This is a genomic window from Pseudomonas sp. 203-8, assembly GCF_020708595.1.
GTDB classification, from domain to species: domain Bacteria; phylum Pseudomonadota; class Gammaproteobacteria; order Pseudomonadales; family Pseudomonadaceae; genus Pseudomonas; species Pseudomonas aeruginosa.
The window spans coordinates 167,875-279,160 of sequence record NZ_JAJFDF010000009.1 but is presented as its reverse complement, the minus strand read 5'-3'; the positions used below and the strand labels follow the sequence as shown (position 1 = coordinate 279,160).

Here is a 111,286-nt window from a genome sequence, read left to right as displayed (position 1 = left end):
CTTGCGCTCCAGGGCGCTGGCCAGGGCCTTGAAGCCGTCGCGCAGGTTGAGGCTGTCGCCACCGTAGACGTCCAGGGTGCTGGCCGGGTTGCGCGCCAGCAGGCTGCCGAGCATGCAGCCCAGCGGGGCTTCGCTGATCTGTCCGGTGCGTGCCAGCTTGTCGACCAGGGCTGCGGATTCGAAGACGGCGCCGAGGGCAATCAGTTGCTGTCGCGGATCGCTCACGGGCGTCCTCCGAAATCCCAGGCTTCCGCCGTTTCGATCACGCCGCCGCCGAGGCAGACGTCGCCGTCGTAGAACACCACCGATTGCCCCGGGGTCACTGCGCGCTGCGGTTCGTCGAACACCGCGCGGTAGCCTTCGGCGGTTTTCTCCAGGATGCAGTCCTGGTCGCTCTGCCGGTAGCGCACCTTGGCCCGCAGGCGGCGCGGCCGCTCCAGTTCGACCGGGTTGACCCAGTAGATTCGCGAGGCCAGCAGGGCGCGGGAGAACAGCAGCGGGTGGTCGTTGCCCTGGCCGACCAGCAGCACGTTGCGTTGCAGGTCCTTGCCGAGCACGTACCAGGGATCGTCGCCGGCTTCCTTGAGACCGCCGATGCCGAGGCCCTGGCGCTGGCCGATGGTGTGGTACATCAGGCCGCTGTGGCGACCGATGACCTTGCCTTCGGTGGTCTCGATGTCGCCCGGCTGGGCCGGCAGGTACTGCTTGAGGAAATCGGTGAAGCGTCGCTCGCCAATGAAGCAGATGCCCGTGGAGTCCTTCTTCTTCGCCGTGGCGAGGCCATGCTTCTCGGCGATGGCGCGGACTTCCGGCTTCTCCAGTTCGCCGACGGGGAACAGGCTGCGGGCGATCTGCTCGCCGCCCACCGCGTGCAGGAAGTAGCTCTGGTCCTTGTTCGGGTCCAGGCCCTTGAGCAGCTCGGTGCGCCCGTCGCGGTCGCGGCGCCGCACATAGTGGCCGGTGGCGATCAGGTCCGCGCCGAGCATCAGCGCGTAGTCGAGGAACGCCTTGAACTTGATTTCGCGGTTGCAGAGGATGTCCGGGTTCGGCGTACGGCCGGCCTTGTACTCGGCAAGGAAGTGCTCGAACACGTTATCCCAGTATTCCGCGGCGAAGTTCGCCGTGTGCAGCTTGATGCCGATCCGGTCGCAGACGGCCTGGGCGTCGGCCAGGTCCTCGCGGGCGGTACAGTATTCGGTGCCGTCGTCCTCGTCCCAGTTCTTCATGAACAGGCCTTCGACCTGATAGCCCTGCTGCAACAGGAGCAGGGCGGAGACGGACGAGTCGACGCCGCCGGACATGCCGACGATCACGCGCTCGCGGCGTGGGGTGGGGGCGGATTCAGACATAGCGATCAGGCGTCACGGGCGAATTCGTAAAACGCGGATTCTATCAGGCCTGGGGTAGGGAGGGCGACACGTGGGTGTCGCGGATCAGCGCCAGGGGATAGCGGCCGCCGGCCAGGTAGTCGTCGATGCAGCGCAGCACCAGGTGGCTGCGCCAGCGCTGCGGCTGGGCGGCCAGTTCGTCGCGGGTCAGCCAGCGCGGGCCGATGATGCCGTCGTCGAGGGCGCGCTCGGGGTGGTGGCGCACGGGGCGGGCGGCGAAGCATACGCGCTGATAGGTGACACCGTTGGACGGCGCGGTGTACAGGTAGATGCCGGTGACGGCGCTCAGCTCGACCTCCCAGCCGGTTTCCTCGAGGGTTTCGCGCAGGGCGGCCTCGAGCAGGCTTTCGGCGGGCTCCAGGTGCCCGGCGGGCTGGTTCAGCACCTCGCGGCCGTCGGCCTGTTCCTCGACCAGCAGGAAGCGGCCCTGGTCCTCGACGATGGTCGCTACGGTGACATGGGGATGCCAGCTCATGGATGTCTCCTCGGTACGGAAAAGGCCTCGATAAAAAGAAACCCCGAGCGTAGGCCCGGGGTTTCTGCTTCGTCAGCGTGACGCCATCAGGCCAGGCTGTCGATCGCCGCGTTGAAGGTGGCGCTGGGGCGCATCACCTTGCTGGTCAGCTCCGGGTTGGAGCGATAGTAGCCGCCGATCTCGGCCGGCTTGCCCTGGACCGCATTGAGTTCGGCGACGATGGTCGCTTCCTGCTCGGTCAGGGCCTTGGCCAGCGGTGCGAAGTGCGCTTTCAGCTCAGCGTCTTCGTCCTGGGCGGCCAGGGCCTGGGCCCAGTACATCGCCAGGTAGAAGTGGCTGCCGCGGTTGTCGATGTCTCCGACCTTGCGCGACGGCGACTTGTTGTTGTCCAGCAGCTTGCCGGTGGCTTCGTCCAGCGCCTTGCCGAGCAGCTTGGCCTTGGCGTTGCCGGTCTTGATCCCGGTTTCCTCCAGGGACACGGCCAGGGCCAGGAACTCGCCCAGGGAGTCCCAGCGCAGGTAGTTCTCTTCCACCAGTTGCTGGACGTGCTTGGGTGCCGAGCCGCCGGCGCCGGTTTCGTACATGCCGCCGCCCGCCATCAGCGGAACGATGGAGAGCATCTTGGCCGAGGTGCCCAGTTCCATGATCGGGAACAGGTCGGTCAGGTAGTCGCGCAGGACGTTGCCGGTCACCGAGATGGTGTCCTTGCCGCGGATCAGGCGTTCCATGCTGACGCGAATGGCCTCGTTGTAGCCCATGATGCTGATGTCGAGACCGGTCAGGTCGTGGTCCTTGAGGTACAGTTCGACCTTCTTGCGCAGTTCGCGGTCGTGGGCGCGCTCCGGGTCCAGCCAGAAGATCGCCGGGGTATCGGACTGGCGTGCGCGGGTGACGGCCAGCTTGACCCAGTCGCGGATCGGTGCGTCCTTGGTCTGGCAGGCGCGCCAGATGTCGCCGGTCTCCACCTCGTGCTGCATCAGCACGCTGCCGTCGGCCAGGACCACGCGCATGGTGCCGTCGGCGGTCATTTCGAAGGTCTTGTCGTGGGAGCCGTATTCCTCGGCCTTCTGCGCCATCAGGCCGACGTTCGGCACGCTGCCCATGGTGGTCGGGTCGAAGGCGCCGTTGGTCTTGCAGAAGTTGATCATCTCCTGGTAGATGCGGGCGTAGGTGCTTTCCGGCATTACCGCCTTGGTGTCTTTCTGCTTGCCGTCCTTGCCCCACATCTGGCCGGAGTTGCGGATCATCGCCGGCATCGAGGCGTCGACGATGACGTCGCTCGGAATGTGCAGGTTGGTGATGCCTTTCACGGAGTCGACCATCGCCATTTCCGGGCGGTGGCTGTACACCTCGTGGATGTCGTGGAGGATCTCTTCCTGCTGGGAGGCGGGCAGCGACTTGATCTTGTCGTAGACGCTGGAGATACCGTTGTTCGGGTTCACGCCGAGCTCTTCGAAGAGTTGGCCCCACTTGTCGAAGACGTCCTTGTAGTAGACGCTCACCGCATGTCCGAAGACGATCGGGTGGGAAATCTTCATCATGGTCGCCTTGACGTGCAGGGACCACATGACGCCGGTTTCCTTGCAGTCCTGCAGGGTCTTCTCGAAGAAGTCGCGCAGCTTGCCGCAGCTCATGAACATGCTGTCGAGCACTTCGCCTTCCTGCAGGCTCAGTTGCTTCTTGACCTCGACCTTGCCGTCCTTGCCGACGAATTCGATGCGCACGTCACCGGCCTTGGCCATGGTGATGGACTGTTCGCTGGAGAAGAAGTCGCCGCCGCGCATGTAGTCGGCGTGGGAGCGCGAGGCCATGCTCCACTTGCCCATGGAGTGCGGGTGCTTGCGGGCGTAGGCCTTCACTGCGGCAGGCGCGCGACGGTCGGAATTGCCTTCGCGCAGGACCGGGTTCACGGCGCTGCCGAGGATCTTCGCGTAGCGTGCGCGAACCTCTTTCTCTTCGTCGGTCTGCGGGTCTTCCGGGAAGTCGGGAAGCTTGTAGCCCAGGCCCTGCAGCTCGGCGATCGCGCCTTTCAGCTGGGGCACCGAGGCGCTGATGTTGGGCAGCTTGATGATATTGGCGTCGGGCGAGGTGGCCAGGACCGCCAGGCGGGCGAGGTCGTCTTCGATACGCTGGTCGGCTTCGAGGCGGTCGGCGAAGTTGGCCAGGATGCGTCCTGCAAGAGAGATGTCGCTGGTCTCGACGTCGATGCCGGCGGAAGCGGCAAAGGCCTTGACGATGGGGAGGAGCGAGTAGGTGGCGAGCGCGGGTGCTTCGTCGGTGAAGGTGTAGGTGATCTTCGAGCGGATGGACATCTACGGTAACTCTCTTTTTTGCTGGGCGCGCACAGAGTCTCGATACGCGTTGGTGGACGCGATGCCTTCGCTCAACATCGGGTTGAATCGAAATCGAGATATGCCGCGGGATATAGGGGCGCCAGTAGAGCGTTGTACGGCGGGTTCATGGTGGCGAACCCGACGCTGCGAGGGGAGAGGGTCTGGTCCCAGACTGCTCGGACCTCGATGACTGCGAAGTCATGGCGCGCAGTATACCACCCTCTCGCCGGGCTGATGCGCTCGCCTGTTTAGACTAAGGAAGATGTGGTTTCCGGGCGGACAACTGGGCTACCCTAGAAGGCTGCAACAGGGTTTTAACCACAACACGGAGTTCAGCATGGGATACCAAAAGATCCAGGTGCCGGCGACCGGTGACAAAATCACTGTGAATGCCGACATGTCCTTGAGCGTACCGAAGAACCCGATCATCCCGTTCATCGAGGGTGATGGCATCGGCGTCGATATCAGCCCGGTCATGATCAAGGTTGTCGACGCTGCAGTGGAAAAAGCATACAAGGGCGAGCGCAAGATCGCCTGGATGGAAGTCTACGCCGGCGAGAAGGCCACCCAGGTCTATGACCAGGACACCTGGCTGCCCCAGGAAACCCTGGACGCCGTACGCGACTACGTGGTTTCCATCAAGGGCCCGCTGACCACCCCGGTCGGTGGCGGCATCCGCTCCCTGAACGTGGCCCTGCGCCAGCAACTCGATCTCTACGTCTGCCAGCGCCCGGTACGCTGGTTCGAAGGCGTGCCCAGCCCGGTGAAGAAGCCCGGCGACGTGGACATGGTGATCTTCCGCGAGAACTCCGAGGACATCTATGCCGGCGTCGAGTGGAAGGCCGGTTCGCCGGAAGCGGAGAAGGTCATCAAGTTCCTCACCGAGGAAATGGGCGTCAAGAAGATCCGCTTCACCGAGAACTGCGGCATCGGCATCAAGCCGGTTTCCCAGGAAGGCACCAAGCGCCTGGTGCGCAAGGCCCTGCAATACGCCGTCGACAACGACCGCAGTTCGGTGACCCTGGTGCACAAGGGCAACATCATGAAGTTCACCGAGGGTGCCTTCAAGGATTGGGGCTACGAAGTCGCGCGCGATGAATTCGGCGCCGAGCTGCTGGACGGCGGTCCGTGGATGCAGTTCAAGAATCCGAAGACCGGCAAGAACGTCGTGGTCAAGGACGTGATCGCCGACGCCATGTTGCAGCAGATCCTGCTGCGCCCCGCCGAGTACGACGTGATCGCCACCCTGAACCTGAACGGCGACTATCTCTCCGACGCCCTGGCGGCCGAGGTCGGCGGCATCGGCATCGCGCCCGGCGCCAACCTGTCCGATTCGGTGGCCATGTTCGAGGCGACCCACGGCACCGCGCCGAAGTACGCCGGCCAGGACAAGGTCAACCCGGGTTCGCTGATCCTCTCCGCGGAGATGATGCTGCGCCACATGGGTTGGACCGAGGCGGCCGACCTGATCATCAAGGGCACCAACGGGGCGATCGCCGCCAAGACCGTGACCTATGACTTCGAACGCCTGATGGACGGCGCGACCCTGCTGTCCTGCTCGGAGTTCGGCGACGCGATGATTGCCAAGATGTAGGAAGGGCTAGCGCCCGAACGAGAAAAAGGCCGGTTCGCACCGGCCTTTTTCATTTCCGCATCCGCGCTGGGGTCAGGCTTCGATGGGCGTCGCCTGCGGCTCTTCCTGCGGGGCGGGGGCGGAGGGTGCGGCGGTTGTCGCGGTGGCGGGGCTGATGTTGATGGCATGCAGTCCCTTCGGTCCCTGGATGATCTCGAAATTGACCGGCTGGCCCGCCTTGAGTGTCTTGTAACCGTCCATCTGAATGGCCGAGTAATGGGCGAACAGGTCCTCATCTCGGCCCTCGGCCAGGATGAACCCGTAGCCCTTGGCGTTGTTGAACCACTTGACCTTACCGCTGAGCATGCTCATATCCCTCTGCAAAGGACTCCAACGCTGGAGTATCATCCACTACGATCCCGCGTCCGACCTGGGTCGAGACGGGTGCGGAACCCCTGATACCCTGTAGGGGTATTCCATTGTTTGTAACACCCTTTTGCAGTTAGTCAAGGCGCTGAACCATACGCCTGAGAAACGGATCAACATCATGTCGGTCCATAACTTTCCAGAAAGGCAAAGCTTTTTTTCCTCATGCATGCACCTAGCCAGATTCGACTAACATTCAATCAGGACCATCCCGAGCCTCATGAGCACGAGGACGAAGGGGCGGGGCTCGCGGTACAGGAGTCGAAGCCTGTATTACAGCCGCCACCGTTGTATAAGGTGGTACTGTTCAACGACGATTACACGCCGATGGACTTTGTTGTTGAAGTGCTGGAAGTGTTCTTCAACATGGACCGGGAAAAAGCCACCAAGATCATGTTGACGGTACATACTCAGGGTAAGGCGGTCTGCGGCTTGTTTACCCGGGACGTGGCCGAAACCAAGGCGATGCAGGTCAATCAGTATGCACGGGAGAGCCAGCATCCATTGCTCTGCGAGATAGAGAAAGACAGTTGATCGGATGTTTGGGAGCGAGGTGAAGCCATGTTGAATCGAGAGCTCGAAGTCACCCTCAATCTCGCCTTCAAGGAGGCGAGGGCCAAACGCCATGAATTCATGACGGTTGAGCACCTGCTGCTGGCCTTGCTGGACAATGAGGCGGCGGCAACGGTATTGCGTGCGTGCGGTGCCAACCTGGACAAGCTGCGGCGCGACCTGCAGGAATTCATCGATTCCACCACGCCGCTGATCCCGCAGCACGACGACGAGCGCGAAACCCAGCCGACGCTGGGCTTCCAGCGCGTCCTGCAGCGTGCGGTGTTCCACGTGCAGAGTTCCGGCAAGCGCGAAGTGACCGGGGCCAATGTCCTGGTGGCGATCTTCAGCGAACAGGAAAGCCAGGCGGTGTTCCTGCTCAAGCAGCAGAGCATCGCGCGTATCGATGTGGTGAACTACATCGCCCATGGTATCTCCAAGGTGCCCGGGCATGCCGAACATCCGCAGGATGGGGAGCAGGATATGCAGGATGAGGAAGGTGGCGAGTCGGCCACGTCCAACCATCCGCTGGACGCCTATGCCAGCAACCTCAACGAACTGGCTCGCCAGGGGCGGATCGACCCGCTGGTGGGGCGTGAGCATGAAGTCGAGCGGGTGGCGCAGATCCTTGCCCGCCGGCGCAAGAACAACCCGCTGCTGGTAGGCGAGGCGGGGGTCGGCAAGACGGCCATCGCCGAGGGCCTGGCCAAACGCATCGTCGATGGCCAGGTGCCGGACCTGCTGGCCGACAGCGTGGTCTACTCCCTCGACCTGGGTGCCTTGCTCGCGGGTACAAAGTACCGCGGCGACTTCGAGAAGCGCTTCAAGGCCTTGCTCAACGAGTTGCGCAAGCGCCCGCACGCGGTGCTGTTCATCGACGAGATCCATACCATCATCGGCGCCGGTGCGGCATCCGGCGGGGTAATGGACGCCTCCAACCTGCTCAAGCCGGTTCTGTCCTCGGGCGAGATCCGCTGCATCGGCTCGACCACCTTCCAGGAGTTCCGCGGCATCTTCGAGAAGGACCGGGCCTTGGCGCGGCGCTTCCAGAAGGTCGACGTGACCGAGCCGTCGGTGGAAGACACCTATGGCATCCTCAAGGGCCTCAAGGGGCGCTTCGAGCAGCATCACCACATCGAGTACAGCGACGAGGCGCTGCGCGCCGCGGCCGAGCTGGCGGCGCGCTACATCAACGACCGGCACATGCCGGACAAGGCCATCGACGTCATCGACGAGGCGGGCGCCTACCAGCGCCTGCAGCCGGAAGAGAAGCGCGTGAAGCGCATCGAGGTGGCGCAGGTCGAGGATATCGTGGCGAAGATTGCGCGGATCCCGCCGAAACACGTCACCACCTCCGACAAGGAGTTGCTGCGCAACCTCGAACGCGACCTCAAGCTGACCGTGTTCGGCCAGGACGACGCCATCGAGTCGCTGTCCACGGCGATCAAGCTGTCCCGGGCCGGGCTCAAGGCGCCGGACAAGCCGGTCGGCTCGTTCCTCTTCGCCGGTCCCACCGGCGTGGGCAAGACCGAGGTGGCGCGGCAGTTGGCGAAGGCCTTGGGTGTGGAGCTGGTGCGCTTCGACATGTCCGAGTACATGGAGCGGCATACCGTGTCGCGGCTGATCGGTGCGCCTCCGGGCTACGTCGGCTTCGACCAGGGCGGCCTGCTCACCGAGGCAATCACCAAGACCCCGCACTGCGTGTTGCTGCTCGACGAGATCGAGAAGGCTCACCCGGAGGTCTTCAACCTGCTGCTGCAGGTGATGGACCACGGCACCCTGACCGACAACAACGGGCGCAAGGCGGACTTCCGCAACATCATCCTGATCATGACCACCAACGCCGGCGCGGAAGTGGCGGCGCGCGCGTCGATCGGCTTCAACCAGCAGGATCACACCACCGATGCGATGGAAGTGATCAAGAAGAGCTTCACCCCGGAGTTCCGCAACCGCCTGGATACCATCATCCAGTTCGGCCGCCTGAGCACCGAGACGATCAAGAGCGTGGTCGACAAGTTCCTCACCGAGCTGCAGGCGCAGCTGGAGGACAAGCGCGTCCAGCTCGAGGTCAGCGATGCGGCGCGCGGCTGGCTGGCGGAGAAGGGCTACGACGTGCAGATGGGTGCGCGACCGATGGCGCGGCTTATCCAGGACAAGATCAAGCGGCCGTTGGCCGAGGAGATCCTGTTCGGCGAGCTGGCCGAGCATGGCGGCCTGGTGCATGTCGACCTGAAGGGCGACGAGCTGGCCTTCGAGTTCGAGATCACGGCGGCGGAGCCCGCCTGATCCGAGCGCGGCAACGAAAACGCCCGGCAGATGCCGGGCGTTTTCTTTTGCAATCGGCGAGCCGCAGCGGCTCGTGTCGACTCAGCGGGCGCGGTAGGTGATGCGGCCCTTGCTCAGGTCGTAGGGCGTCAGTTCCACGCGGACCTTGTCGCCGGTGAGGATGCGGATGTAGTTCTTGCGCATTTTGCCGGAGATGTGCGCGGTGACGACGTGCCCATTTTCCAACTCCACACGGAACATGGTGTTGGGCAGGGTGTCGACGACAGTACCTTCCATTTCGAAGCTGTCTTCTTTCGACATGCAGTAGAGCCCTCGGTATCTATGGGTGGCCCTTTCAATGAGAGGTGGGCCGTGAAAAGCGGCGTGCATTGTGCCAGAAAATCGACAATAGCGCCACACGGCTATCAGGTGAGGGCGACCCAGCGCTGGTTGACGAACAGTTCGATGGGCCGGTACTGGGTCTTGTAGTTCATCTTGCGGCAATTCTTGATCCAGTAGCCCAGGTAGACGGCCTGCAGGCCCAGGCGTTCGGTCTCGGCGATCTGCCAGAGGATCGCGTAGCGTCCCAGGCTGCGCTGCTCTTCGTCGGGATCGTAGAAGGTATAGACGGCCGAGAGTCCGTTCGGCAGCACGTCCGTCACGGCTATGGCCAGCAGGCGGCCATGCAGGCGGAACTCGAAGAAGCAGCAGAAGGGCAGGTCGCGGACCAGGAAGGTGGCGAACTGGTCGCGGCTGGGCGGATACATGTCGCCGTCGGCGTGGCGTTGCTCGATGTAGCGCCGATAGAGGTCGTAGTACTCCTCGTTGAAGCTCGGTCGCTTGCGGATCACCTGCAGTTCCGCATTGCGCTTGAGGATGCGCCGCTGCTGGCGGTTCGGGCTGAAGTCGGCGACCGGTATGCGCGCGGCGATGCAGGCGGTGCAATGCTGGCAGTGCGGACGATAGAGATGGTCGCCGCTGCGGCGGAAGCCGACCTCCGACAGCGAGGCGTACAGCTGCGTGTCCATGGGCTGGCTGGGATCGAGGAACAGGGTGGTTGCCTGCTCCTCGGGCAGGTAGCTGCACGGGTGCGGTTGCGTCGCGTAGAACTTCAGTCGGGCGAGTTCGGTCATGGTGAACTCCAGCAGGGACCCATAAGCAAGTTTATGCCAGGCACGGAAACTCGCCTAAAAATCCAGGTCGCCGGTAGGAGGCTGGTCGCGATAGCGTTGCAGGTAGTCGGCGAATTCCCCCCGGCTGATGGCGCGGGCGCCCAGGCTGTGCAGGTGGCGGGTCGGCATCTGGCAGTCGATGAGGACGAAGCCGGCGTCGCGCAGATGGCGGACCAGCGTGACGAAGCCGACCTTGGAAGCGTTGTCGGCGCGGCTGAACATCGATTCGCCGAAGAACAGCCTGCCCATGGCCAGGCCGTAGAGGCCGCCGACCAGTTGTCGCTCCTGCCAGACTTCCACGGAGTGGGCGATGCCGCGCAGGTGCAGCTCCTGGTAGGCCAGTTGCATCGGCGTGGTGATCCAGGTGCCGTCGGCGTAGTTACGCGGCGCGGCACAAGCCTGGATCACCGCCCGGAAGTCACGGTTGAAAGTGACTTCGAAGCGTTGCTGGCGCAGGCACTTGGCCAGGCTGCGGGAAACGTGCAGTTCGTCGGGGAACAGGACGGTGCGCGGGTCGGGCGACCACCAGAGGATCGGCTGGCCATCCTGGTACCAGGGGAAGCAGCCGTGGCGATAGGCTGCGACCAGGCGTTGCGGATTGAGGTCGCCGCCGGCCGCGAGCAGCCCGTTGGGCTCCTGCAGGGCCTTGTCGAGGGGTGGAAAGTCGAAGTCGGTGCGGGAAAGCCAGGTCAGCATGGCGGGGTAGGGGAGGGCGGGCCTCCCCCGGGTCCGATCAATGGTCGTCGAGGTATTTTTCGGCATCCAGCGCGGCCATGCAGCCGGCGCCGGCGGAAGTGATGGCCTGGCGGTAGACGTGGTCGGCCACGTCGCCGGCGGCGAACACGCCTTCGATGCTGGTCTGGGTGGCATTGCCTTCGCTGCCGCCGTGGATCCGCAGGTAGCCGTCGCGCATTTCCAGTTGGCCCTGGAACAGGTCGGTGTTCGGCTTGTGGCCGATGGCGATGAACACGCCGGCCAGCGATAGCTCGCTGGTGCTGCCGTCGATGGTGCTCTTCAGGCGTACGCCGGTGACGCCGCTGGCGTCGCCCAGCACCTCGTCCAGGGTGGTGTTCCAGTGCAGGTGCACGTTGCCGTTCTCGGCCTTGTCGAACAGCTTGTCCTGGAGGATCTTCTCCGAGCGCAGCTTGTCGCGACGGTGGATCAGGTGGACTTCCTTGGCGATGTTGGCCAGATACAGCGCTTCCTCGACGGCGGTATTGCCGCCGCCGACCACGCAGACCACCTGGTTGCGGTAGAAGAAGCCGTCGCAGGTGGCGCAGGCGGAAACGCCCTTGCCCATGAAGGCTTCTTCCGACGACATGCCCAGGTATTGCGCGGAGGCACCGGTGGCAATGATCAATGCATCGCAGGTATAAGTGCCACTATCGCCCTTCAGTGTGAAGGGGCGCTGTTGCAACTCGGCGGTGTGGATGTGGTCGTAGACGATCTCGGTGTCGAAACGCTCGGCGTGCTGCTGCATGCGGGTCATCAGCGCCGGGCCGGTAAGGCCTTCGACGTCGCCCGGCCAGTTGTCGACTTCGGTGGTGGTGGTCAGCTGGCCGCCTGGCTGGATGCCGGTGATCACCACTGGCTTGAGATTGGCGCGTGCGGCGTACACGGCGGCGGTATAGCCGGCCGGACCGGAGCCCAGGATGATGAGGCGCGAATGCTTGACTTCACTCATAAAAAGACTCCATAAGCCTTTGTCACATAAGAAAATGCGTGCTCCAATGGAGCCGCCTGAAGAGTTCTGCCGGCTATGCTACACCTATCCGCAAAAGGCCGGCAAAACCCCGGGGCCGGGATCAGCCACGCACGGATTGCCGCTGATTTCGGGTGTGATTTTTCAGAGTTTCCCTAAAGCCGTACAATAGGCGCGTTTTGACCAAGACAGCTTCTAAAGCACCAGCCGTGCGCAGGAAAAATAGCGATTTGAAGGATTCGACCACCGCGAGCCATGCCGCCGCATGGCGTCAGCAACTGCATTCCCGCCTGAAGGAAGGGGTCCTGATCGCGCTGGGCGCGCTCTGCCTCTACTTGTGGATGGCTCTGCTCACCTATGACCCGGCCGATCCGAGCTGGAGTCACTCGAGCCAGGTTGACCAGGTGCAGAATGCCGCCGGTCGGCTCGGTGCGGTATCCGCCGATATCCTGTTCATGACGCTCGGCTACTTCGCCTACCTCTTTCCGCTGTTGCTGGGCATCAAGACCTGGCAGGTATTCCGCCGCCGCAACCTGCCGTGGGAATGGAACACCTGGCTGTTTTCCTGGCGCCTGGTCGGGCTGATCTTCCTGATCCTGGCCGGCTCGGCACTGGCCTACATCCATTTCCACGCCAGCGGCCACATGCCGGCCAGCGCCTCGGCCGGCGGCGCCATCGGCCAGAGCCTGGGCCGCGTCGCGGTGGATGCGCTGAACGTGCAGGGCAGCACGCTGGTGTTCTTCGCCCTGTTCCTCTTCGGCCTGACGGTGTTCGCCGACCTCTCCTGGTTCAAGGTGATGGATGTCACCGGCAAGATCACCCTGGACTTCTTCGAACTGATCCAGAACGCCTTCAATCGCTGGATGGGCGCGCGCGCCGAGCGCAAGCAACTGGTCGCGCAACTGCGCGAGGTCGACGAGCGCGTCGCCGAGGTGGTGGCGCCGAGCGTGCCGGACCGCCGCGAACAGTCCAAGGCCAAGGAGCGCCTGCTGGAACGCGAAGAGGCCCTGGCCAAGCACATGAGCGAGCGGGAGAAGCGCCCGCCGCCGAAGATCGATCCGCCACCGCCGCCGAAGGCCCCGGAGCCGAGCAAGCGCGTGCTGAAAGAGAAGCAGGCGCCGCTGTTCGTCGATACGGCGGTGGAGGGCACCCTGCCGCCGCTGTCGCTGCTCGATCCGGCGGAAGTGAAGCAGAAGAGCTACTCGCCCGAGTCGCTGGAGGCGATGTCGCGCCTGCTGGAGATCAAGCTGAAGGAGTTCGGCGTCGAGGTCAGCGTGGATTCGGTGCATCCGGGCCCCGTGATCACCCGTTTCGAGATCCAGCCCGCGGCGGGGGTCAAGGTCAGCCGCATTTCCAACCTGGCCAAGGACCTGGCGCGCTCGCTGGCGGTGATCAGCGTGCGGGTGGTGGAAGTGATTCCCGGCAAGACCACCGTCGGCATCGAGATTCCCAACGAAGACCGGCAGATGGTGCGCTTCTCCGAAGTGCTGTCGTCGCCGGAGTACGACGAGCACAAGTCCACCGTGCCGCTGGCCCTGGGCCACGACATCGGCGGTCGGCCGATCATCACCGACCTGGCGAAGATGCCGCACCTGCTGGTGGCCGGTACCACCGGCTCCGGTAAGTCGGTGGGGGTCAACGCCATGCTCCTGTCGATCCTGTTCAAGTCCACGCCGAGCGAGGCGCGACTGATCATGATCGACCCGAAGATGCTCGAACTGTCGATCTACGAAGGGATCCCGCACCTGCTCTGCCCGGTGGTCACCGACATGAAGGAAGCCGCCAACGCCCTGCGCTGGAGCGTGGCGGAGATGGAGCGGCGCTACCGCCTGATGGCGGCCATGGGTGTGCGCAACCTGGCTGGCTTCAACCGCAAGGTGAAGGACGCCGAGGAGGCTGGCACGCCGCTGACCGACCCGCTGTTCCGTCGCGAAAGCCCGGACGACGAGCCGCCGCAGCTGAGCACCCTGCCGACCATCGTGGTGGTGGTCGACGAATTCGCCGACATGATGATGATCGTCGGCAAGAAGGTCGAGGAGCTTATCGCCCGTATCGCGCAGAAGGCGCGGGCGGCCGGTATCCACCTGATCCTGGCGACCCAGCGGCCGTCGGTGGACGTGATCACCGGCCTGATCAAGGCCAACATCCCGACCCGGATCGCCTTCCAGGTCTCCAGCAAGATCGACTCGCGCACCATCCTCGACCAGGGTGGCGCCGAACAACTTCTCGGCCACGGCGACATGCTCTACCTGCCGCCGGGCACAGGCCTGCCGATTCGCGTGCACGGCGCCTTCGTTTCCGACGACGAGGTGCACCGGGTGGTCGAGGCCTGGAAGCTGCGCGGCGCGCCCGACTACATCGAGGACATCCTCGCTGGCGTCGACGAAGGCGGCAGCGGTGGCGGTTCCTTCGATGGCGGCGACGGCTCCGGCGAAGGCAGCGAGGACGACCCGCTCTACGACGAGGCGGTACGTTTCGTCACCGAGAGTCGCCGGGCATCGATCTCCGCCGTGCAACGCAAGCTGAAGATCGGCTACAACCGCGCCGCGCGGATGATCGAGGCGATGGAGATGGCCGGCGTGGTCACCCCGATGAATACCAACGGCTCCCGCGAAGTCATCGCGCCGGCGCCGGTTCGTGATTGAACCCGACAGGTTTTAGAGGATTCCGATGCGACTGATCCGCACGTTGTTCGTTGCCGCCCTGGCCATGGGCGCTTCGCTGGCCCATGCCGACGACAGCGCCGCTGTCCAGCGCCTGACCGGCCTGCTGAACAAGGCCCAGACCCTGACCGCGCGTTTTTCCCAACTGACCCTGGACGGTAGCGGCACGCGCCTGCAGGAAACCGCCGGCCAACTGAGCCTGAAGCGGCCGGGACTGTTCCGCTGGCATACCGATGCGCCGAACGAGCAATTGCTCATTTCCAACGGCGAGAAGGTCTGGCTGTACGACCCGGACCTGGAGCAGGTGACCATCCAGAAGCTCGATCAGCGCCTGACCCAGACGCCGGCGCTGCTGCTCTCCGGCGACATCTCGAAGATCAGCGAAAGCTTCGCCATCACCTACAAGGAAGGCGGCAACGTAGTCGATTTCGTGCTCAAGCCGAAGACCAAGGACACCCTCTTCGACACCTTGCGTCTGTCGTTCCGCAGCGGCAAGGTGAACGACATGCAGATGATCGATGGCGTCGGCCAGCGCACCAACATCCTGTTCTTCGACGTGAAGATGAACGAGGCGCTGGATGCCAAGCAATTCACCTTCGACGTTCCGCCGGGCGTCGACGTGATCCAGGAGTAAGCGCAAGCCGTGGATCTGTTCCGCAGCGAGCCCGTCGCGCAGCCCCTGGCGGCACGGCTGAGGCCCGCAAACCTGGACGAGTACGTGGGGCAGGAACACCTGCTGGCCCGCGGCAAGCCCTTGCGCGAGGCGCTGGAGCAGGGCGCGCTGCACTCGATGATCTTCTGGGGCCCGCCGGGAGTCGGCAAGACTACCCTGGCGCGGCTGCTGGCGCAGGTGTCGGACGCCCATTTCGAGACCATTTCCGCGGTGCTGTCCGGGGTCAAGGAGATCCGCCAGGCGGTCGAGGTGGCCAAGCAGCACGCGGCGCAATACGGGCGCCGGACCATCCTGTTCGTCGATGAGGTGCACCGCTTCAACAAGAGCCAGCAGGATGCCTTCCTGCCCTATGTGGAAGACGGCACGCTGATCTTCATTGGCGCGACCACCGAGAACCCGTCCTTCGAGTTGAACAATGCGCTGCTCTCGCGGGCTCGCGTGTATGTCCTCAAGAGCCTCGACGAAGCCGCCCTGCGCAAGCTGGTGGGCCGCGCGCTGAACGAGGACAAGGGCCTCGGCAAGCGCAAGCTGAGGCTGCCGGAGGAGAGCTTCCAGGTTCTCCTGGCCGCCGCCGACGGCGATGGGCGGCGCCTGCTGAACCTGCTGGAGAACGCTGCCGACCTCGCCGAGGACGGCAGCGAGATCAGCCCCGAGCTGCTGCAGAATCTGCTCGGCGATACCCGCCGACGTTTCGACAAGGGCGGCGAGGCGTTCTACGACCAGATCAGCGCGCTGCACAAGTCGGTGCGCGGCTCCAATCCCGACGCGGCACTTTATTGGTTCGCGCGTATGCTCGACGGCGGCTGCGATCCCCTGTACATCGCCCGGCGGGTGGTGCGCATGGCCAGCGAGGAGGTTGGCAACGCCGATCCTCGCGCCCTCGGCCTATGCCTGTCGGCCTGGGACGTGCAGGAGCGCCTGGGCAGCCCCGAAGGCGAGCTGGCGGTGGCCCAGGCCATCGTCTACCTGGCCTGTGCGCCGAAGAGCAATGCGGTGTACAGCGCGTTCAACGCGGCGATGCGCGACGTCGCCGAAAGCGGCTCGCGGGAAGTGCCATTGCACTTGCGCAACGCGCCGACCAAATTGATGAAGAGCCTCGGCTATGGCGAGGAATACCGCTACGCCCACGACGAGCCGGATGCCTATGCCGCCGGAGAGGATTATTTCCCCGAGGATCTGGAGCCGCGGCGTTACTATCAACCGGTGCCGAGGGGCCTGGAACTGAAGATCCGCGACAAGCTGGAACACCTGGCCGAGCTGGATCGCACCAGTCCCCGCCAACGCAGAAAATCCTGAGCGGTATGGGCTCGGCGGAGCTAGCCAGGCTTCCGCGACGGCGTCGATGACGTCGCCGGGGCCGGCGAAGCGCCAACCGGGCCACGAACCGCCGATAACCGACACGAGACGAGAAAAGAGCATGCTCGATCCCAAACTGGTACGCACCCAGCCGCAAGAAGTGGCTGCCCGCCTGGCCACCCGTGGCTTCCAACTGGATGTCGCACGCATCGAAGCGCTGGAAGAGCAGCGCAAGTCGGTACAGACCCGTACCGAGCAGCTGCAAGCCGAGCGCAACGCGCGTTCCAAGGCGATCGGCCAGGCCAAGCAGCGTGGCGAGGACATCGCGCCGCTGCTGGCCGATGTCGACCGCATGGGCTCCGAGCTGGAGGAAGGCAAGCGACAGCTGGACGCCATCCAGGGCGAACTGGATGCCATGCTGCTGGGCATTCCCAACCTGCCACACGAGTCGGTGCCGGTCGGTGCCGACGAGGACGCCAACGTCGAAGTGCGTCGCTGGGGCACGCCGAAGACCTTCGATTTCGAGGTCAAGGACCATGTCGCCCTCGGTGAACGGCACGGCTGGCTGGATTTCGAGACCGCTGCCAAGCTTTCCGGCGCGCGCTTCGCCCTCATGCGCGGCCCGATCGCCCGCCTGCATCGCGCCCTGGCGCAGTTCATGATCAACCTGCATACCGCCGAGCATGGCTACGAGGAGGCCTACACCCCTTATCTCGTCCAGGCTCCGGCGCTGCAAGGCACCGGCCAGTTGCCGAAGTTCGAGGAGGACCTGTTCAAGATCGGCCGCGACGGCGAAGCTGACCTCTACCTGATCCCGACCGCCGAGGTTTCGCTGACCAACATCGTCTCCGGGCAGATCCTCGACGCCAAGCAATTGCCGCTGAAGTTCGTCGCCCATACCCCGTGCTTCCGCAGCGAGGCCGGTGCCTCCGGGCGCGATACCCGCGGCATGATCCGTCAGCATCAGTTCGACAAGGTGGAGATGGTGCAGATCGTCGATCCGGCCACTTCCTACGAGGCGCTGGAAGGCCTGACCGCCAACGCCGAGCGCGTCCTGCAACTGCTCGAGTTGCCGTATCGGGTGCTGGCGCTGTGCACCGGCGACATGGGCTTCGGTGCGACCAAGACCTACGACCTGGAAGTCTGGGTTCCCAGCCAGGACAAGTACCGCGAGATTTCCTCCTGCTCCAACTGCGGCGACTTCCAGGCCCGGCGCATGCAGGCCCGCTACCGCAATCCGGAAACCGGCAAGCCCGAGCTGGTGCACACCCTCAACGGCTCCGGCCTGGCCGTCGGCCGCACCTTGGTGGCGGTACTGGAGAACTACCAGCAGGCGGACGGCTCGATCCGTGTGCCGGAAGTCCTCAAGCCCTACATGGCTGGCATCGAGGTGATCGGCTGACATGGATTTCCTGCCGCTGTTCCACTCCTTGCAAGGGCGCCTCGCGCTGGTGGTCGGTGGCGGCGAAGTCGCCCTGCGCAAGGCGCGCCTGCTGGCCGACGCCGGCGCGCGCCTGCGCGTGGTCGCGCCGCAGATCCACATCGAACTGCGGCATCTGGTGGAGCAGGGCGGCGGCGAGCTGCTCGAACGCGACTACCAGGACGGCGACCAGCCCGGCTGCGCCCTGATCATCGCCGCCACCGACGACGAACCGCTGAACGCCGAGGTGTCGCGAGCGGCCAATGCGCGCGGGATACCGGTCAACGTGGTGGACGCGCCGGCCCTGTGCAGCGTGATCTTCCCGGCCATCGTCGACCGTTCGCCGCTGGTGGTGGCGGTCTCCAGCGGCGGCGATGCGCCCGTGCTGGCGCGGCTGATCCGGGCCAAGCTGGAAACCTGGATTCCCTCGACCTACGGGCAACTGGCCGGACTCGCCAGCCGCTTCCGCCACCGGGTCAAGGAATTGCTACCCGACCTGCAGCAGCGCCGGGTGTTCTGGGAAAACCTGTTCCAGGGCGAGATCGCCGAGCGTGTCCTGGCCGGCCGTCCGGCGGAAGCCGAGCGTCTCCTGGAGGAGCACCTGGCCGGCGGCCTCGCGCACATAGCCACGGGCGAGGTATATCTGGTCGGGGCCGGGCCGGGGGATCCGGACCTGCTGACGTTCCGTGCCCTGCGCCTGATGCAGCAGGCCGACGTGGTGCTCTACGATCGCCTGGTGGCGCCGTCGATCCTCGAATTATGCCGCCGCGATGCCGAACGCCTGTACGTCGGCAAGCGCCGCGCCGAACATGCGGTGCCGCAGGATCGGATCAACCGCCTGCTGGTGGAGCTGGCCAGCCAGGGCAAGCGCGTGCTGCGCCTGAAGGGTGGCGACCCGTTCATCTTCGGCCGCGGCGGTGAGGAAATCGACGAACTGGCTGCCCACGGCATACCTTTCCAGGTCGTGCCGGGAATCACCGCGGCCAGCGGCTGCGCGGCCTACGCCGGGATTCCACTGACTCATCGCGATCATGCGCAATCGGTTCGTTTCGTCACCGGTCATCTGAAGGACGGCACCACCGACCTGCCGTGGCAGGACCTGGTAGCGCCTGGCCAGACCCTGGTGTTCTACATGGGCCTGGTGGGATTGCCGGTGATCTGCGAGCAACTGGTCGCCCACGGTCGCTCCGCACAGACCCCGGCGGCGCTGATCCAGCAGGGGACCACCGCCCAGCAGCGGGTATTCACCGGAACCCTGGAAAACCTGCCGCAACTGGTGGCTGAGCACGAAGTGCATGCGCCGACCCTGGTGATCGTCGGCGAAGTCGTGCAACTGCGCGACAAGCTGGCCTGGTTCGAAGGCGCCCGCGAGGACGCCTGAGCCTTCAGCCTTCTCCCCAGATGCCCTTGCCGGGAAGTCGTTCCCGGCCTGGCGCGCGCGCCAGGTCGAGACGCGGGCCCAGCGGTACTATCCCGGTCGGGTTGATGGTGCGGTGGCTGGCGTAGTAGTGCCCCTTGATATGTTCGAAGTCCACTGTCTCGCCGATGCCCGGGCGTTGGTACAGCTCGCGCAACCAGCCGGAGAGATTCGGGTAGTCTTCGATGCGCCGCAGGTTGCACTTGAAGTGTCCGTGGTACACCGCATCGAAGCGCACCAGGGTGGTGAACAGGCGGATATCGGCCTCGGTCAGGTATTCGCCGGCCAGGTAGCGGCGTTCGCCGAGCAAGCCTTCCAGGTAGTCCAGCTCCTCGAACAACTGGACGAAGGCCTCCTCGTAGGCGTCCTGGCGAGTGGCGAAGCCAGCACGGTACACGCCGTTGTTGACCGCAGGATAGATGCGTCCGTTGAGGCGTTCGATCTCCTCGCGCAGCGGCTCCGGGTAGAAGTCCAGCGCGTTGGCGCCGATGGCGTCGAAGGCGCTGTTGAAGATGCGGACGATATCGGCTGATTCGTTGTTGACGATCTTCTGCGCCTGCTTGTCCCACAGCAGCGGCACCGTGACCCGGCCGCTGTAGTGCGGGTCGTCGCGGGTGTAGCGCTGGTGCAGAAAGGCCAGGCCGTCGAGGCGATCGCCGGTGGAGCCGTGGGCGGGGTCGAAGGTCCAGCCGTTCTCGCGCATCAGCCAACTGACCACCGAAACATCGACCAGCGACTCCAGCCCCTTCAGCTTGCGCACGATCAGGGTCCGATGGGCCCAGGGGCAGGCCAGCGAGACATAGAGATGGTAGCGCCCGCCCTCGGCGGGGAACGCCGGCTCGCCCAGCCAATGGCGGCGCTGGGCGTTTTCGCGCTGGAAGCGGCCGTCTTTCTGTGTGTCATACCACTGGTCGTGCCAGCGGCCATCGATCAACTGTCCCATGAGCGGGTTCCTCCATACGTCGTTGGAGGAACAGTCTAGTGTCGGGTGATCGATAAATTTATATAAATAAAGGGCTATTCGTATCGATCAGATCGATTCGTTTCGGGTCGCCCAGTAGTGTGCGGCTTCCTTGAAGGCTTCTTCGCGATTCTTGCCAAGGGCCCGTAGCGCCAGGGCCATGCTGGAGAGCACCGCCAGGTGGCCATAGGCGTCGCCTTCGCGGCCGTCCCAGACGGCCCGAAGGAAACCCGGGTCGAGCTGTTCCGGCTTCATGTGCCGGTGCGTCGACAATGCTGGCCATTCCTCGTCCCAGGCTTCGCCCTGGTCGCAACCATACAGGTGGGCGACGACGTCCGGGTTGACTTCGATCTCGCCGCCTTCGCCCTTGATGACGATGGCCCGGTCGCCGAGCAGGCGGCTGGCCTCGCGGTGGGTTTCCTGGTAACCGGGGTGGAAGATGCTCTGCAGGATGCAATCCGCATTCAGGGGGTTGAGCAGGCGAACCAGCGAATGGATCGGCGAGCGCAGGCCGAGGGTATTGCGCAGATCGATCATGCGTTGCAGCACCGGCATCCAGGCGCCGAGCGGAATGAACGCCAGGTGGCCGCGCTCCAGGGCCTGTTCTACCTGCAGCCAGTCGTGGCAGAGCGGGATCTCCAGCGCCGCCAGCAACTGTTCGCTGTACAGGCGTCCGGCGGTATGCGCGCCGCCGCCGTGCATGAGGATGCGCACGCCATGGCCGGCCAGGCACTTGGCGGCTAGCAGGTACCAGGGCAGGTGGCGCTTCTTGCCGGCGTAACTGGGCCAGTCGAGGTCGACGCGCAAGGACGGGACTTGCAGGCGCTCGCGCACCGCCTCGGTGAAACCGGCCAGTTCCTCGCTGCTTTCCTCCTTGTGCCGCAGGAGCATGAGGAAGGCGCCCAGCTGGGTGTCCTCGACCCTGCCGTCGAGGATCATGCCGAGGGCCTCGCGGGCTTCCTCCCGGGTCAGGCTGCGCGCTCCGCGCTTGCCTTTGCCGAGGATGCGGACGAACTGGGCGAACGGATGTTCGGCGGGAGTCGAGAGAGTCATAGACAGTTGCTCGGTTTCGGCAGGCCGGCCAGCTTCGCGCCAAGCTTGGCCGGGGCGCCCTTGAACAGGTGGTTGAGGTGCAGGCTGTTGCCCTTGTCCGGACCCAGTCGCTGGGCGACGTACTTGATCAGCGGGCGGTTGGCCGGAGACAGCTGGAACTCCGCATAGAACTCGCGGAGCAGTTGGAGAATCTCCCAGTGCTCGGCGGTCAGGGCCAGCTCCTCGCGGGCGGCCAGGGCTTCCGCCACCGGCTCCGACCAATCGTCGAGGGCGGCGAGGTAGCCGTCCTTGTCCAGCCGGATTTCCCGGCCTTCCAGCGTAAGGAGCGTCATAGCCAACTGTTGACCTTGTCGAAGCGGGTGGCGAGTTCGACGAAGCCGGGGTAGTCCACCGCCACCAGGCGAGCGGGGACGTCCTCGATACCGCGCGCCTGGAGGTCTTCCAGCAGGGCGAACAGTTCGATTTCCGCCGGCATCAGTTCCAGGGCCTGGCAGGCGTGGCTGCCGGCCAGCAGGGCGTGCACGGCGTCGCCGCAGAGCAGCAGGCCGTCGCCGGGGTTGAGCAGGTACAGGCAACTGCCCAGGCGGCCGTCATTGAACGGCGAGCGGGACAGTACGTGGAGGGTCGTGGCCATCAGAGGGTAATCACCTGGTCGTAGCGTTGCAGCAGGTCGCGCAGGGCCTGGTCGTCGAGCACCTCGACCGCGAGGGCCAGGCGCTCTTCAGCCAGGCCACGCTCGCGCAGGCTACGGGCCGAGACGTAGAGGTCGTCCACGCCGAACATCGGCAGGGCCTGCAGGTTGGCCTGCAGGTCCTTCTGCTGCAGGTGCGCAGGATGCTGGCCGGGAGCCAGCTGGAACGCGCCGTCGTCGAGGAACAGCATGCCGACCGGTAGATCGAAGGCGCCGCCGGCCAGGGCTATGTCCAGCGCCTCGCGGGCGCTCGGGCCGGACCAGGGCGACTGGCGGCTGATGATCAGCAGCGACTGGCTCATCGGTCGCCTCCGAAGCAGACCAGGCGGTCCGCGCTTTGCGCCGCCTCGTGCAACTGGCCGAGTCCGGACAGTTCCCATGGTGCGCCAAGGTTGGCGCCGGGACGGCCGTAGCGTTCGGCTTCCTCGGCGTTCAGCACGCCGCGGCGCAGGGCGGCGGCGATGCAGACCACGGCGTCCAGGCCGTTGCGCTCGACCAACTCGCGCCAGGCGGCGGGCAGGTCGAACTCGTCCTGGCCGCTCACGACGTTGGCCGAGGCGCTGTGCACGCCGTCCTGGTAGAAGAACAGGCGGACGATTTCGTGCCCGCCGGCCAGCGCGGCTTCGCTGAAGCGCAGCGCGCGGCGGGCGGCGGGGGAGTGGGGAGGGTCGAATAGGGCGATGGCGAATTTCATGCTGCGATACGCGAAGGATTTCTTCGAATGATAAACCAATGCCTGTGTTTTGCCGGTCCGCAAATGAAAAAGCCCGTCGCGGGGACGGGCTTTTCCGGAGGCGTTTTCTATCAGTCGTCGCCGCCGGCGATGCCGAAGATCTGCAACAGGCTGATGAACAGGTTGTAGATCGACACGTACAGGCTGATGGTGGCCATGATGTAGTTGCGTTCGCCGCCGTGGATGATCGCGCTGGTCTGGTAGAGGATCATCGCCGAGGAGAACAGGACGAAGCCGGCGCTGATCGCCAGTTGCAGGCCACTGATCTGGAAGAACAGCGATACCAGCACGGCGCCCAGCAGGACGAAGAAGCCGGCGGTGATGAAGCCGGACAGGAAGCTCATGTCCTTGCGGGTGGTCAGCACATAGGCGGACAGGCCGAAGAACACCAGGGCGGTCATGGCGAACGCCGAAGTGATGACGCTGCCGCCGTTGGGCAGGCCGAGGTACATGTTGAGGATCGGGCCGAGCGTGTAGCCCATGAAGCCGGTCAGGGCGAAAGTGCTGACCAGACCCCAGGCGCTGTTGCGCAGCTTCACGGTGAGGAAGAACAGGCCGTAGAAGCCGATCAGCACCACGAACACGTTCGGATAGGGCAGGCGCATCTGCTGCGAAACGTAGGCCACCAGGCCGCTGAAGGCCAGGGTGAGTGCCAGCAGGCCGTAGGTATTGCGCAGAACGCCGCTGACTTCACGCTGTTCCGCGACGGCGGAGTTCAGCTGATATTGCTGTTCTTGCATGGTGTGGGTACTCCTTAACGGGAACGGGTCCATGACGTACTGATGGGCATGATAGCAAAGCCTCTGCCAGGGCCAATCGATAGAGTTTGACAGTGTGTTGCTATCCGGTACTATGGCGCCCCGCGATGCGGAGGTGTGGCCGAGTGGTTTAAGGCAACGGTCTTGAAAACCGTCGATGGGGAGACCTATCCTAGAGTTCGAATCTCTACACCTCCGCCATTTCATCGCTGAAAGCCCCGTTAGCCGGGGCTTTTGCATTTCTGGATCGTCTCCCCACCGTTGCGCGGCGACCCTGACCATTTCCGCAACATCCCTGTCATTTCCGCAACTCTTCCTTACTTCGTTGGTTCCACGATCTCGCCGACACGACGATAGACGGTCTCAGTGATGCGCTTGTCGGTGTGTCCAAGCAGCCTGGATGCCCGGCCGAGGTCAGCAATTTCAGAGGCTGCCTTCGGGCGGATGTCTCGGAACTGAAACTGGCGAATCGCGGTGGCCAGGGTCTCGTCGAGTTCCTCAAGCGCCGCGCCGGCGGCGGCTGACCGTGCTTCGTCAAAGCGAATGCGCAGCATGGAGGATGTCATCCGGCGGCCATCTGGCGTTGTGATCAGATACGGGCCGGCTACGCCGCGCTGGCGCCGCTGCTCGCACAGCCGCGCAACGAGCTCTCCAAGCGCTGTCGGGCTGCCGTCGACATCGAGCATGATGCGCAACTTCTTCGACGTCTTGCCCTGGGCGATCTGCAAGTGCCCATCCTGAATGTCCGCCTCCCGAATGATCAGCACGTCGCTCGGCCGCTGAGCAGTGAGATAGGCAAGGTCCATGGCGTCGCGGAGTTCCGGTGGCGCCGCGCCGTATACCGCGTTCCAGACCTCGGCCCTGGCGTAGAAGTCGCGCGGCGTCTCGCGGTTCTTGCGAACCCCCTTCACCGGGTTTTCAGCCGTGACGATCCCCCACTCCCTGGCGATGTTGAAGATGTGGGAGAAGAGGGATAGCTCCCTGTTCGCCCGAACCTTCGCGGACCGCTTGTCCCGGTACTGTGCCAGCACTTGGGGGGTGAGCGCCTCGACCGGCGCTTCTGAAAATGCCTTTCTCAGTTGCGTCAGCGAGAGGAGGTTGTCCTTTTGGGTGCGTGGCGCTTTCCCGGGGATGATCTCTTTTTCGTACCGGTCGAACACGTCACCCCATTTGCGCAGGGTCTTCGGAGCCGGACTGGCATCCAACCGCGCCCACTCGAGCTTTGCCAGGTCCAGGTCGGTGCCGAGCGGGATTTCCTTCCTCTTTCCGTCCTCGCCGCGGCCGTCGTAGTAGTAGCCAACCCACAACCTACCTCCTTTCAGCTTCCTGGTCCGGCGAATCATCCGGGGCGGGAGGTCCCTGTTCTTCGGCTGCTTCGGCCGCATTTCAACTCACCTTCGACAGATCCAGCGTCCACGGTTCCTGTACAGCGACCGTTCCGTTCGGTTTCACTCCGGCCAGCCGCAGGCGGGCATAGATCCGCCCGACGACAGGTCGCTGCGCAGCATTCAATTCGTACTTCCAGCCATGAGATGCCAGCCACTCGACCTGTTTTTTCGATGACTTGGCGCCGATCATGGCCTCCAACTCCTCCTTCGAGAGGAACTCAGATGGGGTTTCCATGGGCAATGCCTCTCCGCCCAGGCGGATCGCCCGGGACCGAAATTGAGTGTTAGGATTCTCGCCCCAGCCGGGGCTGGCCTCAGGAAGAGGCCGTGGTGGCTCCCGGCTGGGGATTTTGCGATATGCCTGCCCGGTCGAGACGTTCGATCTCGGCCAGCGCCAGGGCGCAGGCCTTGACTAGATCACGGCGCGCACTGGTCGGCTTCCACCACTGTTCATCCCAGGGCCGCGCCAGCGACACCAGCAGGGCGGCGGTTCCATCGTTCGGAGCGCTGGAGCCGGCCAGGGCGTAGCAGGCGGCGGTGCGGGCCATCTCCCCGTTGTCGTGCTCGTCGTCGTGCTCCGGCGTCCTGCCTTCGTTCTCGACCAGCCGGCGCCGCCGTACGTCCAGAAATGGCCGTCGAGCACTGGTTGCGGCTTCATGGCACGGCGGGTGACCGTCTTCCGCCCCTCCAGGATGACGCGGACCATCGGCCCGCTGAACAAGATGGGGCGTTCCTTGTGAGCGCAGCAATTTGCCGGCATAGGGTCTCCTATACTCCAGGCTTTCGGCTGGAGCGATGAACATGGATGAGGAATGGTTTGTTGCGCGGGTGTTTGAGTTGGCTGGCGAGCAAGGCCTGCTCATTCAGGAGCGAAGACCTGGGCGGAGCATTTGCTTCAATGAGACCAGCAAGAAGTGGCTTCACGAAGGGCACATTCGGCAGCTCTACCGCGAGGGGGCTCTAGCTGACGGGCTCGAACGAGCCGACCTCAACCGAATGATCGAGGGGGTGGCGCCCGGAAGACCTTGCACCCACGTCAGAATGCGAAAGCTCGTTTGCTTGGTTAAGTCCGGAGTTAGCGGTGGAAGCACAGGCGAGGGTGGCGGCTGACTCCCGCCCTATAGGTGCGGCGATGTCCGCGGCCATGAAGACCTTCATCCCCATCTCAAAGGCCAGGCTGCGCTCGATATTGGCGCCGCGTGAACTTGGCCAGCCCGGCAACAGCGCGATGGCGTCGCAGGTAACCAGCTGCGCCAGGGCCTTGCGCATGTAGCCGGCCCGGGTGCCGTAGGCTGGCGCGCGGCTTCGGCGTGGAAGGCCGGGTAGTTGAACTCCGGCAGGCCGGTCATGGGGCCGGCGAGGTAGATGATGGGGGCATGGAGAGCCTCGCGGAATGAGGGCGAGCGATGCATAATCGCCCGAGCATCAAAGAGGGAGATTGAATGTTCAGGGATAAAGTCAGTTGGGTTGTCGCAGGACTCCTATTTCTAACTGGAGGCCTGTTTTTCAGGATCATTCCTGCGAGTAACTTCTGGAAAGCTGATATGGCGGCGTTGCTTGGTATGATCTCTTCAGTCGCAACCGCTATTGGCGTTTTTGTGGCCGTTTACTTCGGAAAGAAGGGGTTGGATACCTGGCGACATCAAAATGATGCCTCGATCAATAATGATTTAGTTCGACGAATTTCAATTGCTCTTCTGAAGTACGAGGAAGCTATTGCGCAGATGAGAAACCCCGCTATGTTTCTGCACGAGATGGCGCCGAAGGATGGTGAGCAGGATAGCGGGACTTCCGAGGAACGAAGCCATCGTGAGCGTCAGCGCGGCTATGCGAGGCGAATGGAGAAGGCTTCGCTGGCGAGACTGGAGGTCTACGCAGTGCTGCTTGAATCCCAGATATTTTGGGGCGATACACCGCTAGATATGTTCAAGAAGGTGTTCGAGTTCGAAAAGGAACTCATCAACTATATCAGAATCTATTTTGAATGGATAAAGCCAGGCCGCGTTGATGATGAGAGAAAACCATACAAGGATATGCTCGATAAGAGACGAGACATAATGTATGGCGATCTTTCAGATGATGGTGATGAATTCCAGAAAGAACTCAAAGCGAGTGTCGAGTCGATGAAGTCATACCTAAAGGGTAAACTTGTTTATGCCGATCACCAGTTAGATGGGCAGTAGTCGAGGTGAATGGTGATTTCGAGCAGCTGGTGCTGCACCTAGTCAAGGAGCGATCGATGAGTATTCCCGCCATATTGAACGTGCTATCGCTGGTGGCTGGTGCACTCTCGGCAGTGTTTTGGGTGAAGGCCGCTATGGCGAAGGCTGCACCACCACCCGGTTTTGAAGACGTTAAAAATACAGATTCATGGAAGGCGATAATCGTCGACGGCGGTGAATTGTATGGCACCCTGCGGTTGCAGGCGAGATGGAACAGCAGGGCGGCTTGGGTGGCCGCCGCCGCTGTTGCTCTCCAGATCGCCTACAACATTTCGACGCAGGTTTAGGCTGCCACCTGCTGGCGCCGGCGCAACTTCCACGGATCGTTCGCCCGGGCGTATGCGGCCATCGTGTTCGGGCTCACGCTGTTGCCGCACATGTGGACCTGCTGGGACAGAGTGAACCGCTGCCCGTTGTGGCCCCGCTCGATGATGTAGCTGTCGGGGAAGCCCTGGGCGCGATACAACTCACGCGGTTTCAGCATTCGCAGGCGGATGTCGACGATCACGTAGGGGCTACCGCTGATCCAGACCGTGACCAGCGCCAAGCGGTCCTTGGTGGTGATCGTGGTCAGCGGATCGTCCAGCTTCGCCCACTGCCCGCCGGTCGAGTGGTAGCGCACCAGGAACGCCGACACCCACAGCGCGCCGTCCAATTGCTCCGGAGTCAGGCTGCTGGCGACCATTTCCGCGGTGACCAGACCGTGGTGCGTGCCGCCGGCGCTGACCGTGTGCAGCGGCTCGTCGGCGGCGCGTGCGTCGCAGTTGCCGCGCAGATGCAACTGGTGGGCGGCGACCAGACCGTGGTGGTCCGTGCCGGTTTGCGTGCCCAGCGGTCCGTCCACCGGGGCGCCATGCGATCCCTTCCGCAGCGTTACCAGGTGTGCCGTGGCGAGCTGCTGCTGACTGCCCTTGTTCGTGATAGTGCTGATCGGGGCGTCGGCCGGGCGGCTGTGGGTGGTGTTGTAGCCCCCGTTGGCCTGGACCATGAACGCGGTGGCCACTCCGCAGTCAGCTTTCGCTGTGATGGTGTACATCGGCTCGGCGACCGAGCGCGGCTCGGTTTGGCCGGCGCGGCCGCCGACACCGACCAAGACCACGCTGGCCAAGCCCAGGGCGTGCGCCGCGCCGGCCGGGCGCTTGCACTCGCCGCCGCTGGTGATCGTTGGCATCGGCTGGTCGACCGGCGCGCCGGTAGCGTCGAAGCGGAACTTCACCAGATGCGCCGCAGCGACAGCGTGCTTGATGCCGCCGGCGACCACGGTGCCGCGCGGTTCATCCAGTTCAAGGACGCGCGGTGCCTGTCCGTCGCGCTCGCCGTAGCCGACTTGGATCAGCGTCGGGGTGGCAACGGAGAAAGCGCCACCCTTCGGCCAGGCAGTGATGGTGTTCAGCGGCTGGTCAACCGGATGCACGGCTTCGCGCGACCAGTTCGCGATCGGCACGATGAAGGGCTTGGCGCGCTGGAGCACTTCTTTCTCGATACCCTTCGCGATGCGGCGCATGGTGGCATCCGCCAGCGGCTTCTTCCGGTTGCGGATCGACTGGCCGAGGTCGCTCCAATCGATGCACTCTGCGGCCGTGCGGTGCGGCTTCAGCCCCTTGCCGGGCCTCGCGGCATGGGTCTTCTCCGCCGCCACAGGCTCGAAACCGCCGTCGGTGGCCACCAGGTACAGGCGCTGGCGAGTGGTCGGGTCTCCGTAGTCGCAGTTGCGCTCGACCCAATAGTCGATGTGGTAGCCGAAGCCTTCCAGGGCGCGCAGGAACTGACGCCAGGTGCGGCCCTTGCGCTTCGGATCGGGCACCAGGAACTGCTCGTGCCGCGGCACTCGCTCGCCGGGACCGGCTACAGTGCCGTCGAGGCGCACGACGCGGCCGGTCGACTTGTCGCGTTTGGCGATCAGCGGGCCCCATTGAAGGATCTGCTTCACGTTCTCCAGGCTGATGACCCAGGGGCCGCGGCCGAGCTTCTGGAGCTTGCCGGCCCACTTCACAACAACCCAGGACAGGTCGCGGATCTCTTTCTTGCGCGGCTGGCCGCCGGCGGCCTGGCTGTGGTGCCGGCAGTCCGGCGATGCATGCAGCCAGCCCACGGTGGCGCCCTTGGTGGCCTCTATGGGGTCGATGCCCCAGACATCGGTCGGCAGATGCTCCGCGTGCGGGTGGTTGGCCTCGTGCATGCTGATTGCGGCCGGGTTGTGGTTGATGGCTAGGTCGACCTTGCGGCCCAGGCCCATTTCCAGACCGGTGCTGGCACCGCCGCCGCCGGCGAACAGGTCGACGATGATCGCGTCGTCGGCGTCGTCCAGGGCCAGGCCGTACTGGGTTTTGAAGTCGAGCGGGGAGGGCTTCTTGAGGGAAGTCATGCGGCGGGTTCCTTTTCGCGAACGTGACGATGCACTGCGCTATGCGTGATGGCGCAGTGATGTCGTTGGGGCTAGAGTTGGATGGCCCGGCATGGGGCCGGATCAAGGAGGAGTCGGTGAAGTTAATGCGAGTGTGGTGTGCCAGTTTGTTGGCTTTGGTTAGCTCAGGCGTGTGGGCTTATGGGGAAATTAACTCATTGCCCGGATCGCAAATCGTTGCAGCAGGCGATATCTCGCAAGTGATGTGCCCAATCGGCGGAAACTACGACTGCCTGACATGGCCAAGTAACCTGTACGAGCTTTCTAGGGAGAATCTGTGTTTCACCGCAGATGTTATGTGCGGTGTCTCATGCGAAGGATTTATTGCCCAGAAGAATGGAGTAAATACCCTTTACATTCTGAGTGGATTCTCGAAGTTAGATAGCTCGGACATCAAGCTTTACAAATGCCCTAGCAGTTTTTGACCGGCTCCTTAGTGTCGTGGAAGATGTCCATCTGCGCAGCACCCTCCAGCCAGGCAGCGGCCAGGCGGTGGCGGGCGATGGACGCGTATTCAGGGTTGAGTTCGAGGAGTACCGACCGGCGGCCTTCCTGCATGGCGACGAGGGCGGTGGTGCCGGCGCCGCCGAAGGGATCAAGGACCAGGCCTCCCCGCGGCGCGCCGGCGAGAACGCATGGCCGGATCAGGTCGGGCGGGAAAGTTGCGAAGTGCGCGCCCTTGAAACCGGCGGTGGGCACGGTCCAGACGCTGCGCTTGTTCCGCGTGGCGCTGTAGTCGATGTCGGGGCGGTCCGGCCGGTGCTGTGCCTTCTGTCCGTGGGTGCCGGCGCTGCTCTTGGTTTCGCGGGCGAAGCTGTTGCGTTTGCTCCGTCGGCCGCCGACGGCCTTCATCGCACCGTTGGTCTTCCCTGGCACCCTGTCCGAACCGTGCTGGGCATCCCAGCCGTCCTGAGCCAGTCTGGCAACCGATGCCGGCGCCAGGGGTTCGGCGATAGCATCTTGGTCGAAGTGATACCGAGGCGACTTGCTGAGCAGGAACAGGTACTCGTGCGCCTTTGTGCAGCGGTCGCGCACGCTCTCCGGCATCGGGTTCGGCTTGTGCCAGATGATGTCCTGGCGCAGATACCAACCGTCGTCCTGTAGGGCGAAGGCGAGGCGCCAGGGGATGCCCATCAAGTCTTTCTGCTTCAGTCCTTCCGCCGGATTGCGACGGTGACCGCGCCGCACTGCGCCGCGCGTGTTTCGCGAAACAATGTCGTGCTTACCTGCCGACCCTTCCGGTGCATAGCCGCCGGCGATGGAGGCGTAGCTGTCGCCCATGTTGACCCAGAGGGTGCCGTCATCGCGCAGCACGCGGCGGACTTCGCGGAAGACGTCGACGAGGCGTGCCACGAACTCGGTAGGCGTCTGCTCCAGGCCGATCTGCCCGTCGACGCCGTAGTCGCGCAGGCCGAAGTAGGGCGGGCTGGTGATGCAGCAGTGGGCTGACTCGTCAGGAAGGGTGCGCAGAACCTGCAGGCAATCGCCCACATGGAGGGTGTAGGGGAGGTGATCAGGCATCGTCAGTACTCGGTGAACAGGCACTGGACGCCGCCCTGCCTGACAGGGCGGCCCACGAGGCATGGTTGAATCGCCCACAGGGCGGCGTCCGGTGCGTGCTTGGAGAGAAAGCGCCCCGGGTGGGGCGCTCGGCGGGTGGCTATCGCTGGCGCAGGGCCTGGACCAGGTACGGATCGACGTCTGGTTGACGCAGCAGCCAGGCCTTGTAGTCGTTCGGGACTTGATTGATCGGCGTGCCTTTGTGCTTGCCGTAGGGTATGACGGTCGGGATGCGCGCCTTCTCGCTCAGCGCATGGACCTCTTCCCAGGTGTCAGCCGCGTGTCCGGCGTCCATGGCCACCTCCAGCAGGAAGCGGAGGACGATGGCGCAGTTGCGGACGTCATCGAGCGCGGCGTGGGCGTTGCGCAGTAGTTCGCGGGCCTGAGCTTCCCGGCCGTTGCGCCGCGCGATCAGGTACATCATGGCGGACTGGGTGTGGCTGTCCTTGTCCGGGAACAGGAAGCGGCTCAGCGCGAGGGTGCAGATTCGCTTGATGTCGGGGTTCTCGCCGGCCATGCGCCAGTCGAAGTCGACGTTGTGGCCGATCATCAGGAGCGGGCCGGCGGGCAGGGCGAACTCCTTCGACTCCCGGCAACCGACCAGGTCCTGGCAGATGATGTGGTGGACGGCCTGGGCGCCGAGGCTGATCGGCACGCTCGGCTTGAAGCGCTCCTGGTAGTACGGGAGATCCTCCGGCGTGACCGCCGCGAATTGGTAAGGCCGCTCGGGAAGTTCCAGCCAGGCCGCCTCGATGATCTGGTCGGTCTGGTGGTCGGTGCCGGTGGTCTCGGTGTCGAAGATGATGGGCTTCATGAGCCCTCCTTGAGTAGAGGCGGCCAGCGCGGCCGCCTGCGTTGAAGGTCAGGCTGCGGCCTGATGCTCGTGGCCCGCGATGTGCCCGCCGTCGATCCATACCGCCTGCAACCATTCCGGCGTCTTCGCCATCGGCTCCTTCAGCGTGCCGGCGACGATTACCGAGTCGACCTCGCGGTCGGAGGTCATAGCGCGCATCAGTGCGATGGCCTGGTTGCGGCTCGGCAGGTCCAGCACGTCGAGACGGTCCAGCAGCGCCAGGCGCAGGCCGGAGATCGTCGCGATGGTCAGGGCGATGGTCGTATCGCACCGCCAGCGCTCCGACTCGGACAGCAGGCCGTAGAGCCGGCCGCCGAAGGTCACGTCGATTTCGGTGCTGATCTCCACCGGCGACCAGCCGGCAATGCCGGACAGGCGCTTCAGGGTGTCGTTTACCGGGCCGATGGCGTCGGCCAGGATCTCCGCCGGGATGCCGGTCGGCGACAGCGCGTCGGCCATGCCGGTCCACGCCACCACGTCCTGGTGCGCGGCCCGCGCTTTCGCGATCGAGGCCTCGCGCTGGGTAGCGGCTTCCAGGGCTTCCTGCAGGGCGACCAGCTTCGCGCGGCTCGCGTCGCGGGCCTGTCGCAGTTCGTTGATGGCCTGCTCGCCGTTGGCGATCGCCTCGGCGCTGGGCGCTTCGACGGACTCTGCTTCCAGGGCCTTGATCTGCTCGGCGGCGGCCAGGCACTCGTCCAGGTCACGCTGGCTGTTCGCGACGGCGCGCTGGGCGCTGGCCAGATACTCGCGGTACTCGGGCAACCGGCGGGCGGCTTCGGCATCGGCGATCTGCTCCGGCGGCTGGTGCACCACCAGGGTCCCGGCCTGCAGGTCGACCGCGCCCTGGCAGTGGGGGCAGGTCAGCGGCTGGTGCGGCACGCTGCCCGAGGAGGCCAGCTCGGCAGCCATGACCTTCTCGGACCACTCGTCCTGGTTCTGCTCGTCGGTGGTCAGCTTGTTCCGGCGGCGCGGCTCCAGGTCGACCAGCTCGCGCAGCTTGGCGATGCGCTGGGCGCGGCCGTCGGCAGCCTGGCGGGCCTGCTTGCTGGCGCCCAGGGCCTGCTGGGCCTCGGCCAGATCGTCCTCGAGCAGCTGCAGGTTCTTACCGGCCTCGGCGACCTGGTCTTCGGTGACCACGGTGGCCAGTAACGCCGGCGTCCAGTCGACGGCCTTCTCGCTGCCGTAGTTCTCGCCGGTGATCGCCTTCCAGGCGCCTCGCGATTCGCTGGCGTAAGCCTTGGCTTGCTCAACCGCGGCCGGGAAGCCGGAGCGGAGCAGGGGCTTCACCTTCTCCACCAGGGCCGCGGCGTGGCCCTTGGCGACCAAGCGTTCCGCGATCTGGTTCGGGCTGGTGCTGGCACCGCTCAGGTCGAACAGCACCCGGCGGCGTTCCTTGGCATCCAGGCTGGCAAACAGGCTGGCGTCGAGCACGTAGGGCAGGAAGGGCGAGTCGGTGAGGGCAGAGCCCTTGCCGGTGGGGAGCGCCACGCCGCAGACCTGCACCTCGTAGGCCGCGTCCAGCCACTCGACGCGGGCCTCGCCCTTCTTGGCACCCTCGGTGACCAGCTGCGCCATGTCCTTCTTCAGCGAGACGCGGCGCGGCTGGCCGTTGAAGGCCATGGCAATGGCGTCCAGCAGCGAACTCTTGCCGGCGCCGTTGTGGCCGGCCACCAGGAGCACCGGCGCAGAAACATCAAGGGCCGCATGACGCAGCCCTTGGAAGTTGGTGATTTCGAGTTTCGTGATGCGCATGGCTCACTCCAGGGTGATGGGCTCTTCGACCGGGGCCTTGGTGGCAACGGCGACGCGGTAGGTGTGTGCGCCGTAGCGCTGGAAGTTGCTGCAGAGGTCGGCCAGGAACTGCTCGTCCCAGTCCGTAGCGGCGTTGAGCTCGGCCGCGCCGAGTAGCGCGGCGAACTCCCCGACCTGGCCGTACCGTTCAAGGACAGTGAGGCTGGGCATGGCCGGTTACTCGAGGTTGAGCTCGTCGGTGCCGGTGTCGCCGGTGTCCGACTGCTGGCCCGGGGCGGGGTCGGTGATTTCGCCCGTCTCGGTGTTCACTCCGTCCGGGACCTGGTCCTGAGACTGGTCGTCAACAACGCTGTATTCGCCGGTGAGGATGGACGCGTTGTCCTGGTCCAATCCGGCGTCGGCGCGTTCGTCCAGGGTGACTGCGGTCTGCAACTCGATGCTGACCGGCAGGTACTTGAACAGCCGGCGGATGACGGTCTTCTTGGCCATCTCTTCGTAGTGGGTGACCCAAGGTCCGTTTCCGGATGCCTTGCTGGTGGCGCGTACTTTGTCGACGTCGGCCTTGCTCATGACCTCGAATTGCACGCCGCCGTCCTTCAGCTTGGCGACCGCGTAGACGTGGGTCATGACGCCGCGTTCACCTTCTCCCGGAACGTGCTGGACGTCCTCGTCGAGGCCGTAGCGATAGCTAAACTGGTCGTTCTGGTGCACGGTGCGCGCGATGAGCGAAACGATCTGGCCGGAGCGCCGGGCAAGGTCAATCATCCCGCGGTAGCCGATGATCAACTGGACGTTCGACAGGCCATCTTTCGCCTTGCCGTTGCCGAACGGCAGCAGGTAGGCATGGCCGAGAGCGTTACCCGGTTCCAGGCCGAGCTGCGCGCATTGCATCACGGCGCCTAGGAAGCTCTCCTGATTGCACTTCGCCAGGGCCGGTACTTTGCGGATCTCTGTCAGCGCGATGCGCGCGAGTCGGTCGGCGGTCATGTGCTTCGGAAGCGCCAGGGCCATCTGGGCTTTGATCTTCGGATCAGTCATCAGGTGGGCCAGCGTTTTCGGCTGACCGTTGTTGGCGACATTGCCGGTCGCGGCGGCTTTCAGGGCGGTTGCGGACATGCTGGGCTCCGGTTACTTGAGGCGGAAAACGCGGGATTCGCTGGTCTTCTTGAACTGCTCGAACAGTGCGGGGTGGGCTTCCTTGAAGGCGGATTGGTCGAAGCGGTTGGTGGTCTGGGACTTCCACGTCAGTACCGACTTGCCGTTGACCGTGAGTTGGGCGTGGTCCTGCATGAAGAGCTTGATGCGCTCCTCTGCGGACTCGATCTCGTACTCCAGGCCCTTGGCCTTGGCTTTCAGTTCGCGCAGGTGGTTGAACACCTCCACGACCTTGCCATCGGCCTCGATGCTGGTTCCGGCGTCACGCTCGAACAGCCGTAGGATGTCGCTGACAGCGGTTGCTTCGGGCGGATCCAGGCGCTGGATGCGTCCCCAGAACTCGACCTCCTTCTCGCGAATCGCCGCGATGGTTTCGTCGTCCCGCTCGACGCGGTACACGCGGAAGTCGTCGCCGCCGATCAGCACGCCGAAGATGCAGACCTGGCGGCCGGTGACCATCAGGCCGTGCATGGCCTGGGCGGTGTAGTGGACTGGAATGGCATCGGTCTGAACCTCACCCCAGTCCTTTGCCTTGAACGGGCTGACCGTCTTGATCTCGATGTTTTCGCCGCTGGCGGCCTCGGCGTCGATCTCGGCGGCCATGAAGTCGTGCTGCTGGTCGCGGTAGCGGTTACCGCGGCCGACGATCTTCAGGCCGGTCTCTTCGGCCAGCAGGTCGATGACGTAGGGCTCCATCCGCTGGCCACGGGTGAAAATCTTCTGCTTCGCCGGATCGACCGGGCCGGTGCGCGGCTGGACCTTATCCAGGTACACGTCCAACGGAGTGCGCCAGGGGCTGATGCCGAGAATGCCGGCGACATCGCTGCCGCCGAGGTACTTGGTACGGTCGAGCGCGCCGACCGATGCGAGAACTGCAGTCATGGGCTGGCCTCATTTCAGGGAGAGGGTGGTTGTCGCGTGAAGGCGGGGGTTGCGCCGGAAGCGCAGAACGCAGAGGTCGCCGCAGATGTTGGCGAAGAGCGGGTTGTGGTAGCCGTGGCGGTTGGCCAACTCGACGGCCTGGCGGATGTTCTTTCCGGCAAACTCTTCGATATCGTCGAGCTGGTCGTCGATGATCGAGCGAACGGGGCGGGTAGTCATAGGTCGATGCTCCTCAGTTCTTGCTGTCTCGCATCCGCTGCGGCGTCGAGCCGGCGGCGCATGTCGTCGTATTGCCGGGTGCCGATGGCGTCCAGCGTGTAGGCCATCTCGATCTGGCCGCGCCATACCAACTGGTCGTGGCGCGGGATCACCGACCGACGCATTGCGACGATCGCTTCCTCGATCACGCCCTCGGCGCGCTCATTCGCCCAGGCCATCGTCGGCCTCCTGCTCTTCGTCCTCGGGCTCTGGATCTGGCTCCGGCTGGTCCCAGAGCGGGTCTCTGGCGAAGTCCCAGGCGTGCTGGGCGTTGCTGAAAGCCGCGCGGTTGCGGCGCTCGCGGTATGTCCACATCGGGATGCTCTCCGTGGTTCACCTGCATTCGGCTGAATGCTCACGCCGCCGGGCTTGCCCGATGGGGAAGGCGGGGAGCGTTCATGCGAATGCGGGCGGTGAAAAAAGCCCGGCCGGAGCCGGGCGAAGAGGGGGAACGCTGCTTGCGCAGCGGGGAGTGATCTGGCCGGGATTCGAACCCGAAAGACTTACGCCAGCTTCGGCAGCGCTACCTAACTGGCCGCACCTCCTTCTGAGGGCACCCTGGTCCGCCGAGTGCAACCACAGACCACTCTCCGCTGCGCCCTGGCCGAGCCAGGAGCAGGAAAGAGAAGGGCGCCGCCAAGCGCCCTGTCTCCACTTACATGCACCGCCCTATGTGAAAGCGGTTGGGTACAGGCTCGACCGCATGTTGGCGATCTGCCGTTGGGGCTGGGCTACATGTCGAGATCCTCCGTTGTGCGCGCCGTTGGACCGGCGGGCGCTCGCCGTGGGTTAAACGCCCTGCAATGGGCCAGGCGCCGAAGTCACGAGATCGCGGCGCAGGCCCGCAACGCGACCGGCGCCGACTGGCCTTCGATCCAGATAACCGCCGCCCCGCCAAGCGAAATGCTGGCCCGGCCGACGGTGCGGGTGCGCTTCGGTTCGGCTCCGCGGTACGGGCGGTACTCGATCAGCGCGGGCGCCGGGTGCTCGCGGTTCCAGGCCTCGACCAGCTCCGCCGGCGGCACCGGACGGACGTTGCCGATCTGCTGGTAGATTTCGGAGCGGTGAATGGCGACGTCGTCCGGGGCGGTGATGCCGAGGCGCACCTGGTCGCCCTGGCTGCCGAGGACCGTGACGGTGATGTTGTCGCCGATATGCAGGGTTTGGCCGGGGCGGCGGGTCAAGATCAACATGGCGTAACTCCGTTCGGGGGATTTCGAGAGCAACCGATCTATCTCGGTTCGCAGTGGTAGAGGTCGGTCGCCCGCATTGGAAACTGCAAGCGGGAGGGGGAAAGGGATTTATTTCAAATGAGAATTATGCTGCTGGTTTTTTGTTCTATGGGTGGTCTTGAGTATGACTACAATGAATCCCTGAGTTGGTGCGTATATATTGATGCGAGCACAACAGGGAGGTTGTTGGTATGGCGATTAGCTTCGAGCCGCTCGATGTTGAAGGCGTTGATTTTCGTGGGGTTGATGTTGTCGCTTATAAAGCACGAAAAGGGCGTGGAAGGTCGGGGGATATTAGGTTGGGAAAATGTTTCGGCGCAATAAGGTTGCTTGACAATAACAATGCGCGAATTGGAAAAGACCATAAGGCTTCAAGCACCCCTGCTGGATCAGCTGGGCTCCACAGCGAGCGGGTTGCCTTGGAGCGATGTGTTAGGGCCAATTGGGAGCCTCCGCTTACCAATATAATGATACTTGGCATGCAGAATTCTCCCGGCCCTATCGGAAAAGAACTCTATGCGCGAGGAGTCCGAACAATTATATGCTTCACGGAGCTTCCACCTTGCCCAGCCTGTTTGACTTGGTGGAAGGCGCTTGATAGTAAGTTTCACCCTGGCTCTATCAGATTGCAGTACTTCAGTTGGTTCGAAGACTACTATGGAGGCAAGACGCCAGAGGAAAGGATGCTCGATGACTCTGACGGAAATAATAGAAATGAGCATGCGATAGAGGCTTTCAAGGCCTATCGAGATTCGTTCGAGGCTCCTACCAGATAGTCCTCGATCAAGAAATTTAGTATAAATAGAAAAAGATGATGGGTTTTCTCATGAGGTATTTATGCAATCTCTTATTTATCTTAGCCATGTTCAAGAGCAAGATACTTCCGACTTGGTGGAGTTGTACACCAATCCAGACGTGCGTGCCTATTTAGGAGGTCCCGTTGATCGGGAGGTTGCGGTGCGGCGAGCTCAGGTAGAAGTTTCAATCGAGAGAGAGCTTCCATTTTGGGCAATCAGAACAAGGCAAGGCGAGCAGTTTGCAGGTGTAATCTCGTTAGATACTCATCATGATGGTAATGACGTAGAAGTCTCTTACGCGTTGCTTCCAGAGCACTGTGGGGTGGGGTACGCGACTGAGGCACTTACCCTTGCGTTGCAGTATGCAAGTGACACCTTGGCTTTGAAGAGGGTGATTGCTGAAACGCAAAGCAAGAACGATGCATCAATCCGCCTACTTAATCGCGTCGGTATGAAGTTTGAGCGAGAGATAATGCGTTTTGGTGAAGCTCAGAGTATCTACGTCACTGATTGGTAGGGCAGGCAAGATTTAGCATCGTTACAGATGCCGGTGCCTATTTTCATAGGCCTTCGTGCTGGTGTTCGTTGACTTCCCTGATGCCCCTGTTTCCAAGGGCATCGAGGAAATCGGTGTTGCTGACCGGCGTTACGCGCCACGTCCGGCTGGGCGGCTACTTTCTCGGGGGACCTGAGGTCCCGACAGCCAGTCGCGGCTCTTCGCCCACTGGCTCTCCCTTGATCTAGGGCCATCTACGCTGCTGGCCACGGGGCGAGGCTCCCCCTGAACCCGTTTTGCCTATCGGCAAGGCCTTGGCTCGCTGCGGCCTGGCCAGCGGTGTGTTGCCGGCGTTGAAGAAAAAGTAAGCTAATGCCTAATTTTTGTAAATAGCTAATGCCTAATTTTTAAGTTTGCGCGCTAACTATCTGTAGGTGAGCGAGGCGGGATTGCAGATTTTTGAAACAGAAAATACTGTATGAATAAACAGTAATCGGAGGATGGCTGTGCAGAAGAACACCCAGGGGAAAGGACAGGTTTCGCCGGTAGAGAAGGTGCGTCTCCGGGTATCAGCGATGATCAGTAGCCCGCGGGCTCAGGCGGAGCGCCGGGCGTCAATCTGGAAGGCGCAGGGGGATTCGGAAGAGGCCTGGCAGCAGGTACTGGAGGAGTTGGCCGAAACCGATGGACTCGAGATGTCGCTGGGGGAGGATGGAGTGGTTACGCTCACCTGGGAGGCGGGAGACGAGGAGGGCGTTGAAGTGGTCGATGGGATTGAACTGGTGCAGGAGCCGGACATGGTGGTTCAGCCTCTACATGAGGAGAGGATCTAGTGGAAGGAGAGCCCGCGCGTAGCGGGCTCCGAATCGCTATCGGTCGTGGGTACGACTGAGGGCGCTGTGCGCTGACGAGACCAGATCATCTACATAGAGCCGGGCTACAACGATGCGGCCAAGCCGGTTCTTGATAGTCATCAATCTGCGCGTCTTGGCAATGTCGTCGCATGAGTGGTGAGGATGAGTACGCGGCATCGCATCAAGCAGGAGATTTGCTCGGGCGACGGTGGTGCGAATGTGATTGCGAGTCATGATGGCCTCCTCGGCCTGCTGGTTGAGGCCTAGATCATGCTGTCACGACTGTAGGGGGAGTAAACGAAAAGGCCGCGCTGGAGTCGAGGCGCGGCCTGTGCCGGACTGCTGTCTTCCCAGGCCGGCGGAGGGAATCTATCAAAGGTGGGTCGGAACGAAAAGCCCCGCGGGTGCGGGGCTTCAGGGTTATGCGGCCAAAGCTGCTGTTAAATGCTTTGGTCCTGTGTAGATGATGACAGATGCGGCGTCGGCAAGAGCGGTGGCCGCTTTGCGATTGTCCTCTTCGTCGCCTGGCTCAAGAATGACTCGGCGCAGCGATCCTTCGTGCGCATTCTTAATATCCAGCATTTTCCCGACTGCTCGATAGACGAGGCTCCAATCAATCTTGCCGTCTTTCGTCGATACCGTCTGGATCAGGGTTGGCTGCCCGCCGCTGCTCTCAATGGCAAATGGGAGCGTTAGCTGATGCCCACTGGCGCCAATAATTTTGAAGTCCGTCTTCAATGCCTTGGGGAAGGCTGCCTTCAAAGCATTTCCAACCACCTGGTCAAATCGAGATACCGGCGATGGGCGCATCTTGTTACATGCAAAGCCAACGTGCTCAGCCGCTTCGATGAAGCGCGCGAGGTAAAAGCCAAGCTGGTCTTCTGGGCAAGCCTTGAAGATTTCGCCGCTATCCGATAGCTCTAGGCCACTAGATGCGACAAGGTCAGCCAGCTTTCTGCCTTTCTCTGCGGTTGGTTTAACCCCATGAGTCATAGCCACAAAAAGCGTGTCTGCGTTGTCGCTGATGCGCACGTGGCCGTTCCCAAGATCTTGGATGTATGCGCCGATCAGGTTCCCATCGAACGGGAGTGTGAGAGGGGACTCAAGGTAAAAGAGCCCATCTGCTACCGGTTTGCACTTGAACCCGAGCTGAGCGCCGATCAGAGTGCAATTCATAAGCTTAGCCCCAATTGACCGAAGTCCGGCAGTTCTATGCGCGGCGCTCCGGTGATATTTGCCTTTGCTAAGAATAGCTCCCACAGCATCTGGACAGTAGTGCCTTCCAACGGTTCGGCATACCCATAGGATGCTTCAGGGATCGGAATGTGAAGGTGTGGATGGTCAGCGACCTTCTGATAGTAGGGCCGACCAGGTCCTACTTTGTTCAAATGGGTGCTGGGTCCGTTGTCATCGACAGCAACGATCCTGGCCTTGTTCACGATGAAGGCTATGGAGAGAGTGTCGCGAACGCCTGGCAACTGACTCCTCTTGAAGTACAGGTCGACGAACCAGTCCTCGGCAAAGCGCGTCTGCTTGACGTCAAGCGCAAGCGGAGCTCGAAAACTGTAGGGCGCAGGGAACCTGCGAATTGACTGACTCTTCCATTCGAAACGCGCCCCCGTCGGCCAAAACTTCGAGGCGTCTATCGCCTGAATTGCTTCGTCATAAGGGATGGTCTTTTGCTTCGCCAATCCTGTTTCCCTTCGTGTGGATTGAGTCTCAACGGCTCGGAGCTACTGTCCCATAATCCTCCGGAGCTGCTTCATCATCACCCGTATGACCAACCCATAGCTACAAATCCCCACCCCGCCAGATGACTTTGCCTGTCAAAGCTTTCTGAAGTTCCAGGCCCCCAGGACCTTGGCCTGGAAATGGACGTCTTCCATGCGGGCCTTCTGCGGCTCGAAGGATTTGTTGTCCGACACCAGCAGGTAGTGCTCGGCATCGTGGATCTGCACCCGCTTCACGAACAGGTGCTGCAGCCAGGTGAAAACGTAGACGCCTTCCTCGACGAAGTCGGTGATGCCCACGTCGACGAGGATCGGGGACTTGTCCTCGATGGTGCCCAGCATGCTCTGGCCCCACCCGGTGATGATCTTGAGGTTGGCCGCATCGGTGTACTTCAGGCCGAGGTCATCCAGCTGGACCTTGTCGACCACCAGATTCCTGACGAACTCACGGTACTCGGCCGGCACCTGGCCGCCACCCATGGCTGCGCGCACGTCGTACTGGGCGATCGAAATCGTATTTCCTTTCACCAGAGTGGTGCGGTTGAAGTCAGCGTGAATCACGTTCGATGTCGTCGATTGATCGCCATCGAGAGACTCGGCTACTGCCTGCGCGATTTTCTCCTTAGCTTCGCCGCTCAGCCCTTTACCGTGGCGCTGGAGCATCTCCATCACCTTTTCCGCGGCCGATGAGCCAGGATGCTGCGTAGGTGGGCTACTCGGCGCAATAAGCTCCGCCTCCTTTTCGCTTAATCCCCAGTGTTCTGCGCCAACGACGTCTGAGAAGAACGATATCAATTCGATCAGTTTCGCTTTATCGATCCTGCCGGTGTTGATCCATCCCTGGACAGAAGGGGGCTTCACGCCGAACTGCTCTGCGAGAGCCTTTTTCGACATGTTTTTGGCGAGTCTGGCGGCCTCAATAGCGGCGCCGAGTTGGGGTCCGGTAAGCATTGCCTAATTTAACGTCAGTTGTAGTGTGGTTAGGCAATGGCTTGCCTGCGATTAGCTAATGCCTTACTCTTTCTCCAACATTCCCCGGAGAAGAGACATGACTCCAGCAGAAGCAGTGCGCCAGGCCGCCGAGCTGTTGGGCAGTCGGGCCGAGTTGGCGCGAAAGCTCAATGTGAGAGCGCCCACCGTAAGTCAATGGTGTTCAGGCGTTCGACCAATCCCCGCGAAACGTGCAGTTGAGATCGAGGCGCTCACCGCTGGTCGGGTCCTCCGAAGCGAACTGTGCCCGTCGTTCCCATGGGGTGCGGCTGCCTGAACGCACCTTACTGGCCAGGAGCCGCCACGTCATGCGAACCAAGTCGCACACCTTCACGCAGTCCCAGCTTGGCCTGGTAATGCTCGCCAATCGCCGCGGGTCGGCCAGCACTGAGCTGTTCCTCCGCGTTACCGCCCAGATCCTGCCTGACCAGTTCTGCACACCACTACACGCCAGCCGTGGACCCCGGATCGGGTTCCTCCATTTCACGCTGGCCTCAACGGAGGAGGTGGGGGGCGTCACGACAGGAACGTACGAACTATCTCGACTGCTCGAGGCAGATTGTCCATGCCCAGGTCCAGTAGTCGCGTTGTCAGGTGTTTTATGGAATCGGCGGGCAGTCCTCGAAGCGCTTGAACAAGCTGAGTTTTCTCCTCCGGCGTCACCTGCTGATCACTCGCAGTGGCGAGACGTAGCTCGATCATCTGGCGGAGAGAGTCCTCATGAAACTTGATCGTCACCGGCCCCAGGATTGCGCTCAGGCCTCCGTCATCTGCCAGAAAGTCGATCCCCTTGGCTGTGATTTCCGCGTACAGCAGTTCGCGGCCTTCACTCAAAAATTCCGAGATTTTTGCCCTTGCCAGGCCGTGCTCGTGCAGGTAGGCGCAGCAGGCGGTGAGCATCCTGGTGTCGTCGAAGAGGTCGGAGAGCCCATCGGTATGTACCGGATTGGGATACGCGTCCGCCAAGCGGTCCAGAACGGCTTTCTGAATCGTGCGATCGATTTTCAAGTTTTCAGCCTCCTCGGCCATCGCGCTGTAAGGGGAGCCAGGGATAGCGCGTTCATCCGTGCGTCATGGCGAAATGATCGTAACCGTGTGGGAGACGCAGTGCATGCGGAATGAGTCGCACACCCTGATCTCCACGCTGCTCGGCGTGGTGAACCAATGGCGCCGCCGAGAGGGGTGGAGCCGAGAGACCGTCGTCCAGCACATCGTGGAGGCGCACGAACGCATCCAGGGAGTGCTGGTCACCGGCATCATCTTCGACCCGCCAACGCGCGATACAACCGAGCGGATGAAGGTCAACGCCGACCGCGTGTTCCGTTGGCTTGACGACGGAACCAAGGACACCAACCTGGTGCCGGCGAACTTCGTTCCCAGCATCCTCGCGGCGCTGCCGACTGACCTGAAGGTCCAGGCCCTGGGCGACATCCTGACGCCGCTGGGCGTGTCGGTGCGCTTGATCGGCGGCGATGCCGGCCAGCGGCCGGAGGTGCTCTGCATGCTCCGGACACTCATCAAGGAGAACGGTGAGGCGCAGCAGGCCGTGGCCAACCTCGTCGACGGCGCTGATGACCAGGAACTGCAGGAGGCCCACCGGGAGCTCTCCGAATCCAGGGCGGCGACCGATGAGGCGCTGCGGATGATCGACCAGATGCGCCGGCCGCGCCTTGTTCAGGGGTAGCCGTGCCGTCCTTCCAGATCAACGACGAGGAGTGGGATGCGCTCTTCGACGAGCCGCATCAACTGCTGATGCGTATTGGTGGCTACTTCGGCTTCGGTTCCAACTTCTGGACGACCTTGAGGGTGGGTCGTTTGGGCTGGTTCGGCGCTCCACTACTGCGCGGAAACAGCGAGTTGAAGTATGGAGTGGGGCAGGAGCCGTCGATGAGCCCGCATAGCCGGCGAGCATTGTTCTCGAAGGCGTCGCTGCGAATGAGTTCTGTCGAGTTCAGCGCGTCGTGCACAGCCTGGTGGAACCGGTTCGTGGCTTCAGGCTGCGTAGCCATAACGGCCTGGAGCAGGATCACCAGCAGGTCGTTGGCGGCATTGGCTTCCTCCAGGGCACTCGATGCGACATCGTATGCGAGTTGGATGTGCAGATCGGTTTCATCGTCCACTGCTGCTGTACTCCGATTGGGATCGCCTGTGGCCGGAGTGTGCCATAGGTTGTTGGTTGCCCGAAGATGACCGCTGTTCTACTCAACGATGCGGAGTGGGAGATCCTTGCTGGTGAGCCGGCAGAGCTCCTGAAGCTCTATGTGGCCTTGAAGCGCCGTATGGACTTCGCCACTGGTATTGCTGGGCAAAAGACGCTCATCAACGAAATCGTGCTGCGCGAAGGGTTCGTTGTGGACCCGATACCTGGCCGCGCGAAACCGAAACCGTATACACGTGAGCAGGGGCGCTCAGCGGTTCGTCGCCTAGAGAAGCTTGGGGCCATTAAGGTCATCGGACCGCTCGTTTTTGAGTTCCCCCACGCGCGCCGGGACCAGTCCGACCAAAAGAGCTACAACCAAGCTACAACCAAGCTACAACCAGAGCAGCAACCTCCAAAGAGTCAGCCTGACCCCAGTGAATACGGGGGTTCTAGTGATTCGAAAGGGCAAGCTACAACCGGGTTATTTCTTGAGCAGGTGCCGAGCAGCAACCTACTTCCGGTATCCGGTAATAACCGTACCGTACCTAACGCGTGCGTGCGCGAATGCCCAGTCGATCCGGCCACTGCGGGACAGTGGTGCCAGTTCTTCATCCGCGAGCGCGGATTCCAGATCCACGCGGTGCAGACCGCCAGGACCATGCCGCTGTTCGCCTCTTGGGTCGAGCGCGGTGTCACCGCGGAACAGATGCTCGCGGCAATGGAGATCGCCGAAGCCAAGCTCGGCGCCCCGCCTGACTCCCCCCTGTACTACCGAAATTTTCTCGATGAACTCTTGCTGGAGCGCCACCGGATGGCAACAGCACCGCATGCGGAGCACCGCCATGAGCAAACCGATGGACGAAACGCCCAAGCACGTCAGCGACCCGCTGCACGACGTTCGCGCAACGCTGTTGACATCCTCCACGACGACGACTGGTGAGCCGCAGATCGAGAATCTAGTCGAACTTGACGCCCAGGCGCGCAGGGCGGTGAAGCGCGTGTTCGCCACCCTCAAAACCAGCTATCCGGCTTGGTACGAGAAGCACTACGGGGAACGTCGTGCGGAGACGCTCGCCAAGCGAGTCTGGCTGACCGGTATCAAGCACCTGAGCGACATGCAGGTCGACCGAGGCCTCCAGCGGATGGTGCTGGATCAGGACTTTCCTCCGAGCCTCAAGGAGTTCCTGCGGCTGTGCCGCAAGATCGACGGTTTGCCGAGCGCCGAGGGCGCCTGGTACGAAGCCTTGGAGCAGCGCTACAGCCACAAGGTCGTGAAGGTGGCTGCCGAACTCACAGGCCTGTTCGAGCTTCGTCGGGCCCAGTACGGCGACAAGCGACTTCGCGCTGAGTTCGAGCATAACTATGCCGTAGTGGTCCGACGCCTCGAGGCTGGTGAGCCGCTGGACGGAAAGGTCGCCAAGGCGATTGGCCTCGACAGCCAGAAGTCGGAGCTGCAGCGTGCCGATGAGCTTGCCGAGCAGCAACTGCTCCACCGGATGCAAGCTCAAGGCCTGGATGGGCTCAGTGGCGCCCAAGCGCGGGAACTGCTGCTGGCCAAGATACGCCGGAAAGCGCCGGAGGTGCGCCGTGATGCATGACCTCCGCCCGGTGATGTTCACGGTCCCCGGCGAGCCGGTGGGGAAGGGGAGGCCTCGCATCGGTCGCGTCGGCGCCCACGCCAGGATGTTCACGCCGGCTAAGACGGCGAACTACGAGGGGCTGATCGCGCACAGCGGACAGCAGGCGATGGCAGGTCGCGCGCTGTTCGAGGGCCCGGTGCTGGTCGAGCTCGACATCGCGCTGAGCATCCCTCAATCGATGTCGAAAAAGCGGAAGGCTCTGGCGCTGGCCGGCGGCCTGTACCCGACCAAGAAGCCCGACATGGACAACGTGATCAAAGCGATCTACGACGGCCTGAACGGCGTTGTCTGGAAGGACGACGTCCAGGTCGTGAAGGCGGTGGTGGGGAAGCGCTACGGCGAAACGCCAGGCGTGCGAGTGAAAGTCGTCCCTCTCCTCGAGGGCGAGCAGTGACTACAGGAAACTACAGGGGAGAGTCGAAATGAGACTGATCAGCGCGCGCCAGGCTTGGCACGACGCCTTCTACGAGAGTCGGAGCTCAGTGCTGGCGGTGGCGGCCGACAAGGCCGCGCTGGGCAAGAAGGGGCGGGTGGCCAACGAGACGCACCCCGACCGCAAGGACACCAATGGGCGTAGCGCCCACATGCTGGCCGCCGGCCTGGTGCAGGCTGCCATCCGCTCGCTGCCGAAGCCGCTGCAGCACTTCGGTCACACGCTGTACTCGCCGCTGGCCACCGGTGACGACGTGGCGATCGCTCACGGCCTGGTGTGGATCGGCGCCGGCCTTGGCCAACTGACCCAGCGCCAGGGCGAGCGGGCTTACTGGATGGCGCTGGCGGCGATCAACTCGCACAAGCGCGCCGTCAATGGCCGCGACACACTGCGCCCGGGCGAGGTCTGCCTCTTCATCGAGGAGCGCCTCGGCTGTCGGATCGACCCCGGCAACTGGGCGCGGGACTACGCGAGTACCTGGGAACGCCTGGCGCGCCACATCGACCGGCTCGATGCTCAGGCGCTGAAGCCGGTCGCCGAGGTGGTGGCGAAGCAGGGCGGATTGCGGAGGGGGCCGGGCTGGCGCTGGCTGCAAGTCGACCGGAATTTGGTCGCTGAGCAACGGGCAGCCGCTTATGCAGCGCAGCGTGACAGTGCATGCAGTCGCCTGCGCGAGCGCCTGCTGCGCATGACCGATGCGCAATTGGCTGCATGGTTCACGCGGGTGAAGGCCTACGGCGTGGCATACCGTGCGGAATGGGGTGACGACGTGCTGGAGCAGCCCCATGTGCATGCGCGCTACCACGACCGGGTAGCGGCTTACTGGGAGCAGTTGCAACGCCTCGGGAGGGTGAAGAAAAAGGTCAAGAAAGCAGCAGCTTGACGTTTTGAGGAGCATTTGGGTATCGTTTTGCCATTGTGCACAGTTACACCCAATCAACAGATTCCCCCGAAAACCCGGCCTTAGCGCCGGGTTTTTTCGTTTCGCCCCGGGAACGCAGTGCTACCAGCAGCACGTTTTACTTTCCACCCTCTGCAATGTGTATGGCCACGTCGATCGTGCCTTGGTGGAAGCCACTATTTGTCCCCGGGGCGGTTTGCTCTTGGATCTTCTTTTTGAAGGTCTCAACATCCAAGTTGCCTGAGTTCCGCAGCGCGGCGATCAGCGCGTTGAGGATTATCGACTGGCTGTTCGCGACTTCGTTGTTCATATCCACTCCTGTCGTTGTCCGCTGGAGTAGGCATTCTAGCGCTTAGGTTCGCGTCTAGGCTGATTCACCTCAGGAGTAATAGGTATGGCCGAGCCAAGTGGTGCGGTAGCAGCAGCCGGCGCCGTCGGGCTCACTGCCACCGCAATCATCCCCGGAGTCGACGTCAATGCAGTGATCGGCGGCTTCGCCGGCGCGCTGCTGTTCGTGCTCTGGGCTCACGACCTGACCATCGCAAGGCGCGTCGGCTACCTGCTGGCGTCCTGGGTCGGCGGCTACTACGCCGCCACCGAGGCTGTCGGGCGGGGCGCGACCCAGTTCTCCGGACTTCCCGCACTGGTCACCGCCGCGCTGATCGTCACGATCCTGATCGGCGTGCTCGACTGGATGATCGGTGGCCGCGCGCCGGCATGGCTCCAGATCGTTCTGCAGCGCATCGTCGGCATGATCGGAGGCCGGAAAGATGGTTGACCTGGTGACCCTGGCGGCTGCGGCCGTCTGCGGCGCTATCAGTTGCCGCATCTTCACGTACCAGCGCCACGGTGCCACGTACCGGTTCGGCGTCTCGCTCTGCGCGTACATCCTCGCCGCTGGGACCGGCATGCAGGCGCTGTCGATCAGCTTGGCCGTGCTGATGGCGCGCCACGCGACGCCGATATCGCCCTACCTGCTGGCGGTCCTGGTTGTGCTGCTGGTGCTGGTCTACCGCAACAAGGGCAACATCGCGCCCATCCTGAGGCTCAGTTGAGGTGATCCATGGCGCTGACCAAGAAACAGCGCCTGTTCGTCGACGAGTACCTGATAGACCTCAACGCGACGCAGGCCGCGATTCGGGCCGGCTACAGCACCCGGCGCGCGACGGAGATTGGCTATCAACTGCTCCAGCGGCCGGAGGTTGCTCAGGCCATCCAGGCCGCCATGGCCGAGCGCTCGAAGCGCACCGAGGTCGAGGCCGACTATGTGATCCGGCGGCTACGCGAGATCGACGAGATGGACGTACTCGACATCCTCGAGGACGACGGATCGTTCCGGTCGATCCGCGACTGGCCCCGGGCCTGGCGCCAGTTCCTGTCCGGCATCGAGATCGCCGAGTTGTTCGAGGGCCGCGGTGACGACCGCCGCATCGCTGGCGTGCTCCGCAAGGTCAAGTGGCCGGACAAGCTCCGCAACCTGGAGTTGCTGAGCCGGCATGTCGGCACCGAGTCTGCCGCGCTGGACTTAGAGCTCAAGCGCCTGGATGTCGCGAAGAAGCGCGCCGAGCTGGACCAAATGAAGCGCGGAGGTCAGGCCGACACGGCTGAACTTCTGCAGAGCCTGATTGAGAAGCTGCCGGGATGAGCACTGGAAACCTGTTGCTCGATCGGCAGCTTGCGCGCTGGTACAAGCTCAAGGACCACCCCGTACAGCTGAGCCTGGTCGAGGCGGTTCGAGAGGGAATTCGATTCCCTCTGGTGCCCGCCGGCCGCCGAAGTGGAAAAACAGAGCGGTTCAAGCGATTCCTCGTGAAGCAGGCCTATGCAGTTGTTGGGCAGTACTTTGCTGCAGCGCCGACGCACGCCCAGGCCAAGAAGATATTCTGGGATGACCTGAAGGCCTTCACGCTGTCATGCCTGCACCCGCGCAAGCCGAGCGAGTCCGACCTGATTATCTACCTGCCCAACGGCAGCGAGATTCATGTCCTTGGTCTGGACAAGCCGCAACGTATTGAAGGTATTCCCTGGAAGGGCGGCGGTATTGACGAGTTCGCGGACGTCAAGCCTGATGCCTGGGAAGCCAACATCCTTCCGGCGCTGAACACCGTGAATCCACTGGAACCTGACTACCGGGCCTGGTGCTGGTTGCTCGGGGTGCCGGATGGCCTGAACCACTACTACGACCTTTGCATGAAGGCCGAGGCCGGTGGCGACCCGAATTTTCGTGTCTTCCACTGGAAGTCTGCCGAGATCTTGCCACTCGATGTCATCGCTGCGATGAAGCACTCGATGTCGGCCAAGCAGTTCAAGCAGGAGTTCGAGGCCTCGTTCGAGACGGCCGGCGGCCGCATCTACGAGGACTACAGCAAGGCCAATCACACGGATGCGCGGATCGAACCGCACGAGCAGCTGCTGTGGATGCATGACCAGAACTTCACACCGCTATCCTCGGCCATCGGTGTGCGGCGCAACAACGGCCAGGACCTGTACTTGCTGGATGAGATCGTCCTCACCAGTGCCGTCTCCAAGCAGTCCGCCCTGGAGTTTGTCGATAAGTTCAAGGCCCACCAGAACAAGCACGTGCTGATCTACGGCGACCCGGCTGGCCAGGCCGGGGAGAAGCACGGCCACGCCTCCGACTACACCGATATAGAGGGCGTGCTGAAGGCACACGGTTGGACCTTCACCCGCAAGGTGAAGCCGTCGCACCCGGCCATCAAGGACCGCCAGAACGCAGTTCGGGCCAAGGTCAGGACCGCCGACGGGACCAGCAGCCTCTTCGTCAATCCGCACACCGCGAAGTGGTGCGATAAGGGCTTGGCCACTGTTCAACTCCAGGAGGGATCGACCTTCCAGGAAGATCAGAAGAACAAGTACCAGCACATCACCACTGCTATCGGCTATTGCGTCGATGTCGAGTGGCCTGTCGTCAAGCAGTCCGCAACTGTTACCACCCTGAGGTTCTGACCATGAGCGATTCCGTTTGCCAGTGCTGCGCCGCTGTCGAGGAGATGCGCGAGCACTGGAAGCTGGTCGATTGCATCAAGGGCGGCACCTCGGCCATGCGCGAAGCGGGGGAGGCGTATCTGCCCAAGCGGCAGCTCGAGACGAGGGAGGACTATGAAGCGCGGCTGAAGCTGGCGACGCTGCACCCCGCGTTCGAGGAAACGGTCGGCGCCATGGTGGGGCGGGTGTTTGCGAAGCCGGTCGTGATCGGTGATGACGTGCCGCAGGAGATCGCCGACCTGCTGACCGACGTGGATACGGAGGGACGTGATCTGCAGGTGTTCGCCCAGGACTGGTTCCGCGGCGGGCTGGAGTATGGCCTGAAGTTCGCCCTGGTCGAGATACCGCAACGGCCAGAGGATCTGCCGAACACACGGCAGGCCGAGCAACAAGCCGGCTTCAGGCCCTACGGGGTGCTGATCGAGCCTGGCCAGGTGCTGGGGTGGAAGACCGCCAAGGTTGCTGGTGTCGACAGCCTGACCCAGTTCCGCTTCCGGACGTGCCGGGTGGAGGAGGTGGACGAGTTCACCGACGAATCCGTTGAGCAGATCCGCGTGATCGAGCCCCACCGGCATCGCGTGTTCGAGGAGGGCAAGGACGGGTGGGAGATGGTGTCGGACACGCCGAACACGCTCGGCTTCATCCCCTTGGTGCCGTATTACACCGCGCGTACCGGATTCCTTACGGCGAAGCCACCGCTGCTCGAACTCGCCCACCTGGTGGCGAAGCACTGGTGGCTCCAGTCCTCTCTGGACAGTCTGGTTGATGTCGCCTGCGTGCCGATCCTGGTGATGACTGGTGTCGACTCCGGCGACGAGCTGGCCATCGGCGCGCGCTCCGCGGTGAAGTTGCCTCGGGAATCCGACATGAAGTATGTCGAGCACACCGGCGCCGCCATCAAGACCGCGCGGGAACAGCTTGACTCACTGCAAGAGGAGATGCGGCAGGCTGGTGCGAAGCTGGTGGAGAAGTCCACCCAGGTCATGACGGCTAAGCAGTCTGGCGAGGAATCGGCGAAGGAGACCAGCAAACTGGCGATGATGTGCCAGGGTCTGCAGGACAGCCTGGTGCTGTTCCTGTCGTACTTCTCCCTCGCACTGAACAACCGCGCCGAGGGCGGCACCGTGCAGCTCCAGCCGAATCTCGACCCGGATTATGCTCCGGCTGAGACCATGGGTGTGCTGCAGCGCATGCGTGACGGCGGCTCGTTGTCAGACCAGACCCTGTTCAACGAGGCCCAGCGCCGCGGCATGCTTGCCGAGGACCTGGACTGGGAGTCGGAGCAGGAGCGGATCCGCAACCAGGAGCCTGCGATATGACTCGCTTGGAGGTGCTGCTGGCAGAGTTGTATACCGACCATGGTATCGACCTGATCAGGACCACGGCGGGTATGTCGAAGGAAGTCGAGGAGAAGATCACCGAACTCGCCGAGGAGCTGGTGAAGCTGCTGCAGGGCCGCCGGTTGCCGCTGAAGAACGTCAAGGAGGTCAATGCGATCCTCGACGAGGCGGCCAAGGCAATCAAGGCGCAGTACACCGAGATCGCTGCGGCGCATGATGCCAACCTTCGGCAACTCGCGGTCATCGAAGGAGGCTTCGCGTCGAGCTCAGTCAACAGCCTGGTGAGCCGGCCAATCATGCTCGGCGTCGGCAAGAACCGACTCAGCGCCGTGGTTGCGAATACGCTCATCGAGGGCGCGCCTACCAAGAAATGGTGGCTCAAGCAGGCTGCGGATGTGTCGTTCCGGTTCGCCGGTGTGGTGCGCAATGGCTTCGTGAACGGCGAGACCACGGAACAGATGGTCACCCAGATCGTCGGCCGCCGGGCTCGGGGCGACCAACCGCCGGTGAAGGGCTTCATGGATGTCAGCAAGCGCGCGGCTCGGACCTTGGTCCACAACAGCGCCCAAGCGGTCGCCAATGGCGCCAGGATGGAGGTCTACAAGGCCAATTCTGGCGAGAATGGCCCGGTGAAAGGGTATCGCCAGCTCAGCACCCTGGACTCGCACACCACTGAAATCTGCATGGTCTACGACCAGAAGACTTGGGATCTTCAGTTCAGGCCTGTGGGGCACTCGTTGCCGTACAAGCAAGGTTGCCCGCGGCACTGGGGGTGTCGCAGTACCACTCTTCCTTGGCTCAAGACGATGCGTGAGCTAGGTATCGACGTCGACGAGGTGAAGAGTACCCGGGCGTCGATGGACGGCCAGGTGCCGGCCAGTCTGAACTTCGAGACATGGCTCAAGGGTAAGTCGAAGGCCTTCCAGGACGAGAAGCTGGGGCCCGGCCGCGCCGACCTCTGGCGCCGAGGCGTCATCACCTTGAGCGACCTGTTGGACCAGCGGGGCAACCCGCTGAGCCTGGCGCAACTCAAGTCGCTGTACGCGCCCGACTGATCACCAATTCGTGTAGGCCCCGGCAATGTCCGGGGCTTTTTTATGCCTGCGTTTCGGATGGAGCGGGGCGCCTTCCGGGCCGGATGGCCCATCGCAATGGCCGGATGGCCGGAGAAAGACGAGATGAAACTGAAGACTGTCGAAGTCGATGGCAAGCAATACGCCGAGGTCCAGGATGGCAAGCCGGTCTACGTGGAGGATGACGGCAAGGAGATCGCGTTCGATGCGGTCGGTACCCGAGCCACCATCACCCGCTTGAACGGAGAGGCCAAGCAGCACCGCGAGCGGGCGGAGAAGGCCGAGAAGATCGCAAAAGACTTCGAAGGCATCGAGGACCCGGCCGCAGCGCGCAAAGCCCTGGAAACCGTCGCCAATCTCGACGCGAAGAAGCTGGTGGATGCCGGCGAGATCGAGAAGGTGAAGGCTGAAATCGGCAAGGCCTACGACACCAAGCTGACCGAGGCCACCACGCGCGCGGAGCAGTTGGAGCAGCAGCTCTACGCCGAGAAGATCGGCGGCAGCTTCTCCCGCTCGAAGTTCGTGGCAGACCGCCTGGCTGTTCCGGCCGACATGGTGCAGTCCGTGTTCGGTAAGCACCTGAAAATCGAGGACGGCAATGTCGTGGCCTACGACGCCCACGGCAACAAGCTGTACAGCAAGGCCCGTCCCGGCGAGGCCGCCGACTTCGATGAAGCGCTGGAGATTCTCGTCGACCAGTACCCCTACCGCGACCAGATCCTGAAGGGCTCTGGCCACTCCGGCGGCGGAACGCCCCCGGGCGGCAAGCCCTCCGGCAGCACGGCCAAGTCGCTCGCCGACTGCAAGACCGAGGCCGAGAAGGTCGCCTACCTCGAAACGATCAAGTAAGGAGGCCACATGGCTTTCGATCTCGCTGTATTCAACAAGCAGACCTACACGGCTCTGACCGAAACCGTCGCCCAGGCGATCGACAAATTCAACCAGGCATCCGCCGGCACCATCGTCCTGCAGAACGCACCGGCGCAGGGCGACTTCGACATCAAGGCCAGCTTCAAGCTGATCGCCAATCTGGTGCGCCGCCGCAACGTCTACGGCAACGGCGACGTGGCTGCGACTCGTCTGACGCAGTTGCTCAACGCCGCGGTGAAGGTCGCCGCCGGCACGCCACCGATCGAGTATGAAGCGGCCCAGTACAACTGGGTGTTGCAGAACCCGGCGTTGGCGGCCCTGACCATCGGTGAGCAACTGGGTAAAGCACGGGTCGCGGACATGCTGAACACCGCCATCCGCGGCGCGGTGGCTGCAATCAGCGGTCACTCCGACGCGACCCATGGCAGCGCCACCGAGACCGCAACCTTCCGCACCCTGAACAAGGCGGCGTTCAAGTTCGGTGACCGCGCCAACGCCATCGCGGCCTGGGTGTTCCATTCCAGCGTGGTCAGCGATCTCTACGACAACGCTCTTGCGAACGCCGAGAACCTGTTCACCTACGACGGCGTGAACGTGATGCGCGACCCGTTCGGCCGCCTGTTCGTGGTGACCGACGCCGACTCGCTGATCGTGCCGGCGGGCGCCGACCCCGAGGCCAACCCAGCTTCGTTCCGCTCCCTGGGCCTGGTGCAGAGCTCGGTGCTGGTGACCGGCAACAACGACTTCGACGCCGTTCTGAACCGCACTACCGGCAAGGAGAACCTGGGTTCGGTCTACCAGGCCGAATGGAGCTACAACCTGGGCGTGCTTGGTTACACCTGGAAGACCGGTACGGGCGGCGCTTCGCCGAACGATACCGCGATCGGCACCGCGGCGAACTGGGAGCGCACCGCCACCAGCGTCAAAGACACCGCCGGCGTTCTGGTGCTGAGCAAGTAGCCGCAGAGGGGCCGCCAGGCCCCCTTTTCATGAGGTGGACAATGACCAAGAAGATTCTGTGGTTCGTAGCGGGCCCGGCGACCTCGGACCAGATGGACTTCGCCCAACGCAATGGGCTGACGATTCGGGACCCGCTCGCCTATCGCCAGGGTGACTTCCTCGAACAGGCCGATGCGGTGGCCGGCGAGGTGCCGCCGGCATACTCGGCGGCCTACGACCTGATCGAACTGCAAACCAGCGGTGCTGCGAAGGCTTCGGGCGGCCAGGACGGCGAGCCGACCCTCGACGAAATCAAGGCTGACCTGAAGACCCTCGGCGTTGCGTTCGATGGGCGTGCAGGCAAGGCTGCGTTGGCGAAACTGCTCGCCGAGGCGAAGGCGGCCCAGGAGCCCTCGCCGTTGAACGACGAGCAGGTGCTGGCGCGTCTCGTTGAACTGGGTGTCGAGGTGCCGGAAGGCGCCACGCCCGATTCGCTGCGCGAGCTCCTGAAGGCGACCGAGGAGAAAGCCAATGGCGGTGGTGACTGAGGGTGACAGCGCCAACAGCTACGTCTCCGTCGACCAGGCTACCGAGTATCACGCTCAGCGCGGCAATGCTGCCTGGGCGTCGGCCTCCATTGACAGCCGCTCCTCGGCACTGATCAGGGCGACCGACTACATCGACCGCAGCTATCAATTCCGAGGCTCGAAGGTCGTCCCGGACCAGCCGTTGGAGTTTCCACGCACCGGCCTGGCATGGCCGAACCGGAAACTGCAGGCCGCAACGTGCGAACTGGCCCTGTTGGCGCTTGACGGGCCGCTGGATACGGTACAGCAGGCCTCCGCCGTGAAATCCGAGACGGTGGGGCCCCTCACCACGGTCTACGCCGATCCGGTGAACCAGGGGCAGCCGCGCTACGTTGCAGTGGATCGGCTTCTGGAGGCGCTGACCGTCGGCGGCGGCATGTTCAACGTCAGGGTGTCGAGGATGAGCTGATGGCCGATATCTACGACCGTTCCCGGGCGATGGCCATACGCATGCTGGCACCGCGGAGTAAGGGCGGTAAGGGGCTTGAGCTACGCCTGACCAAGTTCGAGCAGGGCGAGTACGACCCGGCGACCGGTGGAAGTCCAACCATCGAGCGCCGCTTCGATGGTTCCGGCATGCGCCAGGACTACGATGTGCGGGTTATCGATGGCTCGCTGATCCAACAGGGTGATGTCGAGATCATCATGTCACCAGTGCAGCTCGGGGGGCAGGACATGCCGGCGCCGAGGAACGGCGACCGTATCGAGTTCGACGGCGAGGCCTTCAAGGTGGTGACTGCGAAAGCCTGGAATTATGCCGGCCTGGACATCGGTTTCGTCGCGCAGGCGAGGAGGTAGCGCATGGCCCGTGGCTCTCGCATGCGTCAACGCTACTCGGGGCGCCAGGGCAGCTTCGCTGCAGCGGTGGCGCAGTTCCGCGACCAAGCCTTGGCTGCCGGCGATGCGATCTACCAGCGGATCATGTTGGACCTGTCCGTCAAGGTGATCGAGAAATCTCCAGTCGGTGACCCGGAGCGGTGGGCCGCGAACGTCGCTTACCGCCAGAGGGCTAGCGCCGCGGCGGACCGCTACGACGAGAACGTCGCGATTCGCAACACCCTGATCAACCTGAATCCGAGCAACTTCACCAGGAACGGGAAGCTACGTCGAGGCGTGAAGCACGCGAAGCCGCTGACCAAGGCGGAGCGTGACCAGAACTTCGACGTCAACGGGATGGTGGTCGGGCGCGGGTATGTTGGCGGGCGCTTTCGGGCCAACTGGCAGTTCAGCATCGGCACGGCCGCACAGGGGGAGATTGATGACGTCGACCCGACTGGCAGCAAGACAATTTCTGCAGTGACCGCCGGGGTCCAGCCGCTGAAGCTCGGTGATACCGCCTACCTGGTGAACAACCTGCCGTATGCGGTACCGCTGGAGTACGGGCACTCCAGCCAGGCACCGGCTGGCATGGTCCGGGTGACCATCGCCGAATTCCAGCAGATTGTGGAGGCCGCCGTCAGGGCGAACCAGGTATGAGTCACGAGATCATTCAGCAACTGTTCGAGGCTCGCCTGGACGTCTGGGCGAAGGCCAAGGGGATCCCGGTCGCGTACCCGAATGTGACGTTCGAACCGACGCCGGGTGCCATCTATCTGCGCTGCTTCACGCTGCCCGGGGGCACTACAAGTAGTGACTTGGGCGGCTACCACCGGGGCTTCACCGGTGTGTTCCAGATCAGCATCGTAGTCCCAGGCGGGCAGGGCACCGGCGTTGCCGCAGACATCATCGCCGAGTTAGGTCAGCAGTTCCCTCTCTACAGCGAGTTGTCTCGCCCCGGTTTCTCTGTGCAGGTGGTGAGCCCACCAGCGCCGGGACCCTGGATATCGGGGGACATCGCCGATACCAAGCCAGTCTCCATCGGCTATCGCGCCGACAGCTTCTGATCGCCCGCATGGGCACACCAGCACCCGCCATGAGCGGGTTTTTTCATTTCCACACGAGGAAAACTCCATGTCCGCAAGCCTCCCCAACGGCGCGCTGCTGGCCATTGCTGCCACCTACGGCCCGGCTATTCCGGTTACCGCTGTCTCCAACGCCAAGCCAGCGGTTGCTACCGCAGATGCTCACGGCCTGCTGGTCGGTGACGTCGTGTCGCTGGTGTCCGGCTGGACCGGCCTGAACGGCCGAGCCGTCAAGGTCGCAGTTTCCACCGAGGACACCTTCTCCCTGGGCAATATCGATACCACCGATGTGATCCGCTACCCGGCCGGCGGCGGTATCGGCTCGGCGAAGAAGGTCCTCACCTGGCAGCAGATCCAGCAGGTGATGAACCCGACCACCTCCGGCGGCGAACAGCAGTTCGTCCAGTACCAGTACCTCGAGGACGATGACCAGCGCCAGTTGCCTACCTTCCGCAACGCTCAGTCGTTCTCGATGCCGATCGCCGACGACCCCAACTTGCCGCAGTGGGCGGTGATTGAGGCGGCGGACCAGAGTAAAGCGCTGCAGGTGATCCGCCTGACGCTGCGCAACGGATCGGAGGTTTTCTACAACGGCTACGTCTCGGTCAGCGACACCCCGACCCTGAACGTCAACGAAATCATGACCCGGACCCTGACCATCGCTCTCGATGGCCGCCCGGTTCGCTACAACCCGGCCCCCTAAGGAACTGTCATGGCGAAGAAGTTCAGCATCGCGCAGGCGCCCACCTTCGAATCCAGTGTGGAGATTCCCCGCCTCGGCGGGGAGTCCATCAAGGTGCCATTCACCTTCAAGTACCTGGATCGTGAAGCGCTGGCCGACCTCTACAGCAGTTGGGGAGAGCGGTTCGAGCGCCTGGTCGAGGAGACTCGCGAGCAGTCTCTGGAAGCCTTCACCACGGCTCAGATCGACCTCCAGGTCGAGCAGGTACAAGCCGTGGTGGCCGGGTGGGGGTTCGACGAGGCGTTCACCGAGGCCAATGTCCGGCTGCTGGTGTCCTCCCTGGTCAGCGTGCCCGAGGCCATCCTCGAGTCCTACCAGAGCGCCTACAGCAGAGGGCGCTTGGGAAACTGAAGCGCGCCGCACAAGAACTCTATCGGCCTGCAGCCAGCGCCCAGGAGCTGGCGCAGTTCGGATTGTCGCCGGATGACTTCGACGAAAGCGACGAGCAGATGGAACTCTGGCCCTGCAACTGGACGGCCTTCATCGTCTTCGAGGCGATGAGTACCCAGTGGCGGGCCGGCATGTGTGGCGCAACAGGCCTGGACTACACCGCTTTGCCGGTGGTGATGCAGATGTGCGGCGTAGCCGCTGGTGAGCAACCCGCGGTATTCGCGGATATCCGGGTAATGGAAGACGCTGCGCTGCGGACCTTCCGCGAGCAGAGGGAGTCGGGATGAGCAACTTCGCCGAACTGGGCATCAAGGTCGATTCGAGCCCGGCCGCAAAGGCGGTCGAGGACCTCGACAAGCTGGTCGACTCCGCCGATCAGGCCGAACAGGCGATCGACAACCTGTCCGACGCCAGCAAGGGCCTCGAGCAGGCCACCAAGGGAGTGTCGCGCGCGGAGGAGGACGCTGCCCGCAGTGTCGACAAGGCGGCCGGTGCGCGTGAACGCCAGGCTGCTGCCAGCCGGAAGGTATACGACAGTGCCGCTGGCGAGATATCCATCATCAGCCAGTTGGAACGGGCGCTCTCCGGCAACGTCGCCAACATCGACGATCTGATTCGCGCCGAGAGCTTGCTCGAGCGGGCGCGCAAGGCCGGCCTGACCACGCTGCAGGACGAAGCGCAGTATCAGGATCGCCTGGGTGCGGCCTATGACCGGTTGCAGAAGGCGGAAACCAAGGAGGCCGCCGAGAAGCAGCGCCTGGTTGCGGCGCAGAACCGTCAGATCGAAGCGATGCAACGCACGGTCAACAGCATCGATCCGGTGACCGCCGCGTTGGCCAGGCTTGAGAAGCAGGAAGCCGCGTTGCGTGGGCTGCGCGCCGCCGGCGGGCTGGATGACGCCGGATTGGCCGCCGGCCTGGAGAAGATCGCGGCGAAGCGGCGGGACATCGAAGGGACCGGCGGCGCGATCAACAAGCTCGGGCTGACCAGCAAGGAAGCGCGCGAGAACGTGCTGCAGTTGGGTAACGCCCTCTCCACCGGTAACTGGCGGGTCGCCGCCCACAACATCGCCGAGATCGGTGTGAACGCCGGCGGCGCCGCTCGCGGTGTTATCGGCGTCCTGGCGCCGATTGGGCTGCTGGCAGCGGCGATCGGTGGTGTGACTGCGGCGGCGTACCTGGGAAGCAAGGAACAGGGCGAATACAACAAGGCGCTGATCATGACCGGCAACTACGCTGGTACTAGTGCCTCTGGACTGGGCGAAATGGCCCGCCAGGTCAGCAGTACGGTTGGCACGACCGGAGCTGCTGTCGAAGTGCTGGCCACCTTGGCAGGCAAGGGAGACCTGGCCAGCGAAAGCTTTGTCGCCATCACCCAGGCCGCGCTCTCGATGGAAGAGGCAACTGGCCGCGCGGTAGGGGATACCGTCGCCGAGTTCGTGAGGCTGGGAGAGGAGCCTGTGAAGGCCTCGAAGGCCCTGAACGAGCAGTACAACTACCTCACCGCATCCGTCTACTCGCAGATCAAGGCGCTGGAGGAGCAGGGGGATCACGCCGGCGCGGTGAAGCTGGCGACTGAGGCCTACGCTGACGCAATCAACCAGCGGACCCCGAAGATTCTGGAGAACCTGGGTTGGATTGAGCGTGCTTGGGATGGAGTCGCACGTGCTGCGAAGCGCGCGTGGGATGATGCCAAGAGCATTGGTCGCCAGGACATCGACTCCCAGATCGCCGACGTGGAGCGGCGCCTTGCCCAACTCGATCAAGGTGGTTTCGGCCTGGTTGGCAACCGCGACGAGAGCCGGAACCGCCTGCGCGAAGAGCTCGACATGCTCCGCGAGCGGAAGAAGGCGATGGAGGACGATGCCAGAACCGCCGGCGAGCGCGCTCGGGCTGAACAGGCCGCCCAGAATGCTATTGACCGGATCGACGCTCGTTCCAGGGCGGCGCTGACCAACCAGCAGAAGCGCGCCAAGGAGTTGGAGCAGTACAAGAAGGATCTACAGGCGATCCGCGAGGTGAACCCGAACGATGACCGCCTGCAGCAGGCGACCATCGATCGCGAGATCGCCAACATCAACGCCAAGTACAAGGACCAGAAGGGCTCCGCCGGTTCGGTGGACCTGCGCGCGGCCAACGCCGCGAAGAACAGCTTGGCCGAGATCACCGCGACCTACCGTAACGCGCAAAAGGAATTGGAGGCATCCCAACGCGCAGGCGTGATCAGCGCGGAAAGTTACGCGCAGCAGCGCATCTCGATCATCCAGCAGGAGCGGGATGAGGTCACCCATGCCTACGAGCGTGAAATCGCAGAGCTGGAGGCTGCCAGGGCGAAGCAAGGAACCTCGGCAGCCCAGCGAATCCAACTCGACCAGAAGATCGCCGACGCCAGGTCGGCGCTGGTCAAGGCGCAGCAGGACGCCGATTCACAGCTCAACCAAATCGAACTCAGCGAGCAGGGGAGGCTTCGGCGACAGGAGCAGTCGGTGCAGCGCTATACGCAGGCTCTGCAGGCCCAGGTCGATGCGTTGCGCCTGGAGGGCGAGCGCGCTGCGGCCGGTGTCAGCATGGGCGGACGAGAGCGGTCCCGCTTCGAGCAGTTGAACAGTCTCGACGACCGCTACAACCAGCAACTGATGGACCTGGAGAACCAGCGCTCCGATCCCAGCCGGCAGATGTCGGACGAGGAGTACGAGAAACGTCTGGCTGCGCTCAGGAGGGCGCATCAGGACCTGCGAGATACCGTGGTCAGCAACTACGACCAGATGACCGCTGCCCAGTCAGACTGGAGCAACGGAGCGAGCGGAGCCTGGAACGACTATCTCGAAAGCGCCAGGAATGTCGCAGGGCAGACACATGACCTGTTCACCAACTCGTTCCGCGGCATGGAAGATGCGGTCGCGACCTTCGCCACGACCGGCAAGCTGTCGTTCTCCGACTTCGCCAAGAGCATCCTGGCCGACATGGCGCGGATTGCAACGCGCGCCGCTGCTTCGCAGGCCCTCTCGTCCCTCTTCGGCGGCTTCTTCGGCGGTGGAAACGCTGCCGCGCAGTCTGGTGTCGACAACCTTGTGAGCAACAGCGGGCTGTTCGCCAACGGTGGCGCGTTCGCCGGTGGCGTGCAGATGTTCGCCACTGGCGGGGCATTCACCAACAGCGTGGTCAGCACGCCAACCGCGTTCGGCATGAGCGGCGGCCGCCTGGGTGTGATGGGCGAAGCGGGGCCAGAGGCAGTGATGCCGCTGACCAGAACCTCATCCGGCGCCCTCGGTGTGCGCTCTATGGGCGGCGGCGGTTCGCAGATCAACGTCGAGGTGAACATTGCCTCGGATGGTTCGGCCAACGTCTCCAGCAGCCAGCCTGGCCTGGACCAGTTCGGTCGCGACATCGGGACGTTCGTCGAGCAGAAATACCGACAACTCCTGGCGCGTGATCTGCGGCGTGACGGTGCGATCGGCCGGGCCATCAACGGGTAGAGCACATGGCAATCGAAACCTTCACCTGGGCCACCGAGAGCGGTGGCGAGGGCGACATCACCTTCGCCACCAGGTCCGCGCAATTCGGTGACGGCTACAAGCAGTTGGTGAGCGAAGGTCTGAACAGCAAGTCCCAGAGCTGGCCGGTGTCCATCACCGGGCCGGCGGCGACCATCAAGGCCGTGATGGACTTCCTGGACCGCCACACCGGAGCGCGTGCATTTCTCTGGACGCCGCCCTTGGGCGGCCTGGGCTTCTACACCTGTGCGGGCTACCGGCCCGTCAACCTCGGCGGCCGGGTCTACCGGCTGACCGCGACCTTTGAACAGGCATTCCATCCATGACACTGATCACCGATATCCAGAAGCTGGAGCCGGGCGGCGAGGTCGTGCTGTTCGAGCTCGACGGCAGCGACTTCGGCGCCGACGTGGTCCGGTTCCACGGTCACGCTATCCCGCACAGTCCGCAGGAACTGACCGCCGCCGGCGCCAACGCCGACCAGTTGCCGGCGAAATCGATCTGGTGGCAGGGCCACGAATACGCGGCCTGGCCGGTACAGATCGAGGGCATCGAGGCCAACAGCGATGGTACTGCGGCGCGGCCGAGCTTCACCGCCGGCAACGTCAATGGCCGGATTACGGCGCTCTGCCTGGCGTTCGAGGACCTGCTCCAGTTCCGCCTCACCATCCGGACGACGCTGGCGAAGTATCTGGACGCGGCGAACTTCCCTGGCGGCAATTCCGACGCTGATCCCTCCCAGGAGATCGTCGAGATCTGGTACTTGGACCAGAAAACCAACGAGGACGGCCAGTACGTGGCTTGGGAACTGGCCTCGCCAGGCGACGTTGGCGGCGAGCAGGTCGGCCGGCAGATGACCACCCTGTGCCATTGGGCGATGACGGGCGGGTATCGCGGACCCGACTGCGGCTACACCGGCCCGTACTTCGACATCGACGGCAACCCCACCGATGATCCAGCCCGGGACGAGTGTGATGGCTGCCTGGGCACCGGTTGCATCCCGCGCTTCGGTGAAGGCAACCAACTGCCCTTCGGCGGCTTCCCTGCCGTCTCGATCATCGCCAGGAGCTGACCATGCTCAAGCACATCCTGTCTGCCGTGCAGAAGCATGCTGCGGCAGAGTATCCGCGCGAGTGCTGCGGACTGATCATCCGTTCTGGCCGGAGCCAGCGATACGTTCCCTGCGAAAACACCGCTTCCGACGCCGGTGAGGAGTTCCGCATCGCACCGGAGGCGTATGCAGAGGCAGAGGATCAGGGAGAGATCGTCGCCGTGGTGCACAGCCACCCCGATGCCACCAGCCGACCGAGTGCCGCAGATATCGCGATGTGCAACGCCTCGGGCCTGACATGGCACATCCTGAGCTGGCCGGAGGGCGACCTGCGTACCATCGAGCCCGTCGATCAGGTGCCGCTGCTCGGGCGCGCATTCGTGCATGGGGTGCAGGACTGCTGGCAGGTCTGCTCGGACTGGTACCAGAGGGAGTGGGGCATCGAGTTCCCGCACTTCGAGCGTGCCGATGGCTGGTGGGAGCGGGCAGACGGTCCAAGCCTCTACGAGCAGCGGTTCGAGGGGGCCGGCTTCATCCGGGTGGACCGGCCGCAGCGCGGCGACATGATCGTGATGGCGGTGGGGCGCACCGCGCACCCGAACCACGCCGGGATCTACCTGGCGGACGACCCATCACTACCTGGCGAGGATGCGCAGCACTTCGGCGCCGGGCCGTTCCTGATGCACCACCTGTATGGGCACCCCTCAGAAATCATCGTGTTCGGCGGGCCGTGGCTCGACCGGATGCGACTGGTGCTGCGGCACCGAGAATCGCTGAACGACGCACGTCGGCAAAGTCAACCGGAAAATCCACGGTAGACCTCCCGGCATTTCTTTGGTGACGGAAAAAAAATACTCCGGGCACCTACCGGGTATTTCTTGCGGCAATCGAAAAACCAACTGGTCAGACTTTCTTCACCGGCCAAAAAAGCAAAACCCCCGAGAGCTGGCCGGCTTCGGGGGTTTTTGTTTCCACCCCTTGGGAAGGACAAGGAGCAGAACATTGTTCAATTATAGACCCAAGCATCGGGTCAAGGTAGATGGAAAAATGAACGCAACTGATGCCGGAATCGTTGGTAAGCGCCTGGCCAACGCCGCACTCATCCTAGCCACAGGCGTAGCTATTGCATCCATCATAGCAGCCATCGGAGTTGCGCTGGGTTGATAGACCAGTCGCGGCTGTAGGGAGCCTTGGAGGCAGGTCTGCAAGGAGGTAAATCTGTTACTTACCGTCCTTCTCGCGCCCCTCTCTCAATAGGCGAACTTCTTCGGCTAGTTCGTGAATGATTTTGAACAGTTCTTTCGGGGACGGACCGGCAAAAAAGGTTCGCTCGGTACCGTCTTCCGATATGGAGACACCACGAACTGGTCGATCGATGTTGCTATCCAAGTCAAAGCTAGACTCGAGGCGAGCAACGATCTCCGCATTGAGAGATCGGTGATTCTGGCTGGCGGCTTCCTCAACCTTCGCCCGGAGGGCTGGCTGCATACGGAGTCCGAATGGATTTATGTTGCGGATCAGGTCGTCGTCTTTCATAGCTACACACTGTAACCACTTTTTTTGTTGACACATAGACACACGATGTTATCGTTACATCGTGTAGTCACTGCGTGCAACCTACTGGAGAGCCAAATGGAAGAGATCATGCGCACCCAGGTGCGAATCCCGCGAGACCTGATGGAGTGGCTGAAGCAACAGGCGAAGGAGCAGAGTCGCTCGATGAATGGGCAGCTTGTTGAAGTGCTGAAGCTGGTAAAGCGAGGACAGGCAAATGCCTGAAATGAAGAAGCCCCAGGTGCTGCAACACCCAGGGCTTCGGGGAAACGTCGAAATCTACGAGGAAAACAACGTCATGCACGATCATAGCACAACGACCGCTCAGGTCATCCCGTTCCGCCAGAAGGAACTCCTGCTGGTGGGCAATGCAGGGGAGCCCTTCGTGCCGATGAAGCCGGTGGTGGAGGGCATGGGGCTGGCCTGGCAGAGCCAGCACCGCAAGCTGATGGCAGGGCGGTTCGCCTCAACCATCACCGAAATGGTGATAGTTGCCCAAGACGGGAAGCAGCGTGAAATGACCTGCCTCCCGCTCCGCAAGCTCACCGGCTGGCTGATGTCGATCCACCCGAACAAGGTCCGCCCGGCGCTGCGCGAGGGCATCATCGCCTACCAGAACGAGTGCGACGACGTGCTCTGGGCCTACTGGAACGAGGGAGCCGCTGTTCGGCGTGATGACCGGACCGCGGCCAGCGTACTCGCCACCACAATCGGAACCGATGGCTTCCACTGCCTGGCTGCCGTCGTCAATGGCAAGGTGCGGCGCCTGCCGTCGGCGATTCGCCGAGGCGCCAAGAACCACATCTGGAGCCAAGTACACAAGGCGTTCAGCGTCGTGACCGCCGAGGACATCCCGGCCGACCAGTTGGACAGCGCGCGGAACTTCATCGCCGCCTACGCCTTGGAGGGCGAGTGGTTGCCGAAGGATAAAGCTGCGTCGGCCGTCGACACCTGCTCGTGGTCGAACATCGCGTTTCTGGTCGACTGCGTGGAGAAGTGCTGGAAGATCGTTGAGAGCCGTCGCCTGGCCACTCACCTCAGCGGGCTCGGTTGTAATGCTGGCGTCGAGTTGGCGGGCTTTCTGTGGGATGGGCTGGGTTCCGCAGCGCACGTGAGGAAGCACTGTGCCAAGCAACTGAACCGGTCGACGCGGGCTTCGGCATGAGCATGGAACTGCTCATCCTAGGGTATGGGCCGTAAACGGCATGGAGAGGGCGCCTTCAGGCGCCCTCTCTGTTTCTGCCGAATGAGCCCTGGGTCTTGATGCTGGCTATTTGGTATCCTCCGCCACAATTATATTGTGGAGAGTCGTATGGATGCCGACGAAAAGAAATGCCCCTTCTGCGCTGAAGTAATCAAGGCTGAAGCGATTAAGTGCAGGTACTGTGGCGAAGCACTTAATGAGGAAGTAGGGCTGCCGCAAAATCTTCAAAAGCCCACTATGGGGGCAGCAAAAAAAGTCCTGATCTGTTTAGTGCTGCTACCAATAGGTGCTCTGGTGGCTCTCCTGATTCTTGGTGCAGTTCTAGAAAGCACAGAGACCCCTGAGTCCAGGGATAAGGATAGGGATCGAGTAGCTATCGATTTGTGCTGGAAAGATGTTGATGATCGACTTTTAGACATGTCGGCTAGGCGTTTCGCTAAGTCGGTATGCCAGAAACTGGCTGCTGATTATGAGGCGAAGTACGGCCGATCATCCTTCATACGGAAGGAATGAATAATCGCATAAACCGCCTCCGGGCGGTTTTTTATTACCTGGAGAAACACATGTCCACCGCAGCGCACCACACTCCGATGACCACCATCAAACTCTACGGCGCGCTCCGGCAGTTCGGTCGGGAGTACCGTATGCTCGTCGGGTCGACTGCGGAAGCGATCAAGGCCCTGTGCGTGCAGATTCCTGGCCTCGAGCGCTTCCTCGCCAATGCTCACCTGCGAGGTATGGAGTTCGCTGTATTCCGTGGGAAACGGAACATTTCCCAAGATGAGCTGCAGTTCGGGGGCGCCGAGGAAATTCGCATTGCTCCGGTCATGCGTGGCCGGAAGCGTGGCGGGTTGGTGCAGACGATAGTCGGGGCTGTGCTGATCGCTGCTTCCTACGCTTTTCCCGTCATAGCCCCGTATGCGCTGCCAGCAGGGATAGGGATGGTTGCCGGCGGCGTCATCCAAATGCTCAGCCCCCAGGCCCAGGGCCTGAAGCAGAGCGCGGCGCCGGAGAACCTTCCCAGCTACGCCTTCGGCAGCGCCAGAAATACCACCGCTAGCGGGAACCCGGTGCCGATCTGCTATGGGAAGCGCCGCTGGGGTGGGGCGATTATTTCGGCATCGATTTATTCGGAAGACAAGATTTAATTAGGAATGCTTTCTTGCTTGTTTAGAGAGTATCTGTAAGAGAATTTTTTGCCATATATAGAGCTGAAGTCTATTTGATAGTCGAAACTTGTGTTTGGTGGCTGTAATGTTGTGAATATAAGCCTGGGGGTCGTGCACTCTTTGTTGTCGTGGATGTCTACAAGGACGATTTCCTCACCTGTTTTTAGTGAGTCGTTAGGGCGAGGTGTTCCGGCAGTTGCGCAGTATGGGGGAATTCCTTGTTTGGCTAGTGCGTGTAGAATGTTTCCGTCTATTTCCTTGCCATTCTCGTAGAATGTTATTTTGTCTATATATGCTGGTCCTAGCCCGTTATTGAATATTATCATTTTGTAATTATCTTTAAGGGATAGGTATGAGTTTACTCTTGGTTCGACGCTTATGTAGTTGTGTTCCTTAAGAGTATAGGCTTGATATGCGCTTAGGGTTACGGCAGTTATTGAAGTTGTCAGGGCGCACCACTCAATCCAATGTGATCGTGAGGCCTTCTCTTGGCTGCTCATGATTTTCATTCCTTGAAAGTGAAGTTGAATTTCCAATTTATATAGATAAACCCGCTAAGTGAATTTCTACTAGCATTTTAGATAGCCCGCCCTGTGCGGGCTTTTTCATGCCCGGAGGAAAGCATGGGCGCAGTTCACCAGCACCTGGCCGGCCGCAAGGGCGGCAGTAGCAAGCCGAAACAGCCGGTCGAGGCACCCGACAGCCTGCGCTCGGTCGCGATGGCCAAGGTTCTGCTCGCCGTGGGCGAAGGCGAGTTCGCCGGCGTTCCGAGCGAGCGCGATATCTACCTCGACAACACCCCGCTGATGGACCCGAGCGGTAACCTGAACTTCCCGAACGTTAAGTGGGAGTGGCGCGCGGGGTCGGTGGACCAGGACTACATCCCTGGCATTCCTGCGGTTGAGAACGAGACGTCTGTCAACGTCGAGTTGCGCAGCGATACGCCCTGGGTGCGCTCGCTGAGCAATACCCAGCTTTCCGCAGTGCGCCTGCGCTTCGCCTGGCCAGCGCTCCAGCAGCAGGACACCAACGGCAACATCGGCGGGTACCGGATCGAATATGCCGTAGATCTGGCCACCGACGGCGGCGCCTATCAGGAGGTGCTGCGCGAGGCCGTCGATGGCAAGACCACCACCCGCTACGAGCGCTCCCGCCGGATCGACCTGCCGGCGGCCACCAATGGCTGGCAGTTGCGCGTGCGGCGCCTGACGCCGAATCAGAACAACAACCGCATCGCCGACACCATGCTGATCGCCGGCTACACCGAGGTGATCGACGCGAAGCTGCGCTACCCGAACACGGCGCTGCTGTACGTCGAGTTCAGCGCAGAGCAGTTCAGCAACATTCCGGCTGTCACAGTCGACTGCCGCGGGCGGAAGGTCCAGGTGCCGAGCAATTACGATCCGGAGACCCGGGCCTACCTCGGTATCTGGGACGGCGCGATGAAACAGGCCTGGACCGATAACCCGGTCTGGCACACCTACGACATCGTGACCAACGATCGCTTCGGTGTGGGTAAACGCATCAAGCCCTGGATGGTAGACCGTTGGGAGATGTACCGGATTTCCCAGTATTGCGACCAATTGGTGCCGGACGGGAAGGGCGGCCAGGAGCCGCGACACACCTGCAACCTGAACCTGCAAAGCCGCGCCGGGGCCTGGGAGCTGCTGCGTGACCTCACCGCGATCTACCGTGGTATGGCGTACTGGGCCCAGGGCCAACTGAAGATCCAGGCGGATATCCCGCGCGCCACCGACGTCGATTTCGCCTACACCCGGGCCAATGTCATCGACGGCCGCTTCAGCTACGGCTCGGCCAGTGAGCGCACTCGCTACAGCCGTGCCTTGGTCAGCTACGACAATCCGGCGAACAACTACGACACCGACGTGGCTGTGGCCACCGATAAGCGCCTGCAGCGGCGTTACGGCGACAACCCGGTCGAGGTGGCAGCCATCGGCTGCACCCGCGAGAGTGAGGCCCAGCGGCGCGGAAAATGGGCGATCCTGACCAACAGCCAGGATCGCACGGTAACGTTCCGTACCGGTATGGACGGGGCGATTCCGCTGCCGGGATGGGTGATTCCGGTGGCTGACGCGCTGTTGGCTGGACGGGAGATTGGGGGGCGGGTTTCTGCGGTTGCTGGCCGAGTGATCACCTTGGATCGCGATACTCAGGCGAAGGCTGGCGACCGCCTGCTCCTGAACCTGCCCAGTGGTAAGGCTGAGGCGCGAACCGTGCAGTCGATCGCCGGGCGCGCGGTGACCGTGACGACAGCCTACAGCGAGACCCCGCTACCGGAACTGGTCTGGACCCTCGATGCCGACGACCTGGCGGTGCCGCTCTACCGTGTGATGAAAGTCAGCCAGCCGGAGCGCGGTGTCTTCGAGATCACTGCGCTGCAGTACGAGCCCGGGAAGTTCTCAGCGATCGACACTGGCGCCAAGTTGGAGAGCCGGCCGATCAGCGTTATCCCGATCACCACCGTGGCGCCGCCGGCGAACGTCACGCTGACCTCGCACTACCAGTTCGATCAGGGGTTGGCGGTCAGCACGATGACCATCGCCTGGCCCCCCGTGGAAGGGGCTGTCGCCTACGACGTGGAGTGGAAGAAGGACAGTGGAAACTGGATCCGCCTGCCGCGTGCCGGCACCACCAGCGTCGATGTGACCGGCATCTACGCAGGTGGATACCTGGCGCGGGTGCGCGCGGTGTCGGCCTTCGACATCACGTCGGTCTGGAAGAGCTCGATCCTGACCCAACTCAGCGGCAAGACCGGCGCGCCGCCGGCGCTGGCGTTCCTGCGTACCACCAGCGGACCGTGGAAGATCGGCCTGGAGTGGGGATTCCCGGCCAGTGGCGCGGCGGACACCGCCTACACCGAGATCCAACAGTCGGTTACCCCGGGCGGCAGCGAACAGAACGCAACTGCCCTGGGCTTGTTCGCGTACCCGACCGACACCCACACGCTGACCTCGCTGGCGGCCGGTGCTCGCCTTGCCTTCCGCGGGCGCCTGATCGACCGTACCGGCAATGTCGGCCCCTGGTCGACCTGGGTCGACGGCATCAGCTCGACGGATGCGAGCGAGTACAACGAGCTGATTACCAAGGAGTACGTCGAGTCCGCGCTGGGCGAGCAGTTCTTCGCCGACATCGATCAGATGCAGGTCGATATCAGTGGCCTGCAGGACCAGATCGACAATCTGACCGATGTGCTGGCCTACGACCCGACGAAGGCCTACGCGAAGAACGATATCGTGCGGGTCGGCAACCGGCTGTATCAGGCGAAGCAGGCGGTGCCGCTCAACGCCTCGCCGCCGAACGCGACCTACTGGGCCGACATCGGGCAGTCGATCGAGACGGCCAACGGCCTGGCCCAGCAGGTGTCCACCAACACCGCGGATATCACCGAGCTCGACGGTAAGGTCGAAGCGGCGGCTTCGAGCCTGGATGTTCTGCAGGCTGCCGCCCGCCGGGAGCCGGCGACCGGAGAGAAGGCCGATGCGCTGAAGGGCTGGGACACCATTGCTCGAGCAGCCACCGAAGTCACCGTGCGGGCAAACGAGGACGAAGCGCAAGCGAAGCGGACCAGCTTGTTGGAGGCGCGGACCGGGACGGCGGAGGGCAGGATCGCCACCGTGGAGTCGGTCGTTGCGTCGAACAATGCCGTAACCGTCCAACGCCTGGATCAGCTGTCTGGCCAAGTCGCGAGCAATGCCTCGGCGATCAGCACCGAACAGACCGTCCGCGCCAACGCGGACAGCGCCCTGGGGCAGCGGGTGGATACCGTCAGCGCGCGCACCGATACCAACGAGGCGAACATCCAGACCACCTCTCAAGCGGTTACCTCGCTGGATGGCAACGTCAAGGCGCTCTACAGCGTGAAGCTCCAGGCCCATGCCAACGGGCAGAAGTACGCCGCTGGCTGGCAACTTGGCTTCGACAGCGGTACGAGCGTGACGACCATGGCGTTCCAGGCTGATCGGTTCCTCTGGTTCAACAGTTCCAGCGGGCAAACCGTGGCGCCGGTCTCGATCGTCGGCGGCCAGATGTTCATCAACAACGCGATGATCCAGGACGGTTCGATCACCAACGCGAAGATTGGCAACGTTATTCAGTCGACCGCACTCGGTGCCAACGGCGAGCCGCTGTGGAAGCTGGATAAAGCGGGGAGCTTGACGATGAACAGCGCTACGTCCGGTGGTTTCATGAGGCAGACAGCGGAGGCCACCAAGGTCTACGACGCGAATCTTGTGCTGCGGGTACAGATCGGGAATCTAGACGTATGAGCTACGGAATCCGCCTGAGAAATGCGGCCGGCTCCATCCTGATGGAGCTCACCGGCCAATCGGCGCGCACGGTTTTCCGGCAGTCGCTCGGCGCCATCACCGACGGGATGACGGTGACGGTGCCGGGTTTCGATCCTGCGCGCGGTGTTGTGTTCATCATCGCTAGCGGAAACGCATACGCTGAAGTGCCGCTATACACAATTTCCGGAAACGTAGTGACGTTCCACTGGTACGGTTCATCCGGAACAACCTATGTACTGCATGCGGTAATGTTCTCATGAGTTATGGCGTATTAATTCGAGGAAACAGCGGGCAGACAATTATCGATGACTCGAATCCTTGTATTCACATTGCGGCATCAGGTACATACGGCGTTCAGACATCTAGCGAAACTATCGTAAGTTACCCATCTGCGATACAGTCCCCGTATGAGCCTTATGTGTACTTCAGGCCTGATGGCCCACATCAGGTCTTCCAGTTCAGGCATCTTGGCAGTCCAGGGAGTTGGACTGGGTTCGCCTTTTGGCAAGCCTACATTCTGGGCTCAGCACCCCCTGTCTACGGGGGGAAGTGGAAGGCGGGCGCGGTCATGTTGCCGAAAACCGGTGGATGGGGGATGCAGGTTTTCGACTCCCAGTCGCGGGTGATTTTCGACAGTAACCGGGACATCGTTCGCTATGTCGGTGGTGCGCAGGTATGGAATAAATATGCGTACTACCCGAACTATGCCGGTGGGCCGCTGCAAGTTTGGTATTTGCCGTTCCCTTACGGGGCTGAGGCTTACTTTCAAGTTAGTCACTTCAATGTAAAAACATTCAGCACTGTTGGTGCCCCGAGTATAGGCTTCTTTGAGAACTCAAGGAACTCTATATTTGTGTCAGCAGCCGTCGGGGCGGAAAGTAATAACCCGTTCAATTTCCCGCTGATTGTAGTGGCGTAAATATATCTGGAGGACTATATGGCTTGGTATTCCACAGGCACGGTTGCTGTCACGCTGAATTCGCCGACAGTCACCGGCACTGGGACCACATTCTCCGCCAACGTCCGGGTCGGCGATGCTTTTCGCGGCCCCGATGGTCGTTGGTACGAGGTCACAAACGTCGCAAGTTCGACGGTCATTTCGATCAAGCCCAACTACCAGGGCAGCACGGCCAGCGGTCAGGCCTATGCGGTGGCGCCGATTCTGGGCTACGACAAGGACCTGTCGGATCGATTCAACCTGATCGCCAACCAGTGGGGAACGACGCTGGCCAGCGTTCAGCCATGGGCGCTATCTCCGACGGGTAGCGAGGCTATGGATTCGATGGGCTTTACCACCATTGGAAAGGCGCTCGCGGTAGCAGGAAGTCCGCAAGCGGGCAGAGTAGCCATAGCAGCGATCGGGCCTGGAGATTATGGATGGGGTGGCAATTTCCCGAATGCGCCGGCGAATCTCAATGATCTGTCCGTTACAGGTCTGTACTCCACCTCGGCATCAACCACCGGCGTTCCCATCGGTCAAGGAACGGGGCAGGGTCAAGGCTACGCCGTGCATTACCAGCATGGAAATGCATCCTTCGCCACCCAGTTGTGGTATCACCTGAACTCCAACCGCAGTTTTGTCCGTACAAAGGTATCCGGCGCATGGCAGGCATGGTCCGAAATCCTGGTTTCCGGAAATGCTCCCGTTGCTGACCTGAATGGGGTGCCATCGTCTGGCTTCTACGGTGTTGCAAACGGGGCAGCGAATACGCCTGGCCTGGCATCCGAAGTGGGGTCCGGATTGCTTTCGACGCAATATGACATTGCCACCGAGTACCAGATCTACCAGTACCGGGTAGGCAATCGTCTGTTCGCAAGGAGAAAAGCCGGGGGTACCTGGCAGGCATGGTACGAGCTTTACACCACGGCGAACACGACGCGGGCTACAGATGGAACTCTGCGGGCAGCGTCGCCCGTGGTCCGTATCGCGAACATCAGCGAGTCCGAACGCCCTGATTTGCAGGAACTGGACTTCGAGCCGGCCGGCGACTGGGCGGTGGCCAACGAAGAGGCGCGGGGAGTGAGCGTTGTGCGCCTCGACGTAGGTGTGTATCGGATAGTTGGAAGCCTGGGGCTTGCTACCGAGGGTTGGCGGGTGATCGATCCTGCGTCTCCCGACGGCGGTCGCCCGCTCGGTATCACCGATAGCGAACAGGCTGAGGATGGGACGGTCACGATCCGTCTCTACAAGCAGCGCTGGACACTCAGTGACGACGGAGAAATGGTGCTCGGGAAGGGCGCCCCGCTGGATGTCCCGCTCAACAGTTGGATCGATGTCCGATTGTCGATGCCGGCTCCGCCTGACTCACTTTCCGAGGCTGAATGACCGGCCCGCATCGCGCGGGCCTTTTTGTGCTTGGGTAGCCGGAGATCAAGGCCAGGTATCCGCTGCCGGATCAGCTACCAGCCTGACAACACCTATCGACGAACGAAAGCCCGCCCTGCGCGGGCTTCGTCGTTTTTGGAGCCCACATGCCTATCACTGAGCAGCAACTGCTGCGTATTTACCCGAACGCCGGCCCTCGAGCCGGCGTTTTTGTTGGTGCGCTGAACCGCGGGATGACGCGCTTCGGTATCACGTCGCCGGTGCGCGCGGCGGCATTCCTCGCCCAGGTCGGCCACGAGAGCGCCCAACTGACCCACCTGGTGGAGAACCTCAACTACAGTGCGCGTGGCTTGGCGGCGACCTGGCCGAGCCGATACCTAGGCGCCGACGGCCAGCCCAATGCTCTGGCGCAGCGCCTGGCGCGGAACCCCCGGGCTATCGCCAACAACGCCTACGCCTCGCGCAACGGCAATGGCGACGAGGCGTCGGGCGACGGCTGGCGGTTCCGCGGGCGTGGCCTGCTACAGATCACCGGCCGGTCGAACTACCGCGCCGCCGGCGCCGGGCTGGGCCAGCCGCTGGAGCAGGAACCCGAGTTGCTCGAGCAGCCGGAGTTCGCTGCGCTGTCGGCGGCCTGGTGGTGGGCCAGTCACGGGTTGAACGACCTAGCCGACCGGGGCGAGTTCGCCGCCATCACCCGCCGGATCAACGGCGGCACGAACGGTCAGGCGGATCGCTTGGCGCTGTGGGAGAAGGCCAAGGCGGTGCTGGCATGACCTGGCTCCTCAGCTACTGGAAGCCCCTGGCCCTGGTGCTGGCCGCGCTGCTGATGGTCGTCGCCGGCGCCGGCCTGGGCGCCTGGCTGACCGCCGGGCACTACCGGCCTCAGCTCGACCAGGCCGCCCAGGGCCTGACGGCCTGTCGCGCGGCCCGTGGCAACCTGGAGTCCCTGGTAGGCCAGCAGAACGCGGCCATCGCCGGCCTGGCTGATCAGGCCGAGCAGCGCCAGGCGAAGGCCGCCCAGGCGGTTGTCGATGCTCAGCAGCAGGCAGGCCAGCGCTTCGCCGCCGCGCAGCGCCTGCAGCAGGAGCGCGCCGAGGGTGATCAGTGCGCAGCGGCAGAGGCGGTCATCGACAAGGAACTGGGGCTATGAAGCTGCAGGCGTGGCGAAAGGTGCAGGTGGTGCAGGTGGTGCAGGTGGTGCAGGTGGTGCAGGTGGTGCAGGTGGTGCAGGTGCTGGGGTTGGTGTTCGCGCTGGCGGGATGCGCCGCCCGGCAGGAAGCCGAGCCGCGCACGGTGCGCGTAGAAGTGCCGGTGGCGGTGCCGTGCCGGGTGCCGGCGGTGGAGGTGCCGGCCTGGGCAACCGCTGGGCTGAAGAAGAGCGACGATATCCAGACCAAGGTCCGTGCGTTGCTCGCCGAACGCTTGCAGAGGATCGGATACGAGGCGCAGCTCCTGGCTGCGAACCAGGCCTGCCAGGATTAGGAGTAGACTACGGCCTTTTCCTACGAGGGCAGGGCATGCTGGTCATTCGATTCAAGGGCTGGTCGGTGAAACTCGACCACCAGGTGGGGGGAGCAGGGAAGTTTGGCATCTGGTCATTCCACGGCTCGGAGAGCAGCTACGTCCCGGACATGCAGACGATTCTCCGGCATGCAGCGATCCGGCCGGCGGAGCCGAAGGAAGGCGGCGAAGTCGAGGTTTTCATCTGCGACGCGCGCATGCCGCAGGATGAGTGGCGTGCCATAGGGACGGGCGTTGCGGCCTACGAGGCAGAGCGTTGAGGTGGGGCTGGCTTGGTGGTGACACCTATGCAGATCAACAGTAGTAGAGCATCCCTGCAGCACGGGACTGGCTTCGAGCTCCTCCGAACTCAAGTTGAGGGGAAAGAAGTTTTGGTGCACGTAGCGTGCTCGTTTAGCGGGATATCCGTGGCTCCGCGCGATTGCCTACCGGACGCGGTTCTGTGCATTTCGAGAGTCGACGACGTGAAGGCCCTCTTGCTGAAAGAGCTTGTAGCAGCGGAACCCGGCTGTTCTCTGCTGGTGGCATGTGGTGATAGCCATATCCAACAGGAGGTTCTGTCGGTTTTGGGGGCGGTTCCGAGAGATGGGTACTTCACCGCATAGCCGCCCGACTCTGCTCATAGTTGGCGAACTACCAGATGCGGGCCTTGATTTCGAACGTTCCCAACTGCTGGGTCGACCGCGTACCAAGTGAACTCTTCGCTTGGCTGGCCCTGCAGCAACACGATCTGCTCCGCGCGCTCCGCCGGCGTAGCCGGATCCAGCCACTCGCGTGCCAGCTCGGGTGATAGCACGACGGGACGCCGATCGTGGATGTCCACCATGCCGCCCTCGGCGTCCGAGGTAATGATCACGAACCCATGCTGTTCTCCCGGTTCGTCATCGAGGGCAGGAAACTGGCCGATGGCCGCGCATAGGATCGGCGATCCGTCGCCATGTTGGATGTGATACGGCTGTTTCCGCGTGCCGCCTTCATCAACCCACTCGAACCAGCCGCTGACCGGCGTCAGCGCTCGGTGTTTCCAGGCCGCGCTGAAGAACCTGCCGTGGGCGACCTTCTCGGCCCTGGCGTTGATCGGCGCCGCGCGGTCCCTAGCCCAGAAAGGCCGCCAGCCCCATCTGATCGCCTGGGCGACCAGGGCGTCCCCTTCGAGTCGTAGCGTTGTCACTTGGGTTGACGGCGCGACGTTGTAGCGCTGTGGCTGTTCGCCGACCAGGTTGACCAGGACGTTGGGCATCGACAGCGCGTCGACGAACTCGTGAAGTCCCGTGTACTGCGAAAGCCTGCCGCACATCGCATCGCTCCAGACGAAGTGGGTGTGCGGTAAGGGTAGTTCAGGTGGCCCAGCGCCATGGCCGGAAGTCATCAGGGACCTGCTCGACGAGTTGCAGCGTGCCGCCAGCGTCGAGCTCGATCACCAGGCCGCGCACGATGCCAGCGCGCTCAAGCGCCTGGCCCATGCGCAAGTATGTTATCCCGTCCAGAGGATCCCGGCCGAGGTAGCCCAGCCGCTGTCGTCCGGGTGCGGGCCCGTGGTAGATGCCCTCGTCGTCCACGCTCCCAACGACATTGCCGGCGTCGAGCACGTCGTAGCAGCAATCCGAGCAGTAGTGCGTCTCGCGCGTGATGCCGTGCTCGATCGCCCAGGAGTACATGCCGAGGGCGTCGGTGACCATGTCGTGCCTGTCCTGCAACCCTACGATTCCACATTGATAGAGTTCGTTGACCTCGCCGACAAGGTAAAGGTACTGCTCATCCGCGGCGTACAGCCAGGCAGCATGCTGCCGCATCGCTGCAAGCCATTGTGTTACGCGCTGATGATGGCAATGCCTAGGGTCGGAGTAGGGCATGGGAATCTCCGGCGGACGAGTGGGCCGGAAATTATGCTGTATGAATATCCAGCATTCGAGGGCGTCCGACGAGCGGAGAGTGGCGCTCAGGCATGTCTGGAGGAGGGCGAAATCATTTCCGCAATTTAAGAATCGACCCAGGCAGCAAGCGGCATCCATCGAAGGAAAAATGTCTGAATTGCGGAAACGAAATCCAGCCGCAACCCGCATAATCCTTGAATTCAGCGATAGACTTGAAAACCGTCGAAGGGGAGACTCTTCCGTGAGTTCGAATCTCACCGCCTCCGCCATATCCGCGTACTGAAAAGCCCCGCTGAGCGGGGCTTTTGCATTTTCGGGGCGCCGCTCTTCCGCACTTCCGGGTCGTTTCCGCAGCCTGCCCGGCGTCGATTCGATGACTCTCCGATTTCGTCGGGTAATGGCTTCAGATCACGAAGAAGCCGTGGGTTCCGTCGCGACCGAGTTGCTCCACCAGGCCGAACTCCCAGTCCAGGTAGCCCTGCATCGCTTCGCGCGGATTGTCGGTACCTTCGTAGGGGCGGCGGTAGCGGTCGATGCGCGGCGACGCCAACAGGCTTTCGCCGTCTTCCGTCGGCAGGCCCGCGGCGACCCAGGCGCTGGTGCCGCCGTCGAGAAGGAACACTGGCTTGCCGCTGAGTGCCTGGACTTCCGCCACGGCGAAGCGCGCCAGCAGGCTGCTGCCGCAGGTGAGTACGTAGCGCTCGGCCGTGCCCAGCCGTTCCAGTGCCTGCTTCAACTGGCTGCGCAATACCCAGGCGGCGCCGGGGATGTGGCGTTTCGCATAGTTGGCGCTGGCGGTGAAGTCGAGCACCCGGGTGCCCGGTTCGCCCAGCCAGTCGGCGAGGGTGGTCGGGTCGATGGTGTCGGCCCGGGGTTGCCTCGGCAGCGGCGCGCTCCAGGCGCCTCTCTCGCTTAAGTCGGCGTCGGAGAGTCCGTCCAGTACCGCGACCTGCCAGCCCATCTGGGCTAGCCAGGAGGCGCTCATGTTGGCGCGTACGCCATCGTCGTCCACCAGTACCAGGCGCGCGCCGCGCACGCTGGCGACATGGTCGGTTTCCTGAACCAGCTGGCCACCGGGCGTGGAGCGGGAGCCAGGCAGGTGACCGGCTTCGTATTCCTCGGGCGTGCGTACGTCGAGCAGGTAGGTGGTGCGGTCGTGCTCGTCCTGCCATTGGGCCAGACCGGCCAGGTCGAGGCGTTCGACGCCGGCGCGGTCGGCGACGGCACGGGCGCGCTGGGCGGCGGCCTTGCGAGTGTCCTGGGAGATCGCACCGAAGCGTCGCGTCTGGCCGTGTTCCAGTTGCTGACCGGCCAGCGTCCAGCCGATGGTGCCGTTGCGTAATGCCGCCACCGGGTTGGGGATGCCGGCGTTGAGCAGCGACTGGGTACCGATGATGCTACGAGTGCGCCCGGCACAGTTGACTATCACCCGGGTGCGCGGGTCCGGCGCCAGTTCGGCGACGCGCAGCACCAGTTCGGCGCCGGGCACGCTGATGCCGCCGGGGATACTCATGGTCTGGTATTCGTCGAAACGACGGGCATCCAGGATCACCGCGTCGGCCCTGGCGTCGAGCAAAGCCTGTACTTCCTCCGCGGCCAGCGATGGCGTGTGGCGCTCGGCCTCCACCAGTTCGCCGAAGGCCTTGCTTGGCACGTTCACATCCCTGAACAGCTCGCCGCCGGCGTTGCGCCAACCGGACAGGCCGCCATCGAGCAAGGCCACGTCGCTGTAGCCGAGGTCGAGGAGGCGTTGCGCGGCGACCGGCGCCAGGCCTTCGCCGTCGTCGTAGACGGTAATCGGCGTGTCGCGGCGCGGCACCCGGGCATGGATCTCCAGTTCCAGCCTGGACAGCGGCAGGTTGGCGGCGAACAGGGGATGGGCCTGGGCGAACGGGTCCTCCTCGCGCACGTCGAGCAGCGCCAGCTCCCGGCGGGCGAGGAGAGCGGCGCGGATATCGTGGAAGGTGCGTACGGCGATCTGGCTCATGCGGGGTTCTCTTTCGACAGGTCCCAGATATTGGGCAAGCGGCTGTTGGAATAGCCGGAAATGAAGGGTTTTTCCTCACCTTCGGCGCTGAACACGGCACGCCGTACCGCACCGATATTGGCGCCGTAGACGTGGATACTGATGGATGTGCGGTCGCTGAAGGCGTTGCTCACCTGGTGCACGTCGCCAATGCGTGGCGACAGCGCTTCGACCTCGCCGGGCTCCAGGCGTCGACGGGCTCCGCTGGGATGCGGACGCCCCCCCGCATCGAAGGCGTACGGCTGCGAGTATTCGGCCCCGCGGAGCATGCCGATCAGGCCCCAGACCCGATGATCGTGTACCGGTGTGATCTGGCCCGGCCCCCAGACGAAGCTGACCACCGAGAAGCGCTGCCGTGAGTCGACATGCAGCAGGTACTGTTGGTAGCGCTGTGGATCGGGGCGGGCGCAGTCTTCCGGCAGCCAGTCGTCCTGGCGCACCAGCTCGGCCAGCAGGGGGTGGGCTTGGGCGAGCAGGGTGGATTCGTCGGGACGGCTGTCGAGCAGTGTCGCCAGCTCGCCGATGAACTGGCGCAGGCGGTCGAGGCGCAGGATGGATGACATGCGGGGATTCACTCCGGGAAGTTCTGGCGGTACGGTAGCAAACGCTTTTTTATTCCTGAAATGCATTTTGAATCTAAGCTAATATGCGAGAAATGCAATTGGTGCCGGCCCCATGAAAATCGATGACATCGACGCCTTCGTCGCGGTGATCCGCAACGCTTCCCTGAGCCAGGCCGCCGAGAGCCTGGGCCTGACCCAGTCTGCGATCACCCGGCGGGTACAGAGCCTGGAGGAGTCCCTCGGAGTGGCATTGCTGGACCGCAATACCAAGCCGCTCAAACCCACCGCCAGCGGACTGCAGGTCTACGAACAGTGCCGGCGGGTGCTGCGCGAGGTGGATGGCCTGCGCGAACTGGTGGCCGGTGACTCCACACCAAGTGGCGTGCTGCGCCTGGGCGTGCCGCAGAGTATCGGCGAGGTGGTGTTGCTGGATGCCCTTCGGCGGCTGGCCGACGAGTACCCGGAGCTGCGCGCGCAGGTCGGCACTGGCTGGGGCAGCCATTTGCTGGCGCGCCTGGAGAATGCCGAACTGGACGCGGCAGTGGTGTTGTTTCCGCCAAGCAAGGTATTCCCCGAAGAACTCGGCGCCACGCCCCTAGGGCGCATGGAACTCTGCGTGGTGGTCGCCCGCGACAGTGCCATCCAGGCGCGACGCCTGCTCGATTGCTACCACCATGGCTGGGTGCTCAACCCCGATGGCTGCGGCTTCCGTGCCGGCCTGCAACGGGCCCTGGCCGATCAGGGCCTGGGCCTGCAACTGAACCTCGAGACTTTCGGCAGCGAGCTGCAACTGGGCCTGGTCGCCGCGGGCCGGGGTCTCGGCCTGGTGCCGGCGCCGGCCCTGGCGCGTAGCCGCTACCGCGATCAGTTGCAGGTGCTGCAACTGGAGGATTTCCAGCCGCTGATCCAGCTCTGGCTGGTGCGTCCGCGCCTGCTGGGCAATCTGGAGACGCCGGCACGGCTGTTCGGCAGGGCGGTGGCCGAGGGGTTGGATATGCAAGCCGGTTGAGTAGCGGCGCCGGGAGATCCCCGGGAGACGGGAGCGTGAATGAGAAGGGGCTGCAGTCGGGATCAACATTCCCCTGCGAGCCCCTTTTCGCTTCAGAGGGAAGAGGGAGCGAGGGCGGCTACGCATAGTGTCCGCCTTGGGAAACGCAAAGACGGAAAAGCTAAATATGCGCGTTTAGCATATTAAGATATGACAAAAATGAATTTCCATCATGTAGTTTCAGCCTGTAGCTTCTAAGAAAAGCTCCCATGCAGATGTTTTTCTTATAACGACAGCCGCCAACCTTATCAGTCGAGCGGCCCAGGCGAGGGCAACAGCGTGAGCGTGGAAATTCTCGGCATGATCACCGCCACACCGAGTTCCGAGGTGGACCAGGCGTTGGGGGAGGCTGTGGACGCCGGTTTCGTCCGGCGTTTCGCCCAGGCCCATGAGGACGCCGGCTTCGACCGGGTGCTGGTGGGGTATTTCAGCAATGCCGCCGAGGGCGCGGTGGTCAGTTCCTTCGTCGCCGCTGCCACCCGGCGCCTTGGCGTTCTCCTGGCCTATCGCCCGGGGGTGATTGCAGCGCCGCTGGCGGCACGCCAACTGGCTACCCTGGATCAGTTCAGCGAGGGCCGCCTGGCCCTGAACGTAGTCAGTGGTGGTAACGACGAGGACCTCGCGCGCGATGGCGACTACCTCGACCATGACCGCCGCTACGCCCGTACCGACGAATACCTGCAAGCCCTGCGTGCTATCTGGACCGCCACGGGACCGGTGGATTTCGACGGCGAGTTCTACCGCTTCCAGCGCGCCTCGCCAGCGGTGCGCCCGCGCCAGTCGCCGCACATACCGATCTATTTCAGTGGCTCCTCCGACGCAGCCATCGAGGTCGCCGCCAGGCACGCCGACACCTACATGCTCTGGGGCGAGCCGCTGGCCGCGGTCGACGGGCATATCCGCAGAGTGCGCGCCGCCGCCAAGGCCCAGGGACGCGATCCGCGCTTCTCGGTGTCATTCCGGCCGATCGTCGCGGATACCGAGGAGGCCGCCTGGAAGCGTGCCGCCGAGGTGCTCGAACAGGTCCGCGAGAACCGTGCGCGCCTCGGTCTGCCGCTGCGCGACCACCAGCCGCAGAATGTCGGTTCGCAGCGCCTGCTGGCCGCCGCCGAGCAGGGCGAGGTGCTCGACAGCCGTTTGTGGACCGGCGTGGCCCGGCTGACCGGGGCGCGCTGGAACTCCACCGCCCTGGTAGGCACCCCCGAGCAGGTTGCCGCTGCGCTTGGCGAGTACTACCGGCTGGGCGTCTCGACCTTCCTGATTCGAGGCTTCGATCCGCTCGGCGACGCCGTGCGCTACGGCCAGGGCCTGATTCCCGCCATACATGACCATATCGCCCGCCTGCCGCTGTTGCGGCACGCCGGTTGAGGAGCTCCGATGAAACTCAAGCAATACCTGCTAACCAGCTTCGCCACGCTTCTGCTCGGTGCCTCCCTGGCCCAGGCCGCAGAGCTGCCGACGTTGCGTGTGGGCGACCAGAACTACTACAACGTTCGGGCTTCCATGGAGGCCTCGGGAGTTCTCGAAGGCGCGCCTTACCAGGTCGAATGGAAGCATTTCCAGTCCGCCGCGCCGGTGGCCGAAGGGTTGCAGGCCGGAGCGCTGGACCTGGGTTTCCTCGGCGACTCGGGCTTCATCTTCCTCGCCGCCAAGGGTGCGCCGGTGAAGCTGGTCGGCGTCTCGCGGCAGAACCCCGATACCATAGCCCTGCTGGTGCCGAAGGATTCTCCGGTGCGCAGCATTGCCGATCTCAAGGGCAGGAAAGTCGCCTACTGGCCCGGTGCCTGGAGCCAGCAACTGACCTTGCGCGCGCTGGAGAAAGCCGGCCTGCCGAAGGACTACGTGGAGTTCGTCAAGCTGATGCCGATCGACGCCGCCGCCGCCTTGCCGCGCGGCAGCATCGATGCCTTTCCGGTGTGGGAGCCGTATATCTCGCAGCAGATCGTGGTTTCCGGCGCACGGCCGATTCTCACCGCCCGCGACCTGATGCCGGGGCTGTCCAGCATCGCCGCCAACGCTGCTTCCATCGAGCCCAGGCGCGCGCAGATCGCCGACTTCCTCGGCCGCCTGCGCAAGGCACGGGCCTGGGTCGAGGCACACAAGGAGCAGTACGCTGACCTCTGGGCGCAGAAGGCCAATCTCGACCGGGCAGTCTCCCGCCATTGGATCGGCCAGGCCGGCATGAGCGTCGGCCCGGTAGACGCCCAGGCCGCCACCGACTACCAGGAGACCGCGGATTTCCTGCTGCAGACCGGTGCCTTGCCCAAGCCGTTCGACACTTCCACGGTGATCGACACGTCCTTCAACGAAGCCTTCCACTGAGTACGGACCATGAGCATCCAGTTTCTCGGCATGATCGGCCATCGCCTGGCCTCGGAGACCCTCGCGCCGGTCGGACCTATCCTCGACAAGCCTTACATCGCCGCTTTCGCACGCGCCCACGAAGAGGCCGGCTTCGATCGAATCCTGGTCGGCTACTGGTCGGACCAGCCGGATGGATTCCTGGTGGCCGCCGCCGCTGGCCTGGCCACTTCCCGGATCGGTCTGCTGCTGGCGCACCGCCCCGGTTTCGTCGCCCCGACCCTGGCCGCGCGCAAGCTGGCGACCCTCGAACACCTCCTCGACGGGCGCCTGGCGGTGCATATCATCAGCGGCGGCAGCGACGCCGACCAGCGCAAGGACGGCGATTATCTCGACCACGACCAGCGCTATGCCCGCAGCGACGAATTCATCGAACTGCTCAAGCGCACCTGGACCAGCACCGAACCCTTCGATTTCCACGGCGCGCACTACCGCGTGGAGCACGCCTTCTCGGCCATCCGTCCGCAGCAGAAACCGCACATTCCGGTGTATTTCGGCGGCTCCTCGGAAGCCGCGCTGAAGGTCGCCGGCAAGCAGGCCGATGTGTTCATGCTCTGGGGCGAACCCCTGGCACAGGCCGCCGAAACCATCTCCGCTGTGCGCGAACAGGCGCGCTCGAATGGTCGCGAAGTGGAATTCAGCCTGTCGTTCCGGCCCATCCTCGGGCGCACGGAGGACGAGGCCTGGGCCAAGGCCGAGGCGATACGCGCAAGCGCCGGCGCGCGCCTGGGCGAGGCCGGCTTCCCCAAGGGCAAGCCGCAGAGCGTCGGCGCCCAGCGTCTGCTCAAGGCGGTGGAGCAGGGCGAGCGCCTCGACGAGCGCCTTTGGACCGGAATCGCCAGGCTGGTCGGTGGCGGGCACAACTCCACCGCCCTGGTCGGTACCGCGGAACAGGTGGCCGACGCCCTGCTCGCCTACTACGACCTGGGCGTGCGCAATATCCTCATTCGCGGTTTCGATCCCCTCGCCGATGCCGTGGAATATGGCCGCGAGCTGATCCCGCTGACCCGCGCCAAAGTCGCCGAGCGCGAGCGCCGGCGCGCCACGGCCTGATCCCATGGCCGTCCTGCAGACTCCCTCGGCGGCGTTCGATGAACGGCTGCCAGAACTGACCCGGCAACTGGCGGAAAGCGCCGATGCCCATGACCGCAGCGGAGATTTTCCCCATGCCAACCTGGCCCTGCTGCGACACTACGGGCTGCTCGCCCTGGCCTTGCCGCCTGCGCTCGGCGGTCCCGGCGCCAGCCTCGGCGAGCTGCGCCGGGTAATCGGCGCGGTGGCTCGCGGCGAACCCTCCACGGCCCTGGTGCTGTGCATGCAGTACCTGCATTTGCGGCGCCTGGCCGATAACCCCGATTGGCCCGGCGCGCTCAAGCGGCGCGTGGCGCGCGAGGTGCTGGAGCAGGGGGCGTTGATCAATAGCCTGCGCGTGGAGCCCGAGCTGGGTTCGCCGTCACGCGGCGGTCTGCCGGGTACGCTGGCGCGGCGTGTCGGCGACGGCTGGCAGCTGTCCGGGCACAAGCTCTACACCACCGGCATTCCCGGCCTGACCTGGCTGGCGGTATGGGCGCGCAGCGACGAGCCGATCCCCCGCGTGGGTACCTGGCTGGTGCGCCGCGACAGCCCAGGCATCCGTATCGTGGAGAGCTGGGACCATCTGGGCATGCGCGCCAGCGGCAGCCACGAGGTGCTCTTCGAAGAGGTGGCGGTGCCTCTGGAAAACGCCATCGGCCTGCATCCCCACGACCAGCCTCCGGCGCCGGACCAGGCCGTGCTGCGCGACTTCGCCCAGGCTAGCGCGGTGTTGCTCGGCGCTCTCTACGACGGTATCGCCGGGAGCGCCCGCGAGTGGCTCGTCGGCTGGCTGCGCGAGCGCGTGCCGGCCAGTCTCGGCGCGCCGTTGGCGAGCCTGCCGAGGATGCAGGAGGCGCTCGGCGAGATCGACGGCCTGCTCCTGCAGAACCGCCTGCTGCTCGATGCCGCGTGCTGCGGACAGTTGCCCGCCAGCGACTCCGGGCTGCTCAAGGTCGCGGTCATCGACAACGCGTTGGCGGTGGTCGAGAAGGCCCTGGAACTGAGCGGCAACCACGGCCTCAGCCGGCACAATCCGCTACAGCGGCACTACCGCGACGTGCTTTGCGGACGTGTCCACACGCCACAGAAAGATAGCGTCTGGAGCGCGGCGGGGAGGGCGGCGCTGAGTCTTTGAAACGTACCTCCCACGATTCTCGACCCTGGCCTTGTCGGCGACCGCACCGGCGGAACGGATAGCCCAGGATAGCCCCGGCTCCGTGCGGAGCTGCCTGGAGATTGCCCATGAAACGACCCCTGTGTGTGCTTGCCGGCCTGCTGGCCGCGACCCTGCTGGCTGGAGCCGCCAGCGCCGCCGACCTCATCAGCCTGCGCCTGGGCGATGTGAAGGGCGACCGCTACGCCGCCCTGCGCGCGTCCGGCGAGCTCGACGACCTGCCGTACAAGCTGGAAATGTCGGCGTTCCCCTCCGGTGCACCGGTGCTCGAGGCGCTCAACGCCGGGGCCCTGGACATAGGCTTTACCGGCGACATCCCGTTCCTCTTCGTCTACGCTGCCGGCGCGCCGCTCAAGGCGGTGGGCGCCTGGCACTTCAACCCGGCGACCGTGGCGCTGGTGGTCGGCAAGGACTCGCCGATCCGTTCGGTGGCCGGCCTCAAGGGCAAGCGCATTGCCGTCAATCGCGGCGGCTGGGGGCATTTCCTCGCCCTTGGCGCGTTGCGTCGCGCCGGCCTCGGACCGCAGGACGTAAGCTTTTCCTTCCTTGGTCCGGTGGACGGCCGCGCCGCCCTGGTGCGCGGCTCGGTAGACGCCTGGGTGCCCTGGGAGCCCTATACCTCCAGCGCCGTGCTGCTCGATCAGGCGCGGGTCATCGACAACGGTGCCGGGATCATGACCGGCTACTCCTATGCCCTGGCCAGCGACGCTGCGATCGCCCGCAAGAAGGCCGCGATCAGCGACCTGCTGACCCGCCTGGCGCGTGCCCAGGCCTGGGCCCTGAGGCATCCGGAGGCGTTCGCCGAGGCCCTGGCCAAGGATCTGAACATGCCGCGCGAAGTCACTCGGCGCTGGGTTGGCGAGGCGCGCATCAGTCCTGTGGTCTTCGGTCCGGAGGTTGCCGCCACCTTGCAGACCGCCGCCGATTTCTTCCATGCCGAAGGCGTGCTGCCGAAGTCGCTGGAGGTCGCCCCGGCGTTCGACTTCAGCCTGTCCGCCGGTGCCGCCGAAGTGGCCCGCCAGTTGCCCGCCGACCTCCGCGTCGGCCAGCGTTGAGGAGTTACGGAATGCGTCAGACCCTGAGCCTGTTCCTGCTTCTCTGCCTGCTCGTCGGCCAGGCCTGTGCCGACGAGCGCGTGACCCTGCGCCTGGCCGACCAGAAGGGCAACATGCGCGCCCAGTTGGAGGCTGCCGGCGCGCTGGACGACCTGACCTACGACATCCGCTGGTTCGAATTCCCCGCCGCCGCCCCCCTCGCCGAAGCACTCAATGCCGGTGCGGTGGATGCCGGCATCATCGGCGACGCGCCATTGCTCTTCGCCCTGGCCGCCGGTGCCCGGCTGAAGGCCATCGCCGTCGACAAATCCGATCCCTACGGTACCGCCGTGCTGGTGAGAGGGGATTCGCCGCTGCGCTCGGCCAACGACCTGAAAGGTCAGCGCATTGCCACCGGCCGCGGTTCCATCGGCCACTTCGTCGCGCTCAAGGCCTTGGCCTCGGTCGGGCTGGGCGAGAAGGACGTCGAATTCCGCTTCCTCGGCCCGGTGGACGCGAAAATGGCCCTCGCCAATGGTTCCGTGGATGCCTGGGCGACCTGGGAGCCCTACACCGCGTTCGCGGAGACCGCCGACAAGGCTCGGGTACTGGTCGACGGGCGCGGCCTGTGGGCTGGCAACAGCTTCCTCGCTGCTACCGATAGCGCACTGGCCGACCCGGCGAAACGCGCCGTGCTGCAGGACTACCTGCAACGCCTGGCCAGCGCCCAGCGCTGGGCGTACCTGCACCTGGACGAGTATTCGCGAAGCCTGGCGCAGATCATCGGCTTCCCCGAGGACGCCGCGCGCTTGCAGTTCGAACGCCGGCGCTTGCGTTGGCAGGCGCTGGATGAGCGAACGCTCGGCCAGCAGCAGGAGACCGCCGATTTCTACCAGGCCCATGGATTGATTCCGCAGCGCCTCGATGTGCGGCCGACCTTCGCCAGCGGCTTTGCGGTCAGGCAGGCGTCGGATGCGGATATCCGGTAGGCGCTGTCCGGGCATTAATTGATAACTATAAGTTATTTATCGATTGTTTTTTATTCCAATAATCTATCCGTTCCGTCGCCGGCAGCTGGAACTCCCGTCCCTGCGGGCGCTCGCACCTATCCCAGGAGTCATCGCATGTCTCGTCCGTTCCTGCGTCGCTTGGCCATCGTGTTTGCCGCTTCCGTCGTCCTGTCGGGCATTGGTGGCGCACAGGCCGAGGAGGTCCTGCGCATCGGCTTCCAGAAATCCTCGACTCTGCTGACCCTGATCCGCAGCCAGGGCACCTTCGAGCGCGAGTTGGCCAGGCAGGGCATCCGGGTGTCCTGGCATGAGTTCCCCAGCGGCCTGCCGTTGCTCGAATCGCTCAATGTCGGCAACGTCGATCTCTCCGCCGACGTCGCCGACACCGTGCCGGTGTTCGCCCAGGCGGCGGGTGCTCGCCTGACCTACTTCGCCCGCGAAACACCTTCGCCCGCGGCGCAGGCGATACTGGTCGGCGAACATTCGCCGCTGAAGTCCCTGGCCGAGCTGAAGGGCAAGCGCATCGCCGTGACCAAGGCCGCCGGCAGCCACTACCTGCTGATCGCCGCGCTGGCCAGCGCCGGGCTTGAGTTCTCCGACATCCAGCCAGCCTACCTGACGCCAGCCGACGGCCGCGCCGCCTTCGAGAACGGCAAGGTCGACGCCTGGGTGACCTGGGACCCCTACGTGGCAAGCGCCCAGCGCCAGCAACGCGCGCGGGTACTGGCCGACGGCCAGGGCCTGGCCAGCTACCAGCGCTACTACCTCGCCTCCAGCGACTACGCCAGGAAACATCCTGAAGTGCTCCAGCAGGTCTTCGCCGAACTGCAGCGCACCGGGCGCTGGCTCAAGAGCCACCCGGCCGACGCGGCCAAGGTGCTGGGGCCGCTGTGGGGCAATCTCGATGCCGCTACCGTCGAGCAGGCGAATGCGCGGCGCAGCTACGACGTACAACCGGTGAGCGCAGATGGTCTCGACGAGCAACAGCGCATCGCCGACGCCTTCCACGCCCAGGGACTGCTACCCAAACCGGTGGATGCGCGCGCCGTGGAGGTATGGCAGCCGCGGCACTGAGCGGCGCGGCTGCCCCGAACCCTTCGATGCCGACGTGGCAGCGTGGTGCGGCGCCCCTTTTGCTTTCCAGTGTGATACCCGGAAGAGAGCGTTGGCCGCGACCAACGCTCCGCGGGCACGCGCGTCGCGTGTGCCCGCGCCATTCCCATTGGATCAGCTTGAGGCAATGCCATGTCGACGCTCTGTCTTCCCCACGTACTGTTTCCGCAACACATCATTACCCAGCAGCAAATGATCGAGCACCTGCAACAGTTGCACCGGGACCACCCGCAGCTGGCCCTGGCCGCGCGGATGATCCGCAACACCGAGGTCAGGCAACGCCACCTGTTGCTGCCGATCGAGGCGTTGACGGCACACCGGGGCATCGCACGGCGCAGCGAGTTATACGAACAGGAGGCCCGGCGGATGTCTTCCCGTGCAGCCCGTCAGGCTTTACGTAACGCCGGCCTGCGCCCGCAGGATATCCGCATGGTCGTCGTGACCTCCTGTACCGGTTTCATGATGCCGTCGCTGACCGCTCACCTGATCAATGACCTGGGCTTGCCGGGCTCCACCGTCCAGTTGCCCATCGCTCAGTTGGGGTGTGTGGCCGGAGCAGCCGCCATTGCCCGCGCTTACGATTTCTCCAGGCAGGGACCGGACCGTCATGTGCTGCTGGTGTCCCTGGAGTTTTCCTCGTTGTGCTACCAGCCGCAGGATGCCCAATTGCAATCCTTCGTTGCCGGCGCGCTGTTCGGCGATGCCGTCTCCGCCTGCGTGCTGCGTGCCGACGATGGGGCGAAGGGATTCAGGGTCGAAGCCACCGGCTCCTTCTTTTTGCCTGACAGCGAGCACTACATTCGCTACGAGGTACTCGATACCGGTTTTCATTTTCGCCTGGACAAGGCGGTAATGAAGGCGATCTCGGCGGTGGCGCCGGAGATGGAGCGGCTCAGCCGCGAGCATTTCGACCAGGTATGCGCCCGTTGCGACTTTTTCATATTCCACACGGGCGGCCGCAGGATACTCGACGAACTGGTGGCCCATCTGACGCTCGCCGAGGAGCAGGTCGCGCCGTCGAGAGCCAGCCTCGCCGAGGTCGGCAACGTGGCCAGCGTGGTGGTTTTCGATGTGCTTCGCAGGCTTTTCGAAAATCCGCCGGAAGCTGGCGCCAGGGGCTTGTTGGCCGCCTTCGGCCCAGGCTTCAGTGCGGAGATGGCGCTGGGACAGTGGACGGACTGAAACGCCCGGACCGAAGTGGCGCGGGTGAGTCTGGCATTCGCTCGCGCCGGACCTCGGGCCTGGCTATTGAACCCTGCACTTGCGCAGGAAGCGATTGTCCAGGTTGGCATAGTCATACGGCAGCAGGTCTGCGGCGTGCTGCCCGAGCAGGCGGTGCAGGGTCGAGATGGCATCCGCCGATGACAGGCGCTTCTGTCGCACCCCGTCCATCACCCGACAGGCGCTTTCGAAGAAGTCCTCGTATCCGGGGGCGTCGAACGACAGGTGGCCGGGGCAGCGCGCCGACTCGAGGTGGGCATCGAACGCCGAGCCGGACTGGCCGTCGCGGAGTGCCTGCAGCAAGCCACCCAGATAGGCGCCTCCGAGGTTCGAACCGCTGAGCCAGACGCGATGCCAGGCGTTCCACAGCGGGAAGTCGCGGAAAGCTTCGTACGAGCAGGACACCAGGCGGTCGTTGACCGCCACCGCGTTGCGCAGGTGACGCTCGACGCTGGCGAATCTGTCCAGTTGCCAGTGATCCTGGCGCACGGCGTCGATCAATCGGGGCATCAGGCGCAGGATGGATTCGAAGGTGGTTATCAGGCCGCGGGAGAACAGCGGGTCGATGAAACCTGCGGCTTGTGCCAGCAGGCAGAAGCGTTCGCCAAGGATGGTCCGGCTACGGTAGTTGAGCCGTGGCGCATGCACCCAGTCACGCGCTACGCGGGCCTCGGTGAAGTGCCGGGCGATCGACGGATATCGGTCCAGCAACCTGGAGAACTCCTGTTCCGGCGTGCCGCTGGGCTGGTATTTCAGACAGTTGTACTGGAAGCCCACGCTACATAGCCTGTTGGTACTCTCGGAGTGGTTGTCGAACGGGATGATCCAGAGCCAGCCCTCCTCGAAGATGTGGTGGAGCGTGCTCTGGAACAGGGGGATGGGAGATTGGTCGGTGTTGCTGGCGACTTCCTCGTAAGCCTTCACGTTGAGCATATGGGTGAAGAAGGAGCAGGTGTGGGTTGCCAGGCCATCGGTGGTGCGCACGCCCAGTTGACGTGCGAGCGGCGATCCCTGCGCGGCGGCATCGATGACATAGCGAGCTTGCAGGCTTTCGCCGTCGGCGAGACGGATGGCCACACCCTCGGGAAGGAACTCGAATCCTTCGATGCGCGTGTGGTGGCGGGCGTTCGCGCCGTGCTGGAGCGCGAGCAGCAAGGCGTAGAAGTCGATGTCCTGGCGATACAGGTGGGCCTCCGGAGCGTCCAGCGGCGGGGCGACGACATGCTCGGCAGCGCTGTCCACGCCGGCAGCGTGCCAGGCGAAGCTGAATGCCAGCTTGATCCCGCAGGCGGACGATCCGATGTGTCGGACGATCTGTTCGGGACTGGCGATGAAGGCCAGTTCGGGGATCCCGAAGCGTTGCGCGAGGAGGCGCAGGAGCAGGCCGCTCTCGGGGGTCATGGCCTCGCCGATGGAGAATCGCGGATGTTGACCGGCATCCAGGATGAGAGTTTTCAGACCGTGCTTCGCCAGAATCGCTGCCGAAATCGAGCCTGCGATACCGCTGCCAATGATGACTATGTCGTACGTACGACTCATGAACTAACCCGGTTTGTCGTGGTGGATCTGGAAAGTGTCGTGGTGCGTGACGCGGATGTTAGAAGGAGCCGGCCAATTGAGCTGGCGTCTGCTGGAACGGCAGGTCCCAGTAGGGCGTCTCGCCGATTGCGCTCTTCAGCTCGCTGAGAAACAGCGAGATCTTCGCCGGTACCACCGAACCCTGCGGTCGCAGTGCGTAGATGCCACCCTGTGCCTGCTCCGGCAGAGCGTGTCGGTCGAGAAAGGTCACCAGCCTGCCGCTGGCCACTTCTTCGTGGACCAGCCAGGTCGGCGCATGAATGATCCCCAAACCTTGCAAGGCTCCTTCCACCAGGAGCTCGGCACTGTTCACGGACAGGCGGCTGACCGGCGAGATCCTGATTCGCCTGGTAATGTCGGCGCTGCTGAACTGCCAGCTCAATGAGGCGTTGCTGCAGCCGTTGTGTTGCAGGCAGGTGTGCCGTTCGAGTTCTTCCGGGGTGCGTGGCAGACCGTGCTTCAGCAGGTATTCCGGGCTGGCGCAGAGCACCCGGCGTAGCCCCGCCAGCTTCGAGCAGATCAGGCTGCTGTCCGGCAGGATGCCGAGACGGATGCAGAGATCGAGTTTTTCCCCGACGGGATCGGCAATCCTGTCGTTCAGGGAGAAATCCAGTTTGAGGCCGGGATTCTTTTTCAGCAGTGTGCTGACCAGTGGTGCGATATGTCGCCGGCCGAACGCGACCGGTGCCGAGACTCTCAACGTACCTACGGCCGAAGAGGTGTGTTCCTTTATTTCGTTTCTGGCCTGGTTGATGTTCTCGGATATTTTCCTGGCGTGTTTTAGAAACAGAGCACCGGTTTCCGTCAAGACCAGTTTCTTGGTCGAGCGATTGATGAGTCTGGTCTCGAGTTTTTCCTCGAGGTTGTTTATTCGGCGCATGACCGATGAAGCGGGCATCTCGAAGACTCTGCCGGTTTCCGAAAAACTACCGGTAAGTGCTACGGATATATAGAGGTCGAAATCATCGCTAAATCCAAGTGTTTTCATCCTATGAATACCTTGAAGCGTTATAGTTATATATTGCCAGTTAATATGCACTGGCGATTCGCTATCCCCTTGTATGACCATCATGGAAGGATGTCAAGAGCGAGGTGTAAGCAGTTGCGACATCGGAAAGTTACCCCGTCATTCGATTGCGGCGACATCCTGTTGACCTTGGAAAGTCATGAAACCGAAACCGGAAGATATAGCCGGACGTAACCAGGAGAGTCGATTCGAGCGCGTGTATCGTTTCACTTCAGGCAGATACTTTAGGCATGTTCATACAATGGTCGAGATGCTCTTCGTCCCTTGATCTGCATCAAGGTGACGGGGAGTGGATCCTGTAGTTGCGCTGCGCGCGAATATTGTAATTGGTAGTCATTGTCAAGCTGTGACAATTAGCAGGTCGTCCGGCCTCGGCGCAGCCTCTTCAGGGAACCGCGAGCTCCCGCATGCCATTGCTTGCAGCGGCTTGGACGGTTGCCATGGCGATTCCTTCCGGGAACGTTGCGCGATAGTCCCCGTACCGTCCTAGAGCGCCTTTGCGCAGCCGCAAAGGCCTTTTGCGGATTGCGCTATTCAAATTCCAAATGTTCTCGTGGAAGGTTGGCTGGCAATTTAATTCGTGCCGCTTAATGAACTTCTAGGGGACGTGCTCATGGATATGGAAGAGATTAAGGGAAAAATACGTCGTTATATTATCGACGACCTTGTCGGTGATGGTGTTAAGGAAAACGAGTTGCAGGACGATACTCCGCTGCTCGAGTGGGGGATATTGAATTCCATGAATATCGTGAAGCTTATAGTTTTCGTCAGGGATGAAATGGGAGTGCATATTCCCTCGACGCACATAACTGGAAAGTATTTCCGGGATATCAATGCGGTTTCCACGACCGTCATGCAGCTCAATGCCGAACCGGCTTGAATCGAGGGAGTTTCTCATGGGTGATTATGATTTCGACGTAGGCATCATCGGCGGAGGCCCAGCCGGTTCCACGATGGCGTCTTATCTGGCCAAAGCTGGTATCTCGTGCGCCGTATTCGAGAAGGAGCTGTTCGAGCGCGAACATGTGGGAGAGTCCCTGGTGCCGGCCACCACGCCGGTCCTGCTGGACATCGGCGTGATGGACAAGATCGAGAAGGCCAACTTCCCGCGCAAGTTCGGTGCCGCCTGGACCTCGGCGGATTCCGGACCGGAAGACAAGATGGGTTTCCAGGGGCTGGACCACGACTTCCGCGCGGCGGAGATCCTCTTCAACGAGCGCCAGCAGGAAGGGGTCGATCGTGACTTCACGTTCCACGTCGATCGCGGCAAGTTCGACCGCATACTCCTGGAGCACGCCGGTTCGCTGGGCGCGAAGGTCTTCCAGGGCGTCGAGGTGGCGGACGTCGATTTCGTGAAGCCCGGTGATGTCCGCCTTAATGTGAAGCTCGGCAACCAGAAGGTCGGCATCAGGACCAGGATGGTGGTTGACGCCAGCGGACGCCATGTCCTGCTCGGGCGGCGCCTGGGGTTGCGGGAAAAGGACCCGGTGTTCAACCAGTTCGCCATCCACGCCTGGTTCGACAATTTCGATCGTCGCTCGGCAACGCGCAATCCGGACAAGGTCGACTACATCTTCATCCACTTCCTGCCTCTGACCAACACCTGGGTTTGGCAGATCCCGATCACCGAGACCATCACCAGCATCGGCGTAGTCACGCAGAAGCAGAACTACACGAAATCCGGCCTTTCATACGACGACTTCTTCTGGGAGGCGGTGAAGACCCGCGAGAACCTCTACGACGCCCTGAAAGCCTCGGAACAGGTGCGTCCGTTCAAGAAGGAGGCGGACTACAGCTACGGCATGAAAGAGGTCTGCGGCGACAGCTTCGTCCTGGTCGGCGACGCTGCGCGCTTCGTCGACCCGATCTTCTCAAGCGGTGTGAGCGTGGCCCTGAACAGCGCACGCATTGCCAGCAAGGACATCATCGCTGCGGTCAGGAACAACGACTTCGGCAAGGCCAGCTTCGCCGAGTACGAGGGAATGATCCGCAACGGCATCAAGAACTGGTACGAGTTCATCACCCTCTACTACCGCCTGAACATCCTTTTCACCGCCTTCGTGCAGGACCCTCGCTATCGCCTGGATGTGCTCCAGCTTCTCCAGGGCGACGTGTACAGCGGCGAGCGGTTGAAGGTCCTGGACAAGATGCACGAAATCGTCGCCACCGTGGAAAGCGATCCCGATCACCTCTGGCACAAGTATCTCGGTGACATGCAGGTGCCGACCGCAGAACCGGCGTTCTGATGGGCAATACCCACATGGAGGAGTGATTCGGATGGTTCCGAAGGCATCTGCGGGTTTCGAACCCGTCGCAATCATCGGCAGCGCTTGCCGTTTTCCCGGCGAAGCGTCGTCGCCGGAGGCATTCTGGAACCTCCTTCGTCGTGGGACCGATTTCGTCGGGCCGGTCCCCGCGGGCCGCTGGGATGGCGAGGCGATTCACGACGCTGGTGCGAGCCGTCCCGGTACCACCTATTGCCGGGAGGGGGCCTTCCTTGATGAGGTGGACCGCTTCGACGCGCGTTTCTTCGGGATATCCGCTTCCGAGGCTCGCGAAATGGACCCCCAGCAGCGGCTGCTGCTGGAGGTCGCCTGGGAATGCATGGAACGGGCGGGGCTCTGCTCTGAACGCCTGAAAGGTTCCCGCACTGCGGTCTACGTCGGCATGCTGGGCATGGATTACCTTACCCTGCATGCGCGCGAGGCCGGTATCCCGGCGATCAATCCATTCTATGCGGCTGGCAAGGAGTTCAGCTTCGCCGCCGGGCGCATCGCCTATCACCTTGGCGTGCACGGTCCGGCGATGGCGGTGAGCACCGCCTGCTCCTCTTCGCTGGTGGCGATTCACCTGGGTTGTCGCGCCTTGCAGAATCGCGAGGCGGACCTGGCGATAGCCGCTGGCGTCAATCTGATGCTGTCGCCCGAGCTGACTATCTACATGAGCCAGATCAAGGCGATTTCGCCGAGCGGACGCTGCCGGGTCTTCGACGCCGCCGCCGATGGCATCGTCCGCGGCGAAGGGGGTGGCGCGTTGCTGCTCAAGCGTCTGGAGGACGCTCGAGCCGACGGCGACCCGATCCTGGCGGTGATTCGTGGCTCGGCGATCAACCAGGACGGCGAGAGCGCCGGCCAGACCGTGCCCAACGCCAATGCCCAAGCCGCTGTGGTACGCGCGGCACTCGACGCTGCGGGGCTGGAGATCGACGACATCGCCTATGTCGAGGCCCACGGGACCGGAACGCCCCTGGGCGATCCGATCGAGCTGTCGTCGCTGGCCGAAGTCTTCCGCCAGCGGAAGAAACCTCTGCTGGTGGGATCGGTCAAGGCCAACATGGGGCACCTCGATGCCGCCGCCGGCATGGCTAGCGTGATCAAGACGATGCAGTTGCTGCGCCATGGCGAAGTACCGCCGCAGTTGCACCTGGTCAAGCCGAATGCGCTGGTCGACTGGCAGCGCTCCAGCCTGCGGGTGGCAACTTCCCTTGAGACACTGCCGGAAGGACCGCGCCTGGCAGGCGTCAGTGCATTCGGCCTCAGCGGCACGAATGTCCACCTCATCCTCGAAGGGGCGGATAGCGCTGAAGCGCCGCCGGATGCTGTCGACATTCAGCGGACCTGGGTGCTGCCGGTGTCGGCGAAGACGGAAGCGGCCGTACGCGAGCTGGCGCGGCGCTATGCCCAGGCGCTGCCGGAGGAAGACGCGGCCCTGCGCACCTTCGTCGCCCGGGTGGCCAGCTACCGCGACCACCATGTCCGGCGCGCGGCGCTGGTCGGTGGCGACGCCGCGAGCCTCCGGCAACAGCTTGCGTATCTTGGCGGTGGAACGCTTGCTGTCAGCGAGATACGCGACGGCAAGCCGGCCGACGGGCCGGTTTTCGTCTATACCGGCCAGGGCGCGCAGTGGCTCGGCATGGCCACCGGCCTGCTGCAACGCGAGCCGGCCTTCCTCGAGACGATCCGCCTGTGCGATCGGCACATGCGCGAGTGGTCCGGTTGGTCGATCGAAACCGAGTTGCTCAGGCCGGCGGGGGAGTCCCGCCTGCACCTGACCGAAATCGCCCAGCCGGCGATTTTCGCCATCCAGGTCGCCCTCACCGAATGCCTGCGCCGCTGGGGTGTCACGCCAGGCGCGGTGGTTGGGCATTCGATGGGCGAGGTGGCGGCGGCCTGGTGCGCCGGCGCCCTGGACCTGCGCTCGGCGGTACAGGTCATCTATCACCGCGCCAACGCCATGAAGGGTACCCTCGGCGGCGGCCGCATGATGGTGGTCGGGGCTTCCGCCGAAGAGCTGCAACCCATGCTTGGCCCGTCGCTGGAAATCTCGGTGGTCAACAGCCACGTCTCCTGCGTGGTATCCGGTGAGGCGGGCGCCGTGGCCGCCCTGGAACAGCGCCTGGGAGAAGCCGGCAGGTTCACCTTCCTGATGCCGGCACCCTATGCGTTCCATTCGTGGCAGATGGAGCCGTGCCTTGCCGACATCCAGGCCAGTCTCGCCGACATCGAGCCGGATGCCGCGAAAATTCCATGGATTTCCAGCAGCGCCGCTAACCTGCAGGGCGAATGCGCCGACGCCGCCTACTGGGTGCGCAATGCCCGCGGAGTGGTGCGCTTCGATCGTGCTATCGAGCGACTGCTCGAGGACGGCGCACGCCTGTTCGTCGAATTGGGGCCGCACGCGGTTCTGGCGCAGTCGATCCAGCAACTGGCGGTGCGCGCCGGGAAAGCGGCGCGGGTGTTCAGCGCCCTGCAGCGCGAGGGCGATGGATCCACGGAGCTGGCGGCTATCCTCGCCGGCCTTTACGAAAACGGTGTGGCGCCGGACTGGAAGGCATACCAGGGGGACGCTGGCTTCGTCGAACTGCCTACCTACCCCTGGCAACGCGAGGCCTACTGGTTCCAGGCGACGCAGGGCGTGCCGGCGCGCGCGCAAGCCTTGCATGCCAGGGTGCAGGTGTTCGACGCTGAGGGACGACTCTGTGCCACGGCCGAGGATGTCGCCCTGTGCACGGTCGACGAGCCTGCGGCAGCGCTTGCCAATGTTCCGGCGAAGAAGGCTGGGGCGCGCCCGGCGGTCACCCTGGCGCAGGCGCGGGAAGTGGTCAGCGCGGCGTTGTCGGAGATACTCGGGGTGCCATGCGACGAGCTGGATGCCGAAAGGGGTTTTTTCGAACTCGGCCTGACCTCGATCTCGCTGATCGAGTTCAAGCGCAAGCTGGAGGCACGGGTGGGATTGGAACTGCCTGCCACGGTCGGCTTCGACTATCCGAATCTGGAGGCGCTGGCGCGGCGCCTCGAGCAGTTGGGTGCGGCGAAGGAAATCCAGCCGACGACCTGTGCGCCAGCCGCGCGCGGGGCGGATACCGGACACGAGGTGGCAGTGCTGGGGATGGCTTGCCGGCTGCCGCGTGCGGACAGTCCCGAGGCGCTCTGGGAAGTATTGCTCGAGCAGGCGACATGCGTCGTGCCGGTGCCGTCGTCGCGCCTGACCGAGCCGGTCAACACCCGGCGCCATGCCAGCCTGGTCGAGCGCGTGGAAGGGTTCGACGAGGACTTTTTCCGGATCTCGCCACGGGAAGCGGGCAGCATGGATCCGCAGCAACGCCTGTTCCTGATGGTTGCCTGGGAGGCCCTGGAGCGGGCAGGTATTCCGCCGCATGACTTGCGCGAACGCCAGGTCGGTGTTTTCGTCGGCGCCAATGCCCACGACTACGAGGCACGTTTGCTGGCCTGCGCCGCCGGCATCGACGCGAACTACGGTACCGGAAGCGCGTTCTCGGCGATTTCCGGCCGACTGTCGCATTTCCTTGGCCTGCGCGGTCCCTCCCTGACCGTGGACACGGCGTGCTCGTCATCGCTGACGGCTGTGCACCTGGCCTGCAACAGCCTGCTAGCCGGGGAGTGCGAGATTGCTATCGTCGGCGGGGTGAACGTCATCGCATCCTCGGCAATCTTCCAATCCATGGGCGATGCCGGTGCGCTATCGGCGGACGGCACCTGCAAGACCTTCGACGATCGTGCCGATGGCTACGGCCGCGGCGAGGGTTGCGGCGTGGTGATCCTCAAGCGGGCGGAACGGGCGCGGGCGGACGGCGACCGGGTCATCGCCGTTCTGCTGGGCTCGGCGGTCAACCATGACGGCGCCTGCGCGGGGCTCACGGTACCCAACGGACCGGCCCAGGAGGCGTTGATTCGCGAAGCGCTGGCCAACGCCAGCCTGTCGGCCGCGGCGGTGGGCTATGTCGAGGCCCATGGGACCGGCACAGTGCTCGGCGATCCGATCGAGTTGCAGGCCCTGGCCAACGCCTATCGAGGTACTGAGCGCGTGCCCTTGGCGGTGGCATCGGTGAAAGGTAACGTCGGACATCTGGAGGCCGCCGCCGGTATCGCTTCGTTGATCAAGGCCTGCCTGGTGGTCGAGCGTGGGGTGATTCCCGGACAGGCTGGCTTCCAGCGTCCTAACAGCCGCTTCGACTGGCAGGCAACGAGTCTCCAGGTGCCGCAGGCCAATCAGCCCTGGGAGGTGCCAGCGGCAGAACGGATCGCGGGCATCAGCGCTTTCGGTTTCACCGGTACCAATGTCCATGTGCTGTTGCGCGGTGAGGTGCGGGACCCCAGCGAAAGGAGCGACGGCGACGGTTCGCGACCCTGGCCGTTGTGCCTCTCGGCGCATACCGACGAGGCGTTGCGGGACATGGCCGCCAGCTACGAGCGCTTCCTGGCCGCTGGCGAAGCGTCCGCAGCGGCGGTCTGCCGTAGTGCCGCGCTCGGCCGCAGTCCGCTCAAGGCACGCCTGCTGGTGTTCGGACGCGGTTCAGCCGAGCTCGCGGTGGCGCTCGCGGACTGGCGCCGGGGGATCGATGCAAGCATGCCTGCTGAGCTGGACGAAGGGACTCGCAGCGCGTGCACGGCCTTCCTGAATGGACAGCCGGCGGACTGGCTCGCGGTGTTCGGCGATGTCCGGGCATGGGTCGACCTGCCGACCTATCCCTGGCAACTGCGTGATTACTGGCTCGAGTATGGCGTCCGGGAGCCGGCGCTGGAGGATGATCATCCGTGCCTGCTGTTGCACAGCCGTGGGATGGGTGGCGAGTGGCAATGGCTGGGTCGCCTGCCCGAGGAAAAGAGCGGCGACGAGACTCACTGGCATCCGTCCGGTGCGCTTCTGCTGGATGCCTTGCTGCAGGCGCTGGCAGTGGCCGAGCCGGAGCGCGCCTTCGCCCTGGTCGAGCTGCGCCTGTCGGTGCCACGATTTTCGCGTTGCGGGCCGCTCGCTTCGCGGCTGACCTTGAGCCTCTCGGACAAGGCCTCGATCACCCTGGCGTTGCGTGGCGAGCATGACCATGAATGGCGTGACGTGCTCAGCGCCGTGCCGTTGGAGTGCGCCTCCCCGGATGTCGATCAGCTCGAACTGTCCCCGGCGGACCTCGGCCAGGCCGAAGCCGGCCTGGTTGCGGCCGCGCTCGAGGGGCAGCGCGACGGCCGGTACGGCAACTATCGCTTTCCTCTGCGCAGCGATGCGGCTCGTCGACGGCTGCTGCTGGCGGAAACCCTCGCGCTCTTCGAAGGCGCCCATGCCGCTCCCGTGGTCGGATTCGCCCGGGTGCAGGTCCTGGACGACCTGCCCGAGCACATTGCGGTGCGGGTTTCCGGCGCCGAACTGGGGCGCCTGCAATCGCTGTACGCGGTCGACGAGGATGGCTGCGTGGTGGCCCTGTTCGAAGGGCCGCTGTTGCTGGCGGACGAACCAGAGCAACTGGCCTTGGCGGATGAACCGGCAGCCTCCTTCCTGGTCGCTCGCTGGGAGGACTTTCCGGATGAGCCGGTGGTACGGAAAAGCGGCGAGTGGCGGCTTCTGCTTCCTGGTGGAGCCGGCATGTCGCGCCTGGTTTCGGCATTCTCGGCGCGCGGGCTGGGCGTCCGCGAGATGCCCTGGGAGGACGTCCCGGACCGCTCGGAGTGGCTGGCCGAGGCTGCGCTCGATACGACCTGTGAGGGCCTGCTCGTGCCCTGCTGCGGTGACTGCGACGAGCAGCGTTTCGCTGACTTTCTGCTCGCCCTGGGGCGGGCGGTGGCGACGTGCCCGACGGGTAAGCCGATCTGGTTCCTGCATCCGCCAGCCGAGCGTGCCGATGCCGCCGCAGCCAGGAGGCTCGGGATACTGTATGGGGCGACGCGGGCGTTGGCGCTGGAACAACCCGCCTGGTGGGGTGGGGTGGTCGAGCTCGACCCGGCCGACGGTCGCGGCCTGCATCGCTTCGCTCGCCTGCTTGTCGGCGTGCCCCGGCACGATCACCTGAAGATCCGCGGAACGCGGGTCTTCGCCCGGTATCTGGAGGTCCGACCGGCCGCGTCGCGCCGAATCGGTAGCGCCTCGGCGGGGGGCGGCACGGTTTTGTTGCATGTCCGCGCCGGTACCGACCTGACGCCCTACCTGCTGCTCTCGCCGGTACGCCGGGCGCGGCGCCTGGTGGTGCTGTGCGAACAGCCACCGAGACTGCCCGTGGAGTGGGCCGGCGCGCCACTGCCGGAGACATTGATTGTCGATTGCGCGGACCGTCGCGCCCTGGCCGAGGTCCTTGGGCGCCTGCAGGCGGAGCAGTCGATCACTGGTTTCATCCAGGCACGGCCGGAATGGACCGCTGGTCGGTTGGAAGAGCCGACATCCGCCACCCGGGTTGCCGCCGCTCGGCGCGAAATGCACGCGCTGGAGAACTTCCATGGGTTGCTGGCGGGACAGCCGCTGGCGTTCTTCCTGATTCTGGGCAGCCTATCCTCGCTGCTGGGGGGGGCGGGTTTCGCCCACCAGGCGATGGTCGATGGCTTCGCCCTGTGGCTTCACGGCGAACGCCGCCGCGCGGGACTTCCCTGCCAGTTGCTGCTGGGCCTGCAGACCGAGGCCGAGCTGGATGGTCTGCACGAGGTTCGTCAACGCCTGCTGGGCAGCGGCCTGCAGCCGCTGAAGGAGGAGCGGCTCGTTCGGGCGCTCGAGACTCTGCTGGAGGAGCCCGACGGCTGTGTCGGATTGGCCGATGGTGTCGATTGGGCGCAGTTGAAGCCGCTCTACCAGAACGAGCTGCCGTGGCCGCTGCTGGACCGGCTCGGACAGCCGTCCGCGACGGTTCCGGAACGGGCTGCGGGGTTCGCGCGGATGCCCGAGCACCTGAGGCGCAGGGCCCTGGCGGCATTGGTAGCGGAACAGGTCGCCGCAGTCTTCGGCTATCCGGATGCGGATGCCATAGAGCGCAGCAAGGGCTTCACCGAGATGGGCATGTCCTCGGTGATGTCGCTGGATTTCCGTTCGCGCCTCGGCCGCGCGCTGGGTCTCCAGCTGCCCGCCACCTTCGCCTTCGAATACTGCTCGATAGATGCCGTCACCGACTATCTCGCCCTGCACCTGCAGGCCGGGCCCGCACCCGTGTCCACCGAGCCCCCGGCGCGCCCCGCGCAGGAGCCCGGCGAGCGGCGCGAGATATCCGCGCTGTCGCGCAGCGAGCTGATCGACGCGCTGGAAGAGGAACTGAGAGATATCGAGAACTACTAGTTCACCGCACCGCAGGACGACTGAGACCCGATCGAGGCCTTTCATGGAAAACGAAACGTCAGATGTGAGCAAGCAGCAGTTGGAGGCCAGTCTCGCCCAGGCCATCGGCACTATCCGCAGCCTGAAGGAGAAGCTGGCGGGAAGGACGCACAGCGGGGCCGGACCGATCGCGGTGGTCGGCCTGGGTTGCCGCCTGCCGGGTGGCGCGGATAGCCCCAGGCGGCTGTGGAGCCTGTTGAAGAACGCTACCGACGCGACCGGCGACATGCCCGCCGAGCGACGCTACGCCACCGATTACTACGATCCCGACCCGGATGTCCCGGGAAAGGCCTACGTGATGCGCGGCGGCTTCGTCGAAGGCGTGGAGCGCTTCGACGCGGCCTTCTTCGGTATCTCGCCGAGCGAGGCCGAGGGCATGGACCCGCAACAGCGAATCGCGCTCGAAGTTGCCTGGGAAGCGCTGGAGCATGCGGCTATCGACCCGTTTTCCCTCGATGGCAGCAAGCTGGGCGTGTTCATGGGGGCCAGTACCAACGACTATGTACGGCTGCGCCAGCAACTCGGCGAGGTGGCTGACGTCAATGCGCACCAGTTCTACGGCGAGACCAGCTTTATCGCCGGACGTATCGCCTACACCCTGGGCGGGCAAGGCCCGGCGATGATGATCGACACCTCCTGCTCGTCTTCGCTGGTGGCGCTGCACCAGGCCTGCCAGAGCCTGCGCAGCGGCGAAAGCGACCTGGCGCTGGCCGGCGGGGTGAACCTGATCCTTTCGCCCTATGGTTTCGTCCTGGTCAGCAAGTTGCGGGCGGTCGCCAGCGATGGGCGTTGCAAGACCTTCGACGCCGCCGCCGACGGCTATGGCCGGGGAGAGGGCTGCGTGGTGCTGGTTCTCAAGCGCCTGGCCGACGCCGAGCGTGACCGGGATCCGGTGCTCGGGGTGATCCAGGGTAGCGCGCTCAACAACGACGGCTCCAGCAGCGGAATCACGGTTCCGAACATCCACGCCCAGCAAGCGGTGATCGCCGCTGCCTTGCGCAATGCCGGAGCCCAGGCGAGCCAGGTCGACTACATCGAGGCACATGGTACCGGCACTCCGCTGGGCGACCCGATCGAACTGCGCGCGCTGGATGCCGTGCTCGGCGCGCAGCGCCCGGCTGACAGGCCGCTGCTGGTGGGATCGATAAAGGCCAACATCGGCCACCTCGAGCCAGTGGCCGGCGCTGCGGGACTGGCGAAGATCCTGCTCGCGTTGCAACACGACGAGTTGCCCGGACAGGTCAACTTCCACACTCCCAACCCACGCGTCGAATGGCGACGCATGGCGTTGCGGGTGGTGCGCGAGGCGACTCCCTGGCCGCGTCACGAGGGCCAGCGGCTGGCCGGCGTGAGTTCGTTCGGCGTGACCGGAACCAACGCCCATGTGCTGGTCGGCGACGCTACACCGCGGGCGCGCGGAACGGGCCGGGGCAATCCCTGGCAGCTGTTCACCGCGTCCGGCCGTGGCGAGACACCGAGGCGGCAGATGTGCGGACGTTACGAGCGCTATGTCGCCGAACATCCGCAGGTGCCGCTGGAAGACCTCTGCTATACGGTGAACGCCGGTCGCGCGCACTTCGAGCATCGTTTCGCTTGCGTCGCCGACGACCGTGAGCGCCTACGCGAGCAATTGGCGGCCTACGCTTCTCGGAAGCTGGTCGGCGATACCTTCGAGGGTGTCTGTCGGCCTGGTGTGCCGCCGGCATCCGCCTGGCTGTTTCCCGGCCAGGGCTGCCAGTATCCGGGAATGGCCAGGACGCTGTACGACAGCGAGCTGCCGTTCCGTGAGGCATTGGACGAGTGTCTCGTGGCGTTGCGCGGGATGGGTGTCGAGCTGTCCTGCGCCTTGTTCGAGTCGACGCCGGAGGCAGAGGCGTTGCTGGCGCAGACACGCTATGCGCAGCCGGCGATTTTCGCCGTGGAATACGCGCTGGCCCGCTTGTGGATGGCCTGGGGCGTGCTCCCCGGCGCGCTGTTCGGTCACAGTTTCGGTGAAATTGGCGCCGCCTGTATCGCCGGGGCCCTCACGCTGGAGGACGCCCTGAGGATGGTCGAGGCGCGCGGACGCCTGGCCCAGGAACTGATGACCGCCGGAGGGGTGATGCATGCCGTGAACCTCGGTGAAGCGGAATTGCTCGGGCTGCTGCGCGAGCAAGGATTGGCGGGTATCGAGCTGGCGGCGGTGAACAGTCCCGAGGACCTGGTCGTCGCCGGTCCTGAAGCGGACGTCGAAGTGCTGCTGGAAAAACTCGCGGCGATGCAGGTGAGGACCCGCAAGCTCGCGGTTTCCCACGCCTTCCACAGTGCCGCGGCCGAGCCCATGCTCGAGCGTTTCCGCGAGGTAGTCCGCGAGATCCGTTTCAGCGAGCCGCGGATACCGCTGGTGTCCGGCGTCAGCGGACGCCTGCATACGCTGGAAAGCCTGTCGTCCGCCGACTACTGGTGTGCCCATAGCCGTGACAGCGTACGTTTCAGCGACGGCGTACGTACCTTGCTGGAGCAGGGTACCGAGCTGTTCCTGGAAGTCGCGCCGGAAGCGGTGCTGACACCGCTGGTGCTTCGTCACCAGGTGGACCGGTCATTGCTCGTCGTGCCCAGCATGCGCCGTGGCGGTGATGCAGCGCGGGAAATACGCCTGGCGGCTGCGCAGTTGTACACCGGTGGCGTCGACCTGGATTGGCAGCGCCTGCATGCGCACGACGGCGCCTTGCGCCAGGCGTTGCCTGGCTATGCTTTCCAGCGCGAGCGCTACTGGTTTACCCCGGCCCGTGCCCAGGCTGGCGGGCGCAGCCAGATTGGCGGCGTGGGACGCTTGCTCGGGCAACCGATCAATGCGCCATTCCCGGTCTTCGAGGCGACCCTCGACGCCGATGCCATGCTGGCGCTGGGCGCCACGGCTAGCGAGGAGCTGGTGCGGCTGGAGCCAGGCAGGCTGCTTTCGCTCCTGCTCGAGGATGTCCTTGACCACCTCGGTCTGGATGACTTCGAGCTGAGCCTGGAGCGACTCGGTGAGGGCCTGGCGATCCATCCTGGCGATCGGCTCTATCTCTATACCGAGCTGGAAGCCTTGCCGGAAAAATGCTGGTCCGTCACCTGCTCGTTGCGTAGCGAGGCCGAATGCCAGGCGGGCCTGGGTTGGCGCGAGGCGGTCTTGGCGATGGTCCATGCGCTGCCGGCATCGAGCGCTCTGTCGCCGCTGGACGGGGAGGGGCGGTCGGTGGAACTCGGCGGCGCTGCTAGCGGGTGCCTGTTCGCCCGCCTGCTCGACGGCAAGCCGGCTTCCGCCCTCGAGTCGATCCGCAGGATGCGCGGACGCCGTGCGCTGTTGAACCAGACCTGGCGATCGCTCCTCATGCCGGCCGAGGATGGCGTGGGCTTCGACTGCAACCTTTACGACGCCGGTCAGGAGCTCCTCGGTACGCTCGAGGGGATGTCGCTCGGGATGGCGCTGGAAGATGCCAGGTTGGTGGAACGCATCGCGCAACCCGATGTGCTGTATCGGCTCGACTGGCCATCGCGGCCACGCCAGCCAGGCAACCCGTGTCTCGGCGAACGAGGTTTCGCGGTGCTGTCGTCGGATATCGAGGCCGCTCGCCAGTTGGCGGCGCTCATGCAGGCACGCGGGCTGCGCGCGCAACCCTTCCAGCCTGGCCAACTGCAGGAGGCGCTGGATAGCGTCGCCCCCTGCGATATCGTTTTTCTCGACGAACGCGCAAGGGGGGCCGGGCCAACCCTGGATAGCCTGGACACGCTGCGGTCACGGGTACTGCATCCGTTGCTGGCGCTGATCCAGGCGATTCTGCCACTTGGCGACGAGGCCGTTGGCCGGCTCTGGCTGGTCACCTTTGGCGCCCAGGCCGCCGGGCTCGCCAGCGGCGTGCCGGTGAACGTGGCGGGAGCCCCGCTATGGGGGCTTGGCAAGAGCATGGCGCTCGAGCATCCGGAGCACTGGGGAGGGTTGGTCGACCTGGCGCCGGACGACCCCGACTGGTGCGCCAACCTGCTGGACGAACTGCTGCTGAACGATGGTGAGAATCAGGTCTGCCTGCGTCGCGATGGCCGCCGGGTGCATCGCCTGGAGCGCGACACCGGCACTGGTTGGCCGAACTCCGTCTTCGCCCCGAGCAAGGATGGCTGCTATCTGATCAGCGGGGGAATGGGTGGGATAGGCCTGGGCATGGCCGATTGGCTACTGGCGCACGGCGCTGGTCAGGTGGTCATCACCGGACGCAGTCCGGCGCGGGCCCAGGGCGAGAAACTGGCGCGCTTCGGTGCGGCGGTCTCCCGGGTTCGCTACGTACAGGCGGACATCGCCTCGAAGGCGGAGATGAGCGCATTGTTCGAGGAGCTGTCGGCGATGCCGGGTGGGCTCCGCGGAATTTTCCATGCCGCTGGCATTTCGATTCCACAGGATCTTCGAGACGCCGACCGCGACAGCTTCGACCGGGTGCTGAGGCCGAAGGTGGACGGCGCCTGGCTGCTCCATGAATTGTCCCTGGGGCTGGAACTGGAGTTCTTCGCCATGTGCTCGACCATCGCTTGCGTCTGGGGCTCCCAGCACATCGCCAGCTACGCCGCAGCCAATCAGTTCCTCGATGGCCTCGCGGCCTATCGCCATGCCCTGGGGCTGCCCGCGCTGGTGGTCGACTGGGGGCTGTGGGCTGGCGGTAGTCATCTGTTCGACGAGGAAGTGCTCGGTTTCCTCAAGAGCGTTGGCCTGAAACCGCTGGCGCCGGCCCAGGGCATCGGCTTGCTGGCCCGCTTGCTGGGCAGCGACGTTGGCCACCAGGTGATCGCCGGGGTCGACTGGGCGCGCTTCAAGGCCTTGCTCGAGTCGCGCGGGGCGCAGCCCCTGCTGGAGCACATCGAGGTCGAGGACACACCGACCAGGCCCGGCGATGTCGCGGCGGACCAGGGCTTGCTGCGGAAGCTTTCCGCGGTGGAGGGGCGCGAGCGCTTCCAGTTGGTCGATGACTATGTCTGGGGGCAGTACGCCAACCTGCTGGGTGTGAAGGTCGAGCAGGTCCGGGCCAAGCTCGAGGACGGAGGCAGTCTCATGGACTACGGACTCGATTCTCTGTTGGTGATGGAGATGGTGGCGCGTTGCCGGCGCGACCTGAAGGTGCAGATAAAGGCCCGGGAATTCCTCGAGTGCCCCGGCCTGATGTGGCCGGATTTCCTCGCCAGGTCCATCGAACAACAAGGAGTGCTCGACGCCGTATAGACAGCGGGGCGGCGCGCGTCGCCCTTTCCATCCTTCATGCAACGGTGAGGTCACCATGGTTGGTATGTCCAGCATGCCTGGAACGAGGCATTTCGATATCGCGCTGTTCGGCTCCACGGCGAGCGTGTACATGCTCGCCGCGTGCTTGGCGCGTAATGGCATTGGCGTGGCCCTGTTCCAGGACCGTTCGACAGAGCCCGATACCACGGGGGAGGCGACGATTCCCTATACCTCGATGATCTTCGAACTGGTCGCTGACCGTTACCAGGTCGCGGAGATCAAGGATATCGCCCGGACCCGCGATATCCATAGGCAGGTAATGCCGTCTTCCGGGGTCAAGAAGAACCTCGGTTTCATCTATCACGAGCCCGGTCGCGCCGTGGACATGGGCAAGGCCCTGCAGTTCAACGTGCCCTCGGAGCATGGCGAGAACCATCTCTACCGACCGGATGTCGATGCTCATCTGCTGAACGCCGCGGTGCGCTACGGTGCGACAGTCTTCTCGGTCGGCACGGATGCGCGGATCGAATTGCATGACGACAAGGGAGTGCGGGTCCTCACCCGGCAAGGCCAGTGGGTCGCTGCCGACTTCCTGGTCGATGGCAGCTATCGCGGGGGCGCGCTGGCGAAAGCGTTGCCGCGGATGCCGGACGAGGCGCCGCTGAGGACAGCCTCGACCTGCCTGGCGGCGCACATGCTGGATGTCGAGCCGTTCGACGCCTGCGTGTCGTCCGACTTTCCAGGCCAATGGCATGCCGGGACGCTGCACCATGTGTTCGCCGAGGGCTGGATCGGCGTGATCCCCTTCAACAACCACCAACACTCGCGGAATCCGCGGGTCTCGGTGCTGCTGTCGATCAATCGGAGAATGCTCGATCCGGCCGATGGGGATCGCCTGCTGGCCGAACTGATCGACCGCTATCCTTCGCTGCGCCAGCACCTGGCGAGTGCACGGCGGGTAGGGGAGTGGCAGGTCCGGGCACCAGCCCAGCACTTCCACCATGAGCCCCTGGGCCGACGCCACCTGCTGTTCGACGAGGGGGCGGCGTCCAATGACCTGCTGTTTTCCCGAAAGCTGTCCAACGCCGGCGAGTTGGTCCTGGCGCTGGCGCACCGTTTGATCGATGCGGCACGCCAGGGCGATTACCAGAGCACCGCCTTGCAGGCGTTCGTCGGCATCCAGAACAGCATCGTCCACCTGAACGACCGGATCACCCGGGGAGCCTATATTGCTTTCCGCGATCCGGATCTCTGGAACGCCTACGCTCGTGTCTGGCTGCTGCAATCGATCGCTGCCACCATCACCGCCCGCAAGATCAACGATGCCTTCGCCCGGACCCGGGATCCGCACGTCTTCGACGAGATCGACCGGGTCACCGACGACGGTTTCTGGATGCCGCTCTACCAAGGCTACAAGGACATCCTGAACTTCGCACTGGAACGTTGCCATGAAGTCGAGATCGGGAACCTGTCGTCGTCCGACGCCGCGCGGCAGATCTTCGCGCAGCTTGCCGCTGCCGATTTTGTTCCGCCTATTTTTGATTTTGCTGATCCTGACGCTCGTGTCTATCAGCTGACTACCTGGCGAAAGCTCAAGGCGTTGTGGTGGGGGCTGGTGAAAGTGCCCTCGGAAGTGGGGCGCCTGATCTTCTACCGCTCCTTCAGAAACCCATCCATGCGCAAGGAGAGTTGACATGGACTTCAACCTTGACGATTCCCAGAAAAAGCTGGCACGACAAATCGCTGAGACCTGCCGCGAACGCCTGCCGGAGCGCCCGACCGCGCATTTCTCGCCCGAGCAATGGGCTGTCTGCGGGGAGGCCGGCCTGCTCGGCCTCTCCATTCCCCGCGACTATGGCGGGCAGGGGCTTGGCGCGCTGTCGACGGCGGTCGCGATGCACGCCTTCGGACACTCCTGTGCGGACATGGGCCTGGTGTTTGCAGCGGCAGCCCACCAGTTCGCCTGCGCGATGCCCATCGTCGAATTCGCCAGCGAATCGCTGCGGCGCGACCTGCTGCCGAAGATGGCCAGTGGCGAACTGATCGGCTCCAACGCCATCACCGAGCCAGGCGCGGGTTCCGACTCGACCGCACTGAAGACCCGCGCACTGCCGCAGGACGACGGTGGTTATATCCTTGACGGTTTCAAGAGCTTCGCCGGCAACGCACCGGTAGCTGATGTATTCGTCGCCTACGCCACCACCCAGCCGGAATACGGTGCGCTGGGCATCACCGGGTTCGTGGTGGAGAGCGAGCGCCCGGGCGTTATGGTCAGCGAGCCGTTGCGCAAGGTCTGCCTGCGCAGCTGTCCTGCCGGCGAAGTGACTTTCGCCGGCTGCCGGGTCCCTGTTGCCAACCGCCTGGGTGAAGAAGGGCAGGGCCGCTTCGTGTTCCAGAGTTCGATGGGCTGGGAGCGCGCCTGCCTGTTCGCGGCATTCCTGGGCATGATGGAGCGCCAACTCGAAGAGACGCTTGCCTACGCCCGTTCGCGTCGCCAGTTCGGCAAGGCAATCGGCGCCTACCAGGCGGTATCGCACCGTATCGCCGAAATGAAGTTTCGCCTGGAATCCTCCCGCCTGCTGCTGTACCGGGCCTGCTGGGGCATGGACCAGGGCGATCCCCAGCAACTCCACATCGCCTTGTCGAAACTGGCCATCAGCGAGGGCGCGCTGGCCTCGAGCCTGGACGCTGTGCGCATCTTCGGCGGTCGTGGTTGCCTGGAGGGGTTCGGCATCGAGGAAATGTTCCGCGACTCGGTCGGCACGGTGATCTTTTCCGGAACCTCGGACATGCAGCGCGAGATCGTTGCCCGGGAGCTCGGCCTATGAAGCTCCTGCATGAGTGCCTCGTGCGCAGTGCGCGCGAGTATCCGGGCAATATCGCCGTCGTTGACCAGGCCGGCTCCTGTAGCTATGCCGAACTGGACGCGCGGGCCGAGGCCTATGCCGGCTTGCTGGTTGCGCTGGGGGTGGGGCGCGGAGAGCGGATCCTGCTCTGGGCGGAAAAGTCGGTGGAGTTGCCGGCGCTGATGCAGGGGGCCTTGCGCCAGGGCGTTGTCTATGTCCCGGTGGATCCGCTGGGACCGGTGTCACGGCTGGAAAAGATTCTCGCCGACAGCGGGGCGAGCCTGGTTTTTTCCACCGCGAGTCGTCTGGCGGATCTGGACGCTCTGGAACGGCGCCCGCGTATCGTGGTCCTGGACGATCCCGCATGCCCCCTGCACTGGTCTCATGTCGAGCTACCCGCCAGCGCATCCGCCCCGGAGGAAATAGGCGAACACGATCTGGCCTACATCCTCTACACCTCGGGCTCTACCGGCACGCCGAAAGGCGTTGCGCTGAGCCACCGCAATGCCCTGGCCTTCGTGGAGTGGGCCAATGAGCGTTTTGCCTTCGAGGCACGCGATCGGTTTTCCAACCATGCTCCGTTCCATTTCGACCTGTCGGTGCTCGATCTCTATTGCGCCTTCAGCCGTGGCGCGGCGGTTTGCCTGGTTCCGGAAGGCATCGCCTTTTCCCCGGCGCTGTTGACGGCGTTCCTCCAGGAACAGCGGATCAGCGTCTGGTATTCGGTACCTTCGGTCCTGCTCATGATGATGCGCGACGGCAACCTGCTGCAGTCTTGCCCGGACTCCCTCAGAGTCGTGCTGTTCGCCGGTGAGCCTTTTCCGATCAAACACCTGCGTGTGCTCCGGGAAGCGTTCCCAGGGCTGCGCATGGCCAACCTGTTCGGTCCCACCGAGACCAATGTCTGCACCTGTTACGAGGTTGTCGCGGTCGATCCTGCTCGTCTCCAGCCGGTGCCCATCGGGACGGCTGCTTCCGGCGACGAAGTCTGGGCGGAAAAGGACGATGGCCGGCGCTGCGAGGTCGGGGAGGAGGGCGAGCTGATCGTTCGCGGCCCCACCGTGATGCTCGGCTATTTCGGCCAGCCGGCGGTTACCGGGAGCTATCGCACCGGCGACCTCGTCAGGCAACTGGACGATGGCAACTACGAGTATCTCGGTCGTCGTGACGACATGCTCAAGGTTCGTGGCTATCGCATCGAACGGGGCGAGGTGGAGGCCGCTCTGCTGGCCCATCCGCGGGTACGCGAGGCTGCGGTGATCGTCGCCGGTGGCGGCATGGACGCCGCGCTCTGGGCGTTCCTGGTGTCAAGCGATGGCGAGGCAGTCTCGCTCATCGAACTCAAGCGTCACTGCGCTGAGCGACTGCCGCGCTACATGATCGTCGACCGGGCGAAGACGCTAGCGGAACTGCCGCGCAACGCTAACGGCAAGGTCGATCGCTTCAAGTTGAAAGCCCTGGTGGAGGACTGACAGATGAGGCTCTCTGCGATGTCGGAAATGGCCCTCTGGTTTCCCTATGCCAACCGGCCACGGGGAAAGATGCGACTATTCACCTTTCCCTATGCCGGCAGCGGTGCGTCGGTATTCCATAACTGGTTCCTGCCGCTGTACGACAGCGTCGATCTTTACGCACTGCAGTTGCCCGGCCGGGAAAGCCGTGCGGCCGAGGCTCCCTACCGCGACATGGAGGAGGCCGGCGGGGCGATCGCCGATTGCCTGGCGAACCTGTTCGACGACGATGTCCCGTATGTTTTCTTCGGCCATAGCATGGGCGCGCTGCTGGCTTACCGGGTCGCCTGCGTCCTGCGCGCGCGT

112 protein-coding genes, 1 tRNA gene and 1 pseudogene (2 of these 114 running past the window's edge) are annotated in these 111,286 nt (G+C 63.8%); 68 read left to right on the top strand and 46 right to left on the bottom strand.

Annotated features, from left to right (window positions below):
• From hflD to LJF27_RS22165, 4 genes are all read right to left on the bottom strand, one after another.
• Positions 1 to 225, bottom strand: partial view of a high frequency lysogenization protein HflD gene (gene hflD / locus LJF27_RS22180; protein WP_003090440.1) — the start only. Its footprint begins 396 nt before the window's first position; the window shows 225 of its 621 coding nt (coding positions 1–225); the start codon lies at positions 223 to 225; its stop codon lies beyond the left edge, outside the window.
• Positions 222 to 1,349 (bottom strand): tRNA 2-thiouridine(34) synthase MnmA, encoded by a 1,128-nt coding sequence (gene mnmA, locus LJF27_RS22175; protein WP_023103061.1) that lies wholly within the window; start codon positions 1,347 to 1,349, stop codon positions 222 to 224. Before mnmA ends, hflD begins: the two co-directional genes overlap by 4 nt.
• 43 nt (positions 1,350 to 1,392) lie before the next feature.
• On the bottom strand, positions 1,393 to 1,863 hold the full coding sequence (locus LJF27_RS22170) for an NUDIX hydrolase (RefSeq protein WP_003097654.1): 471 nt from the start codon (positions 1,861 to 1,863) through the stop codon (positions 1,393 to 1,395).
• Between the two features lie 86 nt (positions 1,864 to 1,949).
• Positions 1,950 to 4,175: an NADP-dependent isocitrate dehydrogenase gene (locus tag LJF27_RS22165; RefSeq protein ID WP_023086114.1), complete on the bottom strand. Its 2,226-nt coding sequence runs from the start codon at positions 4,173 to 4,175 to the stop codon at positions 1,950 to 1,952.
• Between the two features lie 358 nt (positions 4,176 to 4,533).
• Here LJF27_RS22165 and icd point away from each other — a divergent pair, with 358 nt between their 5' ends.
• A complete protein-coding gene (gene icd, locus LJF27_RS22160; RefSeq protein WP_003090436.1) occupies positions 4,534 to 5,790 on the top strand; it encodes an NADP-dependent isocitrate dehydrogenase in 1,257 nt (418 codons plus the stop codon).
• Between the two features lie 72 nt (positions 5,791 to 5,862).
• Here icd and cspD read toward each other — a convergent pair whose 3' ends face one another.
• The gene (gene cspD, locus LJF27_RS22155; protein ID WP_003090435.1) at positions 5,863 to 6,135 is read right to left on the bottom strand and encodes a cold shock domain-containing protein CspD; all 273 of its coding nucleotides are present in this window, start codon (positions 6,133 to 6,135) and stop codon (positions 5,863 to 5,865) included.
• Between the two features lie 225 nt (positions 6,136 to 6,360).
• On the opposite strand from cspD, the gene clpS reads away from it, so the two are divergent.
• Positions 6,361 to 6,729 (top strand): ATP-dependent Clp protease adapter ClpS, encoded by a 369-nt coding sequence (gene clpS, locus LJF27_RS22150; protein ID WP_003097649.1) that lies wholly within the window; start codon positions 6,361 to 6,363, stop codon positions 6,727 to 6,729.
• Positions 6,730 to 6,756: 27 nt separating this feature from the next.
• On the top strand, positions 6,757 to 9,033 hold the full coding sequence (gene clpA / locus LJF27_RS22145) for an ATP-dependent Clp protease ATP-binding subunit ClpA (protein WP_003090432.1): 2,277 nt from the start codon (positions 6,757 to 6,759) through the stop codon (positions 9,031 to 9,033).
• 81 nt (positions 9,034 to 9,114) lie between these two features.
• On the opposite strand, the gene infA is transcribed toward clpA, so the two are convergent.
• The 4 genes from infA to trxB form a co-directional block, all read right to left on the bottom strand.
• A complete protein-coding gene (infA, locus tag LJF27_RS22140; RefSeq protein WP_002553999.1) occupies positions 9,115 to 9,333 on the bottom strand; it encodes a translation initiation factor IF-1 in 219 nt (72 codons plus the stop codon).
• Between the two features lie 104 nt (positions 9,334 to 9,437).
• Positions 9,438 to 10,145 (bottom strand): arginyltransferase, encoded by a 708-nt coding sequence (locus LJF27_RS22135; RefSeq protein ID WP_003108766.1) that lies wholly within the window; start codon positions 10,143 to 10,145, stop codon positions 9,438 to 9,440.
• Positions 10,146 to 10,199: 54 nt separating this feature from the next.
• Positions 10,200 to 10,880, bottom strand: a complete 681-nt coding sequence (aat, locus tag LJF27_RS22130) for a leucyl/phenylalanyl-tRNA--protein transferase (RefSeq protein WP_003113368.1) — start codon at positions 10,878 to 10,880, stop codon at positions 10,200 to 10,202.
• Between the two features lie 37 nt (positions 10,881 to 10,917).
• Positions 10,918 to 11,868 carry a thioredoxin-disulfide reductase gene (gene trxB, locus LJF27_RS22125; RefSeq protein ID WP_003097640.1) on the bottom strand — a complete coding sequence of 317 codons (951 nt, stop codon included), beginning with the start codon at positions 11,866 to 11,868 and terminating at the stop codon, positions 10,918 to 10,920.
• A 227-nt stretch (positions 11,869 to 12,095) separates the two neighbouring features.
• Here trxB and ftsK point away from each other — a divergent pair, with 227 nt between their 5' ends.
• The 5 genes from ftsK (at position 12,096) to cysG (ending at position 19,319) form a co-directional block, all read left to right on the top strand.
• Entirely contained in the window at positions 12,096 to 14,531 is a 2,436-nt protein-coding gene (gene ftsK, locus LJF27_RS22120) for a DNA translocase FtsK (RefSeq protein ID WP_003119977.1), read from the top strand.
• 25 nt (positions 14,532 to 14,556) lie between these two features.
• Positions 14,557 to 15,183, top strand: coding sequence for an outer membrane lipoprotein chaperone LolA (gene lolA, locus LJF27_RS22115; protein WP_003090414.1), 627 nt, complete (start codon positions 14,557 to 14,559; stop codon positions 15,181 to 15,183).
• A 9-nt stretch (positions 15,184 to 15,192) separates the two neighbouring features.
• Positions 15,193 to 16,518, top strand: coding sequence for a replication-associated recombination protein A (locus LJF27_RS22110; protein ID WP_003097632.1), 1,326 nt, complete (start codon positions 15,193 to 15,195; stop codon positions 16,516 to 16,518).
• Positions 16,519 to 16,639: 121 nt separating this feature from the next.
• A complete protein-coding gene (serS, locus tag LJF27_RS22105) occupies positions 16,640 to 17,920 on the top strand; it encodes a serine--tRNA ligase (protein WP_003097631.1) in 1,281 nt (426 codons plus the stop codon).
• A 1-nt stretch (position 17,921) separates the two neighbouring features.
• The gene (cysG, locus tag LJF27_RS22100) at positions 17,922 to 19,319 is read left to right on the top strand and encodes a siroheme synthase CysG (protein ID WP_003113366.1); all 1,398 of its coding nucleotides are present in this window, start codon (positions 17,922 to 17,924) and stop codon (positions 19,317 to 19,319) included.
• A gap of 4 nt (positions 19,320 to 19,323) precedes the next feature.
• Here the strand turns inward: cysG and LJF27_RS22095 are convergent, their stop codons facing one another.
• The 7 genes from LJF27_RS22095 to LJF27_RS22065 form a co-directional block, all read right to left on the bottom strand.
• Positions 19,324 to 20,298, bottom strand: a complete 975-nt coding sequence (locus LJF27_RS22095; RefSeq protein ID WP_003097628.1) for a glutathione S-transferase family protein — start codon at positions 20,296 to 20,298, stop codon at positions 19,324 to 19,326.
• Positions 20,299 to 20,385: 87 nt separating this feature from the next.
• The gene (locus LJF27_RS22090; protein WP_003108776.1) at positions 20,386 to 21,369 is read right to left on the bottom strand and encodes a glycosyl transferase family protein; all 984 of its coding nucleotides are present in this window, start codon (positions 21,367 to 21,369) and stop codon (positions 20,386 to 20,388) included.
• Positions 21,366 to 21,701 carry a TusE/DsrC/DsvC family sulfur relay protein gene (locus LJF27_RS22085; protein WP_003090393.1) on the bottom strand — a complete coding sequence of 112 codons (336 nt, stop codon included), beginning with the start codon at positions 21,699 to 21,701 and terminating at the stop codon, positions 21,366 to 21,368. Before LJF27_RS22085 ends, LJF27_RS22090 begins: the two co-directional genes overlap by 4 nt.
• Positions 21,698 to 22,003 (bottom strand): sulfurtransferase complex subunit TusB, encoded by a 306-nt coding sequence (tusB, locus tag LJF27_RS22080; protein WP_003090391.1) that lies wholly within the window; start codon positions 22,001 to 22,003, stop codon positions 21,698 to 21,700. The genes LJF27_RS22085 and tusB overlap by 4 nt, the downstream gene beginning before the upstream one ends.
• Positions 22,003 to 22,362: a sulfurtransferase complex subunit TusC gene (gene tusC, locus LJF27_RS22075; protein ID WP_003090389.1), complete on the bottom strand. Its 360-nt coding sequence runs from the start codon at positions 22,360 to 22,362 to the stop codon at positions 22,003 to 22,005. The genes tusB and tusC overlap by 1 nt, the downstream gene beginning before the upstream one ends.
• Positions 22,359 to 22,754 (bottom strand): sulfurtransferase complex subunit TusD, encoded by a 396-nt coding sequence (gene tusD, locus LJF27_RS22070; RefSeq protein WP_003090387.1) that lies wholly within the window; start codon positions 22,752 to 22,754, stop codon positions 22,359 to 22,361. Before tusD ends, tusC begins: the two co-directional genes overlap by 4 nt.
• 110 nt (positions 22,755 to 22,864) lie before the next feature.
• Positions 22,865 to 23,533: a Bax inhibitor-1/YccA family protein gene (locus tag LJF27_RS22065; RefSeq protein WP_003090386.1), complete on the bottom strand. Its 669-nt coding sequence runs from the start codon at positions 23,531 to 23,533 to the stop codon at positions 22,865 to 22,867.
• A 129-nt stretch (positions 23,534 to 23,662) separates the two neighbouring features.
• On the opposite strand from LJF27_RS22065, the gene LJF27_RS22060 reads away from it, so the two are divergent.
• Positions 23,663 to 23,752: transfer RNA gene (locus tag LJF27_RS22060), tRNA-Ser, on the top strand.
• Between the two features lie 116 nt (positions 23,753 to 23,868).
• Here LJF27_RS22060 and LJF27_RS22055 read toward each other — a convergent pair.
• The 5 genes from LJF27_RS22055 to LJF27_RS30545 form a co-directional block, all read right to left on the bottom strand.
• Positions 23,869 to 24,936: a tyrosine-type recombinase/integrase gene (locus LJF27_RS22055; RefSeq protein WP_025921106.1), complete on the bottom strand. Its 1,068-nt coding sequence runs from the start codon at positions 24,934 to 24,936 to the stop codon at positions 23,869 to 23,871.
• A 1-nt stretch (position 24,937) separates the two neighbouring features.
• The gene (locus LJF27_RS22050) at positions 24,938 to 25,174 is read right to left on the bottom strand and encodes a DUF4224 domain-containing protein (protein ID WP_003116724.1); all 237 of its coding nucleotides are present in this window, start codon (positions 25,172 to 25,174) and stop codon (positions 24,938 to 24,940) included.
• 79 nt (positions 25,175 to 25,253) lie between these two features.
• A complete protein-coding gene (locus LJF27_RS22045; RefSeq protein ID WP_229601884.1) occupies positions 25,254 to 25,742 on the bottom strand; it encodes a hypothetical protein in 489 nt (162 codons plus the stop codon).
• 157 nt (positions 25,743 to 25,899) lie between these two features.
• The gene (locus LJF27_RS22040; RefSeq protein ID WP_267498118.1) at positions 25,900 to 26,208 is read right to left on the bottom strand and encodes a DUF4406 domain-containing protein; all 309 of its coding nucleotides are present in this window, start codon (positions 26,206 to 26,208) and stop codon (positions 25,900 to 25,902) included.
• Positions 26,094 to 26,351: a DUF4406 domain-containing protein gene (locus LJF27_RS30545; RefSeq protein ID WP_420708745.1), complete on the bottom strand. Its 258-nt coding sequence runs from the start codon at positions 26,349 to 26,351 to the stop codon at positions 26,094 to 26,096. Before LJF27_RS30545 ends, LJF27_RS22040 begins: the two co-directional genes overlap by 115 nt.
• A gap of 30 nt (positions 26,352 to 26,381) precedes the next feature.
• On the opposite strand from LJF27_RS30545, the gene LJF27_RS22035 reads away from it, so the two are divergent.
• Positions 26,382 to 27,122 (top strand): hypothetical protein, encoded by a 741-nt coding sequence (locus LJF27_RS22035; protein WP_229601883.1) that lies wholly within the window; start codon positions 26,382 to 26,384, stop codon positions 27,120 to 27,122.
• 56 nt (positions 27,123 to 27,178) lie between these two features.
• Positions 27,179 to 27,448, top strand: coding sequence for a hypothetical protein (locus tag LJF27_RS22030; protein ID WP_229601882.1), 270 nt, complete (start codon positions 27,179 to 27,181; stop codon positions 27,446 to 27,448).
• Here the strand turns inward: LJF27_RS22030 and LJF27_RS22025 are convergent.
• The 11 genes from LJF27_RS22025 to csrA form a co-directional block, all read right to left on the bottom strand.
• Complete coding sequence (locus LJF27_RS22025) at positions 27,445 to 29,526, bottom strand: DNA cytosine methyltransferase (protein WP_229601881.1); 2,082 nt, start codon at positions 29,524 to 29,526, stop codon at positions 27,445 to 27,447. The two genes, LJF27_RS22030 and LJF27_RS22025, sit on opposite strands and share 4 nt — an antisense overlap.
• 450 nt (positions 29,527 to 29,976) lie before the next feature.
• On the bottom strand, positions 29,977 to 31,086 hold the full coding sequence (locus LJF27_RS22020; protein ID WP_229601880.1) for a DNA-methyltransferase: 1,110 nt from the start codon (positions 31,084 to 31,086) through the stop codon (positions 29,977 to 29,979).
• Between the two features lie 139 nt (positions 31,087 to 31,225).
• Entirely contained in the window at positions 31,226 to 31,939 is a 714-nt protein-coding gene (locus LJF27_RS22015; protein ID WP_229601879.1) for a 3'-5' exonuclease, read from the bottom strand.
• A 48-nt stretch (positions 31,940 to 31,987) separates the two neighbouring features.
• Positions 31,988 to 33,730 carry an AAA family ATPase gene (locus tag LJF27_RS22010; protein WP_229601878.1) on the bottom strand — a complete coding sequence of 581 codons (1,743 nt, stop codon included), beginning with the start codon at positions 33,728 to 33,730 and terminating at the stop codon, positions 31,988 to 31,990.
• 3 nt (positions 33,731 to 33,733) lie between these two features.
• Complete coding sequence (locus LJF27_RS22005) at positions 33,734 to 33,940, bottom strand: hypothetical protein (RefSeq protein WP_096834161.1); 207 nt, start codon at positions 33,938 to 33,940, stop codon at positions 33,734 to 33,736.
• 6 nt (positions 33,941 to 33,946) lie between these two features.
• Positions 33,947 to 34,846, bottom strand: coding sequence for a recombination protein RecT (gene recT, locus LJF27_RS22000; protein ID WP_229601877.1), 900 nt, complete (start codon positions 34,844 to 34,846; stop codon positions 33,947 to 33,949).
• A 12-nt stretch (positions 34,847 to 34,858) separates the two neighbouring features.
• Positions 34,859 to 35,767, bottom strand: coding sequence for a YqaJ viral recombinase family protein (locus tag LJF27_RS21995; RefSeq protein WP_023121813.1), 909 nt, complete (start codon positions 35,765 to 35,767; stop codon positions 34,859 to 34,861).
• 9 nt (positions 35,768 to 35,776) lie between these two features.
• Positions 35,777 to 35,986, bottom strand: a complete 210-nt coding sequence (locus LJF27_RS21990) for a hypothetical protein (RefSeq protein WP_034086078.1) — start codon at positions 35,984 to 35,986, stop codon at positions 35,777 to 35,779.
• A complete protein-coding gene (locus LJF27_RS21985; RefSeq protein WP_003099037.1) occupies positions 35,983 to 36,204 on the bottom strand; it encodes a hypothetical protein in 222 nt (73 codons plus the stop codon). The genes LJF27_RS21990 and LJF27_RS21985 overlap by 4 nt, the downstream gene beginning before the upstream one ends.
• The gene (locus LJF27_RS21980; protein ID WP_166740726.1) at positions 36,188 to 36,340 is read right to left on the bottom strand and encodes a hypothetical protein; all 153 of its coding nucleotides are present in this window, start codon (positions 36,338 to 36,340) and stop codon (positions 36,188 to 36,190) included. Before LJF27_RS21980 ends, LJF27_RS21985 begins: the two co-directional genes overlap by 17 nt.
• Before the next feature lie 506 nt (positions 36,341 to 36,846).
• Positions 36,847 to 37,218 carry a carbon storage regulator CsrA gene (gene csrA, locus LJF27_RS30470; protein ID WP_096834163.1) on the bottom strand — a complete coding sequence of 124 codons (372 nt, stop codon included), beginning with the start codon at positions 37,216 to 37,218 and terminating at the stop codon, positions 36,847 to 36,849.
• 876 nt (positions 37,219 to 38,094) lie between these two features.
• On the opposite strand from csrA, the gene LJF27_RS21970 reads away from it, so the two are divergent.
• Together LJF27_RS21970 and LJF27_RS21965 are read left to right on the top strand one after the other, a co-directional pair.
• Positions 38,095 to 38,571 (top strand): GNAT family N-acetyltransferase, encoded by a 477-nt coding sequence (locus tag LJF27_RS21970; RefSeq protein ID WP_074198688.1) that lies wholly within the window; start codon positions 38,095 to 38,097, stop codon positions 38,569 to 38,571.
• 479 nt (positions 38,572 to 39,050) lie between these two features.
• Positions 39,051 to 39,383 (top strand): DUF1654 domain-containing protein, encoded by a 333-nt coding sequence (locus tag LJF27_RS21965; RefSeq protein WP_033937797.1) that lies wholly within the window; start codon positions 39,051 to 39,053, stop codon positions 39,381 to 39,383.
• Positions 39,384 to 39,824: 441 nt separating this feature from the next.
• On the opposite strand, the gene LJF27_RS21960 is transcribed toward LJF27_RS21965, so the two are convergent.
• The 3 genes from LJF27_RS21960 to LJF27_RS21950 form a co-directional block, all read right to left on the bottom strand.
• A complete protein-coding gene (locus LJF27_RS21960) occupies positions 39,825 to 40,580 on the bottom strand; it encodes a DUF1828 domain-containing protein (protein WP_052154706.1) in 756 nt (251 codons plus the stop codon).
• Entirely contained in the window at positions 40,577 to 41,095 is a 519-nt protein-coding gene (locus LJF27_RS21955) for a hypothetical protein (RefSeq protein ID WP_052154705.1), read from the bottom strand. Before LJF27_RS21955 ends, LJF27_RS21960 begins: the two co-directional genes overlap by 4 nt.
• Positions 41,096 to 41,230: 135 nt before the next feature.
• On the bottom strand, positions 41,231 to 42,085 hold the full coding sequence (locus tag LJF27_RS21950; RefSeq protein WP_033937799.1) for a S24 family peptidase: 855 nt from the start codon (positions 42,083 to 42,085) through the stop codon (positions 41,231 to 41,233).
• 58 nt (positions 42,086 to 42,143) lie between these two features.
• Between LJF27_RS21950 and LJF27_RS21945 the strand changes: the two genes are divergently transcribed.
• A complete protein-coding gene (locus tag LJF27_RS21945; RefSeq protein WP_369810314.1) occupies positions 42,144 to 42,401 on the top strand; it encodes a transcriptional regulator in 258 nt (85 codons plus the stop codon).
• 239 nt (positions 42,402 to 42,640) lie between these two features.
• Here the strand turns inward: LJF27_RS21945 and LJF27_RS21940 are convergent, their stop codons facing one another.
• Positions 42,641 to 43,132 (bottom strand): hypothetical protein, encoded by a 492-nt coding sequence (locus tag LJF27_RS21940; RefSeq protein WP_171941815.1) that lies wholly within the window; start codon positions 43,130 to 43,132, stop codon positions 42,641 to 42,643.
• A gap of 103 nt (positions 43,133 to 43,235) precedes the next feature.
• Here LJF27_RS21940 and LJF27_RS21935 point away from each other — a divergent pair, with 103 nt between their 5' ends.
• Positions 43,236 to 43,808 carry a hypothetical protein gene (locus LJF27_RS21935; RefSeq protein WP_033937834.1) on the top strand — a complete coding sequence of 191 codons (573 nt, stop codon included), beginning with the start codon at positions 43,236 to 43,238 and terminating at the stop codon, positions 43,806 to 43,808.
• Between the two features lie 82 nt (positions 43,809 to 43,890).
• Here the strand turns inward: LJF27_RS21935 and LJF27_RS21930 are convergent, their stop codons facing one another.
• Positions 43,891 to 44,244 (bottom strand): hypothetical protein, encoded by a 354-nt coding sequence (locus LJF27_RS21930; protein WP_015648948.1) that lies wholly within the window; start codon positions 44,242 to 44,244, stop codon positions 43,891 to 43,893.
• 66 nt (positions 44,245 to 44,310) lie between these two features.
• Here LJF27_RS21930 and LJF27_RS21925 point away from each other — a divergent pair, with 66 nt between their 5' ends.
• From LJF27_RS21925 to LJF27_RS21910, 4 genes are read left to right on the top strand one after another with little or no spacing between them, the layout of a single operon-like run.
• Positions 44,311 to 45,204: a hypothetical protein gene (locus LJF27_RS21925; protein ID WP_124092260.1), complete on the top strand. Its 894-nt coding sequence runs from the start codon at positions 44,311 to 44,313 to the stop codon at positions 45,202 to 45,204.
• Entirely contained in the window at positions 45,107 to 45,862 is a 756-nt protein-coding gene (locus LJF27_RS21920) for a replication protein P (RefSeq protein ID WP_229601875.1), read from the top strand. Before LJF27_RS21925 ends, LJF27_RS21920 begins: the two co-directional genes overlap by 98 nt.
• Complete coding sequence (locus LJF27_RS21915) at positions 45,855 to 46,298, top strand: RusA family crossover junction endodeoxyribonuclease (RefSeq protein ID WP_033986521.1); 444 nt, start codon at positions 45,855 to 45,857, stop codon at positions 46,296 to 46,298. The genes LJF27_RS21920 and LJF27_RS21915 overlap by 8 nt, the downstream gene beginning before the upstream one ends.
• Before the next feature lie 28 nt (positions 46,299 to 46,326).
• Positions 46,327 to 47,220, top strand: a complete 894-nt coding sequence (locus tag LJF27_RS21910; protein WP_031634933.1) for a hypothetical protein — start codon at positions 46,327 to 46,329, stop codon at positions 47,218 to 47,220.
• A 136-nt stretch (positions 47,221 to 47,356) separates the two neighbouring features.
• On the opposite strand, the gene LJF27_RS21905 is transcribed toward LJF27_RS21910, so the two are convergent.
• Complete coding sequence (locus LJF27_RS21905) at positions 47,357 to 47,548, bottom strand: hypothetical protein (protein ID WP_023105198.1); 192 nt, start codon at positions 47,546 to 47,548, stop codon at positions 47,357 to 47,359.
• Positions 47,549 to 47,632: 84 nt separating this feature from the next.
• Here LJF27_RS21905 and LJF27_RS21900 point away from each other — a divergent pair, with 84 nt between their 5' ends.
• The 20 genes from LJF27_RS21900 to LJF27_RS21805 all read left to right on the top strand — a co-directional run bounded on the left by LJF27_RS21900 (position 47,633) and on the right by LJF27_RS21805 (position 63,448).
• Complete coding sequence (locus LJF27_RS21900; protein WP_023105199.1) at positions 47,633 to 48,016, top strand: putative holin; 384 nt, start codon at positions 47,633 to 47,635, stop codon at positions 48,014 to 48,016.
• A complete protein-coding gene (locus LJF27_RS21895; protein ID WP_003116758.1) occupies positions 48,009 to 48,293 on the top strand; it encodes a phage holin family protein in 285 nt (94 codons plus the stop codon). Before LJF27_RS21900 ends, LJF27_RS21895 begins: the two co-directional genes overlap by 8 nt.
• Positions 48,294 to 48,301: 8 nt before the next feature.
• Complete coding sequence (locus LJF27_RS21890) at positions 48,302 to 48,883, top strand: terminase small subunit (RefSeq protein ID WP_051696864.1); 582 nt, start codon at positions 48,302 to 48,304, stop codon at positions 48,881 to 48,883.
• Positions 48,880 to 50,205: a terminase large subunit domain-containing protein gene (locus LJF27_RS21885; protein ID WP_229601874.1), complete on the top strand. Its 1,326-nt coding sequence runs from the start codon at positions 48,880 to 48,882 to the stop codon at positions 50,203 to 50,205. The genes LJF27_RS21890 and LJF27_RS21885 overlap by 4 nt, the downstream gene beginning before the upstream one ends.
• Before the next feature lie 2 nt (positions 50,206 to 50,207).
• Positions 50,208 to 51,563 (top strand): DUF4055 domain-containing protein, encoded by a 1,356-nt coding sequence (locus LJF27_RS21880; protein WP_229601873.1) that lies wholly within the window; start codon positions 50,208 to 50,210, stop codon positions 51,561 to 51,563.
• Positions 51,560 to 52,639, top strand: a complete 1,080-nt coding sequence (locus tag LJF27_RS21875; RefSeq protein WP_229601872.1) for a hypothetical protein — start codon at positions 51,560 to 51,562, stop codon at positions 52,637 to 52,639. Before LJF27_RS21880 ends, LJF27_RS21875 begins: the two co-directional genes overlap by 4 nt.
• Positions 52,640 to 52,762: 123 nt before the next feature.
• A complete protein-coding gene (locus LJF27_RS21870) occupies positions 52,763 to 53,506 on the top strand; it encodes a DUF6651 domain-containing protein (RefSeq protein ID WP_003103389.1) in 744 nt (247 codons plus the stop codon).
• Between the two features lie 9 nt (positions 53,507 to 53,515).
• On the top strand, positions 53,516 to 54,487 hold the full coding sequence (locus LJF27_RS21865) for a major capsid protein (RefSeq protein WP_010793134.1): 972 nt from the start codon (positions 53,516 to 53,518) through the stop codon (positions 54,485 to 54,487).
• Between the two features lie 41 nt (positions 54,488 to 54,528).
• Positions 54,529 to 55,014, top strand: coding sequence for a hypothetical protein (locus LJF27_RS21860; RefSeq protein ID WP_124117768.1), 486 nt, complete (start codon positions 54,529 to 54,531; stop codon positions 55,012 to 55,014).
• Positions 54,998 to 55,462: a DnaT-like ssDNA-binding protein gene (locus LJF27_RS21855; RefSeq protein WP_063456164.1), complete on the top strand. Its 465-nt coding sequence runs from the start codon at positions 54,998 to 55,000 to the stop codon at positions 55,460 to 55,462. The genes LJF27_RS21860 and LJF27_RS21855 overlap by 17 nt, the downstream gene beginning before the upstream one ends.
• On the top strand, positions 55,462 to 55,851 hold the full coding sequence (locus tag LJF27_RS21850) for a hypothetical protein (protein ID WP_019396738.1): 390 nt from the start codon (positions 55,462 to 55,464) through the stop codon (positions 55,849 to 55,851). Before LJF27_RS21855 ends, LJF27_RS21850 begins: the two co-directional genes overlap by 1 nt.
• Before the next feature lie 3 nt (positions 55,852 to 55,854).
• Positions 55,855 to 56,529 carry a hypothetical protein gene (locus tag LJF27_RS21845; RefSeq protein ID WP_128667738.1) on the top strand — a complete coding sequence of 225 codons (675 nt, stop codon included), beginning with the start codon at positions 55,855 to 55,857 and terminating at the stop codon, positions 56,527 to 56,529.
• Positions 56,526 to 56,936, top strand: coding sequence for a phage tail terminator-like protein (locus LJF27_RS21840; protein WP_196708777.1), 411 nt, complete (start codon positions 56,526 to 56,528; stop codon positions 56,934 to 56,936). Before LJF27_RS21845 ends, LJF27_RS21840 begins: the two co-directional genes overlap by 4 nt.
• A gap of 67 nt (positions 56,937 to 57,003) precedes the next feature.
• Positions 57,004 to 57,657, top strand: coding sequence for a phage tail protein (locus LJF27_RS21835; RefSeq protein ID WP_019396741.1), 654 nt, complete (start codon positions 57,004 to 57,006; stop codon positions 57,655 to 57,657).
• Between the two features lie 9 nt (positions 57,658 to 57,666).
• Positions 57,667 to 58,047 carry a phage tail assembly chaperone gene (locus tag LJF27_RS21830; RefSeq protein ID WP_043088217.1) on the top strand — a complete coding sequence of 127 codons (381 nt, stop codon included), beginning with the start codon at positions 57,667 to 57,669 and terminating at the stop codon, positions 58,045 to 58,047.
• Between the two features lie 62 nt (positions 58,048 to 58,109).
• Positions 58,110 to 58,373 (top strand): DUF1799 domain-containing protein, encoded by a 264-nt coding sequence (locus LJF27_RS21825; protein WP_003451660.1) that lies wholly within the window; start codon positions 58,110 to 58,112, stop codon positions 58,371 to 58,373.
• Entirely contained in the window at positions 58,370 to 61,561 is a 3,192-nt protein-coding gene (locus tag LJF27_RS21820) for a phage tail tape measure protein (protein WP_229601871.1), read from the top strand. The genes LJF27_RS21825 and LJF27_RS21820 overlap by 4 nt, the downstream gene beginning before the upstream one ends.
• Before the next feature lie 5 nt (positions 61,562 to 61,566).
• Positions 61,567 to 61,905 carry a phage tail protein gene (locus LJF27_RS21815; RefSeq protein ID WP_012075340.1) on the top strand — a complete coding sequence of 113 codons (339 nt, stop codon included), beginning with the start codon at positions 61,567 to 61,569 and terminating at the stop codon, positions 61,903 to 61,905.
• Positions 61,902 to 62,651, top strand: coding sequence for a phage minor tail protein L (locus LJF27_RS21810; protein WP_229601870.1), 750 nt, complete (start codon positions 61,902 to 61,904; stop codon positions 62,649 to 62,651). The genes LJF27_RS21815 and LJF27_RS21810 overlap by 4 nt, the downstream gene beginning before the upstream one ends.
• Before the next feature lie 2 nt (positions 62,652 to 62,653).
• Positions 62,654 to 63,448, top strand: a complete 795-nt coding sequence (locus tag LJF27_RS21805) for a C40 family peptidase (RefSeq protein ID WP_229601869.1) — start codon at positions 62,654 to 62,656, stop codon at positions 63,446 to 63,448.
• A gap of 403 nt (positions 63,449 to 63,851) precedes the next feature.
• On the opposite strand, the gene LJF27_RS21800 is transcribed toward LJF27_RS21805, so the two are convergent.
• Positions 63,852 to 64,166: an Arc family DNA-binding protein gene (locus LJF27_RS21800; RefSeq protein WP_041025323.1), complete on the bottom strand. Its 315-nt coding sequence runs from the start codon at positions 64,164 to 64,166 to the stop codon at positions 63,852 to 63,854.
• 96 nt (positions 64,167 to 64,262) lie between these two features.
• On the opposite strand from LJF27_RS21800, the gene LJF27_RS21795 reads away from it, so the two are divergent.
• The 4 genes from LJF27_RS21795 (at position 64,263) to LJF27_RS21780 (ending at position 66,536) form a co-directional block, all read left to right on the top strand.
• Complete coding sequence (locus LJF27_RS21795) at positions 64,263 to 64,409, top strand: ribbon-helix-helix domain-containing protein (RefSeq protein ID WP_012075345.1); 147 nt, start codon at positions 64,263 to 64,265, stop codon at positions 64,407 to 64,409.
• Positions 64,402 to 65,349, top strand: a complete 948-nt coding sequence (locus LJF27_RS21790) for a phage antirepressor N-terminal domain-containing protein (RefSeq protein ID WP_229601868.1) — start codon at positions 64,402 to 64,404, stop codon at positions 65,347 to 65,349. Before LJF27_RS21795 ends, LJF27_RS21790 begins: the two co-directional genes overlap by 8 nt.
• 147 nt (positions 65,350 to 65,496) lie before the next feature.
• The gene (locus LJF27_RS21785; protein WP_229601867.1) at positions 65,497 to 65,901 is read left to right on the top strand and encodes a zinc ribbon domain-containing protein; all 405 of its coding nucleotides are present in this window, start codon (positions 65,497 to 65,499) and stop codon (positions 65,899 to 65,901) included.
• Between the two features lie 50 nt (positions 65,902 to 65,951).
• Entirely contained in the window at positions 65,952 to 66,536 is a 585-nt protein-coding gene (locus LJF27_RS21780; RefSeq protein ID WP_229601866.1) for a tail assembly protein, read from the top strand.
• On the opposite strand, the gene LJF27_RS21775 is transcribed toward LJF27_RS21780, so the two are convergent.
• The gene (locus LJF27_RS21775) at positions 66,533 to 67,057 is read right to left on the bottom strand and encodes a hypothetical protein (RefSeq protein WP_229601865.1); all 525 of its coding nucleotides are present in this window, start codon (positions 67,055 to 67,057) and stop codon (positions 66,533 to 66,535) included. The genes LJF27_RS21780 and LJF27_RS21775 overlap by 4 nt on opposite strands.
• Before the next feature lie 123 nt (positions 67,058 to 67,180).
• Here LJF27_RS21775 and LJF27_RS21770 point away from each other — a divergent pair, with 123 nt between their 5' ends.
• The 8 genes and pseudogenes from LJF27_RS21770 (at position 67,181) to LJF27_RS21735 (ending at position 74,974) form a co-directional block, all read left to right on the top strand.
• The gene (locus tag LJF27_RS21770; protein WP_229601864.1) at positions 67,181 to 70,843 is read left to right on the top strand and encodes a phage tail protein; all 3,663 of its coding nucleotides are present in this window, start codon (positions 67,181 to 67,183) and stop codon (positions 70,841 to 70,843) included.
• Positions 70,840 to 71,124, top strand: a complete 285-nt coding sequence (locus LJF27_RS21765) for a hypothetical protein (protein ID WP_033949438.1) — start codon at positions 70,840 to 70,842, stop codon at positions 71,122 to 71,124. Before LJF27_RS21770 ends, LJF27_RS21765 begins: the two co-directional genes overlap by 4 nt.
• Before the next feature lie 308 nt (positions 71,125 to 71,432).
• Positions 71,433 to 71,783 carry a hypothetical protein gene (locus LJF27_RS21760; protein ID WP_229601863.1) on the top strand — a complete coding sequence of 117 codons (351 nt, stop codon included), beginning with the start codon at positions 71,433 to 71,435 and terminating at the stop codon, positions 71,781 to 71,783.
• 18 nt (positions 71,784 to 71,801) lie between these two features.
• Positions 71,802 to 72,123 (top strand): annotated as a pseudogene (locus LJF27_RS30540) (hypothetical protein); the annotation flags it as partial.
• Between the two features lie 1,213 nt (positions 72,124 to 73,336).
• Positions 73,337 to 73,966: a glycoside hydrolase family 19 protein gene (locus LJF27_RS21750; protein ID WP_124176074.1), complete on the top strand. Its 630-nt coding sequence runs from the start codon at positions 73,337 to 73,339 to the stop codon at positions 73,964 to 73,966.
• The gene (locus LJF27_RS21745; RefSeq protein WP_033866942.1) at positions 73,963 to 74,343 is read left to right on the top strand and encodes a hypothetical protein; all 381 of its coding nucleotides are present in this window, start codon (positions 73,963 to 73,965) and stop codon (positions 74,341 to 74,343) included. Before LJF27_RS21750 ends, LJF27_RS21745 begins: the two co-directional genes overlap by 4 nt.
• Positions 74,344 to 74,408: 65 nt before the next feature.
• Entirely contained in the window at positions 74,409 to 74,675 is a 267-nt protein-coding gene (locus LJF27_RS21740; RefSeq protein ID WP_128458702.1) for a hypothetical protein, read from the top strand.
• Positions 74,676 to 74,710: 35 nt separating this feature from the next.
• Entirely contained in the window at positions 74,711 to 74,974 is a 264-nt protein-coding gene (locus LJF27_RS21735) for a hypothetical protein (RefSeq protein WP_058202743.1), read from the top strand.
• A 359-nt stretch (positions 74,975 to 75,333) separates the two neighbouring features.
• Here LJF27_RS21735 and LJF27_RS21730 read toward each other — a convergent pair whose 3' ends face one another.
• The 4 genes from LJF27_RS21730 to LJF27_RS21715 all read right to left on the bottom strand — a co-directional run bounded on the left by LJF27_RS21730 (position 75,334) and on the right by LJF27_RS21715 (position 79,177).
• Positions 75,334 to 76,011 carry an SOS response-associated peptidase gene (locus tag LJF27_RS21730; protein ID WP_124176076.1) on the bottom strand — a complete coding sequence of 226 codons (678 nt, stop codon included), beginning with the start codon at positions 76,009 to 76,011 and terminating at the stop codon, positions 75,334 to 75,336.
• A gap of 40 nt (positions 76,012 to 76,051) precedes the next feature.
• Complete coding sequence (locus LJF27_RS21725; protein ID WP_124176077.1) at positions 76,052 to 76,567, bottom strand: hypothetical protein; 516 nt, start codon at positions 76,565 to 76,567, stop codon at positions 76,052 to 76,054.
• Positions 76,568 to 76,991: 424 nt separating this feature from the next.
• Entirely contained in the window at positions 76,992 to 78,575 is a 1,584-nt protein-coding gene (locus tag LJF27_RS21720; RefSeq protein WP_003451599.1) for a rhodanese-related sulfurtransferase, read from the bottom strand.
• Complete coding sequence (locus LJF27_RS21715) at positions 78,572 to 79,177, bottom strand: 3-mercaptopropionate dioxygenase (protein WP_003097613.1); 606 nt, start codon at positions 79,175 to 79,177, stop codon at positions 78,572 to 78,574. Before LJF27_RS21715 ends, LJF27_RS21720 begins: the two co-directional genes overlap by 4 nt.
• 112 nt (positions 79,178 to 79,289) lie before the next feature.
• On the opposite strand from LJF27_RS21715, the gene LJF27_RS21710 reads away from it, so the two are divergent.
• The 9 genes from LJF27_RS21710 to LJF27_RS21670 all read left to right on the top strand — a co-directional run bounded on the left by LJF27_RS21710 (position 79,290) and on the right by LJF27_RS21670 (position 89,173).
• Positions 79,290 to 80,186: a LysR family transcriptional regulator gene (locus tag LJF27_RS21710; protein WP_003451596.1), complete on the top strand. Its 897-nt coding sequence runs from the start codon at positions 79,290 to 79,292 to the stop codon at positions 80,184 to 80,186.
• A 339-nt stretch (positions 80,187 to 80,525) separates the two neighbouring features.
• Positions 80,526 to 81,593 carry an LLM class flavin-dependent oxidoreductase gene (locus LJF27_RS21705; protein WP_003451593.1) on the top strand — a complete coding sequence of 356 codons (1,068 nt, stop codon included), beginning with the start codon at positions 80,526 to 80,528 and terminating at the stop codon, positions 81,591 to 81,593.
• A 9-nt stretch (positions 81,594 to 81,602) separates the two neighbouring features.
• Positions 81,603 to 82,547 carry an ABC transporter substrate-binding protein gene (locus LJF27_RS21700; protein ID WP_003097609.1) on the top strand — a complete coding sequence of 315 codons (945 nt, stop codon included), beginning with the start codon at positions 81,603 to 81,605 and terminating at the stop codon, positions 82,545 to 82,547.
• Between the two features lie 9 nt (positions 82,548 to 82,556).
• Positions 82,557 to 83,639 carry an LLM class flavin-dependent oxidoreductase gene (locus tag LJF27_RS21695; RefSeq protein ID WP_003097607.1) on the top strand — a complete coding sequence of 361 codons (1,083 nt, stop codon included), beginning with the start codon at positions 82,557 to 82,559 and terminating at the stop codon, positions 83,637 to 83,639.
• A gap of 4 nt (positions 83,640 to 83,643) precedes the next feature.
• Complete coding sequence (locus tag LJF27_RS21690) at positions 83,644 to 84,795, top strand: acyl-CoA dehydrogenase (protein ID WP_003451590.1); 1,152 nt, start codon at positions 83,644 to 83,646, stop codon at positions 84,793 to 84,795.
• 107 nt (positions 84,796 to 84,902) lie between these two features.
• Positions 84,903 to 85,889, top strand: a complete 987-nt coding sequence (locus LJF27_RS21685; protein WP_003113358.1) for an aliphatic sulfonate ABC transporter substrate-binding protein — start codon at positions 84,903 to 84,905, stop codon at positions 85,887 to 85,889.
• An 11-nt stretch (positions 85,890 to 85,900) separates the two neighbouring features.
• Positions 85,901 to 86,857 carry an ABC transporter substrate-binding protein gene (locus tag LJF27_RS21680; protein WP_003097601.1) on the top strand — a complete coding sequence of 319 codons (957 nt, stop codon included), beginning with the start codon at positions 85,901 to 85,903 and terminating at the stop codon, positions 86,855 to 86,857.
• Positions 86,858 to 86,992: 135 nt separating this feature from the next.
• On the top strand, positions 86,993 to 87,952 hold the full coding sequence (locus LJF27_RS21675; protein ID WP_003097598.1) for an aliphatic sulfonate ABC transporter substrate-binding protein: 960 nt from the start codon (positions 86,993 to 86,995) through the stop codon (positions 87,950 to 87,952).
• A 171-nt stretch (positions 87,953 to 88,123) separates the two neighbouring features.
• Entirely contained in the window at positions 88,124 to 89,173 is a 1,050-nt protein-coding gene (locus LJF27_RS21670) for a type III polyketide synthase (protein WP_003097595.1), read from the top strand.
• A gap of 63 nt (positions 89,174 to 89,236) precedes the next feature.
• On the opposite strand, the gene LJF27_RS21665 is transcribed toward LJF27_RS21670, so the two are convergent.
• On the bottom strand, positions 89,237 to 90,751 hold the full coding sequence (locus LJF27_RS21665) for an NAD(P)/FAD-dependent oxidoreductase (protein WP_003097592.1): 1,515 nt from the start codon (positions 90,749 to 90,751) through the stop codon (positions 89,237 to 89,239).
• Between the two features lie 58 nt (positions 90,752 to 90,809).
• A complete protein-coding gene (locus LJF27_RS21660) occupies positions 90,810 to 91,778 on the bottom strand; it encodes a LysR family transcriptional regulator (RefSeq protein WP_003122611.1) in 969 nt (322 codons plus the stop codon).
• 652 nt (positions 91,779 to 92,430) lie between these two features.
• On the opposite strand from LJF27_RS21660, the gene LJF27_RS21655 reads away from it, so the two are divergent.
• The 8 genes from LJF27_RS21655 to LJF27_RS21620 all read left to right on the top strand — a co-directional run.
• Positions 92,431 to 92,697, top strand: coding sequence for an acyl carrier protein (locus LJF27_RS21655; protein ID WP_003097589.1), 267 nt, complete (start codon positions 92,431 to 92,433; stop codon positions 92,695 to 92,697).
• Complete coding sequence (locus LJF27_RS21650; protein ID WP_306341239.1) at positions 92,681 to 94,063, top strand: NAD(P)/FAD-dependent oxidoreductase; 1,383 nt, start codon at positions 92,681 to 92,683, stop codon at positions 94,061 to 94,063. Before LJF27_RS21655 ends, LJF27_RS21650 begins: the two co-directional genes overlap by 17 nt.
• 31 nt (positions 94,064 to 94,094) lie before the next feature.
• The gene (locus LJF27_RS21645; RefSeq protein WP_023116911.1) at positions 94,095 to 101,360 is read left to right on the top strand and encodes a type I polyketide synthase; all 7,266 of its coding nucleotides are present in this window, start codon (positions 94,095 to 94,097) and stop codon (positions 101,358 to 101,360) included.
• A 43-nt stretch (positions 101,361 to 101,403) separates the two neighbouring features.
• Entirely contained in the window at positions 101,404 to 106,623 is a 5,220-nt protein-coding gene (locus tag LJF27_RS21640; RefSeq protein WP_023103069.1) for a type I polyketide synthase, read from the top strand.
• A 55-nt stretch (positions 106,624 to 106,678) separates the two neighbouring features.
• On the top strand, positions 106,679 to 108,316 hold the full coding sequence (locus tag LJF27_RS21635) for an NAD(P)/FAD-dependent oxidoreductase (protein ID WP_023103070.1): 1,638 nt from the start codon (positions 106,679 to 106,681) through the stop codon (positions 108,314 to 108,316).
• A 1-nt stretch (position 108,317) separates the two neighbouring features.
• Positions 108,318 to 109,451 carry an acyl-CoA dehydrogenase family protein gene (locus LJF27_RS21630; protein ID WP_003097582.1) on the top strand — a complete coding sequence of 378 codons (1,134 nt, stop codon included), beginning with the start codon at positions 108,318 to 108,320 and terminating at the stop codon, positions 109,449 to 109,451.
• Positions 109,448 to 110,941, top strand: a complete 1,494-nt coding sequence (locus LJF27_RS21625) for an amino acid adenylation domain-containing protein (RefSeq protein WP_003122615.1) — start codon at positions 109,448 to 109,450, stop codon at positions 110,939 to 110,941. The genes LJF27_RS21630 and LJF27_RS21625 overlap by 4 nt, the downstream gene beginning before the upstream one ends.
• 69 nt (positions 110,942 to 111,010) lie before the next feature.
• Positions 111,011 to 111,286 carry the 5' portion of a thioesterase II family protein gene (locus LJF27_RS21620; RefSeq protein ID WP_223818294.1) on the top strand. Its footprint extends 453 nt past the window's final position, so only the first 276 of its 729 coding nucleotides appear in the window; it begins with the start codon at positions 111,011 to 111,013; the stop codon falls past the right edge of the window.

Coding starts and splice junctions, on each gene's coding strand:
- mnmA (WP_023103061.1), bottom strand. CDS start 1,349: ATGTCTGAATCCGCCCCCACCCCACGCCGCGAGCGCGTGATCGTCGGC.
- LJF27_RS22170 (WP_003097654.1), bottom strand. CDS start 1,863: ATGAGCTGGCATCCCCATGTCACCGTAGCGACCATCGTCGAGGACCAG.
- LJF27_RS22165 (WP_023086114.1), bottom strand. CDS start 4,175: ATGTCCATCCGCTCGAAGATCACCTACACCTTCACCGACGAAGCACCC.
- icd (WP_003090436.1), top strand. CDS start 4,534: ATGGGATACCAAAAGATCCAGGTGCCGGCGACCGGTGACAAAATCACT.
- cspD (WP_003090435.1), bottom strand. CDS start 6,135: ATGCTCAGCGGTAAGGTCAAGTGGTTCAACAACGCCAAGGGCTACGGG.
- clpS (WP_003097649.1), top strand. CDS start 6,361: ATGCATGCACCTAGCCAGATTCGACTAACATTCAATCAGGACCATCCC.
- clpA (WP_003090432.1), top strand. CDS start 6,757: ATGTTGAATCGAGAGCTCGAAGTCACCCTCAATCTCGCCTTCAAGGAG.
- infA (WP_002553999.1), bottom strand. CDS start 9,333: ATGTCGAAAGAAGACAGCTTCGAAATGGAAGGTACTGTCGTCGACACC.
- LJF27_RS22135 (WP_003108766.1), bottom strand. CDS start 10,145: ATGACCGAACTCGCCCGACTGAAGTTCTACGCGACGCAACCGCACCCG.
- aat (WP_003113368.1), bottom strand. CDS start 10,880: ATGCTGACCTGGCTTTCCCGCACCGACTTCGACTTTCCACCCCTCGAC.
- trxB (WP_003097640.1), bottom strand. CDS start 11,868: ATGAGTGAAGTCAAGCATTCGCGCCTCATCATCCTGGGCTCCGGTCCG.
- lolA (WP_003090414.1), top strand. CDS start 14,557: ATGCGACTGATCCGCACGTTGTTCGTTGCCGCCCTGGCCATGGGCGCT.
- serS (WP_003097631.1), top strand. CDS start 16,640: ATGCTCGATCCCAAACTGGTACGCACCCAGCCGCAAGAAGTGGCTGCC.
- cysG (WP_003113366.1), top strand. CDS start 17,922: ATGGATTTCCTGCCGCTGTTCCACTCCTTGCAAGGGCGCCTCGCGCTG.
- LJF27_RS22095 (WP_003097628.1), bottom strand. CDS start 20,298: ATGGGACAGTTGATCGATGGCCGCTGGCACGACCAGTGGTATGACACA.
- LJF27_RS22090 (WP_003108776.1), bottom strand. CDS start 21,369: ATGACTCTCTCGACTCCCGCCGAACATCCGTTCGCCCAGTTCGTCCGC.
- LJF27_RS22085 (WP_003090393.1), bottom strand. CDS start 21,701: ATGACGCTCCTTACGCTGGAAGGCCGGGAAATCCGGCTGGACAAGGAC.
- tusB (WP_003090391.1), bottom strand. CDS start 22,003: ATGGCCACGACCCTCCACGTACTGTCCCGCTCGCCGTTCAATGACGGC.
- tusC (WP_003090389.1), bottom strand. CDS start 22,362: ATGAGCCAGTCGCTGCTGATCATCAGCCGCCAGTCGCCCTGGTCCGGC.
- tusD (WP_003090387.1), bottom strand. CDS start 22,754: ATGAAATTCGCCATCGCCCTATTCGACCCTCCCCACTCCCCCGCCGCC.
- LJF27_RS22065 (WP_003090386.1), bottom strand. CDS start 23,533: ATGCAAGAACAGCAATATCAGCTGAACTCCGCCGTCGCGGAACAGCGT.
- LJF27_RS22055 (WP_025921106.1), bottom strand. CDS start 24,936: ATGCGGCCGAAGCAGCCGAAGAACAGGGACCTCCCGCCCCGGATGATT.
- LJF27_RS22050 (WP_003116724.1), bottom strand. CDS start 25,174: ATGGAAACCCCATCTGAGTTCCTCTCGAAGGAGGAGTTGGAGGCCATG.
- LJF27_RS22045 (WP_229601884.1), bottom strand. CDS start 25,742: ATGTTCATCGCTCCAGCCGAAAGCCTGGAGTATAGGAGACCCTATGCC.
- LJF27_RS22040 (WP_267498118.1), bottom strand. CDS start 26,208: ATGCGCAAGGCCCTGGCGCAGCTGGTTACCTGCGACGCCATCGCGCTG.
- LJF27_RS30545 (WP_420708745.1), bottom strand. CDS start 26,351: ATGCATCGCTCGCCCTCATTCCGCGAGGCTCTCCATGCCCCCATCATC.
- LJF27_RS22035 (WP_229601883.1), top strand. CDS start 26,382: ATGTTCAGGGATAAAGTCAGTTGGGTTGTCGCAGGACTCCTATTTCTA.
- LJF27_RS22030 (WP_229601882.1), top strand. CDS start 27,179: ATGAGTATTCCCGCCATATTGAACGTGCTATCGCTGGTGGCTGGTGCA.
- LJF27_RS22025 (WP_229601881.1), bottom strand. CDS start 29,526: ATGACTTCCCTCAAGAAGCCCTCCCCGCTCGACTTCAAAACCCAGTAC.
- LJF27_RS22020 (WP_229601880.1), bottom strand. CDS start 31,086: ATGCCTGATCACCTCCCCTACACCCTCCATGTGGGCGATTGCCTGCAG.
- LJF27_RS22015 (WP_229601879.1), bottom strand. CDS start 31,939: ATGAAGCCCATCATCTTCGACACCGAGACCACCGGCACCGACCACCAG.
- LJF27_RS22010 (WP_229601878.1), bottom strand. CDS start 33,730: ATGCGCATCACGAAACTCGAAATCACCAACTTCCAAGGGCTGCGTCAT.
- LJF27_RS22005 (WP_096834161.1), bottom strand. CDS start 33,940: ATGCCCAGCCTCACTGTCCTTGAACGGTACGGCCAGGTCGGGGAGTTC.
- recT (WP_229601877.1), bottom strand. CDS start 34,846: ATGTCCGCAACCGCCCTGAAAGCCGCCGCGACCGGCAATGTCGCCAAC.
- LJF27_RS21995 (WP_023121813.1), bottom strand. CDS start 35,767: ATGACTGCAGTTCTCGCATCGGTCGGCGCGCTCGACCGTACCAAGTAC.
- LJF27_RS21990 (WP_034086078.1), bottom strand. CDS start 35,986: ATGACTACCCGCCCCGTTCGCTCGATCATCGACGACCAGCTCGACGAT.
- LJF27_RS21985 (WP_003099037.1), bottom strand. CDS start 36,204: ATGGCCTGGGCGAATGAGCGCGCCGAGGGCGTGATCGAGGAAGCGATC.
- LJF27_RS21980 (WP_166740726.1), bottom strand. CDS start 36,340: ATGTGGACATACCGCGAGCGCCGCAACCGCGCGGCTTTCAGCAACGCC.
- csrA (WP_096834163.1), bottom strand. CDS start 37,218: ATGTTGATCTTGACCCGCCGCCCCGGCCAAACCCTGCATATCGGCGAC.
- LJF27_RS21970 (WP_074198688.1), top strand. CDS start 38,095: ATGCAATCTCTTATTTATCTTAGCCATGTTCAAGAGCAAGATACTTCC.
- LJF27_RS21965 (WP_033937797.1), top strand. CDS start 39,051: ATGGCTGTGCAGAAGAACACCCAGGGGAAAGGACAGGTTTCGCCGGTA.
- LJF27_RS21960 (WP_052154706.1), bottom strand. CDS start 40,580: ATGAATTGCACTCTGATCGGCGCTCAGCTCGGGTTCAAGTGCAAACCG.
- LJF27_RS21950 (WP_033937799.1), bottom strand. CDS start 42,085: ATGCTTACCGGACCCCAACTCGGCGCCGCTATTGAGGCCGCCAGACTC.
- LJF27_RS21945 (WP_369810314.1), top strand. CDS start 42,144: ATGCCTTACTCTTTCTCCAACATTCCCCGGAGAAGAGACATGACTCCA.
- LJF27_RS21935 (WP_033937834.1), top strand. CDS start 43,236: ATGCGGAATGAGTCGCACACCCTGATCTCCACGCTGCTCGGCGTGGTG.
- LJF27_RS21925 (WP_124092260.1), top strand. CDS start 44,311: ATGACCGCTGTTCTACTCAACGATGCGGAGTGGGAGATCCTTGCTGGT.
- LJF27_RS21920 (WP_229601875.1), top strand. CDS start 45,107: ATGAGCAAACCGATGGACGAAACGCCCAAGCACGTCAGCGACCCGCTG.
- LJF27_RS21915 (WP_033986521.1), top strand. CDS start 45,855: ATGCATGACCTCCGCCCGGTGATGTTCACGGTCCCCGGCGAGCCGGTG.
- LJF27_RS21910 (WP_031634933.1), top strand. CDS start 46,327: ATGAGACTGATCAGCGCGCGCCAGGCTTGGCACGACGCCTTCTACGAG.
- LJF27_RS21905 (WP_023105198.1), bottom strand. CDS start 47,548: ATGAACAACGAAGTCGCGAACAGCCAGTCGATAATCCTCAACGCGCTG.
- LJF27_RS21900 (WP_023105199.1), top strand. CDS start 47,633: ATGGCCGAGCCAAGTGGTGCGGTAGCAGCAGCCGGCGCCGTCGGGCTC.
- LJF27_RS21895 (WP_003116758.1), top strand. CDS start 48,009: ATGGTTGACCTGGTGACCCTGGCGGCTGCGGCCGTCTGCGGCGCTATC.
- LJF27_RS21890 (WP_051696864.1), top strand. CDS start 48,302: ATGGCGCTGACCAAGAAACAGCGCCTGTTCGTCGACGAGTACCTGATA.
- LJF27_RS21885 (WP_229601874.1), top strand. CDS start 48,880: ATGAGCACTGGAAACCTGTTGCTCGATCGGCAGCTTGCGCGCTGGTAC.
- LJF27_RS21880 (WP_229601873.1), top strand. CDS start 50,208: ATGAGCGATTCCGTTTGCCAGTGCTGCGCCGCTGTCGAGGAGATGCGC.
- LJF27_RS21875 (WP_229601872.1), top strand. CDS start 51,560: ATGACTCGCTTGGAGGTGCTGCTGGCAGAGTTGTATACCGACCATGGT.
- LJF27_RS21870 (WP_003103389.1), top strand. CDS start 52,763: ATGAAACTGAAGACTGTCGAAGTCGATGGCAAGCAATACGCCGAGGTC.
- LJF27_RS21865 (WP_010793134.1), top strand. CDS start 53,516: ATGGCTTTCGATCTCGCTGTATTCAACAAGCAGACCTACACGGCTCTG.
- LJF27_RS21860 (WP_124117768.1), top strand. CDS start 54,529: ATGACCAAGAAGATTCTGTGGTTCGTAGCGGGCCCGGCGACCTCGGAC.
- LJF27_RS21855 (WP_063456164.1), top strand. CDS start 54,998: ATGGCGGTGGTGACTGAGGGTGACAGCGCCAACAGCTACGTCTCCGTC.
- LJF27_RS21850 (WP_019396738.1), top strand. CDS start 55,462: ATGGCCGATATCTACGACCGTTCCCGGGCGATGGCCATACGCATGCTG.
- LJF27_RS21845 (WP_128667738.1), top strand. CDS start 55,855: ATGGCCCGTGGCTCTCGCATGCGTCAACGCTACTCGGGGCGCCAGGGC.
- LJF27_RS21840 (WP_196708777.1), top strand. CDS start 56,526: ATGAGTCACGAGATCATTCAGCAACTGTTCGAGGCTCGCCTGGACGTC.
- LJF27_RS21835 (WP_019396741.1), top strand. CDS start 57,004: ATGTCCGCAAGCCTCCCCAACGGCGCGCTGCTGGCCATTGCTGCCACC.
- LJF27_RS21830 (WP_043088217.1), top strand. CDS start 57,667: ATGGCGAAGAAGTTCAGCATCGCGCAGGCGCCCACCTTCGAATCCAGT.
- LJF27_RS21820 (WP_229601871.1), top strand. CDS start 58,370: ATGAGCAACTTCGCCGAACTGGGCATCAAGGTCGATTCGAGCCCGGCC.
- LJF27_RS21815 (WP_012075340.1), top strand. CDS start 61,567: ATGGCAATCGAAACCTTCACCTGGGCCACCGAGAGCGGTGGCGAGGGC.
- LJF27_RS21810 (WP_229601870.1), top strand. CDS start 61,902: ATGACACTGATCACCGATATCCAGAAGCTGGAGCCGGGCGGCGAGGTC.
- LJF27_RS21805 (WP_229601869.1), top strand. CDS start 62,654: ATGCTCAAGCACATCCTGTCTGCCGTGCAGAAGCATGCTGCGGCAGAG.
- LJF27_RS21800 (WP_041025323.1), bottom strand. CDS start 64,166: ATGAAAGACGACGACCTGATCCGCAACATAAATCCATTCGGACTCCGT.
- LJF27_RS21795 (WP_012075345.1), top strand. CDS start 64,263: ATGGAAGAGATCATGCGCACCCAGGTGCGAATCCCGCGAGACCTGATG.
- LJF27_RS21790 (WP_229601868.1), top strand. CDS start 64,402: ATGCCTGAAATGAAGAAGCCCCAGGTGCTGCAACACCCAGGGCTTCGG.
- LJF27_RS21785 (WP_229601867.1), top strand. CDS start 65,497: ATGGATGCCGACGAAAAGAAATGCCCCTTCTGCGCTGAAGTAATCAAG.
- LJF27_RS21780 (WP_229601866.1), top strand. CDS start 65,952: ATGTCCACCGCAGCGCACCACACTCCGATGACCACCATCAAACTCTAC.
- LJF27_RS21775 (WP_229601865.1), bottom strand. CDS start 67,057: ATGAGCAGCCAAGAGAAGGCCTCACGATCACATTGGATTGAGTGGTGC.
- LJF27_RS21770 (WP_229601864.1), top strand. CDS start 67,181: ATGGGCGCAGTTCACCAGCACCTGGCCGGCCGCAAGGGCGGCAGTAGC.
- LJF27_RS21765 (WP_033949438.1), top strand. CDS start 70,840: ATGAGCTACGGAATCCGCCTGAGAAATGCGGCCGGCTCCATCCTGATG.
- LJF27_RS21760 (WP_229601863.1), top strand. CDS start 71,433: ATGTTGCCGAAAACCGGTGGATGGGGGATGCAGGTTTTCGACTCCCAG.
- LJF27_RS21750 (WP_124176074.1), top strand. CDS start 73,337: ATGCCTATCACTGAGCAGCAACTGCTGCGTATTTACCCGAACGCCGGC.
- LJF27_RS21745 (WP_033866942.1), top strand. CDS start 73,963: ATGACCTGGCTCCTCAGCTACTGGAAGCCCCTGGCCCTGGTGCTGGCC.
- LJF27_RS21735 (WP_058202743.1), top strand. CDS start 74,711: ATGCTGGTCATTCGATTCAAGGGCTGGTCGGTGAAACTCGACCACCAG.
- LJF27_RS21730 (WP_124176076.1), bottom strand. CDS start 76,011: ATGTGCGGCAGGCTTTCGCAGTACACGGGACTTCACGAGTTCGTCGAC.
- LJF27_RS21725 (WP_124176077.1), bottom strand. CDS start 76,567: ATGCCCTACTCCGACCCTAGGCATTGCCATCATCAGCGCGTAACACAA.
- LJF27_RS21720 (WP_003451599.1), bottom strand. CDS start 78,575: ATGAGCCAGATCGCCGTACGCACCTTCCACGATATCCGCGCCGCTCTC.
- LJF27_RS21715 (WP_003097613.1), bottom strand. CDS start 79,177: ATGTCATCCATCCTGCGCCTCGACCGCCTGCGCCAGTTCATCGGCGAG.
- LJF27_RS21710 (WP_003451596.1), top strand. CDS start 79,290: ATGAAAATCGATGACATCGACGCCTTCGTCGCGGTGATCCGCAACGCT.
- LJF27_RS21705 (WP_003451593.1), top strand. CDS start 80,526: ATGATCACCGCCACACCGAGTTCCGAGGTGGACCAGGCGTTGGGGGAG.
- LJF27_RS21700 (WP_003097609.1), top strand. CDS start 81,603: ATGAAACTCAAGCAATACCTGCTAACCAGCTTCGCCACGCTTCTGCTC.
- LJF27_RS21695 (WP_003097607.1), top strand. CDS start 82,557: ATGAGCATCCAGTTTCTCGGCATGATCGGCCATCGCCTGGCCTCGGAG.
- LJF27_RS21690 (WP_003451590.1), top strand. CDS start 83,644: ATGGCCGTCCTGCAGACTCCCTCGGCGGCGTTCGATGAACGGCTGCCA.
- LJF27_RS21685 (WP_003113358.1), top strand. CDS start 84,903: ATGAAACGACCCCTGTGTGTGCTTGCCGGCCTGCTGGCCGCGACCCTG.
- LJF27_RS21680 (WP_003097601.1), top strand. CDS start 85,901: ATGCGTCAGACCCTGAGCCTGTTCCTGCTTCTCTGCCTGCTCGTCGGC.
- LJF27_RS21675 (WP_003097598.1), top strand. CDS start 86,993: ATGTCTCGTCCGTTCCTGCGTCGCTTGGCCATCGTGTTTGCCGCTTCC.
- LJF27_RS21670 (WP_003097595.1), top strand. CDS start 88,124: ATGTCGACGCTCTGTCTTCCCCACGTACTGTTTCCGCAACACATCATT.
- LJF27_RS21665 (WP_003097592.1), bottom strand. CDS start 90,751: ATGAGTCGTACGTACGACATAGTCATCATTGGCAGCGGTATCGCAGGC.
- LJF27_RS21660 (WP_003122611.1), bottom strand. CDS start 91,778: ATGAAAACACTTGGATTTAGCGATGATTTCGACCTCTATATATCCGTA.
- LJF27_RS21655 (WP_003097589.1), top strand. CDS start 92,431: ATGGATATGGAAGAGATTAAGGGAAAAATACGTCGTTATATTATCGAC.
- LJF27_RS21650 (WP_306341239.1), top strand. CDS start 92,681: ATGCCGAACCGGCTTGAATCGAGGGAGTTTCTCATGGGTGATTATGAT.
- LJF27_RS21645 (WP_023116911.1), top strand. CDS start 94,095: ATGGTTCCGAAGGCATCTGCGGGTTTCGAACCCGTCGCAATCATCGGC.
- LJF27_RS21640 (WP_023103069.1), top strand. CDS start 101,404: ATGGAAAACGAAACGTCAGATGTGAGCAAGCAGCAGTTGGAGGCCAGT.
- LJF27_RS21635 (WP_023103070.1), top strand. CDS start 106,679: ATGGTTGGTATGTCCAGCATGCCTGGAACGAGGCATTTCGATATCGCG.
- LJF27_RS21630 (WP_003097582.1), top strand. CDS start 108,318: ATGGACTTCAACCTTGACGATTCCCAGAAAAAGCTGGCACGACAAATC.
- LJF27_RS21625 (WP_003122615.1), top strand. CDS start 109,448: ATGAAGCTCCTGCATGAGTGCCTCGTGCGCAGTGCGCGCGAGTATCCG.